Consider the following 115343-nt stretch of genomic DNA (forward strand, 5'->3'; position numbering starts at 1 on the left):
TGCCTTTTGCTGTTACATAGTACTTGCCAGCAGTTGTTACACTGATTGGGTTCACGCCTGCGTTATATCCATTCCATGTAATCGTTCCGTTAGATGTAGCGGTAAGGTTAATGGAAGTGATGGAACAGGTTAAAGTACCCGGTGTTGTTACTGACAATGTTGGCTTGGTGATGTCTTGACTCACTGTCACACTATCGGTAGTTGTGCAGCCGTTTGTACCTTTTGCGGTTACGTAATACTTGCCAGCAGCTGTTACCGTGATTGGGTTCACGCCTGCATTATACCCACTCCAGGTGATCGTACCATTTGAAGTAGCAGCAAGGTTGACTGATGTAGTTGAACAATTCAACACAGCTGGTGCTGTCACCGATAAAGTTGGTTTGCTGATATCCTGCGTTACTATAACCTGCCCACTACCTATACAACCAGTACCTGGATGGGTTACAGATAATATATAAGTTCCCGGAGTATTGACTACAGGATTTTGTAACGTAGAGGTAAATCCATTAGGTCCTGTCCAGCTATAGGTAACTCCTGATGTAGTAGAACTGCCAGATAAAGTTACAGTGGTGATGCTGCAGGAAAGAGAACCATTGACAGCGGCAACGGCAGTTGGAGTGATAACGGATTGCTTAACAGTTACTGTATCACTACCCGTACAACCTGTAGTAGGATTTGTTACTGTTAAAATATAATCTCCCGGAGTGGTTACAACAGGATTCTGTAAGTCACTTGTGAAATTCGCAGGGCCCGTCCATTTGTAAGTTACACCAGCTGTAGAAGAACTTCCTGATAACGTGACAGAGGTTACTTTACAGGTGAGTGAATCAGTAACCGATGCTACAGCTGTCAGGTCTCCCGCACTTGCTGCATTTACTTTCACATTGTCAACATAATAGAACTCATCCGTGCCTGTAGCGCGGGCACGAATAACGAGTTGTAAGGTACTACCTGTCATTGATGAAGAAGTAGAAACGTATGAGTAAGTCGTACTATGCCCATTGATATCTGATTTCTTTTCTGCAAAAAGTACCTCAGCACCTCCATTCAGTTTGTAGTAAAAACGAAGATAATCGGCATAAGTACCCGCATCATTCATCACTGCACCACCCGTTACAGCACTTCTTGCATTTGCACCTATGCTAACATTGGTCTTGCCAGTGATATCTATCACACCAGATGTCCAGACTCCCTCCCCGGTTGTACCTATTCCACTGATCCGGAACTCATTGTTATTAACAGAGAAAACACTACCGGAAGGCGCTGTCACTGACCATGCTGTGGTGCCGTTATCAGTAGCAGTTCCATTTGCCAGGGTGAAATCTTCATTCCAGATGGTGCTTGTAGTCGCACCATTGTTTGTAACTGTAACAGATTGTGTACTTGTACAACCATTCACAGGATTGGTTACCGTCAGTGTATAGACACCCGCTACACTTACTACAGGGTTTTGTAATGTAGATGTAAACCCTGATGGTCCTGCCCACTTGTAAGTGACACCTGCTGTAGCAGAACTACCGGATAATGTCACCGTAGAAGTACCACAAGACAATGGCCCACTCACACCTGCCGCCGCCCCCGGAGGAGTAATAGATTGGATAACCGTCACAGTATCACTACCTGTACAACCCGTGGCAGGATTCGTTACCGTTAAGATATAATCTCCCGGCGCTGTAACAGCAGGATTCTGTACATCACTTGTGAAACCTGCAGGACCCGTCCATTTATAAGTTACATCCGGAGTTGAAGATGATCCTGACAGATTCACCGATGTAACCGCACAGGTAAGCGAATCTTTTACCGTTGCTAATGCTGTCAATGAACCGGCACTTGCTGCATTTACCTTTACGTTATCCACATAATAGAATTCATCTGTACCCGTAGCTCTTGCACGAATTACCAATTGCAGGGTACTACCACTTAACGCCGCCGTTGTAGACACGTAAGAGTAAGTAGTACTATGCCCATTAATGTCAGACTTTTTCTCTGCAAAGAGCACTTCCGCACCTCCGTTTAATTTGTAGTAGAAACGAAGGTAATCAGCATATGTACCCGTATCATTCATCACTGCACCACCAGTTACGGCACTCCTCGCATTTGCACCGATACTGATATTTGTCTTGCCACTGATATCTATCACACCAGACGTCCAGACACCTTCTCCTGATGTCCCAATACCACTTATCCTGAATTCATTGCTATTCACAGAGAATACACTACCTGAAGGTGATATTACTGACCAGGCTGTAGTTCCATTGTCTGCCGCTGTTCCATTTGCCAATGTAAAGTCTTCATTCCAAATAGTACTCGTAGTAGCTACGTTATTGATCACCGTCACTGATTGACTACTTGTACAACCATTGACCGGATTGGTTACGGTGACGGTATAATTCCCTACCACACTTACCACAGGGTTTTGTGACGTAGATGTATATCCTGACGGGCCTACCCATTTATAGGTTACACCTGTTGTAGCTGAACTCGCAGTTAAGGTTACAGTTGCTGCATCACAAGACAATGGTCCACTTACTCCCACCGTTACGCCGGGGGCTGTAGTAAACTGTTTGACTGTTACTGTGTCCTTGCCGGTACACCCTGTCGATGTGTTAGTAACAGTGAGGATATAATCGCCAGCTGCGTTGACAACAGGATTCTGCTGATCACTGGTAAAGCTATTTGGACCAGTCCATTTATATGTTACGCCTGAAACTGAAGACGTACCTGATAAGGTTACTGATGTTACTGCACAGGTAAGTGAGTCTTTGACCGTAGCTACAGCTGTAGGATAGCTCACTAAACTGGCGCCTGTAAGACTAATATTGTCAAAGAAATATCTTTCTGTAGGATCTGAATTTCTTGCTCTGACTATGACCTGTAAGCTCGTACCATTCAAGGCTGCAGAGCTGACTGTCACCTTTGAGGTTCCGGTTGTTGTACTTCCTATACCCGCATAATCTTCGTACACCAATACTTCCGCGCCATTATTCAGTTTATAGGAAACCTTCATGTAGTCATCACTCTCAAAGGCATCGCTGGTACTGGCCGTTTCACTACGAAGATCCGCCGCTATTATCACATTGGTCTTGCCGGATATGTCTATAATACCAGAAGACCAGGTTGTTTCACCTGCTCCTGTATATGACACCTTAAACTCGTTGCTCTGAACGGATGCTGTTCCTGTACCTGTACTCACTATTGTCCAGGGAGTGCTTCCATTGTCGGCAACTGTACCGTTTGCAAATGTGAAGTCTTCCAGCCAGAAGTTGGTAGCCGTAGCAGAAGATGATTCTACTACGACAGACTTTGATGCTGTACAACCATTGGCCGGATTTGTAACCGTCACTGTGTATGTACCAGCTACAGTTACAGTGGGATTCTTTGATGTACTGGTAAATCCCCCCGGCCCCGTCCAGCTATACGTTGCATTGGCAACAGTAGAATTTGCACTAATGGCGACACTTGTAAGACAACCTAACACCGCCCCACTTGCATCCAGGTCAGGTGTTGTCTTGTTTTCAGTGACTGTGGCAGTTGCTGATACCGTACAACCAGTAGGCAGTGTGGCTACAACGGTGTATACTCCTCCTGCTGTAACGGTTGGATTCTGAGTAGTAGACGTAAATCCATTTGGCCCTGTCCATGCATAAGATGACACTGTGCCACTGGGGGTTACAGTAATCTGTGCATTGCTGGTACAGGTAACTGGCCCGCTTACAGTTGTAGCAAGTGTGACAGCAGGATCGATCGCCGTTACTTTTACATTGTCGAAGTAATAGAATTCATCTGTACCGGTAGCCCGTGCTCTTACTACTATCTGTAATGTGCTACTGGTAGGTATTGATACTGAAAATGTAGTATTGGTTGTGCTATGATTATTGATAGCAGATTTCTTTTCATAAAATAAAACTTCAGATCCACCGTTTAATTTATAGTAGAATCTTAAGTAATCGGCGTAGTCACCGGTATCGTTCATGACAGCACCTCCTGTTACTGAACTCCTTACTGCACCGGAAACTGTCACACTGGTTTTGCCAGTCATTGTAATACTACCGGAGGTCCAGACGCCTTCGCCTGTAGTACCGATTCCACTTATGCGGAATTCACTGTTATTGACAGAGAAAGTACTGCTTGATGGTTTGGTAACACTCCATGCTGTAGTACCATTATCTACACTCGTTCCATTAGATAATGTAAAGTTCTCCTCCCAGGTGGTGGTGGCTGCATTGCCAGCTGTAACTGTTACCGTCTGAGATGTTTTGCACCCATTAGCAGGGTTTGTAACAGTGACGGTATAATCACCTGCGGTACTTACAGTTGGATTCTTTGTCGTACTGGTAAAACTATTGGGCCCTGTCCAGCTATAGGTAGCATTGGCCACAGCCGATGCAGCTGACAGTACCACATTGGCAGCGCATGCGAGCGAACCTCCGGTTGCGGAAAGATCAGGTGCGACTTTATTTTCTGAAACGGCAACGGTAGCAGTTCCTGTACCTGAAGCACTAGTTGCTGTTACTGTATAATTTCCTGCTGTGCTTACGGAAGGATTCTGAGAGGTTGAAGTAAAGCCATTAGGCCCCGTCCAGCTATAAGTAGTGCCGCTGGCGGAAGATGTGGCTGAAAGGGTGAGAGAAGGCGATGCGCAGGTGAGCACACCACCATTGCCAGCTGTTGCGGTCACTGTTATGCCGCTCGTGCTACAAGGACCTTTCTCTTTGAAAACCCTGTATTGTTCTATATAATATTTTGACGTCTGGGTGCCTCCGTTGTTGTAATTGTAAATTCTTACAACCAATTGTACACTACTACCATTGAGTAATGCGGATGTGAAATCCAGGGTTCCAAAATTGCCGGTGCGCTGATCTAACAAGACTTCACTGCCACCGTCTATTTTGTAAAAGATCTTTACATATTCGGAGCTATTCATATCTCCTTCGGAGGTGACCTTTACAGCCACCTGCCAGTCTGTATACCCTGCGGTAGAAAAGACTTTTGAATACCACACTCCTTCTCCCCCAAGTTCCTGTGCAGTTAAGCGATTCGATTTCACGGCGAAGTATCCCGTGCTTAGTACTTTGGATGCATCAAGATACCATCCGGTAGCTGAGTTGTCTGCAGTGGTGCCATTTGCGCCGGGGAATGTGCCAGAGATGATGGGGCATTCAGGGCTTGCAAAAGCGGATGTTCGTACAAATAAAAAAATTACTGCAAAGAAAAACATGAAATGCCTTTGCATTTGAACAAGTTGGATTTTCAAGGGTATCTATTTTAAGGGATATAGGAATTTTATTTCGACGGCCACAGAATTCTATAATGACAATATGCAATAATATATAATATATTTTTCAATGAATTAAACAAAAGCGAGGCTGGTCGTTAATTATAGCGGGATAAGAGTGGAATGGAATGAGTATGTTGGGCACAAGTGTAAGATTATCATTCAGGTGAACTAATGAGTACCTTAGATTGAGTAAATGGAGGATATTACTGAGTATTGTGGTATTAAAATTTACAATAAAACGTATTTGGCAACGGTTGGGCAAGAAAATAGAAACCTTCGGATGTGATCCGGAGGTTTTTGTTTTTGAGGAAAATGCGGTAGTCTTAGCGCTAACGATGATGACTGTAACAGGCAATGGATGCCAATGGCCCCGGCATTCTATTCAGGCCGGTTTATCATGTAATCAATAGGTTATGATGCCGGTTTGGTGCAAACAATAATTCCAGATCAGATCTTCCCGTTCCGGACTAAAATACTTAACACTTTTTTTCGCTGGTTTTCTGTTGACATAATAATCACCAGAATTTCCCGGAACAGTGGATGCTGTTGCCAGGAAAACAATGGTGTCTGCACCGGATTCGGGGCTAAGGAAAAACGGACGTACCATTTTGCTTATTATATTCAGCAGAGGGCCGAGGTTGCTGTTTTTCCCAAAACTGGTAGCAACTGCGCCCGGATGAAGGGAATACACTTTCACATTAGTACGCCAGGCCAGATGTTGGGTATTCCAGATCAGAAATAATTTGGCATTGCCATATGCCCGTAACGGGTTATATCCATTTTTAAGTTCCAGGTCGTTGAAGTCAGGTTGTGCATTAAGCTGGTGAGAGTTTGATGCTACGTTGATAATACGGGCATCATCGCTTTTTTCAAGCAGATCTAACAATAGATGAGTAATTAAAAATGGAGCCGTTACATTCACTGCAAAAGTCTTTTCTATGCCATCTGCACTGACTTCTCTGACATTACTCATCAGACTGCCTGCATTATTGATAAGTATATCAATACGGGGAAATTGCTCATGTATGCGTGTACACATTTCACGAATATCCTGCATGCTGAACAGGTCTGCGGTTATTGCGCTTACCTGGGTATTTCCACTTTCAGTTATAATGTCCTGTCTTACCACTTCCGTTTTTGCAGCGTCCCGCCCGTGTATTATAACATGAAAACCCTGCCGTGAAAGGGCAACTGCGGCAGCTTTGCCAATACCACTGGTAGCACCCGTGATCAATACTGTTTTTTGCATTATTACATTTTTTACAAAACTAACAGTATAATGATATACATTTGATACCAGTTACCTAAAGGATACCAAAATGGCAAAGAAAGAACTAAGCATCGAAGAAAAAATAAAATATGTACAGGATACATTGTTTGTCATTAGTGGAAAGTGGAAATTACCCATCCTGATGGCTATTAACAATGGCAATAACCGATTCCGGGATTTACAAAGGGCTGTTCCCAATATCACTACCCGCGTACTATCGAAAGAGCTAAAAGATCTTGAAGAGAACAGACTTGTGATCCGTACAGTATATGATTCACTGCCTGTATCCGTTTTATATACAGTCACTCCATATTGTAAAAGTTTGAAACCATTGGTGGATGAAATGATTAAGTGGGGTGAAAATCATCGCGCAGAATTGAAAAAAGCGAGAAAAGTATAGATGTGGACGCAAGTTATCAGGGTACTTTAAAAATTTCATTTCGATGGGTATTAGCCCATTCGATCAATGATTCAAAGATAGGCGCTAATTTTTTACTATATGCGGTAAATGTATAGATAGTAACAGGAGGAAAGTCATCAATAGTTTTTCGTTCAACAATATGATTGGCTTCGAGCTCTTTTAGCTCTTTACTTAACATCCGGGTATTGATTTTGGGAAGGCTCTTCTGTATCTCGCTAAAGCGGGTATTGCCTGCAGCAATGGAACGAATCACGTCCAGCTTCCATTTTCCGCCAAGTACATAGAGTGCATCCTTCATCAGGCGAAGTTCTGCTGTCGAAAATACTTTGTCTTTATCGCACTTGAAATCCATATAGCAAAGATACTTTACAAAAGTAAAGCAAGCCTCAGTCCTGCATTCTTTTTAAGTTATTTTGTATCATCAAAAATTATAGATCATGGAATTGGAAAAGAACTTACAGTATTTGATGGATCGTTTTGCAATACAGGATGTGATAACAAAATATTCATTTGGACAGGATTTGCATCAGGGAAATGATAATAATATTCTGGATACATGGAAAGATGTATTTACTGACAATGCAGTACTGGATTACCGGGCGGCAGGAAGCGAACCTACATCCTATCAGAAAATGGTGCAAATTATGCGAGGTGATGGTGTAAATCCGGGTAATATGAGCAGTTTTTCAAACTGGCAACACCTGGTTGGTAATCCGGTGGTGACTATTGATGGCGATGTAGCAATTGCAAGAACCGACCTTTGGGCTACACATAAAGGGAAAGTTATAGATGGAAAGCCCAATCCTTCGTTGTATGTAGCTGGTGCCTTTTCCGACGAACTTGTCCGTACCAGAGATGGATGGCGGATTAGTTTTCGTAAACTGGAACTCCACTTCATGGATGGAATCAACACGTTATAGTTCGTGTCATTGTGCTATTACTCAACGGGGTGCACTGCTTATACAGGTCAATCTGTTGATCCGGAACATGAAAACCAACCAGTACCTACCATGAACAAAAGGAGTTTTCGGATGAACAATCGCTCGGGGTTTGATATCTTTACTACATGTGACAGGCATCATTTACACTGGCTGACCCTCAGACCAGGGAGTTGGCCCTGAAGATCACCTATTTTAAAGATGATAGCCTTTTCAAAGGCCCCGAAGCTTTAGTTTCATTAAATTTTAATAATAATCTGTTTCATGCAATTGAAGACAACATCCTTAACGACTGCGTTCATCTTATTATTTACTTTTGTAAATGCTCAAGATCAAAAATCCACAGGCAGGATTGCTGTAACTGCAAAGTGGATGATTGATGTTCGTTCCGGCAAGGAAATTCCAGATGCAGTTATACTAATAGAAAACAATAAAATTACAGGAGTAGGTTCTAACCTCAAAATTCCCGATAGTGTACAAACTATTGCATTAGGTGATGTAACGCTTTTGCCGGGGCTTATTGATGCTCATACTCATTTACTTCACCAATATTATGCAAGATATGGAGATGATAACCCGAATAGGATTTTGGAAATGACTCAGCTCGGGCCAGCTAAAAGAGCATTACTAGGTGCAAGGTTAGCACGTGAAATGCTAGAGGCTGGCTTTACCTCTGTACGTGATTTAGGTAATTCCAGTATCAATGCCGACATTGCATTAAGAGACGCTATTAATAATGGAGATGTGATCGGACCCCGTATGTTTGTTTCCACCAGAGCACTTTCTCCTGTAGGTGGTCAGTTTCTGTCAATGACACCAGCTGCGCAGCAGTTATTGGGCGAAGAATATGTTCAGATAAGTGGTGTAGAAGAAGCCCGGAGGGCCGTACGGCAGGCTATATATGATGGCGCTGATTGCATAAAAGTTATAGCCAATTCTGGCTCCCGCAGGTTATCTTTAGAGGAAATGAAAGTTATTGTAGAGGAAGCGAGACGGGCTAATCTGCCAGTAGCCGTACATGCAACCGATGGAGACGGCCCTTCTATGACAGCAGTCGAGGCAGGGGTGAGTTCTATTGAACACGCGTATACCGTTTCTGAAACAGTGCTTAACCTAATGGCCAAAAAGAATATTTTTTTAGTTCCCACAGATGTATATGGGGTTACAAGATATCAGGAAAGAATCAAAAGAGCCATAAAAGCGGGTGTGCGGATAGCAATAGGTTCGGATATTTATTATGAATTTCAGGGAAAGACCCGAGGTCAGGCCAGCGCAGGAATGTATAAAACTTATGTAGCATCAGGAATGACCAATATTGAAGTATTACGTGCAGCAACACTTAATCCTGCTGATTTAATAGGAAACAATTCAATAGGCGCCATTGAAGTTGGGCGTTTTGCAGATATTATTGCAGTGAAGGGAAATCCGATAATTGATATCGGTGTTTTGGAAGGGGTGGTTTTTGTAATGAAAGATGGTAAGGTTTATAAGTAGCGGTAGTATAAGCATAAATGCACGTCTTCATTTCCTGATCCGGGAGCTAATAATGCCCGAATTTTATCTAAAAATTATCGTCCTGTCCGCTACCGAAACCAGCCTTTACCTTTAAAACCTGATGGCGGTGAGCATGCGCGAGAAGATCCATAATACATTGAATTTCAACTCACTAATCCATTTAATTTTAAATTGTCCATATTAGCGGAATGGTGTAATTTGCAATTGCAATAAGTAATACACACCTTTCCTTGTTCATAAATCCAGAGCGATTAAGAATGGCTCTCTAAGTGCTATTTTTTTTACTTAAAACTCTGATTTATGAGAAAATTCTCTCTTCTTCTTGCCAGCACACTTTTACTGATCGGCATCAGTAAAGGTTCGTATGGGCAGGCATCTGCAACTGCCAGCGTCACGGCTACCATTGTAACTCCTATTGCAATTTCCAAGACGACTGATATGAACTTTGGCCGGGTAGCGGTTACCTCCACTGCAGGTACTGTAGTACTGGCTGCTGCAGGTACCCGCTCCACTACTGGTGGTGTTACCTTACCTTCTACCGGTGGTACTTCTGACGTATCACCAGCGGTCTTTGCAGTATCAGGTACAGCCAATTACACTTATGCCATTACGCTACCTTCTTCAGATGTAACCATCACCGATGGCACTAATACCATGACTGTGAATACCTTTACCAGTAGCCCTACTGTTGCATCAGGTGGTACACTGGACGCCAGTGGCGACCAAAACTTACGGGTAGGCGCTACACTGCATGTGAGTGCAAACCAGGCTGCAGGGGTGTATACAACCTCCACCCCATTCACGGTAACGGTAAACTATAACTGATTAAAAAGGCCCTATTGTTAATTATGGGATTGGTAAGGCAGCGGCATCCACTGTCGCGCAAAGGGATATTATTTGCCATTATTTTATTGATTCCTCTCCTGGTCCAGGCCCAGGGCAACCTGCTGATTACTCCCCGGCGGGTAGTCTTTGAAGGAGGGAAAAAGATCCAGGAACTCAATCTTGCCAATAATGGCGCAGATACCGCAAGATTTGTCATCTCGATGGTAGAGATCAGGATGAATGAAGATGGCTCGTTCGAGAATATTACTGTTCCGGATTCCGGACAACAGTTTGCCAGTGACTTCCTCCGGTTCTTTCCTCACAGCGTTACTCTGCCACCCCGGGAGGCACAGGTAGTGAAACTGCAGCTACAACATACGGCTGATCTGGAACCCGGTGAATATCGCTCTCATATTTATTTCAGAGCTGTACCTAATCAAAAACCATTGGGAGCCGAGAAAACACTGGAAGACTCACAGACCATCTCTATCAAACTTATCCCTGTTTTTGGCATCTCCATTCCTGTGGTTATCCGGGTAGGTGAAAATAATGCTACCGCCAGTATATCGGATCTTTCCCTTTCTATGGACACCATCCCAAGATTAAATGTCACTTTCCATAGAGCGGGAAATATGTCGGTGTATGGAAATGTGAGCGTAGACCATATTTCACCTAATGGCAAAGTAACCCCGATCGGTTTTATCAAAGGTGTAGCAGTGTATACTCCCAACCGGAAAAGGCAATTACGTATAGCGCTGGCAAAAGTAAACGGTATCAACTATCATGCGGGCAAACTAAGGGTGTCTTACCATGAAGACTCCCAGACAAATGCAAAACCTGGCACGCTGGCTACTTCTGAAATTACTTTATACTAGCCTTGCCCATCAAGGCAAGCATATTGATGAGCATGCAGAAATTATTGCAATCTATATTTTTACTAATCATCTCCGTTCCCTTGTTTGTCCCATTAAACCTTATGGGACAAACAAGCTGGATTGGTGGAGTCAGTACTGCCTGGAACAACAGTGCAAACTGGACGGCTGGCGTACCGACAGCCACTGTAGATGCTGTTATCGGAGATGCAAACTTTACCGGTCCTTTTCATCCTAATATCAGCACTTCGTCAGTTTGTCATTCACTCACCATCAGTAGCAATAATAGCCCCGTGCTCTCTATATCCAAAGGTCTTACCATAGCCGGAGATCTAAACCTCAACGCTGGTGGCACTATTTCTCAGAAAGGAGTAACTGTCACTATCAAAGGCAACTGGAATAATTCAGGAACTTATACCACCACGAGTACCAATTCCAAAGTAACCTTTGGTGGTACTACCCAAAGCATTAACGGTAATGCTACTACTTTCAGAAGACTCACTATAAACGCCGGCAGTACTGTAACACTCAATGTCAATACCAGTGTGAGTGGCGCCATGTCTGTGAGTGGTACCTTCCTGCCTGCCGAAAATGCTACTCCTGAGGTTGTTTCCGGTTCAGGTACGCTCTCTGTCGGCGCTACAGGCATATTGAAAGTAAATGCATCCACCTTTGCGGGCAACTATGGCCTCAGTTCCATTAGCCTTAGTGCCGGCAGCACCGTAGATTACAGCGCTACGCTGGTGAACCAGACCATCAGGGAAACACTGACCTATTCTACCCTTACCATCAGCGGCAGTGGCACCAAAACACCTGCTGGTAACCTGAATGCTTTAAACTCCACCACCTCCACAGCGGGAATCATCAATGTGAAAACCGGTACACTGGACCTCTCTACATTTACTGCCAACAGAGGTACATCAGTAGCCGGTGGATCTATCCTGGTGGCCAATGGCGCTACCCTGAAGCTGGGTGGTACCACTACCTTTCCGGCCAACTATAGTACTGTATCTCTAAGCCTGACCAGCACTGTAGAATATTCGGGCACCAACCAGACAGTAGCTGCGGCAACATATGGCAACCTTACCCTGTCTGCATCAAGCGGTACAATTGTAAAGACCATGCCGGCTACGGATTTTATCGTGGCGGGCAACTTTGTCAGTAACATCAATGCAGGTACTTCCCTTACGTTTACCGGCGCTTCTAATATCACCTTCAGTGGAAATGTGACCATCGGTGCTTCTACTACCTTCAATGGCAGCACGTTTAATTATAACCTGGGTGGTAACTGGATTAACAATGGCACCTTCACAGGGAATACCTCTACTGTATTGATGAATGCCCCCGGCTCTTCTATCAGCGGGTCGGGTACTCAGAATTTCAATAACCTGACTATCGGCGCTTCTAATATCACAGCACCTGCTACCACCACCATCAACCTTTCGGGAAACCTGGCTACCACTGGCCCCGGTGAGTTTACCTGTGCCAGCGGAAATACCTTTACGATGTCAGGCACCTCTAAAACCATTACGGGTACGAATATTGTTTTTGACAACCTGACTGTATCCGGCTCTGTCACTGCCAGCAACGACCTCACTATTACAGGCAACCTAAGTGTAAGCGGTACACTTACGGGTTCTGGCAATACCATCACGCTTAGTGGTGCCTCCAAAACAATTTCAGGAGCAGGAACTGTCAACTTTAACAGCCTGGTGGCATCCGGGAGTATTACCACCGCCATCAACTTCTCCATCGGATCGTCCTTGTATGTAAGCGGTACCCTGACTGCCTCAGCCGGCACAGCTACGTTCACCGGCACCAGCTCACTGACAGGTACTGCCAACCTTTTTAACGTCAACCTGAATGGCACCTCATTACAGTTATCCACCAATGCTGTATTGGGTATTGCCAATACATATACGGTTACCAGTGGCACACTCAATGTAACGTCTACTGCTCCCAATACAGTCAATTATAACGGTTCCGGGGCACAAACAGTGACTGCCAGCACCTATGGTAACCTGACATTATCTAACGGAAGTACCAAGACAGCAGGAGGAAATATTTCTGTAAATGGTGACCTTACGATTGCTACCAGCACTACTTTTAGCGGGTCTACGGCTACAGTCACCGTCATGGGTAACTGGTACAACAATGGCACCTTTACAGCATCCTCCAGCACAGTTGCGTTCACAGGTAGTGCAGATGCAACGATTAATGGGGCCACTACTTTCAACATCCTTACGCTCAATAAATCTGCTACCACCAACCAGCTTACCCTGAATGCCAATACCACGGTAGGCACGCTGAATATGACCCAGGGTGGAATGAGCACAGGGAGCAATATGGTCATCATTACAACCACCCGTACCGGTCCTGGTATTATCATCGGTACCATCAGAAGACAACATGCTTTTAGCCTGCTTACCCCCTATACGTTTGAAGGACCTGATAACCAGATCACCTTTACCGGGATCACACTGGCGGTAACGGCCATAACGGTGACGGTTACAAAAGGCGCTGTGACGGACTTCCCTTCTGGTAGTGCTATCAACCGGGAATATACTATCACTGTAACGGGTACTAATATCTCCATTGCCACCCTGCGATTGCACTATGAAGATGCAGAACTGAACGGGAACACAGAATCGGCATTAACACTGTGGCACAATACCGGCTCTGGCTGGAGCTCATCCGGAAGTAGTTCCAACAGCACTACTTCCAATTATGTAGAACAAATTTTATTAGGAGATGTCACCAATCGCTGGACATTATCCAGCACGCTGAATGTAGCCAGGTGGAATGGTTCTGTGAGCAGCAACTGGGCCACAGCGGGTAACTGGACAACGGTTACAGGCTCTCCTTCTACCCCTCCGGGTGTAAATGATATCGCAGAAATTGGTACCGCTGCTTTTACGAACCAACCAGTGATTACCAGTGCCGCTTCTGTAAAAAGTATTCAATTTGGTAGTGTGCAGGCTGCTACACTTACCCTGAATGCTGGCGGCTCTCTCACTACTGCAGGTAATATTTCCGGCACCTGGAGCACCAATGCCACCCATACCATCAATGCTAATAACCAGAATATTACTGTGAATGGAGACCTATCACTGAGCGATGGTACTTCGGGAGATGTGATCAATCTGAATGCAGGCACAGGTACAATTACAGTCGGCGGATCACTAACCGAATCAGGAGGTGCCAATGTAACTTTTTCCGGTGCAGGTAACCTCAATATCGGGAATAATTTTAATTATACTAACGGCACCTTCACCCCATCTACCAGCACTGTTACCTATAATGGTACCAATGCACAAATTGTAGCAGGTGTTCCTTATTACAACCTGACAATAAATACTACGGGAGGTATTGCTACACTGGGAAGTGCTACCAGTGTAGCCGGCAATCTATCTGTCAGCGCGGGTGAACTGGATATCAGTGGCGCTACTAATATAACCGGCGATGTGACCATTGCCTCCGGTGCTATTCTAAACGGTGGCACTGTCACCAATACCGTGGGTGGCAACTGGAACAACAGTGGCACATTCGTCCCTTCAGGCGGTACCATCACTTTCAATGGGAGCGGCGCACAAAGTATATCTGCCAGCTCTTTCAATAACCTTATCATCAATAAAGCAGGTGGTACCGCTACTCTTTCCGGCAATGTGAGCATCAACAGCGACCTTACACTCAGCAGTGGTACCTTATCGCTGTCTACCTTTACCTGCAACCGCAGTTCTTCGGGCGGTACCTGTACCCTCACCAATGGGACTACATTGCTGGCAGGAGGAACCAATAACTTCCCGGCAAATTTTGTTACCTATGCTTCAGGTACCAGCAGCACTGTCAACTATAATGGTACAGTTGCCCAGAGAGTAGCCCCTGTGACCTACGGTAACCTTATCTTCACCAATGGAGGTACCAAAACCCTTAATGGGAATGCCATTGTGAACGGCGACCTTACTATTAACAGTGGCGCTACATTCAGTGGTAGTAGTTACTCTATTACCCTCGGCGGCAACTGGGTAAATAGTGGCACCTATACGCCTGCAAGCAGTACTGTGATATTGAACGGTAGTGGCAAGACCATTACAGGTACTACTACCTTCAATAAGGTGACTGTATATGGTAGTTATACGGTGGCAGGTAGCGATCAGTCGTATAATGGATTGCTCTTTATTACGGCTACCGGCACTTATAATGCCGGATCTGGTTCGGCCACTGTGAATGGAGACCTGACCAACAGCGGCGTGCTGACAAGTACCGGCACCACCACCTTTACCGGCACTGTAGTACAAACCATCCGCCTGCTCAATGCCATTACTTCCAATTCAAGTGGGGTTATTAATTTCAATGGTTCCATATCTCCTGTACTGAACTCTACCAGCACACCAACATTTGCTACACTGAACGTGAATAATACAGCAGGAGTGAATCCCAGCGTAGGCTGGACTGTTGTAATCGCCTTCAACGTTGGTACCGGGGGCATTTTCAATGGCGGCCCTTCTACCCATACTATACTGGGTAGTTTTACCAATAATGGTACCGTAACCAGTACAGGCATACTGAACTTCACGCCCAGCACCGCAAAGACTATAAAACTATTGGGTACTACCTTCAACAGCTCAGGAACAGTGCTCTTTGCCGGTAGTGGCGCAATGTCAGTAACCGGCACACCTACTGCGCTGAACAACGTGACTATAACCAATACCGCCGGCGTTACTCCTGCTAACAACTGGACGGTGGGTGGCAACTTTGTGATCGCCAATAATGCCATCTTCAATGCCGGCAGTAATAGTTATACGGTAGCCGGTGATATGGAAAGTGATGGTACGCTGAACGGAGGCACTTCTACCTTTACCCTGAGTGGAGCCAGCAACAGCCTTACTGGTAGCCCGGGTACTACTTTCTATGACCTGGTGATTACGGGTAATATTGCTGCCAACTCTGATTTCAATGTGGCGCATAACTTTACGAACAATAACCTGTTTGACGCTACTGTAGGCACTGTCATTTTCACTGGCTCACTGGCTTCTGTAATTGGAGGTACATCTTCGCCTTATACGCTGGCACAGTTCACCATCAATAAAACAAGTGCTACTACCTCGCTGGCACAGAATACAGTGGGTGTGGCAGACCTCCATGTACAAAGCGGCACATTCGATAATGCAGGTTTTTCAGTAACACAGGATGCTGGTGGTGGCATACTGACCATTGACGACAATGCGCTGTACAGGGTAGGTGGTACCACCTCCTTACCTACATTTACAAGCTATGCTATCGATACACTCAGTAACGTAGAATATTATGGCGGTACCCAGGCGATCAATGCCGATACCTCCTACGGCAACCTGCAGATAACGGCAGCAGGCAATAAAACTGCCTCAAAGATGCTGCACATCTTAAGTAACTTCACACTCTCCAACGGTACTTTTATACCCGGCAGTTTTGTGGATACACTGGAAGGTAGCTGGAGTATGACAGGTGGCACCTTTACCAATACCGGCAATACTTTCGTCTTCTCTGGCACTGGCGTGCAGAATATTTCTTCTACCGGCGCCTTCAATAATCTGCAGGTAAAAAAAGCCAGCGGAAATATTACCATGGGTACGAATGTAACAGTGAATACTACCCTCAATTTCATTAAAGGAATTATACAAACGGGCACCTTCACTATGATCATTCCTGCCACCGGCAGTGTAACCGGGGCATCTGCCAGCACAGGATGGGTGTATGGAAAATTACAGAAAAATGTAAGCACCGGTACCAGTGTGACCCGGAATTATGAAGTTGGCGATGGCACTAATTATTCTCCGGCCACATTACTCTTTGCCAGCGTAACTACAGCTGGTAATATGACAGGAACGGCAACGGCTACTGAGCATCCCAACATTGCGACCTCTCCATTAAACCCTAACAGGAGCGTGAACCGGTATTGGTCTTTTACCAACAGCGGTACCGTCTTTACCACTACCTCAGTTACTGTAAACTGGGTAGCGGGAGATGTAGATGCGGGGTCTACTACTTCTAATTTTAAAGTGGCCAATTATAATGGCAGCACCTGGACCTCGCCCACCACAGTATCTCCGCTGGCTACCTCTATCCAGGCTACAGGGCTGAGCAGCATTGGAGATATTGCAGTTGGTGAGCTGCTGAACAGCAATACCTGGACAGGGGCTGTAAGTACCAACTGGTTCCTGACCGGCAACTGGTCTGCCAGCTTTGTTCCACTCACTACAACAGATGCGATTATTCCGTCTGCGCTCACCAATTATCCCAATATTACTACCGGTACTGCCACGACCCATAACCTGACTATTCAGACCGGGGCCTCTGTAACAGTGAATGGTGGCGCCATGCAGATCAGCGGCACCATTTCCAATTCAGGTACATTCACGGCCACCAATGGCAGCATTGAGCTGAATGGCAGCGTTGCACAGACAATACCCGCCAGCACCTTTGCCACCAATACCGTTAATAACCTCACCTCCAATAATAGTGCTGGCATAACGGTATCAGGCACGCTCAATATTGCGGGGATATTGAAAGTGACTACAGGTACACTGACCACTGGTGGATTTATTACCCTGTTATCGACCGCTACCCAAACAGCCCTGATCGATGGTAGTGGCAGCGGCAGTGTGAGTGGCAATGTTACCATGCAGCGATACCTTCCTTCTGCATTTGGCTACAGGTATGTAAGCTCTCCATTCCAATCGGCTACAGTGAGCCAGCTGGCAGATGATATTAACCTGAGTGCCTCTTTCCCTACGCTGTATAGTTATGTAGAGAATGTTGCTTATTCCGGCTGGACTGCCTATACCACCACAACGAACGCATTGGTGCCTATGGCCGGATATGCCGCTAATTTTGGCAGCAGTACGGCAGCGGTAACATTCAATATGACGGGCACTGTCAATAATGGTACTATCACATCACCCACATTTACCAATAACAACCAACCGTATACCCTTGGCTTTAACCTGGCGGGCAATCCGTATCCATCTCCTGTTGACTGGAATGCGGCTGGTGGCTGGACGAAGACGAATATCGACAATGCGATCTATTACTTTAATAATGGTACTACAGATCAGTATGCCGGTACCTATAGCTCTTATATCAATGGTATTTCCAGCGATGGTGTGGCCAATAATATCATTCCTGCCATGCAGGGTTTCTTTGTACATGTGTCTAATGGTACTTTCCCGGTGACGGCCACTTTCGCTGTCAATAATACCGCCCGTGTCAATAACCTCACCCCTAATTATCACAGGGATGCACCGGCTACTGTGCCTTTATTAAGGCTGGCAGCAGGGTTTACAGAAGATGGATCAGGGGAAGATATGGCGGTGGTATATTTTGATCATAGTGCCGTGAAGGAATTTGATCAGACGATGGATGCGCTGAAGATAATGAATACGGACCCTTCAGTACCGAATATGTTTATGCGGGGTACTGATACCAATCGCCTGTCGGTATATGCATTGCCGTATTTACAGGATAGTACGTTTGTGATACCACTGGGACTATATACAAAGAAGACGGGGTATCTCACCTTCAGGGCTGCAGATCTGCTGCGCATGCCTGCCGGATGGCATATCTATCTGAAAGATGGGGAAGACACTTATCAGCAATTGACGGCAGATGCACATTACCGGACGTACGTCAATGCAGGAAATGATGACAGGCGGTTTTCCATTGTGTTTAGTTTGAAAGCCCTGGGTACTGCTCCGGACAATACTACTTTCAATGCTTATAGTGCACATGGGAAGATATTCGTAGCACTGGACCTGGAAGCTGGCGAAACGGAACAGCTGACAGTATGCAATGTATCAGGACAGGTATTATTCCGTACAACTGTGACGGGTAGTGGTGTACGGGAGCTGGGTCCGTCGTTTAGCAGTGGTATCTATATGGTAAGTTTATATTCAAAGAAAGGGTTGAGGACGAAAAAGGTTTTTGTGGCGCATCAGTAAATATTCGATAGCATGAATGGCTTTATTACCGGCATATTATTCTTGATGGGTGTATTGGCAGCTTTACCTTCCAGGGCACAGCAGCCGCCTCCCCGCCCCATAGCCATATACGTAAACCCTGCACAGGGCTTACGCTTTGGTGCATTTACAATGGGGGCTTCCGGTGGCACGGTAACGGTATTTTCAGATGGATCAAGATCCAGTACAGGTAGCGTGGTGCTGTTACAAATGGGTGTCTCTTTTGCACCGGCCATATTTGAGGTGGATGCCAACCCCGGAACATTGATTCAGATTGTAAACGGTTCGTCTGCTTTGCTGACAGGCAGTAACGGGGGAACATTGACGATGACGATAGGCGCTTCCAGTACGGGGAGTCCCTTTATTGCTACGGCTACACCACCGGCCAGAACACTGGTGCGGATAGGTGGTACACTGACGGTAGGCAATATCCTGGCCAATCCACCAGGGCAATACAGTGGAACGTTCAATGTGACTTTTATACAGGAATAATGTTGAAGGACTATGGAAATATGATCAACAGTTGTATGTCTGAATACAGGCATATGTGGAGTTGTTTGTTATGCCTGTTGCTTACCTTGTCAGTACTTGCGAAAGGGCCGGGGCCGGGAGGAGGCCCTGGTGGCGGGCCAGGGGGAGGTGCTCATAGCGGAGGTCCGGGACCTAGTGGTGGACCTGGCCCTGGTGGCGGAGGAACTGGGCCTGGGGGAAGTGGGCCTGGCCCCGGTGGAAGTGGACCTGGTCCGGGATCACCCGGGTATGAAGAAGAATTTGATTATGATGAGGTTTCAGTCACCTTCATTGTAAAAGATATAGGCGGGGTGGAAATGCCAGCTGTGATACATAATGATACGGTGTACCTGCCGGTAAGTACGTTGTTCAATTTTCTGAAGATCAGGAATATTCCGTCTGCTGGCCTGGATTCCGTCTCCGGTTTCTTTGTTGACCAGCAGTTCCCTTATGTGATAGATCACAAGCACAGGCAAATCACTTATCAGCATAAGACCTTTCCCCTGCCACAGCAGAGCATTGTGCGCATTGCAGATGAGATTTATTTACGCACGGATATCCTTGGCCTCGTGTTTGGTCTGAATTGTAAATTCATATTCCGCAACCTGGCCGTTAATATGGAAACAAAAGTGGAGCTCCCTGTTGTAAGAGAAATGCGGCAGGAGCTGATGCGCCAGAACATTAGCAAGCTGAAAGGTGAAATGGAGGCAGATACTACAATTGGGCGTACTTATCCCCTCTTCCATTTTGGTATGGCCGACTGGGCTGTGATCGCCACCCAGCGGAAACCCGGTTTTTCCGATACCCGCCTCAACCTGAACTTAGGTGGTATGCTGGCAGGTGGAGAAGCCTTTGTATCTCTTAACTACAACAACTTCACCCAGCAGACTACAAAAACCAGTGTCTCGCATGACAGTAACTACATCAGGCCGCTGGATGAAAGACAACAATTTTACCGCTGGCGTTATGCCAACAATGACAACACTGCACTGCGGCAGATCATTGCCGGGAAACTATATGCCAGCTCCATTGCATCCATCTTTGCACCCGTGGTAGGTGTAACACTGACGAATACCCCTACTTCTTTCAGACGTTCTTATGGCACCTATACATTGAGCAATTTTACCGATCCTAACTGGATCGTGGAGCTATATGTAAATGGCGTGCTGGTAGACTATACCCGGGCTGATGCTGCAGGTTTTTTTAGCTTCCAGGTACCACTGGTGTATGGGAATACACAGGTAACGCTGCGCTATTATGGCCCCTGGGGAGAGGAAAGGTTTAAGGATGAGAATATAGTCGTGCCCTTTAATTTCCTACCTTATAAAGAGTTTGAATACAACGCTACGGCAGGGATGGTGGAAGATTCCCTGCATAGCCATTATGCACATGTACAGGGTAATTATGGACTGACCCGGCAAATCACCATTGGAGCGGGAATGGAATATCTTTCTTCTGTAAGAACCGGCAAAGGGATGCCGTTTGTAAACATGTCTATGCTGGTGGCAAGAGGGCTGCTATTCACCGCTGATTATGTCTACAATGTACGTGCAAGAGGTATTATGACCTACCGGCACAGGACCGGGCTGGAGGCAGAGTTTGATTATATCAGGTATAAAGAAGGGCAGAAAGCGATCAATTTTAATTATAAGGAAGAACATAAACTGATCGTATCAAGACCGGTGAACTTTCCTCATTTTTCATCCTTTACAAGGGTAACGCTGGATCATATTCTGCTGCCGGGCAATATTAATTATACGACTGCAGAATGGCTGGTGACCGGCTCTATAAAAAGGATAGGTACGAATCTTTCTACCTATGGTTTCTTCCTTGAAAATACCCAACCTTATATTTATAGCAACCTGGCCTTTACCGTTCCTCTTGCCAAAGGTCTCATCTTCCTCCCACAGGTACAGTATGGTTATAGTGATCACAGATTCACATATGTAAGAGGGGAGATCGGCAAGTATATCATGAACCGGGGCTATGTCAATTTTACATTTGAACAGAATTATAAAAGTAATATCACTAATGTGGGTATTGGTTTTCGGTATGACCTGGATTTTGCACAAACGTCCCTGTCTGCCTGGAGAGGATCAGGCGTGAGCACGATCGTGGAAGCTGTTCGGGGTGGTATGATGTACGATAAACGTACTCATCACTTCGACCTGAATAATCGCATCAATGTAGGTACTGGTGGTGTGACATTAGTACCTTTCCTGGACCTGAATGCCAATGGAAAGCGGGATAAAAATGAGCCGAAGGTAGCTGATGTGAAGGTGAGTGTCAGGTATGGGAATGTGATCTATAGTAAATCTGATTCTACTATTATGATCACACAGCTGGAACCTTTTGTGAACTATTATGTGACAGTGGATGCGAATAGCCTGGAAAACATAGCCTGGCGGCTCGACAACAGGACTTACAGTATTGCCATTGATCCGAATAATCTGAAGCTGGTAGAAATACCTGTGACGGTGGTGGGCGAAGTAAACGGCCGGGTATTCCTGGACAATGTACCACAGGGCCGTGTGCTGGTGCTGATCAGGAATAGTAAAGGGGGGCTTGTGGCCAGGGCACTCACAGAACCGGACGGAACGTTTAATTATATTGGCCTGCCCCCCGGAAACTATACTGCCAGTATAGACCAGGTACAGTTGAATAAATTGCAGCGCAAATCAGTACCGGGTAGTATTCCATTTACTATCCGGGTGCTAAGGGATGGAGATGTGGTCGAGAAGATTATATTCAGGATGGAGTGAGGATTGATTTTTTTTCAGTAATATCGTAAAGCGTTTTTTTAAGAAAGAAGTGGGGAAATAAAGAAATTTATGTTGCAAAGTGCGAAAGTGATTTTTTCTTTTCTGCTTACGTTCGACAGTCTCCTGGCTGTTGGCCAACCCCCAAAGGATACAGCCCCCAAAGAACAAAAAACGATCTATCTTTTTAGTGGAATCGGAGCAGATTCAAGTATATTCATGAACCTGAAGCTCCCGGGTTATCATAAAGTTTACATTACCTGGATACCTGCTTTGCCCAATGAGTCACTAACACAGTATGCAGGCAGGATAAAAAGCCAGATCACTGTCGAAAATCCCTACTTTATCGGGCTTTCTTTTGGAGGCATTATAGCTGTTGAAGTATCTAAACAAATCAGGGTAGAAAAAATGGTATTAATCTCTTCGGTTCGCACAAAGAGCGAACTGAACAAGTTGCAGTTTTTTTTCATGAAGCTGGGTTTGTATCGAATCATTCCCGGTCCATTGATAAAACGTGCCAATTTTCTCAGTTATCGTTACTTTGGAGCCAAATCACCAAATGATAAGAAGGCATTAACGAAATTGTTGCAGGATACAGATGTTACTTTTTTTCGTTGGGCCCTGAAAGGGATAGCTTATTGGGATAATAAAGAAGTGCCTGAAAGAACTATTCAGATACATGGGACTGCCGATAGGGTAATCATCAGCAGGCTGGTGCATCCTGACTATCGAATTAAGGGCGGAGGTCACCTGATGATTTTAAATAGAGCAGATACGATTAGTAAAATTATCAGAAATTACTTTCGGGACTAAGGCAATAAAAAGGCCTTCAGTTTTAAAAATCTGAAGGCCTTTGCAATTAGTTTTCCTGTTGATAATTCAACAAGCTGTTACTCTCCCGTCTTTGCTTCAATATATTCACATACCTCAGCGCCAGTTTATTATTATAGTTTTCATATGCCTTTTGTGCCCACTCTATCGCCTTATCTAACTGTCCGTTTATTTCACAAATAATAGCCATGTTGTAACATGCGCGCCCGGCTATTTTGCCACTGGAAGAGGTGGTCTCTTTTTTCCATAATTCAGCCGCTCCATTCCAATTGCCGGTTTGCGCTTTGCGCTTAGCGATGCTGAAATTGTTAGTACCTCTTACATAATAATCCCTGGTTACTTTGATCCAGTAAGGCACTAACCTGTACGCATAATCCTGGCCCGTTTTCCTGCTTACATCCTTCACAGCTTCTTTTCTGTTGATGATCGCACCTGCTGCTGCCACCGGATTGATGCCTTTACCCGACAGGGTAATGCTACGGGTGATCGGATATTCATCCAGGATCAGCCGGTTTACAGGGTCGTAAATCCGCCAGCCGGTTTTCACTATAGTAAGCATAGAGGCATGGTGTTCCACACCCGGTATATTGCCCAATGGTGTTTTTACAGAAATAGGTACTGCTACATAGCTGATTTTAGAATCTGTATCAAATAGTTCCAATGAGAAAAGTGCATCTACATGTTTCTCTTTGCAAATCTGATCGACCACATCCCATGCAAGTGGAGATGGGAATTGACCTGGTACATTCGAGCGCAGGTTGAGATTGAGGAAAGCTGTTACGTTTGTAAACCGGTTGTTTTTGATCAGTTCATCGGCCAGGCCAATAATGCCTGCCTGGGATGCCTGGGCATCCAGACTATCGCCTTCTAAACTTATTACCTTATCTACAATGTCCAGTGCTTTATTCTTTTCCGTCACAAGACTTCTGTTGATGATACCAACGTCTTTCATTCCCGGGGGAAGGGTGACAGGTGATGGTTGCTGAACGCTGATGTAGACATGATTGGTGGCACTACAGGAATACAGACCGACTGTAATCAGCATGACAATGTACAGTTTTTTCATAGATAGGCAGTTTAAGTACAATGCAAAGTTTACCTGGTGAATGCTACAGGTAGAATGCTATTTTTGAGCAAGATAGTAATTAAATTAATATTTAATACTATATATCTATCGGAGGTGCCTTTGCAATCGTACTAAAATCCCGCCTGGTTTCTTTGGCGAATGGCTTCTTCAGTTGCCAGTACAAACTTCTCCTTTACATTATACGCAGCATCGGCCTGCACTTCTTCAATAAGCGGGCGTAAATTTTTATTGTAATCCCGAAATGCTGATTCAAAGTTTCCATTATGTTTTTCCAGCGCATCAGCCAGTGCTGCCGCTCCATCCATTGCTAACGAACCGCCCCTTCCTGCTGCCGGCGAAGCACAATAAGCGGCATCTCCTACTAATGCGACCCTGCCTTTTGTCCAGCATGGCATTTTTATCTGGCAAAATTTATCGAAGTAAAAGTTTTCCGAGCCGGCTACTTCCTTTAATAATTCTGTGGTTCTCCATCCCTGCCCTCCAAACTGTTCCAGGATGATTTTTCTCTGTTCCTCTACATTACGGTAATCATATGGTATTTCCTTTTCTGAAAGGAAGCAAAATACAATGTCAGTTTTATGCCTGTAGGCATTCAGCATATAAGCCTTGCCCGGAACATTATAGAACTGCATGGTGTTTTGCTTTATCAGCAATTTATCTATGATTGAGATAGAAAAATATGCCCCGAGAAAATGTGCGTATTTATTTTCAGGACCAAACCAGATTCCTCTTACACCTGAATGTGTGCCATCGCATCCAATCACCAGCTCAAACGGGCGTGAAGAACCATCTTTAAATGTAACTGCTATATTATCCACAGTTTCATTTAGTGCGGTAATACTATTGTTGAAAATAAAGTTCACCTCATCTTTCAACTGATCTAATAAAATCCGCACTAATTCAGTTCTTTCTATTTCGATCTCTTCTCCCTCCCGCTCTACTGCAATGAATCCGTCTGTTTCATCTGCAGCATTTTTGAATTCGATCCTTTCCAGGTTCAATGCACTCAATTTTAACTGCTCATAAATTCCCATACGCTTCACTACATCAATGGTAGGCCCCTGCAGGTCTACAGCAGTTCCTCCCATCCTGGGTGCATGAGCAATTTCCACCACTGTTACTTTGTAACCTGCCTTATTCATCCAAAAAGCTGTTGCAAGTCCGGCTATACTTGCACCTGATATGAGTATTTCTTTTTTCATTGGCACAAAATAACTGCGGGTGATCCGGAAAAATAAGGTCTGGAAAAAGTAATTATTGGACTAATCGAGGTTTTTGTTCCGGAAAGTTAAGGGTGTTTTCCCCACTACTTTGGTAAATAACCGGGAAAAATAGGGATAATCATCATAACCTAATTCTGTAGCTATTTCTTTGACCGCCTTGTCAGAATGGGAGAGCAACCGTTTGGCTTCCAGGATTACACGTTGCTGTATGAGATGGGAAACGGAATAACCTGTTGTGTTTTTAACACATTCATTCAGATAGGGGACAGATATGTTTAGTTGTTGGGCATAGTATGCCGGTCGCTTGGCTGTTGTATAATTACGTTCCAATAATTCTTTGAATCCTTTAGTCACGATTTCAAATCGCGGCAGTTGCTGTGTGGGTGTAGTTTGTGCCAGGTATTGCGATATTACTAATGCTACCAGCGCATTGCAACTATCTTTTAGCAGTGAATGATATAGCCTGTCGTTTTTTCGTTCAAAAAAACGCATACTCAATGATACCGCGTCGGCAATAAGGGAAAAGGTTTCTTTCTTTAATAACAGGGGTTTTGCCGGGGTGATCGCTTCTAATAGCTGCAGGTATTCCGGATGCAGGTTTTCATTGTTAAGTGACCAGCAGCTGAGTGTTACATTTTTAAAAGAGAGAATGCGATGTACCTGATTAGGGTGTATGTAGATCAACTCCGAAGGCCTGATGGTATATTGCTGGAAATCTATTTCAAGCCCAACGCTCCCTTTTTCAAGCAAAAAGAAAGAATGTCCATCCTCCCTATGCGATTTTCCGGCCTCTTCCATTTCTGCCGCACTGAATGCCTTCACAGAGATTTTTTCAACAGCTATACCTGAACCAAATTGGTCCGCCATCGGGTTTACCGGAATGGATTTTCTTTTTTTCACCTTACAAATATAATTTTTTGGCTACAAAGTGCCTCAATAGGGCTACAAGTGGAAAAAACCATCTGCCGATCTTTGATCTACAATTAAAACATCAATACTATGGCAGGTAAAATATGGTTTATTACAGGTACCTCAAGAGGTTTTGGACGGGTTTGGACAGAAGCTGCGCTGCAACGGGGGGATAAAGTGGTAGCTACCGCACGCAAACTTCCAGGCATTGAAGACTTTAAGGAAAAGTATGGCGAAAATGTGTTGACACTGGAACTGGATGTAACGAATGAAAAGCAGGTGAATGAAGTTGTAGCCAGGGCACATGCACACTTTGGCAGACTGGATATTGTACTTAATAATGCAGGTTATTCCCTGGTCAGCACCATTGAAGAGGCCAACGCTGATGAGGTAAGGGCACTGTATGAGACAAATGTGATAGGTCCCGTTGCAGTGATTAAGGCAGCACTGCCATTGTTGAGAAAACAGGGCGGCGGTCATATCATTGGCGTTTCCAGTAACCTGGGGCATGTGGTATTGCCTGTGATCGGCTACTACTGTTCTTCTAAATGGGCATTTGAAGCAATACACGAAAGTCTGGCTGCAGAAGTGAAACCTTTCAACATTAAGGTGACTATCATTGAACCTGGCGCCTATGCAACGGAATTCGGCACACAGGAGTCTTTAAAATTTGCAGCAGGGCTTGACATCTATGCCGATTTCAAACAGCAGTTTTTCGGACAACTCGTTTCGTTTGAAAGGGGTAATCCGGCCGCTACGCCTCCATCGCTTTTTAAAATGGTAGATGCTGATAATCCACCTCTGCGATTCAATATTGGCAGTCGCAACCTGGAAGGGGTACGGGCAGTGTATGCTGAGCGACTGGCCACCTGGGAAGCCTGGGACGAGGTGTCTCGTGCTGCACAGGGAGAATCAAACTAACATAATATGAGAATGATAACCGACCTTTGTACCGGTTATCATTCTTTAATGTGCAGAAACATGAAAAAAGAAGAAAATCTCCCTTATAAAATGGGCTCTCTGTCTGATATGCACCGCATGTTTGGGTTACCGAATCCCAGGCATCCGCTGGTGAGTCTTCTCAATGGGCCGAATTCCCAGATTGAGAATATGCCGATTGGCCCCCATGTGCTGAATTACTATAAAATTTCCTACAAGCCAAAGTTTGGTGGCAGAATACGGTACGGGCAGAGTTACTATGATTTTGACGAAGGTGGTTTGTTATTCGCTTCTCCGGGTCAGATTATCGGACAAAATGCCGAACATCCGGCGGTGTGTTCTGCATATGTGTTACTGATACATCCGGACTTTTTACTGAATTACCCTATCGCCAAAAAGATCAGGCAGTATGGCTATTTTTCTTATTCTACCAACGAAGCACTTCACCTGTCTGAAGAAGAAAAGAATACGATCCTTTCCATCTTTCAGATGATTGATACAGAACTCAACAGCCGGATTGATGATTTTAGCCAGGATGTGATTATTTCTCATATTGAGTTATTGCTGAATTACGCCAACCGGTTTTATAAGCGCCAGTTCGTGACCCGCAAGGTTATGCACAACGATCTGTTGCAAAAGATAGAAGACCTGCTGGATGATTATTTTAAGCATGATTATCCGTCATCCAGGGGATTGCCTTCTGTTCAGTACCTGGCAGACCAGCTGAACCTCTCCCCCAGTTACCTGAGCGATATGCTCCGGTCGCTCACTGGCCAGAATGCACAGCAGTTGATTCAGGCACGGCTATTTGAAAAAGCGAAGGAGCTGTTGTCCACTACCAGCTTATCAGCATCTGAAATAGCTTTTCAGCTTGGATTTGAGCATTCTCAATCTTTCAGCAAGTTTTTTAAGGTAAAGGCGAAAGTGTCTCCTTTGCAGTTCAGGCAGTCATTTAATTAATGGGCGCCTGCGGCCGGTTTAAATAAAACACAACTAATTTAAAAAAGATTTGGTAGTGATAATTATTTACATACCTTTGCACCCTCATTGCGAGGTAGAGCAGAGGTAGCTCGTCGGGCTCATAACCCGAAGGTCAGCGGTTCGAATCCGCTCCTCGCTACAAAGTAAGTCCCGGATCAGGCCGGGATTTTTTATTTTATACAATGCCAAAGCGGCCCAGCCATCATTATACAGGCTAACTAATATTATTCCCCGCTCTTCAGCTGGGTATAATCATAAAACCACTTGTTGAGTGGGTGGGGATAAGGTTCTGCATGCACACGCTGATACCAGGCATTGTATTTCGCTTCCAGGTCTGCCGCCACTTCGGGATATTGGCGGGACACATCTTTCAGTTCTGACCGATCCTTTTCCAGGTCATACAGCTGCCATCTTTCAGAACGTTCTGCCACGAGCTTCCATTTACCTTCCCGAATGGCCCTGTTGCCTTCATGCTCCCAGAAGATGGGGTTCTTTCTACCTACATCCTTTCCCGTGAATGCCGGTTTGATACTCACACCTTCTACCGGCTGAATTTTGTTGCCATTATACTCAGCAGGATAATTAGCATGCGCCAGGTCAATCAGGGTAGGCAGAATATCGACTAAGTGGGCCGGCTGGCGCTCAAATTTGCCGTTTCTCTCTTTGGGTATACCTGCAGGCCAGCTTACAATTGCAGGGCTGGAAATGCCTCCTTCGTGCGTATGGTGCTTATACATCCAGAAAGGGGTGCATGCTACCTGCGCCCAACCCTGCCCGATGTAGACATCTGAATTCACAGCACCCGGCTGCTCTCCGTCGTACCGGCCTTCTATGCCCGGTTCTGCATTACCACCATTATCTGACACAAAAAGAATGACTGTGTTATCAAAGGCATTTCTTTTCTTCAATCCATCTACGAGCACGCCTACTTCCTTATCCAGGTGACTGATCACGGCTGCATATATAGCCATCATATCGTCATACCGTTTTTTCTTTGCGTCTCCGAGGGTATCCCATTTATAAATGATCGGGTTATCAGGAGCGGGTTTTAAAGAGGCATCTATTAACCCCAGCCGGATCTGCTTTTGATACCTCGCTTCTCTGACTTTGTCCCAACCCTGCAGATATTTACCCCTGAATGGTGCAATTTCATTTTCCGGCGCCTGCAAAGGAAAATGTGGTGCATTGTATGCCAGGTAGAGCAGGAATGGCTTTTTCTCTGTCAATGCCTCGTCTATGAATTTAAGACCATAGTCTGTAAAGAGGTCAGTGGTATACCAATTCTTAGGAAGTTCTTTGTTCACATCCAGTTCGCGGCCATTTAAAAAGAGGCGGGATCTTTTGTCTGCATGATAGAAACCACCATTAGGCGCTGCAAGTGATCTGTCAAATCCCCTGTTGGCAGGTGTTACACTAAAGTCAAAACTCACATGCCATTTACCGGCCATTGCGGTAAAATAACCTGCGCTCTTTAGTACCTCAGCAATGGTAACAGACTTGTTGTTTAATTGTCCGCGATAAGCTTCATGCTCAGGGCCAAGATCATTCATCATATGCCCAACACCGGCCTGGTGACTGTAGCGCCCTGTTAACAAGGTGGCTCTTGAAGGACAGCAACGGGCAGTGTTATAAAATTGCGTAAACCGGACACCGTTTTGTGCCAGCTTGTCGAGGTTGGGTGTGGGAATTTCGCTTCCATAGCATCCCAGGTCTGAATACCCCATATCATCAGCCAGGATGACGATGATGTTCGGTTGCTGCTGTGCAATGCTCTTTTGCGGGGACAGCCAACCAAGGGTCAGTGCACTGATCGTCATGAGTGCTGCGTGTTTCATATGATTTGCTTTAGTTGTTTAACAGGTATTTGGCCAGTGCCACATCGTAAGTGGCGGATAGCGATTTTAATTTCTCCTGAAATACTGCCAGGTCCGTTCTATCTACTGACTGCAATACATTCAGGGCCTGCAACCTCGCCATATCGTTAGGACTATCTATGGCTGAAAGGAGCACTTTTAATGCATCTTCTTTCTGACCTAGTTTATAAGCAGCTTCTGCGGCAGCGATCTTCACAGCGATACTTTCGTCCTGTAATAAGGGGAGAATATCTTTCTTTGCACTGGCAGCGCTGGCTCCAAGAATAGTAATGCCGGTAGCAGCCCAATAGCGGATAACGGCATCTTTATCTTTTAGTTTTTTCACCAATGCCGGCAGGTGTTGCACATCACGACTGGAAGCTGCTTCTGCAGTTTCAAGCACTTTCGTAATGTCATAGTTGGAAGAATGTGCATACTCATATGGAATAATACCTGTGAGCTGGGCTTCAGGAATAAATCCTGCATCCTTTGTATTGATCAATTCCCGGTGCAATTCCCCGCGCATTTTGACAAGCACCTGTTGGTATTCTTTTTTACCAGCAAGGTTATGAATGTTGTCAGGATCATTGATTACATCATATAGTTCTTCTACAGGCTTCTCTTTCCAGAACCGGGATTGGAGTTCATTCAGGTTACCTGCTTTGTATTCCCTTTCCCATGATCGCATGGAGGCCGCTTTCCACAGGAATTCCACATGCTGACCATAAATCTTATGCGGATAAAAATTTCTTACATACCTGTATTGTTTATCCCTGATGGAGCGAACTTTGTCATCACGCTCATCCATTCTGCCACGAAAATTGAAGGCATAGTCATGTGGTGGTGGCAAATGCGGGCCGGCAAAAGCCCTACCCTGTATATAGGATGGCACCGTTATACCTGCCAGGTTTAATACAGTAGGTGCAAAATCAACGAAGGTGACCAGTTGATCGGTGCGGGTACCGGGCGATAAATGTTTATACTTTTCAGGGAAACGAATAATCAATGGTACATGTAATCCTGATTCATAGATAAAGCGTTTGCTTCTGCCTAATACTCCGCCATTATCAGCATAATAAAAGACAATCGTGTTATCTGCCTGCCCTGATTCTTCCAGCTCTTGCAGTAGCTGCCCTACCCTGTTATCCATCTGTTCTATCTTATCATAGTACAGTGCCCAGTCGTGTTTCATCTCTGTTGTTTTTGGCAGGTAAGGTGGTACCGGGGCTTTTTCCGGATCATGTTTCAGGTTGGGCTGATCACCAAAGATGCTACTCTCGTGAGTAGTAAAGATATTGAAGACAGCAAAGAATGGCTGACCGGGTTTACGATTTTTATAAGTCGCCTGATCGCTGGATTCATCCCAGGCATCTGCCTGATCGATGGTGTTATAATCTTTCTTTGAATTGTTAGTAGTATAATAACCGGCCGCACGCAGGTACTTTGGAAAGAACTGTACAAAGGACGGAACCGGATAAGTACTTCTCATATTCTCCGTACCCAGGGAGGTAGGTAGCATTCCTGTAATTAACGTATTGCGGGAAGGCGCGCAAACAGGTGCGGTGGAAAATGCATTTTCGTACAATACGCCCTGTGTTGCAAACCGGTCAAGATTCGGTGTTGTGGCATATTGATCACCATAACAACCCAAAAATGTGGTGTTGTCTTCACTTACAATCCAGAGAATATTGGGCCTGTCTGGCTTGGTCTGGGCAGCGGCATGCATAACAGGAATTGTCAGCAGCGCGAAAATTGCTCCTATACTTTTCATTCGGTCTGATTGAGATAATTTGATTGGTGGGAGAGCAAATATAATTATTAGTCTATTAATTTTGTAGATTAAACAAAACATTGTATGTTTGTTCCGTTATAAGGCATGTCTCCACCAACCTCCCTTATATTAGTAGACCGTGAATGCCATCTTGTGGTCGTTGATTTCTTACTTTTCTTGTTCAATTTTCATTTAAAGCGGCGAACGCCTCGGGTTATGGCTATGCCCATTACATTGTTCCAATATCAACCTAATAATATTACAATGAAAAAGAATCAGATTATTCATTCCATCCCTATCAGTTTGCCATGCAATAGGACAATTTGCTGCTGCTGTTAATAATCTTCTCTTTTTATTCCTTTTTCAATGAATGATCTACAGGCCATGTGCTCATGGCCCGAAGGAAGCCTTTGTCTTTAATCAAAAATGTCATGTATAAAAAGTTTGTATTACTGGCTTTGCCATTGCTATACGCTATGCTATCGCCTGCACAGGATAAACCACTGATTAATTCTACCGTGAGCGGAACAGTGGTGGATGCCAGGACCAAAGAGCCATTGCCTGGTGCTTCTATCAAAATTGAAGGAGTAACCAATCAGACTGTCACTGATGATAAAGGCAATTTTCGTTTGGTAACGGGGCAGAAGTTGCCCTACCATGTTATAGTCCGCTTTATAGGGTATGATACCTTAAGGGTAGAATTAACTACTTCGCCAGCGAGAATTGAATTGACACAAACATTGAATCAACTAGATGGTGTGGTAGTAGTGGGATATGGTACACAGAAGAAAAGTGATGTAACCGGGTCTATTGCTTCTGTACCACCTGCTGTCAAGGAACAGCCCGTCAACTCCATTGAGCGTCTGCTGCAGGGATCTGTAGCGGGTGTGGTTGTAACGCAAACCAATGGGCAACCCGGAGGCGGTGTGAGTGTACAGATACGTGGCAATAACTCTATCTCTGCCGGGAGTGATCCACTTTATGTGATCGATGGGTTTCCTATCAACAACAATTACAGTGTAACGAATTCGGGGGTAACGAACGGACCTAACATTAACCCATTGTCTACTTTAAACACCGCCGACATTGAATCGATCGATGTATTGAAAGATGCTTCTGCTACTGCGATCTATGGATCGAGAGGTGCAAATGGTGTGGTATTGATCACTACCCGGAAGGGCTCAAAGAACAAGTCTTCTATCAACTATGATGGTTACTATGGGGTACAAAAAGTAATTAAAACAATTCCTTTGCTGAATGCCCGTGAATGGTGGGCATTGAGAAAAGATGCAGCCACGAATTCAGGTAAATCAGTCACATTGCCTACTGTAACCGGTTATTCACTCGATACCAGCGGTGAAGGTACTGACTGGCAGGCAGCAGCATTTACTACCGCACCTATGCAGAGCCATAGCTTATCCATCTTTTCCGGCTCTGAGAAGACACGACTGGCGATTGCAGGCAATTACCTGAAACAGGAAGGTGTGATCATTAAAACCGGCTTTGAACGTTTTTCTGCCCGCTTGAATGTAGAGCATGATTATAATACCAAACTGAAAATAACATCCAGCATTATTGGTACACATACCAAAGCAAATGTAGCGCCTGCCAATATTGTACAGGGTTTGCTGTATACGCCTCCTTCCCTGCCCATTTACCAGGATGATGGTACTTATGTAAAGAACAGCCCTTTTGAAACGGTGTACGCTAACCCGATCAATACACTGAATAACCAGACGAATGAGACGATTACGAATCGTTTTCTGGGTAATGTAGCTGGCGAGTATACCATTGCAGACGGCCTGAAAGCCAAAGTACTGTTGGGTGCAGACGTGATAGACAATAAGCAGAACAGGTACCTGCCTAAATCTACTTACGAAGGATCCAGCTATAATGGATATGCTGCTGTAGGTTCGCTCTTTACTTCCAACTGGCTGAATGAAAACACCATCACGTACGACAGGCAATTCAATGACAAGCACAGGATCAGTACCGTGGCGGGTTTTACTGCACAGCAATCTCAGTCAAAAGGTGTAACGGCAGTATCCTATGGTTATACTTCTGATAACCTTACCTATAACGATCTGGGTAGTGGCACCAGTGCAGGAACGCCGGGTTCTTCTGCCCTGAAATGGTCGCTGGCCTCTTACCTCGCAAGGGTCAATTATGCTTTTGACGATAGGTTTCTCGTTACGTTTTCATTCAGAGCAGATGGTTCTTCCAAATTCTCTGCAGGAAATAAATGGGGGTACTTTCCATCAGGTGCTATCGGCTGGAATATTTATAAAGAGCGGTTCTTTGAAAATGTAAAAGGGATCAATGTATTGAAGCTACGTCTGAGTGCAGGTTCCACGGGGAACCAGGACATTGATGCCTACCAATCGCTGGCCAGGATCGCTTATTACCCTTATAATTTTTCGGGAACGGCCGTGTCAGGATATGCGCCAAAGACGGTCTCCAACAAGAACCTTACCTGGGAAAAAACCTTCCAGGTCAATGCGGGGCTGGATATTGGATTGCTGAATGGACGTATCTCTATTGTGACCGATTACTATTATAAGAAGACGACGAACCTGTTGCTGACGGGTACTGTACCGGGTACTTCGGGCCTGGCAGACCTGAGCAACAACCAGACTTCTACTACTTATCAGAATATTGGGGCTATCTCCAATAAGGGATTTGAGTTGAATATTAACTCCAATAACCTGACTGGTGAATTCAGGTGGAATACCATTTTAAATTTTTCAAGGAATACGAACAAGATCCTGCAACTGACTGAAGGGGTAGAAGAATACATTCCAAGCAGTGCAGCGCCATCTATTGCCAAGATCGGGCATCCGGTAGGTTCCTTCATTGTATACAAAACAGATGGTATCATACAGGAAGGTGAAACAGCTTTGACACCGCAGGCAGATACCGGTCCGGGTGGTCAGCAATATAAAGATATCAATGGTGATGGTAAGATTACTTCTGCCGGTGACCGTATCGTTATTGACAACCAGCTGAAATTTACCGGGGGATTGACAAACTCTTTCAGCTATAAGGGATTTGATCTCTCTATATTCTTCCAGGCTTCTGTAGGTGGAAAATTATACAATACCAACGAAGCCCAATTGGAACTGGGAACAGGTTATACCAATGCATCGCGGGTGATGCTGAGAAGATGGACACCTACCAATACCAACACGGATGTGAAAGAAGCGTACCAGGATCCGGCAATTACCATCTCTGATCGGTTTATTGAAGACGCCACTTATTACAGGCTCAAAAATGTTTCACTCAGTTATTCTTTTCCAAGGTCTTTCTTAACAGCAGCGAAATTAAAGGGATTAAGACTTTATATCTCTGCACAGAACCTGGTTACCTGGACCAATTATACAGGCTTTGATCCTGAGGTAAGCAGTAATGGCCAAAGCCTGATCAATAAAGGAGTTGACAACAACTCTTATCCTAACAACAAGTCATACCAGGCTGGTCTTACTCTCACTCTTTAATCTGTTTAATCATGAAGTTCTATTATATACTTATTGCAACCAGTTTATTGTTTTCTTCCTGCAAGAAATTCCTGGAAGAAGATCCGGAATCATTTGTTTCGGAAGAACAGTTTTACGAAACGGAATCAGATGCTGAAACTGCTATCAATGCGGTGTATTACCACCTGAATACAGGAAGTGTACAAAGCCCTTATAACACTTTGTTTAATACAGGTATGAATATGGCAGATGACGATGAAGATCCGGGACCTGGCGCTACCAATTCAGATGTACGTTCACTGGCGGTATTATCGCATTCTACCAGCAACCAGCGTATTTATGAGTTATGGCAACAGCATTATGCTGGTATCAGAAAAGCCAATGTAGTATTGGCAAAAGTGCCGGATATTACTTTCACTGATGAAACAAAGAAGGCCAGAATTTTAGGAGAGGCGAAGTTCCTGCGGGCGCTGTTTTATTTTAACCTGGTACGGTTGTTTGGAGATGTACCGCTGGTAACGACTTATCAGTCTGAAGTGCTGGCATCTGCTTATTATACTACCAGAACATCTTCTGACTCAGTATATGCAAAAATTGAAGCAGACCTGACAGAGGCGGCGGCTTCCCTGCCTGCTTCCTACTCTTCTCCCGATGTAGGCAGGGCAACTGCCGGGGCGGCAAAAGCATTGCTGGCCAAAGTATATTTATATGAGGCTTCCCTGCCACTGAACATTACCAGCAAATATCAGCAGGCGGTGACTGAGGCGGAAGAAGTACTTTCTTCGCAGGATGGTGGTACGGGCAGCTATGGTTATGATCTGTTTTCTGATTATTCCCATGTTTTTTTACCTGCTTATGAAAACGGTATAGAGCACGTATTCTCTGCGCAGATGCTGGCCAATTCCAATAACCAGGATAACAATGAAACGCAAAGAGCCATCTATTCTTCTATACCGGGGCTGACTGGCAACTATGCACATATGGTACGTTATTATACCAATGGCAATGACAACTATTACAGCATTTATAAAATATTCAGGGCAGACGATAAAAGAAGGGATGTAACATTTGTACGCAGTTTTACCAGTCCTACTAATGGTAAAAAATACGCGTTGCCGCTTTCGAATACTGCTGTTCCAAATGATTCCACGCCTTTCTATAATAAGTGGTGGGATCCTAATTATGCAAGTGCGGGTGAGTCTTCTACCAATGTGACTATTCTGAGGTATGCAGAAGTATTGCTTATTCATGCGGAGGCAGAAAATGAACTGAATGGCCCTACTGCGAAAGCTTACAAATCTATTAACAGGGTGCGTGCAAGGGCTGGTCTGCCGGATCTGGCTACAGGTCTTACAAAAGATCAGTTCAGGGATTCCGTGTACCTGGAACGCAGGTTAGAGTTGGTGTATGAATACCAGCGATGGTTTGACCTGATTCGTGAGAAGGATGCCAGTGGCGGTGGTATTTTGCTGACCAGTCTGCAGAAAGTGGGTAAGACAAATGTGGCGGCCAAGCACTATTTATATCCTATTCCACAAACAGAAATTGACAATAATCCATTACTCACACAGAACCCTGGGTGGTAATAAAATCCATTCTTTCTAATTATGAAAAAGAGATTTTTGCTATTCTTCATGGCAGGAAGTTTTTCTTCCTATTTATTTGCGCAGGATACTACCTATAAGGGCAAGATAGGTAAGACCCTTGCTGATTCGCAGGAGTGGTGGGCGCCTGTTACCAAAGCGCCGGCAGGAGCTCCGAATGTAGTTTTGATTCTTTTGGATGATGTAGGGTTTGGTGCTTCCAGTAGTTTTGGCGGGTTGATTCGTACGCCGGTGCTGGATCAGTTAGCCAACAATGGATTGCGGTATACGAATTTTCATACTACTGCAATTTGTGCGCCGACACGTTCTGCTTTGCTGACGGGCAGGAATAGTCACTTTGTGCATGAAGGCGGATTTTCGCACATTGCAATGTCTGCGGGCTTTCCGGGATGGGATGGGCGGATTCCTTCTTCTGCAGGTACGATAGCGGAGATACTGAGAGATAACGGGTATAATACATTTGCAGTGGGTAAGTATGGATTGACACCGGATGAAGATGCGACAGACGCAGGTCCGTTTGACCGCTGGCCGGGTGGAAAAGGGTTTGAGCATTTCTTTGGGTTCCTTGGGTCTGCTACGGATCAGTATAAGCCTGACCTGGTGGAAGATTTTGAGCATATCAAACCAGATGGAAGACACCTGAATGAACAGATTACGGACAAGGCGATTGCTTATATTGACAGGCAGCATAGAGTAGCGCCGGATAAACCGTTCTTCCTGTATTATGCACCGGGAGCTACGCATGCACCGCACCAGGTGGATAAATATTGGAGTGATCAGTATAAGGGGCAGTTTGATGAAGGATGGGATGTGTATAGAGAGAGGGTGCTGGCACAGCAGAAAAAGCTGGGCATCATTCCTGACTATGCACAGTTGCCGGATCGGAATGCAAGGGTGAAGGCGTGGAATAGTCTTTCTGCGGATGAGAAGAAATTGTTTGCAAGATTCTTTGAGGTGTATGCGGGATATTTGACTTATACTGATTACCAGATTGGAAGATTAGTGAATTACCTGAGAGAGCAGCGACTGGAAGAGAATACGCTGATTTATGTGATCATTGGGGATAATGGGGCGAGTAAGGAAGGTACGGTGGATGGTGTGATTAAACCGGGTTTGAATAGTACTTTACAATCTTCTGAAGCAGAGTATTTGAAGAAGAACCTGACTTTTATTGATTCTATTGGTACTGCGGGTGCGAATACCAATTATCCGATTGGTTGGGCACAGGCTGCGAATACACCTTTTAAAGACTGGAAGCAGGATGCGCATTCAGAGGGTGGTACGCATAATCCGTTGATTATTTATTATCCGAAAGGGATTCAGCAGAAGGGTGGAATTCGTGAGCAGTATGGGCATGTGATAGATATTTTGCCTACTACGCTGGAATTGGTGGGGTTGAAGAAGCCGGAGTATATCAGGAGTGTGAAGCAGGATTCTATTCAGGGGACTTCGCTGGCATATTCTATTAATGATGCGAAGGCAAAGTCAAGACATTTGATTCAGCATTATTATATTTTTGGTGCGCGGGCGTTGTATTATGATGGGTGGAAGATTAGTGCGGCGCATAGGCCGGATGGGATTGATTATAATTTTTCTGAGGGGAAGAAGTTGGAGAAGACGAGGTTTGAGGATGATGTGTGGGCGTTGTATAATTTGAAGGAGGATTTTAATGAGCGGGTGGATTTAGCGAAGAAGTATCCGGAGAAGCTGGAGGAGTTGAAGAGGTTGTTTGAGATACAGGCGACGGTGAATAGGTTGTATCCGTTTATTGATACGTATGATAGGAATAATAAGTTGATACATCATCCGAATGGGAGTGATCAGCAGGGGCCGATAAAGTAAATAGTTCTGAAAAGCCCGCGGGTTCCGCGGGCTTTTCCTATTTTTGGCCCTATGTCACAGGAATTAGATAAGCGACCAGGGGAACTCAGCATCAAAAAGTCCAGTCTTAGCAAAGAACAAAAGACTTTTAATAAGCTGATACAGCAGATAGCCAGTCTCCGGCAGGAGCTGGCCGAGCTAACGGTGGTGCTGGATAAACAACGCCGGCACTATATTAAACATATCTATCCTTTCGTACAGCAGCTCACTGAGCTGCGGGGGCAACTGGTGGTATTGATGAATGGGTTTATGACTATCTCCAAAGGTTTGTCAGACCATGAAAAAGAAGACCTGCGATTGTTGATTCTTCAGCTATTAAAGGATATCTTCAGGTATCAGCAGGGAGATCCGGAGGGGGAACTGCTCGATATCTTCAATGCCTTGTCTGAGATCACCTACCACGACATGAATGAACAGTACCTGGCTAAACTGAGAGCAGCGGCGGCCAGTGAAGAAACTTTACCTGCGCCGGTTAGTAGTACAAAACGCGAACGCTATAAAGAAGAAAAAGAACGGCTGCTGGATGCCTTGCGCCGGAAGAATATTCAACAACTTTACAGACAACTGGCTAAATTCTTTCACCCTGATCTGGAACAGGACCCCGCAAGGATACAATTGAAAGAAGAGCTAATGAAACAGCTGGTGATAGCAAAAGAAAAGGAAGACCTGCTGACGATGTTGCAACTGGAACTACAGTGGATTGAGCAGGAAGACAGACACCCTGATTCCCTGACGAATGATAAACTACACTTGTATAATACCACCCTGAAAGAACAGGTAAAGGACCTGCAGGACCAGATTAATTCGCTTTTTAATCATCCTGCATATGAGTTCCTGCAAGGTTTTGCAAAAACACCTCAAAGTGCCAGGTTCATTGACTGGAAGAGTGAGAAGAATAACCTGGATCATCTGCTGTATGGATTCAGAGAGATTATCAGCGGATTATCGCAGGATACGAAGAGCGCATTGAAGGTGCTGAAAAATGTTTTAAAACATAATACCTGAGAAGATTGATTATTTATTCCCTGTGGAGGGAATAAACATCCGCAATGAGCACTCCCTACATCCCGTTTATCGGCAGATCGATGTAACTGCTGTTGTACCAGTTTATTTTCAGAGGTTCGCCTGCATCCTTAATCGTTTCCTCACTTACATCCTTCCCTGTTCCATAATTGAGTTGTGAAAAGGGATTCTTATTCACATTGACAACGACCAGCAGACGACTACCCTTGTGAAGTTGTTTACTTACGAATTGCGTATTATTCAGGGGAATATGCACCAGTTTACCCGGTTGCAATAACTGGCGCTTAGTGGGGTCAGCTGCATAACTAGCCCTGATGATGGTGTAAGAGAGATGAAAATAAGTACCATCAGGTTGAATTTCGTAAATAGTAACCCCTACGTCTACATCTTTTTTATTGATGGAAAAGGTGAGTTCACCAGAGAAAGAACCGGTGTATACCAAATCCTTATCGAATGGTGCGCTGGTGAAATCATACCCATTAGAAGTATCAATTTCTTTACGGATAATTGGATCAGGGTAATAATCATTGTTGCTCTCATTGCGATTAGCAAAATCTACCTTTTGTTCGATAAAAGATAAACGGGATGGTTTCACAGGTGTCAGGGCACGACTGATAGTGTTCAGATATAATCTTTGATTATGTTGGCTCAAATCCCCCGCACTTGCCCAACGATTGGCTCCCATTACCTCGTAATTAACTTTATCGTGCAGCATGGCCGGTAAAGGACCATTTTTGAAGATATGATCCATCCAGGCAAATGTGAGGGCTTTGGTGTTGATAATGGCACAGGAATCCACTTTATATCCATTGAGAACGGTATCCCCTCCTATTTGTGCACCAAAATGGCTGTAAGGGCCTATTACAAGGTATACATCCTTTTGTTTCCCCATTTGCCGCAGGTAATAAAGGCTTGAGTTCTGAGAGTCATTGTAATACCCATCTATGGCAAGAACAGGGATGTTGATCTGTTTAAAATCATCGCCATAAGGCGCCATGTTCTGCCAGTAAGCATCAAAATCAGGATGCGCAATCCACCGCTGAAACCAGCGGTTAGGCGTACCGTCTATGCTATCCATTTTATTATAAGCTACCCCCGTTTTCCACCAGCTAAACATCATGTTGCGAAACCGCCTGCGATCATTGCCGGCGATAGTATCGAGATACTTGTTGTTGCCTACATAAAAGGACCATTCATAGTTAGGATTGATGAAGATGTTGTTCTCCATAGGTAATCCCATACCCGGGCGATTGGCAACGTAGGGAACAATGGTTTTCAGTGCAGGGTGAAGCCGCTTGCAGGCCGCCCATTGACTGAAACCATTGTAACTGCCACCGAACATGCCAACACTGCCGTTGCACCAGGATTGTTTGCTGATCCAGTCAATGACTTCGTAGGTGTCGTTGTGTTCATACTCATAAGGCCATATTTCATCCGGGCTCAGTCTTTTACCCCTGGCGTAAGCGATAACGCCTACGTATCCCCTGTCGGCTATTTCCTGCAGACTACGTAGGTCACGCCCTTTATCACGCACATAGATGGTGAACTGGAGAAGTACGGGGAGTGGAGTAGTGTCGGTCGCTTTTCGCATGACCATGAGAGAGAGCTGTGCACCGTCCGCGGTGTGAACGAGGATGCTGTCCTGGAAGATGTAGCCTTGCTGGCTATAGGCCGTAAGACTAAGGAACAAACAGAAGGCGGTTAAGAGGGCTTTGAACATGGATTAAATATAAGCAAAAGATTGCTTCCGCCATGACCGGAAGCAATCTTTCGATTGATTAAAATGTATAGGAGATAGTAGCCTGCCAGTTCCTGGGCGCCCCCGGGAAAAGACGCAGGTAATCATAACCACCTACCCAGTAAATTTTATTCGTCAGGTTATTAAAGTTCAGTTGCAGTTGTACCTTGTTCACTTTGTAATACAGGGCTGCATTCAGCAATGCATAACCCGGTAATGTCTGCGTTGTATTGAGCGATACATTGCGGGTAGTTACAAAGTTGGCACCAACACCCAATCCCAATCCTTTTACTTTACCGGCCGGAATAGTGTATTTCGTCCAGAGGTTCCCCTGGTGCTTTGGTGCATTTGGTTTTTGACGGCCGATCAATGCCTTATCTGTTCCCAATGCATCGCTGATGATGGCATCATTGTAAGAATAGTTCGCGACTATATTCCAGTCTTTGGTAATCTGACCTGTGATATCCACCTCTATACCTTTGGCAGTTTCCTTGCCTACCTGTGTGAGCAGGTCTGGTTGGTTCGCTACGCCCGCGGGGTATAATGTATTCTTCTGGATGATGCGATACACAGAGAGGTTACCCGTTAGTTTACCCTGTAACCATTCTGTCTTCAAACCACCTTCAACCAATTCGCTTTCGATCGGATCGAATGGACCACCTGTGAGCGGATTGCTCTGGGTAGCCGCATCCTGTGGATTGTACCCCTTTGTGTAAACGCCGTAAATATTGATATTGCGGGTTACGCTGTAAGTCAGACCGAGACGGGGGAGGAATGCATGTTGTTTTACATTCTTCACAGAATCTGTTTTATAGTAGGGTCTGTCTGTGTAGGTTTCAAAACGTACACCTACCAATAGTTGTAATGCACCAAATTTAACCTGGTCCTGGATGTACATACCGCCGAGGCTATTAAAGCTGGGTTGTACGGTGGAATTTTGTGCCACGTATACATACTTGTTCATATCCTCCAGCACATTCTGCCTGGTAATGAGGTTGTAAGATGGTACGTTGGGTTTTGGAATATTGATCACTTCGCCGGTGGCTGTGGTATATTTATAGAATACATAGTTTGCTGCATTGGCGGGATTGTATGCCGCTACCCCACCATTCTTCAGTTGGTAGTTGGCAGCCGTCATCTGGGATGCACCGGGAGAAAGCGTAGCTTGTGAATAGTCATAACCTGCGAGCAACTTATGCGCTACTTTTCCGGTATAAGCATCGTATGTGAGATAAACGCTGGCATTGGCACTGGCCGGATTTTTTTTACGTACGAATACCTGTCTTGCTACCAGGCTGCTAATAGGATTGCCGGCAGAATCTACTGCATATGCATTGGCACTTCTGTGTTCCAGCAGGTCTTCGGTATAACCGGTACGCAGGTAGGCCAGGTTGAATGCAAGACGGCTGTTAAACTGGTGGTTCAGGGAAGCCATTACCGTGTAAGTTTCTTCATTCAGGTAGTCGTTCGTAGCATTGAGTGACTGAGAGATCGGTGTTGAATACAGGCCCTGTCCCAGGAAGATGGATTGACCACGATCCAGGCGGCTGTTGGATTTGTTGTACACTGCATCGAAGTTAATGCGTGTCTTTTCATTCGGAAGAAAGGATACAGATGGTGCTATTACGATGTTCTTGTCGAATTGCAGTACGCGGAATGATTCTGCATTTTCATAACCAAGATTGAGGCGGTATAGTATAGTTTTATCCTCGTTGAGCGGACCGGTAAAATCTAACAGTGCCCGGGTGGTATTGAAACTACCCATGGTGAAACTGAGTGACTTACGATCTTCATCCAACGGTTTTTTGGTGACACGGTTGATAACGCCCCCGGGTGAAGCATTTCCAAATAATGCGGAAGCAGGGCCTTTGATCACCTCTACCCTTTCCAGGTAGTTCACCATTGGTTGTTTCCAGAACCCGGTGAATGTACGCATGCCATTCATCAGCTGTGTGGTACTACCACCATTGATACGGAACCCACGGATGGTAAGATCGTCGTAGAAAGTAAACTGGTTCACACCGCTCATATTCTTTACTACATCACCGATTCTCACTGCTGCCTGATCCTGAATTAATTCTTTGGTAACATAAGCGATGGATTGCGGTACATCTTTCAACGGTGTGGCAGTTTTGGTACCGATAAAGGAGTTGGTATTTTTGTATCCCATTTCTTTTCTACCGGTAATTTCTACAGTTTGCAACTGTTCCAGCGAAGGCAATAGTACGACATCTACTGGCCTGGTAGAATCCGTATTGAAGGATACATCCTGCCCCTGGAAACCCGTGTGGGAAAAATGAATGGTATATTTACCCGCTGGCAGGTCTTCTATGTGAAATACCCCGTTTCCATTAGAAAAAGAACTGTATTTGTGGCCTTTTAGTGAAATACTGACTTTCTCCAGTGGTTGGTTGTTGATATCTTTTACTGTACCACTGATACTGTGCTGCGCATGGGCTGCAAGCGTTGATAACAGCAATACAGATATTAAATAAGTAATAGTCCGAAGCATTGTACAGAATATAGTTTAGGGGTGCAAAGGAAACGACTTAACTAACTAATAGGGATTCAAATGCGGAATTTCATTTACGCAAAAGGAAAAATTTATTTCATGGAGGGTAATTTCAGCTTCACCATAGGAATGGTCTGTTTTACCCGGATTATTAATTTTCTATATGGGAATTTTATTTTCTTTACTGTATAATAATTATTTACTCCCATGAGAATGTTCGTAATCGCCCTGTTATTGTTCTGCTGTAGCTGCAGAAAATCAACAACTTCCCCAGTTACCTATACCGATGATGATCTTGCAGGCCCGGTGTCACGCCCCGGCAGCGGGTACGGTGCAGATGGCAGTTATACCGTAGCCAGTGTAACTTTTGATAGTCCAACTTATAGCGGTAAGAAAGTCACGCTGTTTTACCCCAAGGAAGCAACCGGACCTGTGCCTGTTATTTTTTATTCACATCCATATGGCGGAGAGGAAGTATCTTATAATATAGGACTGTACAATTTCATTGCAAAGAAAGGCTATGCGGTGGTGTTTGCACCTTATCCTACTACGGGTGTAACGGTAGACTCAAGGTACAATACTTTGTGGCAGAGTTTTCTGAAAGCGGTGAATGACTATCCGGGTATTATTGATACTAAGAAGGTCGGATTTATGGGCCATTCATTTGGCGGGGGAGCATCGTATGCACTGGCATATAAAGGATTTGTAGAAAATGGATGGGGTGAAAATGGCCGGTTTATTTTTACCATGGCACAGTGGTATTCTTATAATATTACAGCAGCGCAATTGCAAAGTTTTCCCTCCAATACAAAATTGATAGCTGAGGTGTATAATGATGATGTGACCAATGATCACAGGATGACAATAGATATGTTTAAGCATATCAATATTGTAGATGCAGAGAAGGATTATATTTTAGTGAAGCAAAGTGTGGTAGATGGGTATACGTATACGGCTGCACATGATTTACCAAATACAAGAACGGCATATGATGCGTATGATTATTACGTGGTGTATAGATTGCTGGACGCGATGATAGATTATAGTTTTAATGGAAATGCGAATGCAAAGAACACCGCATTGGGCAATGGTTCAGCTGCACAGGCGAGTCTGCCACAGGGAATGACGGCGCTGGAGGTAACGGATAGTCCGGTGGCAAAGTATGCGCAGAGTAAGTATTTATTTCCGTGTGGATCGGGTGATAATCCAAGGATTGCAAATTGTGAATAAAAAGGGTTTAAGGGTGTAAATTGAGTACATTTGTTCACATGAAATGGTACATCATTCCGGCATTGTTAATCTTTTTACACCCTGTTTCTTTTGCCCAATCAAAATTACAACAGTTTGACGATCGCGTGCTTGAAGATCTGGCAGCTCACCGTACGCCGGGGCAGACGAAGATGTGGCACACTATTTCCAATATGAATGACTATGTGGATGTGGGGATCCCAGTGGTGGTATTAACAGTAGGGTTAATTAAAAACGATCCTGACATGAAACAGAATGCCCTGTACATTGCGAGTAGTACAGCCACTACTTTCCTGTTGAACAGCCTGATTAAAGTGATCGTAAAACGACCAAGACCGTTTGTGAGTAATGTAAGACTGAAAGCAGTGTACGAACCCACCTCTTATTCCTTTCCTTCAGGTCATACATCTTCTGCTTTCAGTGCTACTACGGCCCTGTCCAGGGCATATCCCAAATGGTATATCATAGCGCCTTCCATGGTATGGGCTTCGGCGATAGGATATTCCAGGATGTACCTGGGGGTACATTATCCTACAGATGTGGCAACGGGTGCCTTGCTGGGTGTGGGAACTTCGTTTGCCTTAGGATTTATACGCCCGGGCATGCGTTAGAAATCTGCAACTTTTTTAAATTCTTTATCAGCGTAAAACTTCACGCTTAATTCGTATTGCAATATTTCATTGACGGCAGCCATTGCTTCGCGGGAAGGGTCGTCAGAGAGGTTGTCTCTGGAATACCAGACGATGCCGTTTTTTTCCTTCAATTTTTGCAATTGATTGTCCAATTCGGTGATCGTGACCTGAGTGCCATTGGCGAAGATGGTGCCGTTTTTTTCGACGTACACTTTCAGCACATTTGCATCATCGGCCTGCTGTGTAATGGGAGGTGCAGATTCGAGCGAGAATGTACTGTCACTATTGGCAGTATCTATGGCTTGTTGTCTGCAACTCATCATTAGCATAAATGCTGATGCGAAAAGGGTGGTATATTTCATAGTCTCATAATTCACGTTCATATTAGGCCTTTCGATATGCTAAAATTGGAGGGTCAAATATAGTATATAAAATTTGAATGTGAAATTTTGAGATCAATGATTGAAATTATTTTCTTTTTAAAAAAAAGATCGCTTTTACCTTCGGTAAAAGCGATCTTTTATGCGTGAGTCTGTTAGCGATTACTTTTCTTTTATCAGTGTGAATACCTTTTCACCATAGGTTTCAAACGTGCACGCTTTCGTTCTGTTATTTTCCTGGAGACATTTTGTTTTATAGATCGTTAACGTATCCATAAAAAATTTGTACCCATATTTTTCCTTTGTATTCGCTGATGTTTCGAATTCGATATAATCTACATCATTATTGATATCGGAATACCAATCATCGATGATCGGTATGTAATGTATAAAATCATCCAGACCTGTTATTGTATCATTATTTCCGAATACCACCCGTTTTCCATTTTCCAGGTGATAGGTTCCGCTGAATAACAACTCTTCCAATATTCCCCAATCAGCTTTATTCCTATCTCCTTTCACTAATTTATAGAGATAAGTATCGCGGATTTTGATCCTTGTAGGCGAAAAGATCCGGATCGTGTCAGCATTCTTTTTACTGAGGTCAGGTGTCGTAAAAACGTATTGATCTCCGCTTTTCACGGCAACCATATCTCCGGCTTCTTCATGAAAGCCCCCAATGTACCGGGTTACCATCAGTGTGCGTGCGGGAATCTCAATACAACTGATACTATCCGCCCTGGAAAGTCGTGGCGACTGGGTGATATGCAAATCATTCACATATCCTTCATTCACCCATATACCGGCAAAACTCAGGGCTGTATCCAATGCTTCATAAGTACCTACTGAATCCGGATCTGCCATAGGGGGTGCAGATTCGGTAGCGGTTTCAATTTCAGATTCAGGTTTACTGGCAACTGAGTTTTTACAAGCAATAAACCCCAAGGTAATTCCAAGGATAAATAATGTGTATCTCATAGCGACCTACAAGATAATACATTTTTTTAATATAAAAAGATGTTAATATCAGGAGATCTTTAGGGAGATATACGGTTAATTTTGCTGATAACGGGTAGCGAATTCACCAGCAAATGTCTCCAGGTTGCGGGTGCCTGCTTTCTTCCCATAAGGCATCCACAGGATTCCCGCACGTACAGCCACCCCTACTTCTACCAGCAGGTGGGCTATTTCTTCCCTGACACCACTTTGCATGATACCTGCCAGCGCCTGCTCATCGCTGAAGGCTACCCATGAAAGGTCCGGCTGACCGATGGCCTTGCCTATGGCAGCAGCTACCTGGGCGGTGGTACGGTCATCGCTGACGATGTAAATGATTTCATTACCGGTGAATGGTGCCTGGATAGCAACGGCTACAGCATCTGCAACATCTTCAGGATGCACCATTACAAGCCGGGTATCCTTGTCATAATTGGCACCCATAAAACCCATATGGCGGATCATGGAAATATTGCCATAAAGGTTTGTGAAAATGTATGGCAGGCGCATGTGTTTAATATGGACACCGGGAATTTTATTGAGTGCTGTTTCCATTTCATATGATCCCACTGTCAACCCGGTTCCTTCAGGCAAATGTGCCCCCATACTGCTGATATTTACGATATTAGTCACCCCTGCCTCCTGAATTGCCGCTGAAAATATTTTTGCCAGCGATGCACTGTATGCCCTGTAATCTGCTACGTTAAAATTAGGAGGTACCATTGTATATACTACATCAGCACCTTTGAATGTGTTGACCAGAAAATGAACATCATGCAAATCCCCGATAGCAGGGATGCCACCTATTGCCTGGATAGCTGCTTTCTTTTCCCCGTTGCTACTAATGATAGTTACTTCGTGACCTGCATTGATCAGCTGTGTAGCAAGTGGCTTTCCGATATTGCCTAATGAGCCTGTGAGTGTAATTTTCATGTTTTGATTTTTTACTTTCACAAAGCTACCTTTGTAAGGTTGCTCAAAAAAGAACTTACCCTAAAGTAGGTAGCTATGACTGCTGTAAAAGAAAGCTCGACTATACAGGAAAATAAAAAGACGGTATTCCAGGAATGCCCTGTCACCTATGTGATGGAAAAGATTGGTGGATATTGGAAACCTATTATTCTCTTCCAGCTGTTATCTGGTAAGAAACGGTACCATGAATTGAAGAAGAATATTCCGGGTATCAGTGAGAAAGTACTTATTCAGCAATTAAAACAACTGGAAACAGATGATTTGATTGTAAGAGATGCAACTGAGCATATTCCGCCTGTGGTGCATTATAGTTTGACGCCTTCAGGAATGGCACTGCGGCCTGTTTTGTTCGCGATGGCAATCTGGGCGATTGAAGAAACCAATATGCCGGTTTCAAAAAAGCTGGAAGATTTTCCCGGGGGTATGCAACCGGAATTGTCGCGGAGTTAAGCCCGTATATCTTTTAAAAAAACGGATAAAATAGGATTGATCTGAAAAGTTAAGTCTGTAACAGATTTCTGCTATGGTTAGCTGTGTATGAACTAATAACTGCGCTGCTTCTTTTATAATCCTTTCATGAATATGTGTACCGGGCGTTTTGCCAGTGACAGCTTTGACGGTATCATTCAGGTGATTTTGTGTTACATTCAATAAGCCCGCGTAAGTAGATAATTTTTGTTCAAAGTCTTTATCGATTAAAGCTGTAAAAGCAGCCGTGAGCCGAATGGCGGCATTGCTGCCGGCAATCGGTTCTGTGGCTGTGTATAACTGTTGTGTTTTTTTAAGTATGATGGTAAGAAATGCACTTATTAATTCCAGCTCGTTTGACTGATATTCTTTTTCTATCTCCTGGAAGTAATGATGGAAATAATGTTGTTGTTCTTCGTTCAGTGAAATGACCGGACAACCACCTACCTGGAAGAATGGGTAGGTATTCAGGTTGGGCAGCATATGCTCGTCAAATGTCATGATATACCCCTGGTGGTCATCTACGATAGATTCCCAGTTAGTGACCATACCGGGCGGGATAAAACATAACATCCCTTTGCGGATGTAATATTCTTTAGTGCCAAAGGTTTTGATTCCCTCTCCTCCTGTGACCAGCACCACCATGTAGAAATCCAGCCTGTTGGCAGTAACGACCGGCAGACAGCGATATTCCTCGTCCTCCCTGCGGTAAATTTCGAAGCGCCTGGGTGCTGTGCGCGAGTTCGCAGGGTAAAAGTATTTATCCTGGAAATTTCTGCCTGTCAGGACAGGTATTTTGTTCTTAGTGGATTTCATATTTTATATGATCAAAGATACCATTTATTGATGGTTGCCAGCCTAGCTGCTGACGGGCTTTTTCGGACGAAGCCCTGCTGTTGGAAGCCAGGCCGTAATGGGCCATGTCAGGGCCAAAGATATTGATGGCCTCGTTCATGGGGAGGGAGAGGGTTTGATTGACACCTAGTTTTGCGCTCATGGCAGCTGCTATTTCTTTGAAGCTGGCTTCGCCATTTTCAGCATAGTATGCACTGCCTGCAGGTGCGTTTTCCAATGCTTTGAGGTATAATGCTGCGAGGTCGGAGACGTGTACATTTGACCAGATGCTTTCGCCTTTTTCTACGTAGATGCCGTGCCCTTTTGCTTTGGCTAGTTTCCAGAGCAGGGGAAGCTGAATGCTCTCTTTGTGGAGGCCGGTACCTGTACCGTATACCATGGTTGGGATGATGACGATGGTACGGATTCCCCTGGCAGCGGCTTGCAATACGTGGGTGTTGATGGATGTCCAGGCAATTCTTTCTATTCGGGGGGTGATGGGATAATCTTCTCTGTAGATAAAATCGGAGGCTGTGCCGTATTCTTTTTTGCCTAAGATGCTGGAACCGGAGGTGTGGATGAAGGTTTTGCCGGTGCCTTTGAGTGAATCTAACAGGGTTTCAATGCTATATGGATCGATGTGTGAGGCGGTGTGGATTACGGCATCTGCAGTGGCGGCGGCTGATTGTAATAAGGAGGTGTTGTCTATATTGCCGGCGATGGTTTTGATGCCAAGGGCGGTTAGTGGTGGGATGAGTTCCGGGCGGCGAACAAGGCCGGTGATTTGGTGACCTTTGGTTAGGAGTAAGTTGGCGATGGTGCCGCCGATGTAGCCGGTGATGCCGGTGATGAAGACGTTCATGTTTGTGTGGTTTTGTGTTGTAAAGGTCGGTGGGAGGAGGAGGGGGAAATGGAGGGGTATTCGGAATTTATGGTATTTTATACAGAATTGGGGAATTGGCCTGCGGCAGCAAGGAAGAGGGCTCTTTTTTTTGGCTGACGCCTGAGGAGCGAATTTGTGCTAAGATAGTTTGAGCTTGTGGTAGCAAGGAAGAGGGTTCTTTTTTTGGCTGACGCCTGACGAGCGGATTTGTCCTAAGACAGTTTGAGCCTGCGGCAGCAACGAAGAATAAATAATTTCCTTTCTTACTTTAATAATTTACATATTCCTCTGCAAACGTTCCATCCTCATACAAATCTATCAACCCATACCCCCGCGCCGTCTCCCTCCTATTCCCTTCCCACCACGCACCACTCACCGCACCATTACAGATATAAGTCACATTATTATAAACCACCTTATCTCTTAAATGAATATGCCCACTCAGACACAACTTCACATTAGGATACCTGTAAAAAAGACCAATAATCGCAGCTGTATCCGTATGCATATCTCCTCCCAACATCGTCCATTTATTAACGATGTTATCTTCAATCATTAATGTAGCCGTAAGTATAGGAATATGCGACAAGACACACACAGGCATGTTCCGATCCGTATTGTTCAATTCATTTTCCAGCCAGTGAAACTGCTCCTCCCCCAGTTTTCCAATATACCACGTATTGTCAACATCCAAATGCACACTGTCAAGACAAATGAACTTCCAACCTCCTTTTACAAAACTGTAATAAGGCTTCGCCAGTTCCAGCTGATGCAATGCATACTCCTTTTCATTCTTCTCCTTCCACCAGATATCATGATTCCCCAGCACTGAATACATCGGCAAACCGGATGCTGATTTAAACACACTCTTCACCAGCTTCCACTGCGCTTCGTTAGTAGCCAGATCTTCCTTGTTCATATCAAATACCAGGTCTCCCCCATTCAGTATAAAATCAACTTTGGGTGAATGCGACTGTACATGATGTAAACAATCCTGCAGGTGACGGGGAGCATCAAACTTATCTTTCAAATGAATATCTGTGAGGTGGGCAATGCGCAACGTGGGTTGAGCACCGGAAGCCGCCATACTTTTCAATGGCAGTGCGGGCGCCAGTAACAGGCCGCCCATTCTTTTGAATAAGGTTCTTCTTAACATCTGGACAAAGTTAAAGATCCAACCGAATGCCCTGTGTTAAGTTATTGTTTATAAATTCCTATCAGATGCGTGCGCAGGTAATACGTACCCGATAATACTATCTTTGATGAAGGTAACTTTGGCATGTGACAATCAATACAATTCAACACTGCCACTTTATCAAACTTACACCCCGGGGCAGGTTGCTGCTGATGGCATTGCATACATTTCTTTGAAAATGCCACCGTTTTATTTCCTTCATCCCGATGTGGGTCATGACAGGTCGTACAGTTCATGTGCCGGCTTTCCCTGAAACAACGACTGGCTGTAAATAACTGGAACTGCGTACCATGTATATCCAGTTGCTCCGGCCTGGAAGGGCCGCTGATATCGGGGAAGAAATAATCACCATAGGCATCTCCGGGTTTATACTCAAAGAGTGGTTTTTGTGGTGCTTTCAAACCGGAATGACACAATGCACACATATCCAGTTGCTGCTGATTATCCAATGTACGAACTACTGTCATGTGCATGGGTTTCTTTGCATCCGGATGGGCTGTATGATACGCTACATGATCTGCTGCCGGGCCATGACAGCGTTCACAATCTATACCATAAATGAGCCTTCCTTTTTCAAAAGTTTCATTCAAACCACGCCCTACCATGGTTACACTTTTAATACCGACCGCAGCACTGTGACAGCCAAAACAGGTACTGGGAATCTGCCTGTCAAATTTAGGATGGGACGTAGGGAAACCGGGGCTATTCGCCCAATGGCCTGCACTTACATAGTAAGATACCGGCAATTGAAAATAGTTCTCATTTTGCCAGTATAAATAGGTTTGTGCATGACGCCCCGAACCCACTGATAAATGAAACAGGTGCCCGCCCTGTACCTTGCCACTATCTGTAATAATCATGGAAACCTTCTCGCCATTATCATACGTGAAGGAAGAAGGAAAATTACCCAATACATCTGTACTGGTCGTTTTAAAATGGGTAGTTTGTATATAATGATTGTAAATATCCCTGTGGCAACTAACACAGGTATTCGCACCTGCATACGCCGGGCCTCTCAGGTCCTGAGCCGGCTGTGTGATACATTGGGATAATAACACAATCAGGCATATGATACCTGTCGCTACCCACAGCATTCGTTTATTCATAACGTAGAAAAGTATATTACACGATCCATTCTTTCAGCGTGAGCATACTCAGCCAGCCCATAATCACGACTACTACCCAACCTGCCAGTGACAATACCAAAGGATGCTTGTATCCCTCTATCAACCTCGCAGCTGCTACCAACATCACCGCCAGTGCCACAGGTAATATCAATCCATTGAGCGCTCCTGCCATGATCAGCAATTGAACAGGATTGCCTACTGCCGCAAAGATCACCGTGCTGAATACAATGAAAAAGGTTATGAACCACTTTTCATTTGCTGCTATAAAAGGATGGAATGTTTTTAAAAATGAAACAGAGGTATATGCTGCACCTACCACGGAGGTGATCGCTGCACTCCACATCACCATACCAAAGAAACGATAGCCTATTTCACCGGCAGCAATTTTAAATACAGATGCCGGCGGATTACTGCTATCCAGCTGAAAACCATGTGTGACCACACCTAATGCTGCGAGAAATAACAAACTCCGCATCACACCTGTGATTAAAATACCGCTCACCGCACTCCGGTTTACCTGCGGTATAGATTCACGCCCTCCTATTCCCGCATCCAGCAAACGATGTGCACCTGCAAAACTGATATACCCGCCTACCGTACCCCCTACGAGTGTAATTACAGATCTGGTATCAATATTATCCGGCCACACACTCTGTCGCAATGCTTCTACTACAGGAGGATGAGAACTTACCGCTACATACAATGTCAGTAATACCATGAGTATACCTAAATAACGGGTAAACTTATCCATGGCATTCCCCGCTTCTTTCATCCAAAAGATAAAGAGAGAGATGGCACCACTCAATATAGCTCCGTACAATGTGTCCAATCCAAACAGCGCCTTCAGTCCCAATCCACAACCACCAATATTCGCGACGTTGAAAACCAGGCCTCCCAGTACAACCAGCAAAGCCAGAAAATACCCTAACCCGGGCAACAATGCATTTGCCAGATCCTGTGCACGGGAGCGGCTCACTGTGAGAATACGCCAGATATTTAACTGTGCACCAATATCCAATAATATAGATAGCAGTATTGCAAAACTAAAGGCAGCAGCATGCTGCTGTGTAAAGAAGGTTGTCTGGGTCAGAAAACCCGGTCCTATTGCTGATGTAGCCATCAAAAAGGCGGCACCCAGCAGGATGGAAGTACGTTGTTTGTTCAAGTGTGTTGTATGGTTAGGTGGTGTTCTCGTAAGGTCTTATGCACTGCTTTTGCAAAAGCCACTGCATGGGCACCATCTCCATGCAGGCAAATGGTTTCCGCACGTAGAGGTACGATATGTCCATTTACGGTAGTCACCTCCTGCTTTGTTACCATTTGCAATACCTGTTTCAGGGCATCTGCTTCATTGTCAATCAGGGCATTGGGTTGACTGCGTGGTGTAAGGGAGCCATCGTCCTGGTAGGTTCTGTCTGCAAATACTTCACTGGCTGTTTTAAGGCCGGCAGCGGCTGCAGCTTTGATGAGCCAGCTGTTGCTCAGGCCGAATAAACAAAGGGCAGGATTGGTATCCCTGATGGCTTGTGCGATGATGGTTGATAAGTGTTGATCCCGGGCTGCCATATTGTAAAGTGCCCCATGCGGTTTTACGTGTTGCACCGTGGTACCCCATAAACGGCATACTTCCTGTAAGCTATGTAGCTGTACAGTAATAAGGTCGTAAATTTCGCTGTCAGAGAGTTGTTGTTCTGTTCTGCCGAAATTCGCTTTGTCATTGAAACCCGGATGAGCGCCGATCGCTACCTGGTATTTCAGGGCGAGGGCCACCGTCTGTGCCATGGTACCTTTATCTCCGGCATGGTAGCCGCAGGCAATATTAGCACTGCTGATGTAAGGCATTATTGAGGCGTCGGTTGGCATACCTTCGCCCATATCACAGTTCAGGTCGATGTACATATTTATTTTTGGTTGTCCTGCAGCCATTCCTGCCATCGTAAGTTACAGGCATTTTGTAAAAAATGCAAGTGTTGCTCTGCGGCGATCAGTAGCTCTTCAGCTTCGTCATGAGGAATAATCCGGAAGGTAATCCTGCTGTGCGGTAGTAACTGTGCTAATATGGGGAGGTCGGCACTTACCACGTGGGCGATGCGCGGATAACCGCCGGTGGTCTGGTGATCGGCCATGAGTATAATCAGGTGGCCATCTGGTAATAACTGTACGGTACCCCTGGTAATGCCGGCCGAGAGCCGTTCTTCTTCTTTGATCATTTGCAGTACCGGGCCTTTGAGGCGATATCCCATTCTATCACACTGTTCCGACAGGGTAAAGTGGTGGGTAGTGAACACCGACTGCGAGCTCGGTGTAAGCTCAGGATATTCCAGGCTGGTCACCACCCTGATTTCACTACCGTCGGAATACAGGTCCCGCACATCTGCCCGCCACGGTAATGGTGTGGCCTGTTGGGTAGCGTGGAGGTATTTATTACGCAATACCCTGTCTATTTCTTCATCCACAGGATTAACAGGAATGCGGTCGTTCTTTTGCAACTTTCTGCCTTCAAAACCACCGGCACCGGCTTTGAGATGGGTGCTGTGGCTGCCAAGCCAGGGTACAGTGTCTAAACCACCTCTTACAGCGATGTAACAACGCGCGCCAGAGACTGGTCTGGTAAAACGGAGTATCGACAATTGGGAGATCCAGATGGGTTGATTGATATCTAAAGGCTGTTCATTGACCATAGCGCCAAAGTCGCCACCGGAAAGGGCGATCAGGGTATCCTGTTCAAACAGTAATACAGCTGCAGGAAAATGCAACTCTATTACGGCGGCTTCAGGATTGTTGCCTACGAGAATGTTGGCCACATACATAGCGGCCCTGTCCATGGCGCCACCGGGATTGATGCCCAGATGCTGGTAGCCATATCTGCCCCCGTCCTGTATTGTATCCAGTAAACCCTGTTGGATGACCTGTATCATTTATATCATTTTATGAAATTCACGCAGCGATACAGGAATGAATTTTACCTCGTCGCCGGGATGACAATAGCAGGGGGAATCCAATGCAGGGTCAAACATTCTGACGGGTGTTTGGCCAATGATGTTCCAGCCCCCTGGAGATGCTAATGGGTAGATGCCGGTTTGCCCCCCGGCAATGCCGACACTGCCCGCCGGAATGTGCAGGCGGGGCTTTTTTTGCCTTGGTGTAGCAAGGCGGTCGTCTACTTTGCCCATATATGGGAAACCCGGGAGAAAACCCAGCATGTAAACGGTGTATGTCTGAGACGTGTGCAGGTCAATGATGTCTGCTTCGCTGATGCCTTTTTGAGCCGCCATGGTACTGAGATCCAGCCCGAAGGATGGGTCGTAGCAGACAGGGATTTCAAGCAGGCGGGGAGTTATTTTTTGTATTTCGACCGGAGCTGTAAGCGCAGGTGCAATCAATGACTGAATGGTAGTAAAGGCATTGTTGTTTTGTTCGCGGCGAACTAACAGGATGTCGTATACGATGGTGAGCGAAGCGTAAGCAGGAATGATATCGAGAATGTATGGCAGCTGCATGGTGAGCAGGTGATTATACACGTTCATGACCTTGTCGTGAACTGCATGGGAGATTTCCTGTGACCATTCTATGATCAGGGAGTGATCTCCAAGCGGGTTGATAGTATAATCGCTGTTCATAATTCCGGAATAAGGTACGGGATATTGAGGAAAAAGTGTAGAATTATTTTTAGGATTGCCTACGTTGCGAAGGGAGGAATGTCCTGTTTTATTAAGAAAAAAGCTGACGTGTATATTCCAGTCCTATCGCATAAATCTCTTCAAAGTGCTTAAAATCAAACATCCCATACCGCCCTAAGCCTTCCGGTTCAATAAACCACTGGCAGCGGGCTTTATTTTTCAGCACCGGCTCACGAATAGCCAGGTGTAAGGTACGATCGATATTAGCCAGGTACCCATTCTCAGGATGGTATTCTGTGAGCGGGTTCACATGTACACCAATGATATCATCATACTTCCCCAGCAAAGGTTCGGCTGGCAGATTGCCGGTCAGCCCGCCATCTACATAGGGAATACCATCTATCACTACCGGCTGGAATAATAATGGAATGGATGATGCAGCCAGGATAGCGGGTACGAGCTGACCTTTGTCAAAGATCATCTGCGTACCTTTATTAAAGTCGGTAGCAGCTATGTACAAAGGGGTTTCCAGGTCTTCGAAGGTTGTGTGGCGGAGGGTTTGGGTCAGTACCTTCTCCACTGTTTTTAAGGAGAGCAAACCCGTGCGCCAGTTACGCCACTCCATAGAGAGACCGATCTTATTATGCTGGAATATTTCCCGTACCTCATCTGTCGTATACCCATCACAGATAAAAGCGGCTGCAATAGAACCGGCACTCGTAGCGGCAATGGCCGATGGCGTAATCTGCTGTTCTGCAAAAGCCTTCAGTACTCCCAGGTGGGCATATCCCCTGGCCCCTCCTCCTGATAATACAAAGGGACGTGTAGATGCATTCATGTAGCTGTGCTTATTTTGGCGCCGGTAGTTCTCCTCTCCGGGTCCAGAGATAAATTGCCACCAGCACACTCAAGATAGGAATTACTATCCCAAATTCATCATAGTAATACTTAGTTTTATCAGATGTAAGGGTAAGTGGTGTAAAAATAGCCTGTATAAAGAGATTATGACTGGCATGTAATAATACCGCCGTCCACAAACTACCCGACCTGAGCCTGAACCAGGTGAAGATAAAACTACCACTGATTACCAACAGAGAGAAACAGGAGAAACCATACCAGGCAGGCGTGCCACTGTTATAATCGGCAAATAGCAGGATCGGCAAATGCCAGAGCGCCCAGATGCAACCTGTTATCAGACAGGTTTTTGTAAACCCCAGCACTTTATACATTTCAGGCGCCAGGAATCCGCGCCAACCTATCTCCTCTCCCAGTGCACTACTCACACTTCTCACCATGCTCACCGTCGCCGTCAAAAGTATATACAGGGCTATCACAATACCTTTAGGCTGCTTTTCCATCCCAAAGGAAGCAGCGATGCCGTCTACAAATTCAGGGTCATAAAACCGGCCCCAGCCTGCTGTCCATATAATTAAATAACCTGCAAGGCTATATAATAGTGGCACCAGGTAACTCCACAGCTGGTAGCGGGCCTCCCCCCACTTCCAGGCCATAGCACCAATGGGCCTCTGGATGATCCATGAAGTCAGAAATGCAGCCAATGCAGGGCTCCACATCATACCAGTGACGAAAACGCCCCGGCCGCCCATGATTTTCCCGGTATGAATAATGAAAGCGTAAAAAATAGAACTGATAGCAAAGGTGATCAGCAGGAAGATTACAATTGTTTTGCGTGGATTTTGTTGTTGCGTCATGCACTCAATATACCGAAAATATTAGGACTACCAACTACTTAGACCATCCAATTTTCAAGTCTGTACGCACTGTCCCAAAACATGAATTCCAGTTTACATGCTTTTTCATATGCCCCATGCATCGCCTCCTCCAAAGCAGGTGTAGCGACTGCATCACAAAAGCCGATTGCTTTTTGTACCAGTTCGCCAAATGCCTCCCCGGCATAAGTATCTATCCAGTTGCGATAAGGATGATCTGCAGCAGTTTGCTGTGTATAGATGTAATCGCCTACTCTTTTATAAATCCAGAAGCAGGGCAGTACTGCCGCCATGGCAACTTCCACCGAAGCCAGGGCACAGGTGCTCAATAAATAGCTGGTATAATGATGGCAGGAAGGAGAGATAGCCATCCGGCCTGTAATGTCGTACTGTTTGAAATAGGCAGCATGCAAAGCATTTTCCACTACGATAGCACCTTCTGCAAAACGGGTGTATTGCAATACCTGTTCTACCGTATAAGCTCTTGCTGCTATCAGGGACAATGCACGTCCAAACTGTTCAAGGTACAGTGCATCCTGTGCTATGTAAAATTTGAATTTTTCTATAGGTAATGTACCATCTATCAGTTCTTTAATAAATGGCATGTCGATAATTTCGTCATAAATATGGGCGGTCCGCTGCCACGCACTTTCACTCCAACTCATGTATAATTTGTTTTTCAGGTGCAAAGAAATGGTTCAGGGGGCCATGTCCCTTCCCCGTTTGTACATATTGCCCTTCGGCAATGGCGGTATGTATATATTGGCTGGCTTTGTCAATCGCTGTTACCAGTTTTTCGCCCCGTGCCAGGTAAGCTGCTATGGCAGATGATAAGGTGCACCCTGTACCATGTGTATTGGGAGTATCTATGTGCTGGCTGGATATGATATGCACACCATTTGCCTGATCTTTGTATACATCAAACAATTCATGGCCGGCCAGGTGACCACCCTTTACCAGCACTGCTTTACAGCCTGTTTGTAATATCCTGTCTGCTGCCTCATTCATATCAGAAAGCTGCTGCAAAGGCATTGCTGCCAGGATAGCTGCTTCATCCAGGTTAGGTGTAACCAGTGATACCAAAGGGAACAGTTTTTCTTTCAGTATTGAAATGGTCTCCGACTCTATCAGCCTGTCTCCGCTGGTGGCCACCATGACCGGATCCAGCACCACCGGTACATGCGGGTACAAAACCAAAGTCTCCGCAATTGCCAGCGCTAAAGCAGGTGAGTGAATCATTCCTATTTTAATGGCTGCCGGTTGTATATCATCCATCACTGCACGGATCTGACCAGTCACTATTTCGGGAGGAATGCTATGAATACCCGTTACCCCCAGTGTATTTTGTACAGTGATCGCTGTGATCGCGGATGTTCCAAAGCAACCCAGTGCAGCAAAGGTTTTGAGGTCGGCCTGTATGCCTGCTCCGCCCCCGCTGTCGGAACCTGCGATGGTCAAGACCGGTACATATTTATATTTTGTCATAGTGCTTTTTCTATTTGAAGACGAATGGCGGCAGCTGCTTTTTCAGGATCAGGTGCGCCACAAATGGCAGATACAATGGCCAGGCAATCTGCTCCTGCGCTGATCACATCGGCAGCATTGCCTTCGTGAATAGCGCCAATAGCAACCAGTGGTTTATCTGTAAGTGCACGGATATGCCTGATTCCTTCCAGTTTCCATTCTGTGACGGTATCTCTTTTAGTTGGTGTAGCAAAGATGGGACTTAGTGCAAGGTAATCTGAAGCTGCTGCGTCGGCATGCCAGATTTGCTTTTCGTATTCTACGGAATAGCCTAAAATGCCGCAGGCAGGCCATTGTGCCCTGATCGCCAATGGCGCCAGGTCACTGTTACCCACATGTATACCGGTAGCACTACATTGCTGTGCCACCCACAAGTTGTCGTTGATGATCAGGGGTACGCCGTGAGGTAAGAGTGCCTCCCTGAGACGGAGCGCACGATCTAAAAACGCTGCATTATCCAGTTCTTTTTCGCGCAACTGGATCACGTCTACGCCCCCTTTCACAGCAGCTTTGGCCACTGCAACCAGGTCTCTGCCTTTGCAGGCCGCTTCGCTGATCACCAGGTATAGTCTGCGATTAAACATGAGACTCCTCTAATTTTATCAGGGAAGCCACTGTCTCATCTGTGAGTTGATATAACTGGTCCAGTATATTCACCTGCATACTACCTGGACCGGCAGATACCTTTGCCGCTTTTTCACCCGCTATTCCCAGGAGGGCCATAGCCGAAACGGTGGCACAAAAAGGATCCGTTGGATTCACAGCTGCAAATGCACCAATGAGGGCTGTAGCGGTGCAACCCATACCCGTCACCTTTGCCATCAGCGGATGTCCGTTTGACAATAATATAGTAGTGTCTTTACCCACAATGATATCTACGGCACCGGATATACAGACTACACTTCCAAACTGCTGTTGCAGCAAACGGGCAGCTTCTACTGCGGCAGTGCTTTCTTCTGTGCTGTCCACGCCTTTAGTAGTACCGGCATTTTTACGGGCCAGCGCCATAATTTCAGAAGCATTGCCACGGATGATGGTGGGTTTCAGTTGCAGTAATTGTCTTAATACCTCGTCTCTGTATGGCGTAGCGCCTGCCCCTACAGGGTCCAGTATCCATGGTTTGCCCAGGGTATTGGCCTGGCCGATGGCGAGTTCCATGCTCTTCACCCAATATTCATCGAGGGTACCGATGTTGATAACGAGTGCGCCTACAATTTTGACCATGTCTGCCATTTCAGAATGGGCATGGGCCATAATGGGCGATGCACCTACTGCCAGCAATGCATTGGCAGTACTATTCATGACTACATAATTCGTGATACTGTGAACCAGCGGGGATTGTTGCCGAACAGTCAGGATCTGTTCCCTGATAAACTCCTTCATAATGCCATATAAATTTTATAGATAATGGCCAGGAGTACGCATGCGTTAAGCTGCCGCTTTTCCCTACGCCGGTGCTAACCGGATCAGGTTCGAAGAGTAATTCTCAGTTCCGGTGAAGGAACACCCCTAAAGCCTGCTCAAATTTAGCAAACAACGGGAGAAAATGACATAATTATTTTTTATACTTGTAGCCATGCGGTTATTTGTATCAATGGCAGCTATGGTCTGCCTTTTCCACGGGGGTGTCAATGCACAGACATCAGATCTTCTACATTATGTTCAGCCTCTTTCGGGCACAGCAGCCAGTACTACGGCTTCTTCCCAGAAACATGGCAGTGGCACTGAATCTTATGCCAATACCATTCCGGCAGTGGGACTGCCTTTTGGTATGACGCAGTGGACGCCGCAAACAAATACGACTGAAAACAAATGTTTTCCTCCTTATACTTACAGAGATAGCCTGCTGACAGGGTTCAGAGGTACTCACTGGCTGAGTGGATCCTGTACCCAGGATTATGGTAGTTTCACTATTATGCCTATTGCAGGACATTTTACCACTGACTATGCAACACCTTTTTCGCACGATAAAGAAATAAGCACCCCTGCTTATTATAAATTAACACTCCCGGCTGTTAGTACAGAAATAACGGCGACTGCCAGGTGTAGCATGATCCAGTTCACCATGGAAAAGACTGATAGCCTGTACCTGTTGCTAACGCCGAATAGTGACAGGAAAGAAGGAGTGGTGAATATTGATACTGCCAGACATGAAATAACCGGTTACAATCCTGTGCACCGTATTTACCAGGGATGGGGCCAGCCAGCTGGTTTTAGCGGGTATTTTGTAATGCAGGTAGAGCAGGTCGCCCCTTTGGCAAAACCTGGTTATGCGGCTTATTACCTGCAAAAAGGCGAACAGGTAAGGGTACGTATTGGTACTTCTTTTACCAGTATTGAAGCTGCCCGTAAAAACCTGGAAGCTGAAATACCCGGGTGGGATTTTGCTGCCCTGAAAGCGCAGCATGAAGCGGTGTGGAATAAAGCACTGAATCAAATAAAAGTAGCAACCAGTGTGGAAAAAGACAAACGTATTTTCTATACTGCTTTTTACCACGCCATGCAGCATCCCCGTTTGTTCAATGATGTGGATGGCAGTTATCCACGTTTTGCAGGCGACTATCAGACGGAGCATATCAGCAAAGGAGATTACTATGACGATTATTCTATGTGGGATATTTACAGGGCGCAATTGCCGCTGTTTGAAATATTGCAACCGACCTTGGTGAATGACTTTGTAAACTCACTGGTATTAAAAGGACAGCAAGGTGGATGGTTGCCTATTTTCCCTTGCTGGAACAGTTATACAGCTGCTATGATTGGCGATCATTCTACTGCTTTTATTGCTTCTGCTTTTAATAAAGGCATTAAAAATTATGATGTGAATGCTGCGTATGCGCTGATGAGAAAGAATGCTTTTGAAATGGCAAAAGGTGAGGATTACTTAAACGGGAAAGGCAGAAGAGCACTGGATACTTACATAAAGTATGGATACATTCCCATGGAAGATAGCGTACCCATTGCTTTTCATAAAAAAGAACAGGTAAGCCGTACGCTGGAATATGCGTATGATGATTATGCATTGTCTACAGTGGCAAAAGCATTAGGTAAGACAGCGGATTATAAAATATTGGCTAAGCGGGCACAGAATTATAATAACGTTATTGATCCAAAGGTGGGTATGGCAAGAGGCCGGTATGCCAATGGCACCTGGTATACTCCTTTCAGCGCAGATCATAAAGAACCTTATATTACTGAAGGTACTCCCAGGCAGTACACATTCTATGTACCACAGGATGTAACTGGACTAGCTAAAAAAATAAACCTGGAAGCGGCGTTGGATAGCCTGTTTGAAAAAGACGAATACTGGCATGGCAATGAACCGGGACACCAGGTTCCTTTTATGTACAACTTTACTGCAGCACCTTATAAAACACATGCTGTAGTACAAAAAATACTGCGGGAAGAATATGCTGACGGGCCGGGAGGTTTGAGTGGAAATGATGATGCCGGACAGATGTCTGCCTGGTACCTGTTTGCTGCTATGGGTTTTTACCCTGTAGACCCGGTAAGTAATCAATATGAATTATCCATTCCTATTTTTGATAGCGTCACTATTTTATTGCCTGATAATAAACAGTTCCAGTTGAAGGTAATTCGGACAGGAAACAGGAGGGGTATGGTTTTTAATGGAAAAAAACTGGAAGGACATGCAATTACATATGAACAAATAATGCAGGGTGGTGAACTGGATTTCTTTTTTTGAAATGAAAACCAGGCACATCGGTGATTACGTATACTTATATGGGCTATGCCTTTAGAGTCTGGCATAGTTTATGATTTTTCATACCAGCATATTTTTTTTGAATCACCTAAACCATATCATCATGAATGCACGTTTCAAATTCCTGCTGACAGCAGGAGCAATGTTTATCAGCTACGCAGGTTTTTCACAAGTTAATCTGGGTGTTTCATCCGCAACCAGCAGTTCTGTAGCTGCAAAAACAAACGCAGCAGTGGTTACTAAAACTACCAATAAGGTGGCGAATGCAACCCAGGCTACAGTGAACAAAACTACGACAGCTGCCAGCAATACAGCTGCTAATACTACTGAGGCCGTACAACGCGCAAAAGGTAATACCGGCGTGAGTGTTACTTCGAACACAAGTGCATCCGCAACAGGTACCAATGCATCTACCTCTTCTGCTACGACAGCAAATGCAACTGTAGATACCAAAGCAGCTACCGGTGAAGCGAAGAGCGCAGCAAAACAAACAGCAACTGCAACCAAGACAGCGGCAACTGCCCACGCGGCTGATGTAAAAGCGGCGGCGACTACTACTGGTAGTGATGTAAAAGCAGCAGCAACTACCACTTCAACTGGTGTTAAAGCAGCGGCGACTACTACTGCTACTGGTGTAAAAACAGCGGCAACTACCACTGCTACAAAGGTGAAGTCTACTACTCCCGCTGCTAAAACATCTGCCAGCGCCAACGTATCTGGTCACGTGAATGCCAATAATTAATTTCTTTCTCTACAAGTAACCATCATTTATTCATCATGATTGCCCGCATACAATTCCTTTTGCTGGTTGGTATTGCCATGCCCTTATTCCTCCGTGCGCAGGACTCTACCCAGACGACTAAAACTGACACACGCAGGAATGTATTTACCGCTAACCTGGATTTCCAGTCAAGGATCTCCTATTACGGTCGTACTGACAGTCTAAAAAGTAGTCTGCTCAATCCCAGCATTGGCTATCAGCTGAAAATGGGATTGTATGCACAGGCAAGCATGATCTTTATTAACAACCCGGTCCATACACTGGATTATACCGCTACCGTTCTTGAAGGCGGCTACCGCTTTGGTCAAAACAAAAAAGTATCCGGCAATATCTTTTACAATCAATACCTGTATGAAAAAGATACAAGATTGATTCAATCCGTTGTAAAATCACAAACTGGTTTTAATGTTGCTTTCGAAACAAAGGTGATTACCTTCAACATCAATGGTAACCTTAAGTTCAGTGATAAAACAGACGTAGGTGCTGCTGCCGGATTAGATCACCTCTTCCTGATCCGCTATCCGAAAAAGCATGCTGCTATCGGTATCAACCCTACTGCATACGCTTACTTCGGCACTCAGAATTTCAGTAAGACTTATTACGAGCAAAAGAAGCTCTTCAACATCATTCCAACGCAGCCGGAAGTTGTTACTAAAAACAGTGAACAGTTCAACATACTCTCTTACGAATTTTCATTGCCTGTGGTATTTGTCTACAAGCATTTCAACTGTTCCTTATCGGGTACTTATGTGCTGCCACAGCACCTGATCAGTGGTGTTGAGACTGGTAGTAATATGTTCTACTTCTCTGCCGGACTGGGCCTGCGCATATAAGCAACGCTTTACCCGACATTGTCGCAGAAATTGGTGAAGAAAATACGGAAATTATTGAATGCTGTGCTCCGCGCAGCATTTTGCATTATATTTATCTGGTAAACCCAAATCTACCATATCTATCCACCTCTCTCCCGGATAGATTTCATTCCCGTGATAGCATATGTATGAGTTTCACCAAAATCTGTAACACATGAAAACAACGACAGCACTATTACTATGCGCAGCACTATTCTTATCAGCCTGTAGTAAGAAAGAAAAACCTGTAGAAACCGCGTCAGCCAAAGAACGCAGTTGTGCAACAATGGAAGTATTGAGCGCTAAACTGAAAGAAGATCCCACCCTTGCCGGAAGAATGGCTGCGATCGAAGCAAACACTGCCCGGGTGCTTCAGGACAAATCGCTGAATCGCCTGTTGTCAGACGGTTCTATCCTGATTCCTGTTGTGGTAAACGTATTGTACAAAACCTCTGCCCAAAACGTATCTGACGCCCAGATCCAGTCTCAGATCGACGTTTTGAATGCAGACTACAACGGCACTAACAGCGAGTATTCTACCGTTCCTACACTGTTTTCTGGTGTGAAAGCAGCCGTGGGTGTACACTTTGTTTTGAAGAGTGTGACACGTAAAAGCACGACCAAAACATCCTGGTCTACCAACGATGCGATGAAAAAGAGCTCCCAGGGAGGTATTGACCCTACCACTCCTGATTCTGTTTTAAACATCTGGGTGGTAGGTGCTATGACCGGTGGTGTGATCGGTTATGCACAATTCCCCGGTGGTAGCAGTGCTACCGATGGCGTTGTAATTGCTTATGACTGCTTTGGTAATACCGGTACGGCTACTTCTCCATTCGACCTGGGCAGAACTGCCACCCACGAAGTAGGTCACTACCTGAACCTGCGTCATATATGGGGCGATGCCACCTGCGGTACTGACTATGTAGATGATACCCCGGCTCACAATGCCGCTAATTATGGCTGCCCTACTTATCCACACTACAGCACCTGTTCAGGCACTCCTGTGGAGCAAACTATGAACTTTATGGACTATACTGACGACGCCTGTATGTATATGTTCACTGCCGGACAAAAATCCAGGATGCTCGCTACCTTCGTAAGTGGTGGCGGCCGCTATGGTTTTGCCCATTAAGTAAAACGCCGGGAGAGAGTTTTTACAAACCCAGTTGCTTCAGAAAGTTTTCTTTGTAATTGCTGCCTATGGGAATCTCTGTGGTATTGATAAATGCCCTGTTGCCCTCTATATGTGTAATGCTGGCCTTGTTGATGATAAATGAACGATGTACCCTGATGAATAAATGAGTGGGCAATAATTCTTCAAAACCAGAGAAAGTAATGGTAGGGAGAATGGTACGTTGCTTAGTCACTACCTTAGTGTAGTTGCCACTGGCCTCTGCATAGTAAATATCTTCGTACAGTATTTTATAGATCTTTCCATCTGCCTTGATGAAGATAAAGTTTTCCTTTTTGCTGACGGTGAATTCAGGTTCCGTCAGTTTTTCCAATGCTTTATCTACGGCTACAATGAACCTTTCCAATGAAAAAGGCTTTAACAGGTAATCGGTAGCCGCCAAGTCAAAGGCTTCCACCGCATATTCCTTGTATGCAGTGGTGAAAATTACCTGTGGCTGGTATTTGAGGGTTTTTAAAAATGCCAGTCCATTCAGTACCGGCATGTTGATATCGAGAAAGATTATTTCAATGTCTTCCTGCTGGGCGACGGCCTTTGCTTCCAGGGCATTGCCGCAGGAGGCTACTATGTGCAGCATGGGAAAGTGACTACAATATGTTTGTATTATCTGCCTTGCTATAGGCTCATCATCGACTATCAGACAATTGATCTTCCTCATGTTTCTTTATTTTTAGCTGCAACTGTACCGTGAAATATTTATCACCATCATCTATGTTCAGATCATACTGGTTTGGGTACAGTAAAGATAAGCGCTTCTTTACATTCTCCAATCCAAGACCGCCACTACGCTCATGCGGTGCTTCGCCCCTGGAGTTCTTTACTGAAAAGAGAATGCTATCACTCCAGCGCCGGATCATTATTTCAATATAGATCTTGTCGCTGATGGTATTTTTAGAATGCTTAAAAGCATTTTCTATAAATACGATCAGGAGCATAGGGGCAATCATATCAGCTGTATCATCAAAAGGCTCTACCACGGTGTTCAGGTGCAGGCGCTCCCCTATCCTGATTTTCTCAAATTCCATGTAGTTGTTGATGTACCTCAGTTCCTCCTTTAAAGGTACAAACATTTCCCTGGCATCGTATACGGAGTATCGCAGCAGATCGGATAATTGTAACAGCAGCGCTGGCACTTTGTCCGGCGATGTTATAGACAGGCCGTACATATTATTGAGAGTATTGAACAGGAAATGCGGGCTTAACTGGGATTGCAGGTTTTGCAGTTCGCTCTGGCTATTGGCCGCCAGTATCTGGGCCTCCCGCAGGTGTGTGAAAATCCGGGTACGGAAGAGTTTAATGAGCATGCCCAGGGTAAGACTCATGATGAGAAAAGAGAGTGGGAACAGGAAATCGTGGAAGAAATCCTGGCGCTGAATGGCTTTGGATACAAAGAGACTGGCAAAAAAGCAGGATGTTAAAAAAAGCATTGACAGGACTACCAGTACAATGGCAGGCACCTGCCGCTTTTCATTGATGAATAAGAGCGATATAAACCGGCCTGTATATACTGCTCCTAGAAAGCCTACTGTGAGTGCAAAGGCAATTTCTTCGTCGTCCATGACGGTGATCGTATGTACAAATTGTCTTATCAGGATAAACAACACCACACCGGAAACCATTCCGCCTATGAGATGTATTTTCAGATTTCCCACCGTTTTCATATCGATTGTGTTTCTATGGTACAAATATGGGTAACTACGCCCACTTTGCCAGCTAATAATGACGAACCTGTGAAATTGACTGACGAACCTTGAAAATAAGGTTTTCGTCACGGATATGACGAGTTACATCACTAAAATTTCTCTTCCCCCCGCTACCAGCCAATCTTTGCTAAAAATTACACGCAATGAGACCCATAATCGCCATCTTTATCAGCCTTCTATCCCTGGCCCGGGTACATGGGCAGGATACCACCAAACCCAAACAGGTACAGCTTAAAGGTGTGGAAGTAACCGGCAAAAAGCCCCTGCTGGAACAGAGTATTGACAGAACAATTGTGAATGTAGATGCGATGATCAGTGCCGCCAGCAGCAACACCCTGGAAGTATTGAATAAAACACCGGGGGTGACCGTAGATCATAATGGTACGATCAACCTGAATGGGAAAGGCGTATTGGTATTAATAAATGGCAGAACCACCTATATGTCTGGCCAGGACCTGGCGAACTACCTGAAAGGATTACCCGGTAGCACCCTGGATAAAATAGAGCTCATGGATGCACCACCCGCTAAGTATGATGCAGGCGGTGGCGCGGTGATCAATTTAAGGTTAAAGAAAAATACGATCCTTGGCCTGACCGGCAATATTTCGCTCAGTGGTAACCAGGGTATTTATGCCAGAACCAATGATGCTTTGAACATCAATTACAATTATAAAAAGATGAACTGGTTTGCCAGTTTCAATTATAGCAGGGATGCAGCGTACGATGAAGACAAAACAAACAGGGATTACTTTACGGATAGCCTGCATGTATACTTACTTACACATGTCAAAGGCAGGTCCAATACCAAAGGTATCAGGCTGGGTATGGACTATAATGCAAGTGCTAAGACCGTGATCGGGTTTGAGGTGAATGCACAGCAAAGACCGAGTATTTATACCAGGGACTATATCAGCGAGGCTAGTAATGATAGTACCAGCACAGGTTTTACTTATAGTGATGCCAACTGGAAAAACTTTAGCGGTAACCTGAACTTCCTGCACAGGTTCGATAATAAAGGGCATGAACTTTCTGCAGATGCCAGTTATATTTCCTATAATAATCATGACGAACAAAACCTGAATAATGACAGTGATTTCTTTAATTACCGGTTGGTGTCTGATATGCGGATCTTTGCAGCCAAGGCAGACTATGTACATCCTATTGGTATTGAAGCAGGGGCTAAATCCAGTTTTGTAAAGAATGATTATGATTCCAGGTATTATACTGATAAGTGGATGCAGGTGGATAGTAATTCCAATCATTTTATTTATAACGAGAATATCAATGCGGCCTATATCAGTGCGAAAAGGAATTGGAAACGCTGGGGAGCGCAGGCAGGTTTGCGTGTAGAGAATACCAATATCACTGGCAGACAACCGGGGAATACTGCGTACGCAGCCTCCCTGTTTAAACGGAGCTATACACAGGCTTTTCCTACTGTATTTCTGAGTTATAAATTAGACAGTGCAGGTAATCATACACTGAGCTGGAACCTGGGCAGAAGAGTGAACAGACCTAATTATCAACAATTAAATCCTTTTATTGCTTTTGAAAATAGTTATACTTATTCAACGGGTAATCCTAACCTGCGTCCGCAAACGAATTACAGAACAGAGTTAAAGTACCAGTATAAGCAATGGCTGGGGGTAGGATTGCAATACAACTGGTTCAGGGATATCATCTTTACGCTGAGTGACGTGCAGGATAATATTTACATTTCCAAACCTGAGAATGTGGCAAAGGGATATATTGCCATGGTGATTGTTAACTTAAATTTACACCCGGCAAAATGGTGGGACCTGAATGCAAATATGCTGGCAGGGAAAATGCAGCTGCACGGGCAGGTATTTTCCACAGCCATGAATGCCGGCACCTATTCCGCCAGGGTACGGTTGTATAACCAATTTGATTTATCGCATGGGTGGAGTGCAGAGGCCAGCGGGGATTATTCAGGCAGGAATATCAACGGGCAGGATATCATCAATCCAAGGTTTATTATGTATGCTGGTGTGCAGAAGAAATTGTGGAAGAACAAGGCGTCCCTGAAACTGAATGCAGAAGATATTTTCCGTACTGCGGGGCAGAACAATCATTCTGCCGGAGTGAAGGATAGTTATTATACACACCGGGGCATTTATGATTCGCAAAAAATAGGGCTGGCGTTTACGTATCGGTTTGGTAGAGATACGTTTGCACGTAAACGGAACCATAGCGATAATACTGCTGATCAGGAACAGGAAAGAGCGAGGTAATTCTGTTGTATCTTTAGGGCATGAAGCAGATTACTATTACATTGTTTGCCCTGTTTATTTTTTGGAGTGGGCATAGCCAGACAAGAGTTTTGATTAAACCGGAAGTGGATAAGTTATTTCCGGAGAGTGTACAGCAGCAGCTGGGGTTGAAGTACCCAATCAGGTTGGTGTATAATTATGCAGATAAGACAGGCGATTATTATATGCCGTTGTGCGAAAGTGTGGATAGTGCGACGGTTGAAGATACGCTACACTGGAAGATTAAGGCGGTGAATCTGAAATTGGAGAGTGGGGTTTTTAGTAAGGTGTGGGAGTTGAATGATCATATTCTGACGGTGGAGATGGAGGAGAGTATCTGGTTTTTTACGAAGTATACGACTATTAAGGATCTTGATGGAGATGGAGTGGCTGACCCGGTGATGATTTATGGAAGTTCAGGAGAGAATGGGGTGGATGATGGCAGGATGAAGATTTTGATTTATTATAAGGGGAAGAAGGTGGCAATCAGGCATCAGAATTCAGTGTATGATGGATTAAGGAAGACGGAAGTAGATAAAGAGTTTTATGAGTTGCCGGATAAGGTGCAGACTTTTGTGAAGGGAGTGATGAATAGGTTGGAAGTGGATAATCATGTGATTTATGCTTCAGGATGGTTGCAGAAGATGAATAAAAAGATGACAAAAATAGAATAGCCCAAAAATAGCCTTTTGCCTTCGGCAAAAGGCTATTTTTTTGGACATGGGCCTGCGGCCGGAAATTAAGGATGTTGTGCGTAGGCTACGATAGAAGCTTTGCCCAACATTGTCATATTCAGATTGAAACCAACATAAGCTGCAGTTGCACTTTTATCCAGCGTTAATGGGCTTTTTAAAGCATATACGGTGATCAGGTACATGTGTGGCAACCCCGGAACAGGTGCCGGACCACCATAACCTGGCTGACCGAAATCTGTTACTCCCTGGATAGCACCGGCTGGTAACAATTGTTTGGCAGGATTGCCGGCGCCAGCCTTTAATTCCTTTACATCTGCGGGAATGTTGTATACTACCCAATGCCAGAAACCACTGCCGGTAGGGGCATCAAAGTCGTACATGGTAATAGCAAAAGCTTTGGTACCAGCAGGGGCATTTTCCCATGACAGTGCAGGAGACTGGTTTTCGCCGGTATAACCCAATCCATTGAAATATTGTTTGTTAGAGAACTGACCACCCAGGTCGCTGCTTTTCAGGGTAAAGGTCTGTGCCTGTGCGTTGATGGCGAAAATAGCTATCAGTACCAGCAATGTGCTTAATTTCTTCATAGTTCCTCGTATTTGTTTGTGATACAAAGTTAGGAGGAGCCATGGGGGTAGTTTTACAGCTAACAGGTCAGAAGCTATTGCAAAACGGTCAATTTCTGTTGCTGGTATTCGCTGGGGGTAAGACCATATACCTGTTTGAAAGACTGGGTAAAACTGGAATGGTTTTCATATCCTACTTTATGGTATACATCACTGGGTTTTTCGCGGTTGTTTAATAGTAGGGTAGCCGCTATTTCCATTCTCTTTTGTAAATACCATTTACTGGGGGCCACGCCGTAGATTTTTGCAAAGCGGCGCTTGAAGGTAGAAGTGCTCATGTTGCAGAGAAAGGCCAGCTCATCTACGGTAATATTATTTTCTATATGTGCTTCCACTGCCCGGCGAAAGTCGTGCTCCTCCCTGTTGGTAGTGCGCAGACTGAGCACCTGCTGCGGGTATTTATCAGCCATGTACAACATCAGTTCTTCAAACTTGAGTATCCGCATATCTCTCGAAATGGGCCTGCCGGAAGCCAGCATCAGTTCGAGGGAGTGCAGGAAGTTTTGTAAGAACGGGTCCAGCTTGAAGGTGATGAAAGGCTCCTCCCGGGTAAGGGTATTGACCTTACCCTGAAGGATATGTGGATATTTTAAAAAGAAATCATTGAGGATCGTATTGTCAAAGAAAAACAGGATACTCCTGTAAATGCCATTTTCAGGGGCATTTTTCTCGCTCATCAGACAATTGCCACCTGCGAGCAGGATGAACTGAGACGGGTCAATCTGGGCGCTCTTTTCTGCGTAGAACGTTGTTTTTACGCCTGCCAGCAGGAAACTGAACAAATTCGTGTGCATAGTGATTTTGTTCTTCACCACGTTTGATGAAGACTGGTAACTCATGATGTGCACATTGTCGTTTTCCGGTACCAGGTCCATTGGCAGATTGAACGTATTCATGCGGCAAAGATACGATGCTATTTCCTGTATTGATAAAAGATTCCTTTATCAAATGGTGTCCAGAGGCAGGCGCGTTGTCCACAGGCTTTGAGGCCGTTGTTTGCCCAGGTATTGCAGGTATGGAAGAGGCTGTAGCTGCCTTTGGCTTCGTAGAAGGCATCGTTGCGGCCGTAGTTCGCATTGGTCACGATATGCATCACCTGGCCATTGTCATCCCGCCTGAAACTTTGGCGGATGTAGGCAATCAGTCTTGCATACCTGGCGCTGTCAATGCTGGTACGGATACAGTCGTTTCCTTCGCGCAGATTTTTATAATAGGTCGCATGAATGGCAGCGGTGCTTAAGCCGGTAGCGGCTTTGAAGGCGGTGCTGAACTTCAGGTCGGCCCAGGTAGGAGTCTCGAGGTAAAAGCCTTTGTCTCCCCAGCCGAAAGCGATCCATTGCGCAGTAGTATCGTTGCCAATGGTGTTGGCGAACAGGATGCTTTTGCTCCAGTCTATCTGTGCAGTTCTGACAGGGATGACCAGGTCCGTGTGTACACCATTGGTGAGAATGTACATCGGGATGTTGTTATTTGCTGATGGTTCTGCTGCAACTGCAATGCGGGATAGTCCCCAGGCTGAGAGCAGGTAGAGGCCAACGAGTACAATAGGTGTAAGGATGGTGTATAATGTTATTTTCAGTACTTTCCTGATCATAATTTGGAGTTATCTTCCAGTGTTTTTCTTTCTTTTTTAGTAAGGCTACGGAGGCCATTTTTATGGATTTTTTCCAGCAGGCCGTCTATTTCCTGTTCTCTTATTACACGGGCGGAGTTGTATTTATCGTCTATAGTAAGATCGCCTTTGTGGTGACGCCTGAAATACAGGTTGTCGACCAGCAGGAGGTGCGGGTGCCTGATCACCATGTAGATAAATAATATGCCGGGGATTAAGATCAACAGGATGGTGGTATAATTGTATACCAGTGCCAGCGGCTGGAACAGGAGTGCAGTCATCATGCCAACCATGGCACCGCCAAGGTGAGCATCGTGACCAATATTGTCACGTTGAGACCGGATGCCGTAGATGGAATACAATACGTAACCGATGCCAAAAAGCCAACCGGGTACACGGAAAGGCAGGAATAATAATCCTACATGTATGCCCGGTTCGATGGCGATAGAGGCGAAGATGATACCACTCACAGCACCGGAAGCACCGATAGCAGTGTAATCACCGTGGTGCCGGTGGAGGAAGAGAGATAATAAACTCCCGCCCACCAGGCTGGCGAAATAAATGGTCAGGTATGCCCCATAGCTGAGAAAGTAATCTAAACTGGTGCTGAAGAAAAATAAGGCCAGCATGTTCAGAAACAGGTGCGTTCTATTGGCGTGGAGAAAGCCGGCGCCGATAAAACGGTCGTATTGTTTGTAAATAAGGATACCGTCTACGTCGAAGGCGTAGCGGTTAAAGAAGGTAGCATCCCTGAATCCTCTGAACGAGACGATGATATTAACAATGATAATTAACAAACAGGTAAGTCCGATTGTCCCCATTTTTTCCGGTATTGAGATAATCTTAAAATTACAAAAAATTATTTTTTTGTATCATTATGTTAAAATAACCGCCATGATCACGACCAAACCTCAACCAGGAGAATACGTTGACTATCAAATGAATTATATCAAACAGGTGGGCGACGCCCCTGTACAGCAGTTAATACTCGACCTGAAAGACAAGGGATATGCCTTTTATACCAGTATCCCGGAAGAAAAAGGCAATCATACTTATGCCCCGGGTAAGTGGACCATTAAAGAAGTATTAGGCCATATCATTGATACAGAAAGGATCTTTGGCTATCGCCTGCTCTGCTTTATCAGGGGAGAAAAACAAGGATTACCCGGCTTTGACCAGGATGATTATGTGGCACTGTCAGACGCAAATAACAGGACGATCCAGGACCTTGCGGAAGAGATGAAAGCGGTGAGAACTGCGAATGCTTATGTGGTAAGAAATATCACTGAAGAGCAGGGAGCTATTAAAGGCACCTCTGCCGGTAACCCTATTTCAGTAAGGACCATCCTCTATATAATGGCCGGGCACGAATTGCACCATATGCAAATTCTGAAAGAAAAATATTTATAAAAAAAGGGCTCCATGAGCCCTTTTCTATAATTTAAAGAAGATACTTCGCTTGTATAACCAGTAACACAATCCCCATTCTAATCCCCACGTTACAAAAGCTGATAATACCTTTATTGGAACAAAGATAGCCACTACCCCATTCAGCCACTGCCCGCCTACCGTTTCAAAGAAGAGATAAATGAAGATCGCATTCATACCCACTACTACTGCTACCCAGGTATATTTGCTGTGTTCCCTGATATCTATCCACCAATACAGAAAGGCCAATATTAATAATACCCAGCCCACCGATGCTAATACAAACCCTGCCGTTGCAATCCTTTTTATGATCGGAGACAGTTCAAACCAATCTGCCGCAAAGCCAATGATTAAACCTGTTAAACCCGCAACGATCAGGGTCATTGTCTTCTGCCCACCTGTACGGGAAGTTGTCAACAACTTGCCCGCCGCCATGCCCCACAGGGTATGCGCTGCTGTCGGAATGATATTGATCGCTACCCAGCCATCTGTATTGATCTTACCCATTAACACTGTATCCATGTACGCACCAAAGTTGTGGTATTCTACAAATGGCTGATCAAAACCCGGCATCAATATGGTTCTGTAAAGCACATCATTGAGCATGATTAATAAAAAACCTACGATGATCTGTACGGTAAATGAATGGCGGATAAACAAATAAGCAATGATACTGGTGAACGCCAGTTGTGTGAGTACATTCCATAACTCCCACACGGGTTTACCTGCATAGATACAGTGTAAACCTACACCACATATAAACAGTTTCAGACTCCGTATTAATATGTGCCGGAAGTTCTGCGACCAGCTCACCCCCTTCCGCAACTTGCTTTCATACGAAATATACATGGCCGTTCCTGCCATAAACATAAATGCCGGTTGTACCAGGTCCCAGAAATGCAACCCATGCCAGGGATGATGAAAAAACTGCGCTATGAAGGCATTCGGCCACACCTCATGCAAACTATCATACACCCTGCTACTCTCACCTGCCAACAGGATCATGATGATACCCCGCATTACATCCAGTGATAATAAACGTCCGGAAGATTTTAGCATATTATTGGATTGTGATCTTATGATTCAGGTTGTTGTAACCGGTAGTGGACTCCCATACATTGTCGTTCGCCAACCGGATACTATATGCCGGCATATTGCGCAGCGAGGTATATCCATCCGGTAAGTTCAGCAATACTTCATAGGTTCCTGCTGCTATGCCTGCAGGTAGTGTAAAGGATTGCCTTAAAGTAATATCACCCGTCAGCCATTTACGTACTTCTGTTGTGAATGTAAGGGTATCTATTTTCTTACTTTCCGTATTGCGCAACAATAATTGTACAGGTCGTGGATTGTAAGGTGCTGCATAGCCTGTATTTTGCAAATGGATGGTGACGGACAACGGATCGGAAGCAGCCAATCCCGATGGAAGAGTTGCATCTTTCAATACAAGCCTATAACCCAATTTACGCTTTATATTATCCAAACATCCACCCGTTTGCCAATCGTTATTTACATCTGCATTGTAATCTGCATTTAAGAAACTATAATGCATATCACTAAACTCCTGCTCTGCATGTCCGGATGGTTCACAATCATTCTGCGGACTATATGCATCACTACAGGTTTCTCCGCCTACTACTACATACTTACTATCCATCGAGGTGTAATTCCGCATAGCTGTTGTAGCTTCTACAGGAGCGGAAGATGAATTACCATAGTCTGCAAAGGTGCCGTAATCATTTGCACTGGACAGGAAGCAGTCATTGTGAAAACCGATCCTTGCCTTGTCTGTACCTGTAGCTGCTTCCTCCGCTGTCATTGCATTGGAAGATGGCAAAGCACTCACCCCATATACAAATTTCTGCTTTAACTGCGGGAGACGGATCTGCACCATTCTGTCCGCCGGCAATGCATCCAGCATAGCTTTCAATACTTCTGATCTATCTGTCCAGTTATTATCCAGTAATTGCTTTTGTCCATTAGAGGAAGCATCTCCAAAATAGTCGGTATAAAAGTTCTCGCCCCATACACCTATAAACCCTAACTGTACAGTGGCAATCACATCGGCATTTGCCTGCAGGATGGGCTTTAACTGGCTGATATGATTCAGGACTACACTCTTTGGCGCATCGCCATAGGGTGTACAGATCCAGCTCTCCGGGCAACTACCTGCCGTTACATTAATCGTATAGGTAAACCTTGGTATCAGTTTCACCCCTGCGGCACGCGCCGTTGCAAAATCTTTGGTAAGATTAGTCAGGAAGGTAGCCGGCAAAGACTTTCCGGTATACCCACTCATGATAAAATACCGGAACACCAATGTACTCATCACGCTGAAGCTACCGCCCGAAGGTGTCGCACCACTCTTGTAAGTAGCCAGTGTAGTAGCATCCAGGGCAGTGAAGTTATCCACAGTTGTTTCTGAATATCTATAAAAACCTCTTTCAGGATTGGGAAAATCTTCCGTACTCGCAGTATAGGTGATTGTCGTACTGTCTTTGGCTACATTACTATCCCCGCCGCTGGTCTTATCACAAGCTACAGCCAACAATATAATCGGTAATAAGAAGCGCATGCAATTCTCTTTAATGTTAAATAAAAAGGGCAGGTCATGCAATTTACTGCCTCCCTGCCCCCGCGTACCAGCTACGGTAAAAATTTATTCAAATGTGATTAAGATGGATGATTGCTTGCCACCCGGTAAATCACCCAGGGTAGCCGACCAGTCGCTCTTAGTCGCTTCGATACCAATTCTGAAAGCGGTGGCTGCGGCCAGGTTTTTGAGTTTGGAACGGGACAGGCGCATTTCAAATTTATAGGTACTGCCATCCTGGGCTGTGGCCCCTGTTGTATAAAATTCGGAGGCCCCTGAGGCTGACCAGGAAAATGATTGTTGGTTCGCACCTGCAAAGTTGAATGCATCTAACCAACTGCCGAATACTGAACCTTCTAACAATACATCATAACCACCATCCGGGAATGTACCGGTCAGCAAACCAGTGCCGGAGTTATTATCTGTATCCATATAGAAGTCATAAATATTACCTGAATTTGCCACTGCATTTACTTCCAAATAAATGTATATATAGTTCGCATCATAGTCAAACTTCGCTTTCTTAAAGTAGGTTTCTGATGCAGGTGGTGTTACCACATAAGTAGAAATGGTGTCCCAGTCAGACAAAGTATTGTCATCCAGTTTTACCGGTGATGTTTTTGCAATGTTAATCACGGTTGAACCCTCTGACACCTTGCCTTCCTTTGTATATGCATACAAAGTAGGTACGTACTTTCCTTTGCCGGGATAAATGTGCACCGGGCTTTCTTCTGTAGAAGAATCACCATCCCCAAAATCCCATTTATAGGAGGTGGCACCCGTTGTTTCGTTTTTGAAGGTGACAGTATTACCATCTATCGCTACTTCATAAAACAAATCAGCTGATGGTGTGTCATTATCTTTTTTACAGGCTCCTGCTACTACCAGCAGTATCAGGGCTATCATGATATATTTATTGAAACGCATGATCTACGGCTTTAAGTGTTAAGGATTCTGTGTGCACAATGTATTCGTCTGGATCTCATCAATCGGAATATAGTAGATCGTCTTGCTGTTATCCCAGTTGATGATCATGTTATCATAATTAGTCGGCAGTACAGACAGGTTGATATCAGACTCTTTCAACCCCGCCAGGTGATATCCCCAATAGGTACGGTTCAATGATTTTTTATTGCGGTATACATCCAGTGCACGGTGACCTTCAAAAGCCAGTTCTATACGTCTTTCTTTCAATACGACATCCAACACTGTTTTACCTGCAGGTAATGCTCCGTCATACAGCGATCCTTGCAATCCACGGTTCTTACGGATCATATCTACATCAGCAAGTGCGGCAGCAGTATTACCGGCCTTCGCTTCGGCCTCTGCCCTGTTCAGGTACATTTCTGCCAGGCGGAACATAATCGGAGAGCTCAGGGTAGGACTCCCGCCCTGGAAAGAAAATTTAGAGATCATGTACATTTCAATTCCATTCTTTTTCTGCACATTGCCATCTGCATCTTTGAATGGTACGATGTAGTTCCAGCGTACATCTTCGGTATGGTCTGCCATGGTATCACGCAGTGATGTAGTGGCAAATTCCTCGCCCCAGCCTGAATTACCATCGGTGTAGATCATGGAAGCGATAGAACCTGCTTTACCATAATCATCGTTGGTAGTCAGGGCTACGCACAAGATAGTTTCTGTACTGCTGGTGGCGTTTGCAAACATGGATGTAAAACCGGTGGCAGTTTCCAGTGTGAAACGACCTGAGTTGATTACCTGGTTAGCGTAGTAAGTGGTGCTGTCTGTATTATCTTCATACAGGTAAACCCTGGACAACAATGCATAAGCGGCTTCTTTGGAAGCATATTGTACACCCCGGGATGTATTCATGAGACTAGCCCCCTTTTCTGCATCTGCAATGATCTGTGCATAAGTCTCTGCCACCGTAGCCCTTGCTTTCATAGAAGGATCGCTGGTAGAGGTACGCAGAATCACACCCGCTGCTGTTGGGTCCTGTGAATAAGGCTTTGCATAGAATCGTGCCAGGTTGAAAGTACAGAACGCACGCAGGAAGTAACACTCCCCAATCAGCTGCTTTACTTCGTTACTGGGATTCTCAATCGCTGATGCTGCTTCGATTACTGTATTAGCATCACTAATGATCTTGTAAGAGATATACCAGAAATAACGACTGTTCGTCTGCGTAGGCGTATGTGCCAGCGAAAAACTGTAATACAGCGGGTCAGTAGTGGTTTGTCCACACACGATATCATCGCTGGCAAAATCGCTCATCTGGAAATACTGGCGCAGGTACATGTTATTGGCATCTGCTACGCCATTGAAAGTCACATGGTCTTTGAACAATGCATAAGCGCCGTTCAGTGCATTTTGTAAACCGGTAACTGTAGCCGTCAGGTTGCCTGTAGTGAGGGAGTCACTTGGATTCACATCTTTCAGACAACTGCTGAGCAGGATGGGTATGATAAGTATGATATAGAAAAATCTTGTTCTCATGGCCTGATAGTTTTTAACTAAAACCTGATATTGATGTTTAACAGATACTGGCGGTTGTTCGGATATTTAAAGTCCGATACACCCGGCATTACATAGTCACTGGATGTGATAGTCGTGTTTGGATCCTGACCCAGGAACTTCGTAAATGTGTACACATTATCTGCGGTCAGCGACACTGTCACATCGTTCAAACGCCAGTTTTTCACCAATGATTTTGGCAGGCTATAAGCCAGCGCGATATTGCGGATGGAGAAGAAACTACCGTTTTTCAGGTAACGGGTAGAGGTCTCTGTAGCATTTGCATTGTTCTGCGGACTTGGCTCTGTAGCCACATCGCCTGGTTTGGTCCAGATTTTATAGCTGGATGGCAGTTTGATCTGGTTGTAGTAAGGTTCCGTACCATCGTTTTCCACAAAGCGCAGTGCATTGCTGAATACTTTGTTGCCACTGATGAAGTAGGTGTTTACGCTCAGGGAGAAGTTCTTATATTTCCAGTTAGAGCTAAAACCACCCTGGAACTTTGGCAGGGCAGAACCTACTTCCTGGTAAGTAGCACTTGCATAGTCAGAAGTCGCTTCGCGGCTGATCACTTTACCACTGGCATCTTTGTTCACTACCTCCCACTGTGGTGCACCTGTTTCTTTATTTACGCCTAACCATTTAGGCATATAGAATTCATACAGGTTACCATCGTTGCGATAGATCTGTGATATGCTCCAGGTAGATTGTGTACGGGTAATGTCGCTTGGCAGTTCGCGCAGTTTGTTCGTATTGAAGTTGATATTGAAATCAGTGCTCCACTCAAAATCTTTGTGACGGATGTTCACCGTGTTCAGACCTAATTCTATACCATTGTTCACTACCTGACCTACATTCTCCCAGCGCTGTTCAAAACCTACTGACAGTGGTTGGGATACCTGCAGCAACAGGTTTTTAGTGACGTTGTTATATGCATCGGCAGTCAGGTTGATCCGGTTGTTCAGCATGCCCAGGTCGATACCCACGTTGATCTGTTGCTTACTTTCCCAGCTCAGGTTCGGACTTGGCAGCTGAGATGGCGTGGCTGCCGTGCTACCATTGTACTGGCTGCTCAGGGCATACAAACCTAAGTAACGGGAAGAACCAATATCCTGTGTACCGGTTACCCCATAGCTCGCTCTTATTTTCAGGGTATTCACCGCCCTTACATCCTGCATGAAGTCTTCACTACTCATCACCCATGCTGCAGATACTGCGGGGAATGAACCATAACGCTTGTTGGAAGGGAAAGCTGTAGAACCATCTATACGATAAGATCCAGTCAGGAAGTACTTCTCTTTATAACCATAACTTACCTGCGAGATCAGGGACTGGATAATAGACTGATCGTTAGATCCACTTACGATCTGTGTATTGGATACTACATTCAATACGGATAACCCGATGGGTAACCCTTTGCCTGATGCACCCAACAATTCTGTTTTGCTATTCTCAATGGCCACACCTGCCAAGCCTGTGAGGGAGTGGTCGCCAAATTTAAATTTGAATTTCAACAGGTCGTTAGAGATCAGACCATATGATAAGGTGCTGGCTTCATTCAGGTAACCAGTACCGTTATACAAACCGGCTACTACCGGAGAGTAGTAATCTTTGGCCTTGGAATAGGCTACTGCACCACGATTGCTGCTGGTGAAGGTCAACCATGGGGTGATGTTTACATTCAGGCCCAGGTCATAGTTCACATCAAATGACTTGTAAGGATGGGAAGAGTTCTGAATGGTATGTACCGGGTTGGTTTTATCTCTTGACCACCATTTGAAGGTAGAAGTACCATCTACATACACGGGTGAGCCATCTGCATTGTATGGGTTATCCCATGGCATGTTCAGATAAGCATAATACACATCTTCGTAGTTATAGCTCTTACCGTTTACACCACTGATGTTGATATTGTTGGTTACGCTTACATCCTTTGTGAAATGGTAGGTAGAGTTTGCACGCACGTTCACACGCTGGTAGCCTGTGTTCATGAATGTACCTTTTTCATTGTAGTAAGTGAGCGCTGTATAGTAGTCATTTTTCTCTGTGCTACCGCTGGCTGCGATGTATACGTTCTGCATCGGCGCTGTGCTGAACAGGGTATTTAACCAGCTGTAGTTCTGATTGCGCAGGGATTGTGGACGTTCACTATAAAACTTGAGAATGTCAATTTTATAAGAGTTGTCTGTAGTACCCGGAATATAATCGCGATAGTATTCTTTCTGGTGTTCGTACAGTTCACTGCCTGTCATCATCTTCATCTTACCAAAGTCTGGTGTGCGGTAACCGGTGGTTACTTTTGCTTCAAACTGTGTTTTTCCCAGCTTTGCTTTTTTGGTAGTTACGATGATTACACCGGCATTTGCCTGGGAACCATACATGGCAGTCGCACCTGCATCTTTCAGTACGGTTACGTTTTCCACATCGTTGGGATCGTAGTTACCACCGATGATACCGTCTACCACCACCAGCGGCGTTTGAGATGCATTTACAGAGGATACACCGCGCAGCCTGATTTCAGAAGAAGAACCCGGGGCACCGGAGCTGTTCACCACCTGCAGGCCGGATACTTTGCCCTGGAGCATATTGCCCAGGTCATTGGTGGTCACAGTTTTCAGTTTTTCCTCGTTTACTACTGTAACGGCACTGGTCAGTTCTCCCTTCTTTTTATCACTATACCCTACTACCACTACTTCGTTGAACTTGCGGGTATCTTCTTCCATGAGCACGCTGATGGTGCCCTGTACGCCTGCCACAGGATATTCTTTTGTAACGAAGCCAATATTGCTGATCAGCAGTACATCGGTCTTTTTCAGGTCACGGATGGTGAAGTGACCTTCTGCATCAGACTGTGCACCCCTGCGGGAACCTTTTACCATCACAGTGGCACCGGGCAATGCTGCCCCTCCTGCGGTGGTGACCCTGCCAGATACGGTAATAGTGGTATCAGCCACCGGCGTAGGTGCAGGAGCGATACGTGCTTTGTGAATTACGAAGCTGTTGCCTTCCAGCGAGTAGGTTACCTGTTGATTTTTCAGGCACAGGTCGAGTACATCCTGTACGTTGGCATCTTTTACCTGGAAAGATACCGGGATTGTATTGGACAATACCTTTTCAGAATAAACAATAGAGACCCCTGTCTGAGTGATGATCTCAGCAAACACTTTTTGGAGCGGCGCTTCTTTTACCGTTAAAGTTACCTTCTGGGCATATCCTGCTGCGGTGACTTGCAGGCAGGTGACCAGAAGAAGTAGGGCGGTCAAATTCATAACCAGGCAAATTTTGGTTGATAGCCCGCGCACACAGCGGGCCATTACATTACAATCGAAATGCATACTTTTGTAGTGTTTGGTAGTACTTAAATGGTCTTACAGTGATTATGCAAGGAATGCCGAATAACCAGGCCGGGGATGTTGCGAGCATCTCCGGTTTTTACGTAGGTATCCCTCTTAGCGGCTGCTTTTTAGTATTCTTCTGCTGCTTTTAAATTTTGGTTCTATACTAAATTTTGGTTCAGTAAGCTATAAATTTTGGTTTAATTGATTACGGTAATACGATGACCCTTCTTCCTTCTAACTTCAGGTGATTATACCCGCTTGCTTCGAGCAGGCGTAACACGGATGATAATTGCAGGTTTCTGCTGATACCGCCTCCATACAGCTCAGGGCTGGGGGTGGCGGCGTATACGATCTCCACATCATACCAACGGGCTACTTCTCTAAGAATGGCTGGCAAAGCCGTGTTATTAAATACAAACACACCGTTTTTCCACGCGGTTACTTTTTTGATATCTGCAGGTCTGACAGTGATGGCACGGTTAATATTGTCCATCACCGCCTGTTGACCGGGTTGCAGGGTTTGTAGTGTGTTTCCTTCTTTTACTCTGACACTACCGGAAATGAGGGTAGTGTTTACAGTGGCTTCGTCGGCATAGGCCATGACATCAAATCCGGTACCCAGTACCTGTACTTCCATACTGTCCCTGTGTGTGGAAGGTACTTTGACGAGGAAAGGATGAGTGGCATTGGGTGCTACTTCGAAATAACCCTGGCCTTCCAGTTCCACGACGCGGGTGGCGCCGGTGAAAGCAGTTGGATAGCGGAGGGTGGTAGCTGAGTTGAGCCATACTTTAGTTCCGTCGGGTAATACGATCTGGAATTGTCCTCCCCTTGGGGTAGATAGTTTATTATAATGTACAGTACTTGTGTTCCCCTGTCCTGTGTATAGTAATTGTCCGTTTTGCTGGGTGATGGATTGGTTACCCTGGCGGATGGTTTGATTGCCGGCGCTGTCTAAGGTAACGACGGTGCCATCGGCGAGGGTAAGGGTGGCTTTGTTAGAGCCGGGTGTTATTTCCTTTGTGATGGTGGCTACCTGTAAAGGTTGTGGTTTACGGGTGTGGCCAAGGTACCAGAAGGCGGAGCCTGCCAGTAGTAAGATGGCAGCAGCGGCTGCCAGGCGGCGGAGGGTGATGATCCGGCTGCGGGGCTGGATGAGCTGGCTGTATATGTTTTCGTAGTCGATGTCGGGGGCGGTGGTGGCCGATTCAGCGTAGTTGGCGAGGAGATGGTTTAAGATCTCTTCGTTTTGTTCATCTTTGATGTATACAAATAGCTCGTCCAGCTCCTCGCGGGTGCAGGATCTATTCACATAACGATCCAACAAATATTCTATTCTTGACTGCTGCGGCATATAATATAAAGACGTTTGAAGTTTTGGGAAGGACCGGGAAAAGGTAATAATTTTTTAAAAAAGGCAAAAAAACCTGCTTCCGCCTTCGGCAGAAGCAGGTTTTTTTGGGTGGGGGGGGATGGCCTGCGGCCGGCTTTGAAAGGAGATGCCTTTGCAATGGTTCGCTTTCTGTAGACCGGCTTTGAGGGGGGGTGGCCTGCGGCCAATCTAAAAACGTTTATTTAATCCACAGATTCACTGTGTTCACACTGGTTTCCAATACTACTTTATAAAAAGGGCCATTCAAATCCTTTACATCCACCAATGCATGCTCCTGTTTCAAAGGCACCTCCTTTAATAATTTATACTCATCCTTTCCTCCCTCCTTAAAATTATTCGTCGTCGTTACCCATATCTTTACATTCCCCGTTTCTTCCAGCGCTTTCCATTTCAAATCTATATTTCCCTGAATGAAAGTACCAGCTGCCTGGGCAATCGCTACTTTTCCGATGAGAGCAGTACCATCTACCTCACGGGCTACAGAATCAGGAATGTTTACCTGTAAATAACGGGCTATAGTAGGCATGATATCCACAATTCCCGGTTCGTAATATTTTGCATAAGCATTGAGCGGACGATAACTGGTCACCATCCAGGTACTGCGCTGGCGAACAGACTGACCACCATGATCACGACCTGTTTTTTCATCCCGACCATGATCGGTGGTAATGACAATCATCCAGTCTTCAGGGTAGTGTTGCTCCCGGTACCGGATCGCTTCCCACAATTTACCCATCTGGGCATCCATCAGGGATACAGCTTTGTAGAATTCAGGGCTATCGCCATGCATATGGCCCATATCGTCCGTATATTCAAGGTATACCCAGGTAAGGGATGGCGCACTCTTTTTGATACCTGCCACCGCTTCGCTGATAACCTTTTCATCAATGGCATGCATGAAATCACGCTGCTTATCATGATGAAAGTTGAGGGTATCAAGTTCATAACCATCTGCATGTAAGTCTACATATTCAGAAAGGGCGAGTTTAGTACGATTGTCTTCCCAGCTGGAATAAACGGCAGTTTGCTTTTTAGGATAAGCCTCCTTGAATAAGCGGAAGATATTGTGATAGTGGTAATTGGGGGCTTTAATATCATTGTCCGGTACATTGTGCTTATTCACCCAGGTACCCGTGAGCAGGCTATTGTACCCCACCGCAGAGATGGTCGGCGTTTCCGAATAGGTGCTTTTGCCACCACCTACATGCATACGGGTATAGGTACCGGCAGCAATGATCTTATCTATATTGGGGGTGGCTACTTTTTCTATCACATCGGCAGGAATACCGTCTGCAATAACGAATACCACCTTCTTTTCGCGTTTGGATTGCGCAGTAACTGTGCTTGCCAGCAACAGACAAATTAGTAAATGTTTCATGCCCTAAAAATGGAAATTATTCAACGAATTGTATGTTAGCTTTTCATTAAGCATAAAAATGGAAATGGTGCTATGACCTATAAATTAGCTTTTCATTAAGCATGTGAACAGGAGCACACCCAGTGGACCTCCATAACGTGCCAGAAATACGCGGATATGTTTCAACGTCTCTACCTGTAAATTCTTGACCCGGCTTTTCGACAACCCCAGCTGTGTGGCAATCACCTCATGACTCAATCCCTCTACCCTGCTGAGCCGGAAAATAGTCTGTTTTTGCTCAGATAACTGGGCGAGGGCATTGGCAATGAGCTGCTGGCTTTCCCTGGCATCGAGCTGTAGATCCAGGGCGTCTGCCACTTCCGAGATATTGGCCCATACCTGGTCTACCAGCTGTTGCTGGCGGGCCACCCTGCGCAGGTGATCGACCGTTTTATTGCGGGCGATGATAAAGATGTAATTACCAATATGCTCTATAGCAGGGAGCTGTTCCCGGCTGGTCCAGAGCTTCAGAAAGGTATCCTGGAGAATGTCTTCGGCATCTACTGCGGAGTGGGTTAACTGGTATATAAACGCGGCTACCGGCCGGCTATGCCGGTCATATAACTGCCGGAAGGCACTTTCGTTTCCCTTCCTCAGTTGTTGTAGTAATTCCGTATCCGTGGTAGCCTGCATGCGTAAATAAACCCGACTATCGCTCCTTTAGCTGCTTTGAATTGATGTTATCCTGCTAAAAATAAAAAAAGTGAGCCATTGTTTCAGTAATTTTATTCCCGAATTTATTTCCTATGCCCAAAACCCATTACCACTCTTCCGGCAAAATTGCCCTGACTCCCCTGATTATTGCCACTATTCTCGCCTTTTCCGCCTGCATATGGTGCAGTATGCGTTATGGCAACCATACGGCATCTGAGACGAGCCTGGCAGCACAAATATTTGCCCTGACTATCTGGACGGGAGTCCTGTTCTTTATATTTTTCCTGTTCAGGCGCTATAACCATTGCAGAAATGTCAGGGTGAATGTCGGATTGGGGATTTTATTTAGCCTGTCTTCCTGGATCACCAACTGGGTATTTTACCAGGATATGGAAATGAAGGGGTTCCATTTGGTAGAGTTAGTGATGGTTGCCCTCCCCCTGTCCGTATTGCTGGTTGTAAATTATTACTGTGAAAATTGCAGGCAATACTATTCTAAAACGACGATTTATATTTTAGAAGCAGGTAAGTTTTATAAAAAGTTCAGGCCGGGGAAAAATTATCATTTCCTGCTGGAAATGTTACTGGACCTGGATCATCTGCCGGAAAAAGGGCCGGAGCAACCAAAAGAAATTATCAAAATTGATTTTCACTATTGCGACGCCTGCGAAAACAGGCCGGTTGTGGATATTGATTCCTATACCTGGACACAGGCTCCCAAACATAATCGATATATAGAAGAAAGTAGAATGAGGCGTTATTCACACGGCGATTCACGTGTATCGAGGGAAAAAAGTATCGAGCGGGGTGTGTACCTGGATGCTGAAACAGGTAGTAAACTAAGGCAATACCTCGTAGGCTAAAGTAGGCTGAAACAGGTAACGTACTGGCACGAAACAGGAAAAAAGCTGTTGCTCCTGCTCACAGGCAAGAGCAACAGCTAACTATACTAATACGCTGTTTCATCCGCACCCTTATCCACCCTGCTATTCTGTATCCTGCTTTGTTTATCTATATCATACTCCTGGTAACCTAACACAAATGAAGGATCACCCGCATTGATAGCCGGCGATGTACTGCTCAGGTGCAGGTTCGTAGTGCTTACATAATTCGGATTGCCATAAGTAGAATGTGCATCCAATCCGGTAGCAGCTGCAAATGCCGCCAGTGAACCATACGTGGTACTGGTAGGATACCAGTCGAATGTAGAAGATGCAGCACTGCCTGACAAGCCGTAATACAAATTGTAGTCACTCACCAGGTTAGTAGATGAATACCCCCACAATGCAATCATCATTATATCACTTGCAGAATAAACGATGTTGTTTTTGATAGTGAGATAATCTGTATTCTGCAAACTGATTTCTCCACCCCAGCCACCATCTGTATAGTTCTTATACAGGGAGTTGTTCATGATGGTGGAATACGTCACCTTACTGTTCGTCTGGTTAGAACCCACGAGGATGCCCGCATTCCTGTTGTTGTAAATGAAGTTGTCACGAATGTTGATACCGGTAGCAGTGTAATTATTGTTTTCACAACCTGCTGAAATACCTGCATAATTACTATAGCAGATATTGCCTTCGATGTTGATGTACTTACCACCATCTACATAGATACCGCCATTGAGGGCAACCGGCGAAATACAGTTGTACACAATGTTGTATTTCACATTGCCATTACGGGCCATATTCACACTATCATTGGTATTCGCCCATGAATAGTGCCCCGTCATGTCGATACCAATGTTACGAATATGGTGTACTACATTGCTTTCGATAAGGAAGTTCTCCACATTCCCCGCCATGGTCAGCCCTTCGCTATACCCCGTATTGCAACTGTAAATCTGGTTGCTGCCAATGTATACCTTGTTGTAAGAAGCGAGTGCATCGCCCCATACCATCAGCGGATTGGCATTGTCAGTAGAAGAAGGTACGGCAGTAGAATCCGTCGTCCAGCCGATATTGTAGATTTTACAACCGGTCACCTGGATGTCTGTACCACTACCCTGAAAGAGAATACCGACAGCGCTGGAAGTAATGTTGTTCGCGACGGTAATGTTGTTAATCCGGACGTGGCTCCTTGAAACCGCGGCAATCATGGCTTTCTGGTCGCCGTTGGATGCACCTACCCCATCCAGGATGACCGTACCACCATTGTAGTTGGTAAGGGTAATGGGATGAGTAGAATCTGCCCCGGAATAAGGCCACCACAACTTTTCCTTGTAGGTACCTGCGGCTACCCAAATGGTGGCGCCTGCGCCATCGGTGGTTTTCCACAGTGCGGCCTGGATGGTTTTTAATGGCAATGTGTCTGAAGTACCAGCATTGGCATCACTACCTGTGGTACCATTGACATAATAGTTTGTGACTGAGGACGTGGTCACAGCGGTAGTAGTGGTGTTTTTGAGCTTTTCTTCGGCCTCCTTTTTACAGGCAGAAAGGATCAGCAAGCCACTACAGGCAATTAAGAGGGTTTTTCTCATGGTGTTTTAGAGTTTGGTTAACGGGTGTTTTCAAATAAAAAGCTGCTTTTCACTATAAAGACGAAGGGGCGAATAGATAGGACCGCTTATTTCAAAAAAAAATAGCCGCCCTTTTTCAAAGGCGGCTATTACCAGGGTATATACTACCAATTATTTAAACCGGGGTATTACCAGGTAGCGGACAATGGTGTGCGCAGTGAGTGATAATACCACTACTGCACCCAGGATCAGTACCTGCTTGCCAATAGTATCGAATACATCCAGCACAGGAGATACCTGCTTGCCGGCATACAGTGCAGCCATTGCAAACACCAGTATACCCGCAATCCAGAGGGTGAGGTGTGAATAAAAATAGCGTGTTTTCTGGTAACCATTTTTACCAAATGATGTAAATAACAGAAAAACATGTGCTACGAAAAAGAGTAGGGCCAGTACGGCGAGTGTGGTGAACAAGGTCATAACAATCAGTTTGGTTGTGCGTTGCGGTTAATGAGATAAATTTTAAAAACTACAGTGGAACTTGTGTCAATAAAGATAGAATTTTTCTTTTTTCAAACAAGTATTTTGGCGGGAATGTTGCCGGCAGGCAGAACCTGCCAGCACAATTTGATTAATGATTTGCCGGTGGTGGGGGCGGACCATCATGCCCATCGTGACCACCCGGAGGAGGACCCTGCGGACCTTTGTCCATACCACCCGGAGGGGCAGCAACTGGTTCTTTCTGACCATTGTGGCAGGTGTAACAGGTAACAGTCATGATCTGCTTACCATTCTCATCCTTACCGGATTTAAAATACTTTTTGTTGATGCGCATTGTCAACTTCATCATGTCCCTGGCCGTTTCCTTTTCTTCCAATATATCACTGGCAAAATCCAGTTTCTTAGGATCATCCTTGGAATGGGCATGACAAAAATCGCATTTTACACCCAACGACTTATTGAAAACATGCATTGTTTGCATCAGTTCTTCATGACTGATGTTTTTAGGCAAAACTTTCAGATTCTTTGCCTTCTCTTCAGGAGGCAACGAAAGTGAACATAGTGACACTGCCAGTATCAGCGACAATGGCACGACAAGGGACTTTTTGAATTGCATGACCATGGATTTTGTAATAGTAATAAGCTTCCAGAATGGAATTTAGGAAACTACCCAGATATTACAAATTTATAATGACGGATGGATGACATTTCCAGCTAAAAATATAGCCTGCCCCGATGAGCGGAGCAGGCTATGAACAGTTGAAGGTTTAAGAAAAAAGCGCTGGAAAATTACTGTTTTTCACACTTGTAGCCGAATCTCCGGGGCATATTTAACGTTTCGATCACACGGTGTTACCACACATTCCGGGGGCAACTATCATCGTATTTATTGCCAAAAGTAAAGCCCAGCACCAGCTCGTGGGTGCCACGGTTGTAAGACGCCAGCGCTGTTGTTGCATTGTCATAAGAGTAACCCAGGTTCACGGTATTTGAGATATTGAAACCCACCATACCCGCAAAACTGTCCTTATGCCGGTAGCTCGCCCCTATCCAAATCAGGTCCCGGTATTGCAATTTGGTGTTTACTTCTACCTGTATTGGAAGGGGATTGATATATTTGACCATCAGGGAGGGCGTCAGGTTCAGGTCCTCCGTCAGCAAAAAACGATAGCCACCAGTCAGGAAGATGTGAGGCACTGTTTTACCCGTTTCTGTTGTGATGGTATGATCTGCATAACTCAGGGTATTGGGTACGATCTGCTGTGCAGACAAGCCAATGAAATAGTCGGCGGAGTAGAGGTAGATCCCAGCCGTCATATCAAACTTTGTCTTATTCAGTATACCACTGGAATACACCACCGGATCCACCGTGGTATTATTAAAGTTCAGCGCGGAACTGTTCAGGCTAAAACGACTGATGCCTGCACCAAAACCTGCTGACAGACTGGTTCTCGGTGTTAATCCTATATGATAGGCATAGGTGCCGAATATGCTCAGGTTAGTCAGCGGCCCTGTCACATCATTGATCACCTGCATACCTACCCCATGATGTGGCTCTGCCGCTGTATAATTTTCCCAATAACGCTGCCCACGGGGATTCTCGCCCGGTACTGCAAAAGAGGTAGCAGTAGTACGGTAATCTTTTTTATTGATTGGCCCCTGTATCGTTACATAGGTAGTGACAGGACCTCCACTCAGCCCTGTCCACTGATGACGATGACTTACCTTGACATCGATATAGTTCTCGATCCCTGACAATGCCGGATTGATAATATACTGGTTGAGTATATACTGTGTATAGTGTGGCTTTTGCTGTGCATATCCATTCATAGCCAGCAGCATGCTGATACCTAAAATGATAACTTTGTTCATATCGCTGGTTTTCTTATCGGAGGATCACTACCCAACCACCGGGATTTTTACCAAACCCAATTTTCAGATCTATTGTATAATAATAAGTGCCTACCGGCAATGGCTTACCATTGTAGGTACCATCCCATTCTGTACTGTAGCCATGGCTGTGGAATACAACCTGCCCATACCGGTTGAATACATTCACATCTGCTTCGGGATATGTATCCAGCTTCGCTATCTTCCACGTATCATTGATGCCATCTCCATTTGGAGAAAAAGCATTCGGGATGATGATGGTTTTGTACACCCGTATAAATACATCGTCTGTCGCTTCGCCACATCCTAAATTGGAAGTGACGGTCAGGGTATAAGTAGTGTCTGCTGTAGGTGTCACGACCGGGTTGAGGATCGTTGCATCTGTAATATTATAAACAGGGGTCCATGCATAACTTACATCTGTGCCGCCGGCTGTACCAGACAACTGTGCGGACTCTCCTTCAAAGATGCGCTGATCTTCGCCAGCATTGGCTGTAGGCAGTTTCCATACATTGATGGTGACAGTATCATTAGCACTGCAGGTACCATTGCTCACGGTCAGTATATAAGTAGTGGTATCTGTAGGCGATGCATTGGTAGTGGCACTCGTAGCATCGGTCAGTGTAGATGCAGGAGACCAGAGATAAGTACTGCCCCCACCACCTTCCAGCGTCACAGTAGCACCTTCGCACATATTCTGATCTTCCCCTGCATCTGCCGAAGGCGCTGCATTCACATCGATGCTTGTGGTATCTGAATTGGTACAACCTACGGAGGTGGTTAACGTGACAATATAGTCACCATTGTTTGCCGATGTAACTCCATAGATCACCGGGTTTTGCAAACTGCTGGTGAATCCATTAGGCCCCGTCCAGCTATAGGTGGCTCCCGAATAGGTAGATGCACTCAATTCCAGCGTATCGCCCTCACACCCCGGGTTGTTGCTGCTGGCTTCGGGATCCGGATTATCATCTACCTGTATCGTAATGGTATTCGAACTCACACGACATGCTGTTGAACCGATATTTGTCGATGACGCTGCAGACATTCTGTATAAATAGGTTCCAGCCCCCGTTGGCTGACGTACATAAGTTGTACTCGTTGCGCCACTGATATCTGTCCAGGTGGTACCGCCATCTGTACTTACCTGCCATTGATAAGCCGGATCGGAATAACCGCTGGATACCGTGCCTGTGAAAGTGAATACCGTGGCATCGTCTTTACAAACCTCTTTAGATGAAGCACCATCCGAAGTATACGCTGTAACAGTAGGACCACAGGCACGGAAGGTAATATCATCCAGCGCCAGGTCATTGGCCGGTGCACCACCCGGGCTACTGTTGCTGATCTTGATTTCTACATCTGTAACACCTGTAGGTGTGGTGAAGTAAAAACCAAACTGCTTCCAGGTAGCTCCTCCACTCGTGAGAGGAATGGAGCCGGTGGTGTAAGAGCCGTAAGTAGTGGATTCGTCGGTTGATAGAATGGAGAATGTAACGTTGGGCGGATTATTGTCCTGTGAACGCAGCAGGTTTACAATCCATGCCGCAAATTCATAGGTAGTGCCGCCACATAATCCCGTCACTGTTTTCTTGTAAAAATAATCCTGTACAGAAGTGGCAGCGTTTACCACCATCATATATCCGCCACCGGTGTGGTCGGTAGTACTCCACCAAACAGAACCAGAGGCAGCTGTTGAATTTTCTATTGTATAATAACCATCGCTGGGAAATGCCTTTGCTACATATGTATATGTAGTGGTGCCCGACGCCAGTGCCCCGGCAAAGGTCGAAGTACCAGTTCCGAAGTCAATACTGACTACGGGATCGCCGAGGCTGCCAGTACACAACTGGGCCTTCATTTCGTGTGAGCATAGTAGTAGCAGCAACATCGACAGCAAACACTTCAAACAGGTGTTACTTACACCCTGAAGTTTTAAGATAGCAATGATCATTATAACAGGTATAGTCCTTGGAAATTGCTTTGAGATTAACAGAATGCTAGGTCGAGTGGCAAGACAAAAATATCTTTATACAATTAATGGGGCAAAATAATATGCAGAAAGGCAGATTTTATAGACGAAGGATTATTTAAAAGCCATTGCCCTCACCGAAAATTTCAGTGAGGGCAATGGAAAGCAGGCACCGTAGTAAGGTTCGCCCGGTAGAGTGGTTATTAGAATGACGGATCGTCCGGAGTATTTGTATTGTCGTTCCGCTCCACGAATGGATAGGGGAAGTAAGAACGCTTGCGCTCTGTAGTGGGTCTGCCAAACCGACGCTCATCTTCCAGCGCCAGACCACCCATGAATAGTTCTATACGACGATGTTTATAAATCAGGTCCAGCAGTTCGCTCTCGGTCGTTGCTACTTCGGCCGGTAATGCCGCACCTACGCCAAATGCATCTTGTGCTGCCGTTTTAGTCACTACCTTATTCAACTCTATCAAACCATTGGCAATATCATGCTGACGTGCATAGCACTCTGCTTTGATGAGGGTCATTTCACCAGGCAGGTACACAGGAATCGCCTGTGTAGTAGCATTGTAGAACCCTTTGATGCGGAAGCGCGGGCTGCTGCTGATCGTTACATAAAATGGATAACGCTTGTCGTCAGCATCCGGGCGTAACCCCACCGGCAAACTCATGGTAGAGTCAGTCACCTGGTAGATATTGTTGGTAGACGTAACCAGTGTGAAGATCGGATTCGTGGTCAGTGCATTGTAATTGTAAGTAGATGTAGTACTCAATGTTACCTGGCTGGCTGCTGCCAGGGCAGTGGTATAATCGCCTGCAAACAGTGCGTAGCGTGCTTTCAGCGCATACAGTGTGTTTTGCAGATCGATACCGGCAGGAATGTTTTTGGTAAATGTGCTGCTCACCGCATTGGCACTGATGGCTGCCAGGGCATTGTCAATAATGGCAATGGCCTTGGTATAACCAGCAGTATTGGTGATGAAAGATACGTTGGTACCTGTTGTATCCGGCACCTGCTGCCAGAACTCCGCCATATCGCCAATGGCCAGCGCCTTCCAGATGGAGGTGTAGGCAATGAGCCCACTGGCATAGCTTTTATCGGATACCACACTGTTCACATTATTCAGCACATTGTTTGCATCGTAGATGATTTTGTTACTCACCGTCCAGAGACCTGTTACAATGACATTTGTGTTTTGCACATTGGTACCGCCCAGGTACAGCTGATTTTCGTCTGTATTACCGGCATTCACCACATAGGTTTCACCAGTGAGCAGGCTGGCAGCAGCTACCTTAGTGTACACATTCCCTGTTCTTGCAGCAGTGTACCAGTTTTGCAAACCTACTGCTACATCCGTCAGTGCATTGGCAGTGTTGAATGCATTGCCGGCAGAAGGCCCGGAAGGATCTGTATATTCCTTTTTGCAGGATGCAGCAGTGAACAGTAGGATCCCTGCCATGATAGACCTGCTATAGTTATTGATATACCTTTTCATGAATCTCCTTTTTGATGGTTTAGAATTTGGCACGAATCGCTACGTTGTAAGTTCTTGGAGCAGGTACTGAACCGAAGTCAATACCACGGAGTATTGTACTCTGTCCTGCTGCATTCACTTCCGGATCGTATCCCTTGTAATGATCCCATGAGTAAAGGTTTCTACCGCCTATGCTCACTGTCAGATCTCTGATTCCCTTTACCTTGCCAATATTATAACTCAATGATAATTCTCTCAGTTTTACGAATGAACCATCATCAATTCTCCATTCCTGAATGGCATATACCCCTGCGATGTAACCACGTGGTAACTGCCCCCTGTCTTCCTGCTCTGCTACTTTACCATTGTCCACACCTTGCCGGGTTCTGAAGTCAGCATTGAATACACTGCCACCCTGTACGGCATCCAGCTGTGTATGCAGGTTCCATCTTTTATAACGGAAATCGTTCGTCAATGTTCCATTCCAGTCTGGATTTGGATCACCGATCTTCTTTTGCAGAGAAGAACCTGTTGGCAATCCATTTGCATCACGACCTGCTGTATAGCTCATGGCTCCATTCTGTGTACCCAGCTCTGTGAGCGGAATACCTGCTGCATTGGTGATCTGCTTGCCACTTGCATCTCTTGCGAAGAAGGTGCCATAGAAGAAACCTATAGGCTGACCATTTGCAATAGCTACCGGTGCACCACTGTTTGTGCTGTACAGGATGAGGCTCTGCCCGATGTTCAGGGCTTTGTTTTTATTGTGGTTCCAGATAGCTGTGAGGTTCCACTCGAAGTCTTTTGTCTTCACAGGTGCTACGTTCAGCAATACTTCCACACCTTTGTTCTCAAGAGAACCAATGTTGTCCAGGCTGCTGGAGTAACCCTGTGTTGGTGCGATTGCACGGCTGATGAGCAGGTCATTTACACGTTTGCGATATACGTTCACTGACACATTCACCCGATTGTCCAGAAAGCCGAGGTCTGTACCAAATTCCAGCTCTTTCTGCCTTTCCGGTTTTACATTCGGATTAGTGTATGTGGTCGGTGATGTGAAGGAAGCTGCACCTACAAATGCAACTGCACTGTAGGTATTGTAACGGCCATAGGCAGGAATACCGGTCAGGTTACCAGACTCACCGTAGGCTGCACGCAGCTTGAACAGGTTCCACCATTTAGATACACCCAGGTTATTCCAGTAATCAGTACCGGAGATCACATAGCTACCACTCAGTTTGGTATACAACTGGTTTCTTTCTGACTCACCAAACACAGATGAACCATCTAACCTCAATGCACCTGTTACAAAGAACTGATCCCGGTATTTAAAGTTCTGCTGAATGTATTCACCGGAAATGGAAGTTTCTGTACGCTGATCATAACCGGTGATAGGAGTAGCCGCACCACTTACAGTGGTTACATAAGGAGGCAGACCACGACCCTGCTGCAGGGAGTAGTGCATCCGGGAATATTGCTGCGAGAAACCCACCTGTGTTACAGAAGCCAGGCGACTGCTGATCTGTGCATTGTAAGTTGCATTCACATCGTGATTGATCAGGAATGAATTGTTGTTACCAGCACTGGCATAACCATTCTGTGTAGGATCGAGTGAAGCACCACCACCGAAGAAACCGGAACTTACATTATATGCATAAGGCGGAATGAGAGTTGTACCATCCTGGCTGTAATTGTCAATACCCATATGATAGTCGACAGTCAGGTTCTTCACGGGTTTGAGTTTAATGCCCGCCCCCGCGATGATCCTGCTCGTTTGCTGCTGTTGTTTGATGTCTTCTATTACAGAAACCGGGTTTACACGTCCACGCTCGCCTACTGCCTTTATATTCCCCTGCGCATCTCTTGCCCAGATGTCGTAGTAGTTACCAATGATGGTGACAGAGTTGGTAGGTGAGAAGAAAGAGTTACCATCGGGTTTCTCGTTTGATTTGCTATAGATGTAGTTCATGCTGGCATTGAAGCTGATCCAGTTATTCAGTTCCTGGTCGAGGTTTAAGCGGAAGCTGTAACGGTTGAAATCAGTATTTCTTACAATACCCTGGTTGTAGAGATAACCGGCAGAAGCGTAGTATTTGGTTTTATTCTGGCCGCCGGTAACGGAGATATTATTGTCAGAACCTACACCAGTACGGAAGATATAGTCCTGGTAATCGTAACGTTTTACATCGGTGGTAGTGGTGATAGTAGGCGTCAGGATCGTTTGTGTAGAGGTAGCCGGATCGCCACCGAACTTGGTAGGCGCCTGGTTTACATCCAGTTTTTTGCGCAGTTCGTTTACATTGAAACTGGTGGTGAAGTTAACGACAGGCGCACCACCGGAACCACGCTTGGTAAAGATCTGCACCACACCGGCATTGGCACGGCTACCATAGATGGCAGATGCCGCTGCACCATTCAGTACTTCCATGCTTTCTATATCGGCAGGGTTGATATCCACCATACGGTTCTGACCTACACTACCTACAGATGTACCGCCATTATAGCTGGCATCGGCATTGGTAACACGGGTGGTAGAGTTGTCGATGATCACCCCATCTATGATATACAGTGGTTCTGTAGAACCGGAGATGGTACTGATACCACGCAGTTTTACAGAAATACCGCCTGCAGGATCACCGGAGTTCTGGGTTACCTGTGCACCCAGGGTTTTACCCTGCAATGCAGCCAGTACGTTGGCAGTAGCACCTTTTGACAGTTCTGCTGCTTTGACGGTGCTCACATAGCTACCCAACTGTTTGCGGGTAGTACCTGCCGATGTACCGGTAACAACCACTTCGTCCAGCTTGGAAACTGAAGTACTGAGTTGTACATCTAATGTATAAGTTTTACCTGTACCAATTACCAGGTCACTTTGTTTAGGAGCAAAACCAATTCCGGAAAAGCTCACGGTATAAGTACCTGGTTTCAGATCGGCATTGATCACAAAGTTTCCATTCACATCAGTCATGGCACCGGATGTGGTGTTTTTGATGGCTACCGTGATCCCTGGCAGTGGGGCGCTGGTTTCGTCTGTTACCTTACCTGTCAGCTTTACCTGTGCAAAGGCTGCTGCTGCGGTGAAACACTGCATGACAAAGAAGAGTAACAGATACCTGCACCTGACGTGCCGGAATAATTGATACATTCTCATAGCTAATTTTTAAATGTGAAGACGATAGATCCTGGCATACTATCCCCATGTCCCGTAGGGATAAATGTTTTTTTTGTTTAAAATTTGATTACAGGTTGTTGGTTGATGGCAATAGTTTCCCCTCGCCAATTTTCAGGCGATACACTTTTCACTGTTTACGACAACGATCCTGCAAAATGAATTACTGATTTCCTTAGCGCGTAGCTTCCATACTGAACGACGATTTTGATTCCGGGGCAGCTATGCTACCCGTAGTTTATTCACAACTTGTACTATAGTATCTGTATACCTTTCTTTTTGTAAGGCTGTAGTTTTTTGGAATTCGGTGGCAGTTCTGTGATGAGAATATCTATTTCTTCCACATCGCAGATCTTCAGTTGTTCTGCAGCATCCAGTTTTTCCGAAATGGATAATACGACAACCTTTTTGGAGGTACTGATCATAGCGCGTTTTACCTGTACCACTTCCCAGTCATTGTCTGTAAGACCGTCACTGGCATCCATTGCATTGTTTCCAAGGAAACAGAGGTCTGCTTTGATCATTTTGATTTTCGATATCGCCTCTCCTCCTACTGTGATCTTGGAACCTTTTGCCAGCTTATCTCCTATCACGATAACTTCGATGTTGGGATGGTTGGCATATTCAAAAGCTGCCGGTAAGCTTACCGTGATAAAGGTGGCCTGCAGGTCTTTGGGCAGCATACGTGCCAGTTCTGCAATGGTGGTACCACCTGTCGTCAATACAAACATACCATCCTGTATGAGCTGTACGGCCTTTAACGCAATGGTCTTTTTATCTTCTACAGCATATACATCCTGAGAAGTGATACCGAGATGAAAAGAATTTGATAATGCGCCACCATGTACTTTGATGATCTTACCTTCCTGCGCCAGTTCTGCCAGGTCCCTGCGGATTGTATCTTCAGATACCTGGATCTGTTCACTCAGATGTGAAGACAGCACCTTGTTATGTAAATTCACCTGGTGAAGTATATAGGCGTGACGTTCTTCTTTTAGCATCCCCCTATGATTAGTTTGGTTGAAAAAAATAATTTGGTGCGATCTGGAATTGAAATTCAGCAAAAAAACGCACAAATCCAAATATAAATCCGCATTTTTTTGCTGGTTCCCGCCATTATTTTTGAAAAACCTGCCGGTTTATGCAGGAAACGAGTACTTTCCCATAGTGATGGCGGGCATTCCGGGCTTTCCGAAATTGATTCCTTCTCCCATTACCGCTTCATTTGCCAAGATAGCAAATAAAACCGCTTCTTTCGCATCGCCGGCTATTCCGAGTTCACTGGTGGTTTTTATTTTTAAATGTGGCATGCGGGCTTTGATCAACTCAACTAATAATGGATTGTGTGCACCGCCGCCACTCATGTATACTGCGTACGATTTGTTGGCATCCAGTACACTCAGCAATGCATCTGTAATCGTATCTGCACTGAAGCGGGTGAGTGTAGCCATCATATCAAATGGGTTGATATCGGCTCCGGCCAGCGCCTTCCATACATATTCCTTATTGAACAATTCAGGGCCTGTGGTACGGGGAAATCCTTCTTTGAAAAAGGAGTTTTCTTTCAGGGCATTCAATAACTTTTCATTCACTGTTCCCTGTTTTGCAAATTGTGCATCTGCATCATATTCCACCTGGAAGTAATGACGGGCAAAGGCATCCAGCAAGGTATTGCCAGGTCCTGTATCTGTAACGAATACCGCCTTTGCATCCAGCGATCCGGGCAGGAATGTGAAGTTTGCAATACCCCCCATATTCAGCATGATCCTGTCTTCGCCCTGTTGGGAGAATAAGCAGTAATCGCCGTACAAGGCAAGTGGTGCCCCCTCTCCTCCTGCTGCAATATGCTTTTGGCGAAAATCACTCAGGGTAATGATGCCTGTTTTTACAGCAATGTGATCACCATCCCCGATCTGCAAAGTAGCATTTGGGAATGCAGCCTGCTGGTGCAAAATCCTGGGACTATGATATACTGTCTGTCCGTGCGATGCAATCAAATCGACTGCTGACGGATCTATATTCCATTTTTGTAAACATTGTAAGATCCAGGCTGCATGATGGTTTGCAATCCATGGATGGAGCAGGCAAAGCTGCTGAAAGGAGATGGTTTCCTTTGCGAATATTTTGCGGATTTCATCTTTCACTGCGGGTGGATACGGTACTGTTTCAAATTGTTCCAGCACTACTTTTGTATCCATACCACTGCCACTGATAGCGCACAAAGCCACATCCAGTCCATCGAGCGATGTACCCGACATCAGGCCAATAACCCGTCTTACCGGCTTTTGTGCGATGGTAAAGAGTCGTTGTAAATTACTGTTCATGCATCTTGCTTTCAATGGCGGCTCTTACACTGCCATATTTTGCTATCAGTTGTTTTGCTTTTTCCTGGTCTACTGCCAGTTCACTCATCACCATCCTGATGCCCCTGTCTATCAGTTTATGATTGCTCAGTTGCATGTCCACCATTTTATTTCCTTTTACCCTGCCCAGTTGTATCATGACGGTGGTAGAGATCATATTCAATACCAGCTTTTGCGCAGTACCGGCTTTCATACGTGTACTACCTGTCAGGAATTCGGCACCTACAGGTACTTCCACCGGGAATTCCACAGCTGCAGCCAGCGGACTGTTAACATTGCAGGTGATACAACCCGTTACAATGCCTCTTGCCCGCATTTGCTGTACACCGGCTATTACATAAGGAGTAGTACCTGATGCCGCAATACCGATCACTACATCATTTTCATTGATGTGATAAGCATCCAGGTCTTTTGCTGCCTGTTCCTGATCATCTTCTGCAAATTCTACTGCTTTGCGGATGGCCGTATCACCACCTGCTATCAACCCGATTACCAGATCAAAACCTACTCCAAATGTGGGCGGACATTCTGATGCATCCAGTATACCAAGACGACCACTGGTACCTGCGCCGATATAAAAAAGGCGCCCTCCTTTTTTCATCCGTTCTACAGTAGCCGTTACCAGCTGCTCTATTTGTGGCAGCGACTTTGCGACTGCCTGCGGCACAGTAGCGTCTTCACTGTTTATCCCTTCCAGGATGGCTTTTACGCTCATCTTTTCCAGGTTGTTAAAACGGGAAGACATTTCAGTAATAAGCATATTATAAAAGTGTTTTTTCTGCGGGTTTTGAATTGATCCATAAGCCGGCGAACATAAGGAGACCGTTTATCAGTAATAGCTCCAAACCTATTTTAAATTCGCCCAGTAATGCTGATTGGTAAGTATCCAGTAACAAACAAACCAATGGTGCCACGACGGCAATAACAGGCACAGCCTTGTCATCGACCCGGCGCTTCGTGAGTATACCAAAGGAGAATAATCCCAGCAGCGGACCGTATGTATAACTAGCTACCGTAAGGATCACACCGATCATACTGGCACTGCTGATCCACTTGAAGAGGAGTACGAACAGCAGGAAGATAAATGTGAATACCAGGTGCACACGCTGCCGGGTTGATTTTCGTTGTTTCTCAGACAGATCAGCATTCCGGTTGATACCCAGGATATCTATACAGTAAGAAGATGTCAATGCCGTAATCGCACCATCTGCACTTGGGAATAAGGCAGAGATCAATGCCACGATAAAGATGATAGACATATATGCAGGCATATGGTTCAATGCCAGTACAGGAAACAGTTTATCGCCCTTTACATCTACATGCACCTGCTCTGCATACAGGTATAATAAACCTCCTAAGAAGAGGAATAATAACAATACCACCATCAGGATGAGAGACAGTGTTACCACATTCTTCTGTGCATCTTTCAGTGTTTTTACAGAGATGTTTTTCTGCATCATTTCCTGGTCCATACCTGTCATGGTGATGGTGATGAATGCACCCCCCAGGATCTGTTTCAGGAAGAACAGTTTACTATTTGGATCACCAAAGAAAATCCGGGTCATGCCCTGCTGCGACATCCTGTTGATACTTTCACCCATGCTGATATCCATACTGTGCAGGATGTAGATGGTACAAAGCACCAACCCCAGCAACATGCAGGTGGTTTGCAAAGTATCTGTATAGACGATGGTCTTTACCCCGCCTTCGAAAGTGTAGAGTAAGATCATGAGCAGGATCACCAGCGTGGTCACCCAGAATGGCACACCGAACTGGTTCATGATAGCCTCCTGCAGGATATTCACCACCAGGTACAACCTTGCAGTAGCCCCCAGTGTTCTGGATAATATAAAGAAGGAAGCACCTGTTTTGTAAGAAGCCACGCCAAAACGGGTGGCCAGGTAATTGTAAATAGAAGTGAGCTTTAACCTGTAATACAAAGGCAACAGTACAAAAGCAATGACCAGGTAACCTATGAGGTAACCAATGGTGACCTGGAAATAGGAGAAGGAATTCTTAGCGACATCCCCAGGTACACTGACAAAAGTGACACCACTGAGGGAGGTACCAATCATACCAAAGGCAACCAACATCCAGTTACTGTTGCGGTTACCAATAAAAAAAGATTCGTTACTGGAATTACGGCCGGTGTACCAGGCTACTACCAATAAGACAATAAAATAGACGACAACAATTGAAAATAAAAGCACTGGTGACATAACCGATATTCAATTTTGGCAGATAAAACCGCATAAAAACGCATTCCCGCAAATAAACTTACAGAGAAAAACGCAAAAAAACTAAAATAATATGCAAAAAGACGAATAAATTTACATTCATCCTGATTCCACAGACAAAGATAAGTGTATGAAAAAACTATCCATACTATTGCTACTGCTGCTTTTACATCATTCGGCCACTGCCGGCTGGATCCGTATTAATCAACTCGGGTACCGGCCTGCAGGGATGAAAGTAGCCGTTTGGTGCAGTAAAGGCCAAGATACATTAAAATTTTTTGAGGTAGTGGAGGTGCATTCTCAAAAAGTGGTGTACAGGCATGCTGCCGGAAAAGCCGCAGGGGCGTACGGTCCGTTTGCTCAGACATGCAGGCTGGATTTCTCCCCCCTGCAGCGGGCAGGGCTATATTATATACAGACAGGCGATACCCGGTCACCACAATTTGTGATTAGTGATTCGGTGTATGGGGGTGCGGCCGAGTTTTGCCTGCGATATATGCGGCAGCAAAGGAGCGGGTTCAACCCGTTTTTGAAAGATAGCTGTCATACCCATGACGGGTTTACGGTGTATGCACCCAGGGATACGTTTGTACAGGTATCTGGTGGCTGGCATGATGCCACAGATTATTTGCAATATGCTACTACTTCGGCCAACGCCACTTACCACTTATTAGCCGCTTGCAGAGACTTTCCCAACGTATTTGGAGACACTGTGCAGGCGAATGGTTTAAGTGGCAGTAATGGCTTCTCTGATGCCATGGATGAGGCGAAGTGGGGACTGGACTGGTTATTGAAAATGTACCCTGCAGATGACTGGATGTTCAACCAGATCGGCGACGACAGGGATCACCAGGGAATGCGCTTACCCAAACAGGATACGAACTTTTACCAGCATGGACTGGAACGCCCTGTGTACTTCTGTTCCGGACAACCACAGGGATTGCTGAAGTATAAGAACAGGGCTACAGGCATAGCTTCTACTGCTGGTAAGTTTGCCAGTTGCTTTGCATTGGGATCGCAATTGTTTTCCTCTGCTTTGATGCGGGATAAAGCGCTGGCTGCTTACCAGTTAGGTTTGAAATATCCCGGTGTGTGCCAGACGGCGCCCGGTCGATCCCCTTATTTTTATGAGGAAGATAATTATGTGGATGATATGGAACTGGCGGCAGCCATGTTGTCAAAACCTGCGGAAGCGATGGCTTTTGCAAGACAGGAGCCGGTTACACCCTGGTTAGGTAAAGATACTGCCCGGCATTATCAATGGTATCCTTTTATCAATCCCGGTCACTACGAACTGGCAAAACAATTGAAGGGTGCACAAAGAGATAGCCTCATTCAATTTTATAAAGAGGGTATTGAACGTGTTTGGCGCAAAGCAAATCACAATGCTTTTTATCGCGCAATTCCCTTTATCTGGTGCAGTAATAATTTAACGACGGCTTTTACAATTCAATGTTACTGGTACAGGCAACTCAGTGGTGATAATACTTATCTGCCACTGGAACAGGCATGTTTTGACTGGTTATTTGGATGTAACCCCTGGGGTACTTCTATGGTGTATGGCCTGCCGGCAAATGGGGATACTCCCGCTGATCCGCATTCTTCTTTTTCACATCTGAAACAGTATCCTATTGACGGCGGACTGGTAGATGGGCCTGTATATACCAGTATTTACAAGGGTCTGATCGGTATTCAATTACAGAATGAAGATGAGTATGCACCTTTTCAGAGTGATCTGGCTGTGTACCATGATGACTTTGGTGATTATAGTACGAATGAACCTACGATGGATGGAACCGCAGTGCTGATTTATTTATTGGCAGCGCAGGAAAGTGCACTGAAAGGCATTGTGAGAACGGATAGCACTAAAAAAGAAATATCATTGGTATTTACTGCCGATGAATTTGCAGATGGCCTGCCTACGATTACACACGTATTGCAGCAGCAAAATGTAAAGGCATCGTTCTTTTTTACAGGCAGGTTTTATGAGCGGCATGATGTGCGTGCATTGATTAAACAGGGACATTATTTAGGACCACATTCTGATCAACACCTGTTGTATTGTGATTGGAAAAAGAGGGATAGTACATTGGTGACACAGGTTCAATTTCGGGATGATATGTTGCAGTGTTTGTCTAAGATGTCACGGGCAGGAGTAGATACTTCTATTGTACGATATTTTATTCCTCCTTATGAATGGTGGAACAATACAATTGCAGATTGGGCTGCTGATATGGGATTACAAATAGTAAACTTTACGCCGGGTACAGGCAGCAATGCTGATTATACCTATCCGGAAATGGGCGCTGCATATAAAAGCAGTGCGGCTATTCTCCAATCCATTTCTCAGTTCAGGGGTGGATTGAATGGTGTGATCCTGCTGATTCATGCAGGCACTGATCCCCGGCGTAAAGATAAATTGTATGATCATCTGGGTGAGCTGATCACCTTATTGAAAAAAGAAGGCTATACCTTCCGGAAAATTAACGAACCTGGCCGTCTCCCCTGATGAACCATTTTTCTGTCACCAGCTTTTCCAGTGCGAAAGGTCCACGGGCATGGAGTTTTTGTGTAGAGATCCCAATCTCTGCACCGAGGCCGAATACACCACCGTCTGTGAAACGGGTGCTGGCATTCACATACACCGCTGCTGCATCTACTTCATTCAGGAACCGTTCACTGATGGCCGCATCGCCGGATACGATGGCTTCGGAGTGTTTGGAAGAATATTCCTGGATGTGTTGCAGGGCCTCATCTACACCATTTACCACTTTGATGGAGCACTTAAAGTCGAGGAACTCACGTCCAAAATCTTCGGGTGCTGCATGTTGTAAATGAGGATAGGATAAACTTTTTAAAATATTGTAAGATTGTTCATCTGCAAAGATCTCTACATTATACTCCGCCAGTGATGGTGCTAATAGTTGCAATAACCCTGCTACCACCTGCTGATCTACCAATACCGTATCCAGTGAATTACATACGGATGGACGGGTCACCTTTGCATTGGTCACGATCCTGCTGGCCTTTTCCAGATCGGCTGTTGCTTCTACATAGGTATGGCATACACCTGCACCGGTTTCGATTACTGGCACTTTAGAATTTGCACGTACATACTCAATCAGCTGCTGGGAGCCTCTTGGAATGATGATATCGATATATTTTACTGCGGTGAGCATCTCGCCTATGAGGGAGCGATCTACCGGCAGTAATTGTACAGCGTGTACACTGACGTTAAATTCCTTCAGTACGTCCTGGATGATCTTGACCAAAATGGTATTGGTATGAAAAGCATCGGAACCACCTCTTAATACACACACATTCCCGGAACGGATACAGAGCGCCGCTACATCGATCGTAACATTAGGCCTGGATTCATAGATTACGCCAACCACGCCCAATGGTACGGTACGTTTTTGCACATTGAGGCCATTAGCCAGCGTGCGCTCCAACACCAGTTCATTGGCCGGATCGGGTAAGGCAGCTATTTCATGGAGGCTATCGGCAAGTTGCTGTATACGCGCTTCATTGAGCAATAAGCGATCTTTCTTGGGGTCTTCGTCAGACATCTTATCCAGGTCCTTCTTATTTTCAGCTACAATAGTAGCCATGTGCGCAGTGATTTGCACGGCCAAACGGCGCAGCAGTTGCTGCTTCTGCTCATCGGCCAGTGACTTTATAGCACTGGTAGCCTGTCTTGCATCTACCAGCATCTGATGTATATGCTGCATTGTAATTTCTTTTTCAATTGCCTACAGCAGTACGATATCGTCTGCATGAGCAATCTCAAGGTCATGTAGTTTATTATCTTCCGACAATAATTCAGAAGATATTTTGGCGCGTGCCACGGCAATTACATTGTGCTCTTCGTCTACTACTTCAAACACCTCTCCTCCTTCAAACTTTTCCAGCACAGATAGCACACCTACTGCCAGCAGGCTACGTCTTTTTTGCAAGGCAGTCAGTGCGCCGGCATCCACCAGTACCCTGCCCGTAACCAGGCTACCGCTGGCCAGCCATTTTCTTCTGGCGGGCATGCTGCATTCCTGTGGTAAGCAAAGTGTACCTGTTTTACCAGCTATTGCATTGAGGATGCCATCGGTAGTATGGATACCAAAGATGACTACTTTGATTCCCATCCTGGTGGCCAGGCGGGCAAAAGTCAGTTTGGATACCATGCCACCAAGGCCTACTGATGATTTCTTTGTATCTGCCAGTGATAATATTGACTCGTTTATTTCCGGGATTTCCGGGACTACCTTTCCATCTTTATCCAGCAATCCGCCTACGGAAGTACTGAATAACAGCAAAGAAGCGCCAAAGCCTACGGCGATCAGGGTAGCCAGTTCATCGTTGTCAGAAAATTTCAATTCCAGGTCGCTCACTACGTCATTTTCATTTGCCACCGGGATTACATTGCTGGCCCACAGCTCTTCGTACGTTTTTTTCAGTTGCAGGAACTGTTGCCTGTTACTGAAGTGACGGCGTTCGCAGAGACTTTGGGCAATGGCGATGTTGTACGGAGAGAAATAACGGGCATATTTGCTGAGCAGCAAGGGGTTGCCAATGGCAGCCGCCGCTTTGCGCTCGCTAATAGTGCCAGTGTATTCGTGCAGAAATTTTTTACCTGCAGCTACTGCTCCTGAAGAAACTAACACGATATTGTACTGCTCCTGTAATTCTGCCACCTGACGGGCTATTGAAGCTATGATCGTCTCATCCAGCTCCCCGCTATCGCGCGTGATAGAAGCTGATCCAAATTTAATTACGAGTATCGGTTTAGTCACTGTCCCAAAAAATTTGTTGCCAAAATTATTGAAAATGCTGAGTATATTTTAAAAAAGTATTTTTATTGCCACGTCTAAGAAGGGTTTCGGCCTGCAGCCACCCAAAAAATGAAACATATGAAAAACTGTAGAATTCCTAAGTTAGCCCTGCTGGCGATTATCAGCCTGATCGGTGGCAGTGCCCATGCTCAACAGGATACCTTGCACTGGTATACGCCTGCTCAAATTGAAGGTCAGGCTTTTCCGGTTGCCGCCAAATATGACAGATTACCCGCCAAAGCGGAGAAAACAGTGCCACCTAAAGTCTGGACCTTATCCCGGATGAGTGCCGGGCTCTCTGTGCGTTTTCGTACTTCGGCACCCGATATTATAGTGAGGTATGTTGTAACCGGTAAACAGGAAATGCCACACATGCCAGCTACCGGAGCCAGTGGTGTGGATCTGTATAGTATAGATCCAAATGGGGAATGGAAATGGAGCGCGGGGAAATATAATTTCGGAGATACGATTACCTATCGTTTTTCAGGTATGAGCAAGGATGTGGGTGAATACCGGCTGTACTGGCCGCTTTACAACGGCGTCAAGTGGCTGGAAATAGGGACTACGGGTAGTGACAGTATTCATTTTTTACCCCTGAGACAGGAAAAACCCATTGTTGTTTATGGCACTTCTATCGCACAGGGTGCCTGTGCCTCCCGCCCGGGACTGGCGTGGGCCAATCAACTGGACAGGATGATGGACAGGCCGGTGATCAATCTCGGTTTTGCCGGAAATGGGAAACTGGATCCGCCTGTAACGGAGTTATTAACAGATATTGATGCGAAGGTATATGTGTTGGATTGCCTGCCAAATATTTCCGGTCTTCCCTATAGCGAGATTTTTGCAAAGGTAATTGCCGCCGTTGAACAAATCAGGAAAGCAAGGCCCACTACACCCATTTTATTAGCAGAACATGGGAAAACCAGCGGGAATGATGCCCTGGAAAATGCTTACGCCCGCCTGCTGCAGCAAGGAGTAAAACAGTTATACCTGCTCCCTGCCGAACAACTGGGCCTGGGTATAGAAAGTACGGTAGATGGTACTCATCCCAACGATATTGGTATGCAACAATATGCCAATGCTTATGCGGGGATATTGCGCCAGATTTTTCATGAGCCCATTGGCAATATCAACACCACTATCCCCTGCCGCCAATACCGGGAACTGATTCGGTATGACTGGGATCTTCGCCACAATACCCTGCTGACTATGAACAAAAAAGACCCACCCAAAATTGTAATACTGGGCAATTCCATTACCCACTTCTGGGGCGGAACACCTGCCGGCCCTATAGCAAGAGGTACAGATTCCTGGCCTGCAGGCGCCCGAAATATGGGTTTTGGATGGGACAGGGTCGAAAATGTACTATGGAGAGTGTACCACGATGAACTGGATGGCTTTGAAGCAAAGAAAATACTCATCATGATAGGCACCAATAACCTGCAAATGAACACAGATGCCGAAATCATAGCAGGATTACAACAACTGGTGATGGCCATCAGGGAAAGGCAACCGAAGGCGGAAATCCTGCTGGCAGGCATACTGCCACGCACCAATATGGCTGATAGAGTGGCGAAGATTAATAAAGGCATCCGGCAAATGGCGGGTATGCAACAGGTACAATTTATAGATCCGGGAGTGGTACTGCTGGATAACCAGGGCGTACCTGACAGCCAACTGTTCACAGATGGATTGCATCCAAACAGCACCGGGTACAGCAAACTGGCTGAGTACCTGAAGCGCTATCTGCAATAGATTTAAAATTCATTTAAACTCTTTGACCCAACTGTGACACGTGTTTTGAACTGTGCCTGTACTTTACAACGCTTAAAAATCAATATATACAATGGGTGCACGTTTTGCTTTTCACCTTACAATGTTGACCGCTGTTACGCTCTTTGCTAAGGAATCTTCACAGGCACAGGAAAAAGACCTGACCCGTTATGTGAAACCAATTATTGGTACTGCCAAAATGGGACATGTGTATCCCGGGGCTACTGTGCCTTTTGGCATGGTACAACTAAGCCCTGATACGGATACCATTCCTTACGAAATGAATGGAAAATATAACCCGGATGTGTATAAGTATTGCGCGGGTTATCAGTATTCGGACAAGACTATCTGTGGATTTAGTCATACCCACTTTAGCGGCACCGGCCACTCTGACCTGGGTGACTTTCTCATTATGCCGACTACCGGCCAGCTGCACCTGAACCCGGGTACAGCAGATCACCCGGAGACTGGCTACCGCAGTACTTTCTCGCATGACAATGAAACCGCCGCTGCCGATTATTACAAGGTAAAGCTGGATAAATACAATATCACAGCCGAACTGACAGCTACCAACAGGGTGGGTTTTCACCAATATACTTTTGCCGAAGCCACTGATCAGGCACATATTATTCTGGACCTGATGGCGGGTATTTATAACTATACTAACAAGAACGTGTGGACTTTTGTAAGGGTGGAAAACGATACACTCATTACAGGCTACCGCCAGACGAATGGCTGGGCAAGAACACGTATTGAATACTTTGCCATGTCGTTTTCCAAACCCTTCTACCAGTATGGTCATCAGAACCAGGCGAATGATGTGTACAGGGGTTTCTGGCGAAAATTTGACACGAACCATAACTTCCCTGAAATGGCGGGAAGACAGATCCGCGCTTACTTTGACTTTAAGGTAGCTGCCGGTGAAAAGGTAAAAATCAAGTTTGCATTATCGCCTGTGAGCACTGAAGGTGCACTGAAGAACCTGCGAGAAGAAGCACCGGGATGGGATTTTGAAAAAGTAAAACAGGATGGCCAGGCATTGTGGAACAAAGAACTGCATAAGATCGATGCGCAGCTGCTGAATGACGATGAGATGGTGAACTTCTATACAGCCATGTACCATGCATTCATCAGTCCTACCACTTATATGGATGTAGATGGCAACTATCGTGGGTTAGACCAGAACATTCACCAGGCAAAGGATTTTACGAACTATACGACCTTCTCCCTCTGGGATACGTATCGGGCATTGCATCCCCTGTTCAATATCATTCAGCCAAAACGCAATGCGGATATGGCACAGAGCATGCTGGCACATTTTGATCAGAGTGCACAGCATATGCTACCGGTATGGTCACATTATGCCAATGAGAACTGGTGTATGACGGGTTATCACAGTGTATCGGTGATCGTAGATGCGATTACGAAAGGCAATGCACCTTTTGATGCGAATAAGGCACTGGATGCCTGTGTGACCACAGCACGCCATCGTACCTATGATGGTTTGGGTTATTATATGGATAACGGGTATGTACCTGAAGATAAGAGTGGGGCTTCTGTATCCAAGACGCTGGAATATGCGTATGACGACTGGTGCATAGCACAGCTGGCCAGGAAGCTGCACAGGGATGATATTTATGCTGAGTTCATCAGGCGTTCTGAGAATTATAAGAATGTGTATGATCCATCTACAGGATATATGCGCCCTCGTTTGAGCGATGGCAATTTCAGGAAGGAGTTTGATCCATTGAAAACCGATAACCAGGGTTTCATTGAAGGCAATGCGTGGAACTATAGCCTGTATGTACCGCAGTATCCTGCAGCTATGATTGCATTGCGTGGGGATAAGAAAGCATTCTCCCGGCACCTGGATTCATTGTTTACCATGCACCTGCCGGATGAGTTCTTTGCCGAGACGGAGGATATTACCAGGGATGGTATAATTGGTAACTATGTGCATGGAAATGAGCCTTCTCACCATGCGGCGTACCTGTATAACTGGACGGGTGAACCCTGGAAGACGCAGGAGCGGGTGCGGATGATATTGAAGAAGATGTATAAGCCGGCGGCTGATGGTTTGGGTGGTAATGATGACTGTGGTCAGATGAGTGCGTGGTACATTTTTACTTCCCTGGGGTTCTACCCGGTTTGTCCGGGTTCTACTGAGTATATTTTGGGTAGTCCGGCGGTGAAGCGTGCAGTGTTGCAGCTGGAAAACGGGAAAACCTTTACAGTAGAGGCGCCTGATCAGAGTGAAACGAATGTGTATGTGCAGAAGGTGGTACTGAATGGGAAGCCGGTAGTGAGTAATTCCATTACACATGCCGATATTATGAATGGGGGTAAGCTGGTGTTTTATATGGGGGCGAAGCCTAAGAAGTAGGTTATAGCAATAGTATAGCTATAGTATAGCCTTAATGCTACCATAGTACCAAAAGGGCACTAAAAGGGCACCTCAATATCCCAGGGGATATTGAGGTGCCCTTTTAGTGTCGAATAAGCGTCGAAGAAGCAGTGAAGCTTCACTATAGCTTTGCTGAAGTTTTGCAGGGTGTACTCATGATAAAAGGATTTCGTAAATTTATGATAACGAACCCTGCACATATGAAATCCGCCTCTCAACCAAATCAATTCAGGCTGCATAACCTGGGTGTCGGCGACATCCAGCTGGGCCGAAAGCCGGGACATATTCCAGGCATGTTACCTTTTAACCTTTATACTGGCAAACATCATTTTTCAGTCACTCCACATGCCAGTCTTTACCATGTATTCAACAGACCTATTAAATGTACAATTGAGCACAAAGACAGTGGTATTGCCCTGAGTCACCTCTTTGCAGGTGTGAATGAAAACGGCTTTATCAACAGGTTGTTTATTTATCCGGATCATCCTGGTTTTCAGCTGGCTGCGCGGCTGAGTCATTTATACGGCGAGCCTGCTACCCCCAATAACTGGGTGACAGACAGTGACACTGAAATCACGCTGCAAACATCCAATGGGGTGTTGGAAACGGTGATTGCGTTTCGCTTTCTGTATGATATGGCAGCGCTAAAGGAGTATGGTGTACAGGGTGTAAAAAGGGTATGAACAGTTGCAGATAAATTGCGGGAAAAGAAAAGGCCTGCTAAAAAGCAGGCCAGTTATGGTACTTTGGGGGGGACAATACAATTTAGGGTTTTCAAAGGGTACAATATTTTAAATCAGCATTCAGGCTAATTGCCTGCTCAATATTATTAAAAATAAAGTTGACGTAGCATGTTTGATGGACGAATATGTTACTTGCATTTGTTATGTTTGGATTAACTGTTATAACATCCGAATAAACACGCAATGGGCAAAATGCCTGTCAGTCATGCTGGTAGAGGGTTTTTGGTGGATAAATTACTGATAAACAGTCTCAGTTTTACGATTTCGTGGGGATAAAAAACCGGCATTGAATCAACGCGAAACGTACCTATGCGCATTCATAAACTGCGTGAATCACGGTCTTTCAAACACCGTGAAATCACGGTATTCAAGATCTCCATTCTAAAGTGTAATCGTAATAGCCCTGATCAGATCGAAGGAGTATCCCAAAATCCACCTGTGTGCAGAAAAAAATAACCCTCACCGATAATTACCGGTATACATGCACCGTTATTAACGCAGAAATTACTGCGCCTTTACAGGAAAATTGAGCATAAAAGGGCGGTTTTTGCATTATATAAAATTATATATGAACTGATTATACAGTAATTACGAATTTATACACATTGTAATGTTATGATTATTAATAACTTACAGTGATAACTGTATTTGTTTTAAATTAGTTTTATGATGTCAATGAGATTTCAAAACCTAAAATAATATCTTATGTCAGCCGCTACAATAATGAAAGCCGGTCAGTTTGTTAACGATAAGCATGTTTCCATGCTCCGGAATAATTACAGGGAAAACAGATGGAAAGCTAACTCTGAACGTCTGGGCAAATTGGATTCTCTGAGTGTTTGGTATAGCCTGGATGAACTCAAACATTATATCGAAACAGCTGAAGCTGCTGGTGCTGATGGTATTAGAGTATATTTTGGGGTTTATCCTTCTTCCTTCCCTGAAAATATTCTGCTGGAAGACAGGCAGACTATCGTTTTCGTGGCTACTCAGCAAAAAATAAACGAATCCGGTAAAACTGAAAACAAAGATCTGTATGTTTCCACACCTAATGGTGCTGAGATCGTAGCGTTCAACTTTGGTTACCCATGCCCTCCGGCCTGTATTGGTCAAGCTGGTAACGAATTGAGAGGCGTTAAGATCGATGCAGCTGTTGCCAGCAAGATCTAATTTTATACCCCATCTATATATAGATATCATTTTATGCTGCCGGATTACTCATCCGGCAGTTTTTTTTCCGGTTAAAAATTTTTACTGCGCTTTTGCTAACTTACCACGACCAATAACAGTTAAAAGCTATCGTATCTATTTCATATGTCCTGTGCACTACTGAACGTATTAACGTTATCACATTTTTCGCTTTATCAACAACCGGTAATTGTCATGACGATCCTGTTGTGCTTCATTGTTGCTTTATTGGCTAAACTACAAAAGAGACCTCCCAGCTACCTAAACTCGTTTCTCATTTATATATCTGTCACTATATCGGTGGAAGTGATCACCTGGTGGTACAGCCTTCATAATATGAATAACCTGAAATATTATAATGGATACGCCATCCTGAACTTTCCCTACCTGTTGTACCTGCTCCGCTCCTTCCTGTCCACACCAAAGGTGATCCGGGCGCTGAGTTATACGATTGTGCTCTTTCCCATTTTCGGGATCATCAATATGCTCTTTTTACAGGGTACCGGTACCTTTAATACGTATACATATATGCTGGGCTGCCTGCTGGTGGTGATTACCTGCATCGTTTATTTTTATGAACGTATTAAATTTCCGGGCCCTCACAGCCTGCTCCAGGATCCTACTTTCTGGACGGCTACCGGGCTGCTTTTCTTTTATACATGCAGTCTTCCCCTGAACGGGATTCTGAATTTTATTTCAAATATGCCATGGTTGGTGTTTACTACACTACATGTAACAAATATTATGATAAATATTATTCTATATTTATTCTTTAGTATTTCGTTTATATGCAATCTGATTTTCAGGAAATCTTCCCTGTAGTATTTACTTCTATCTTCCTGCTGGTATTACTGGTGGGATTCATAATCATTATGCTGATTCTGAATCAGAAAGGCCGCCTTGCGCAGGCCCAGGAGTTACGATTGCTCAAGGAGCGCTATGAACAGGAATTACTCCGGTCACAACTGGAAATCCAGGAAAACGTGTTTGGACACCTATCCCAGGAAATTCATGACAACATCGGTCAGTCCCTGACATTCGTGGCCCTCTCCCTCCTGACTGTGCCAGTGGAGAATAACAGTGAAGCACATGAATATATTGAGGAAAGCCGAAAGGCCCTGCAGAAAGCCATTACAGAGCTGCGCGACCTGTCTCGCAGCCTGCATACTGACAGAATTACGGAAGTTGGTTTAGGACAAAGTATCAATTTCGAACTGGAAAGGCTTAGACGAACCAATTTGTACGAAACTTCCTTTAATTTTGCAGACATCCGGAACCTGCTTGATCACCAGACAGAAATCATTGTCTTTCGCATTGTACAGGAAATGCTGAACAACATTGTAAAACATGCCAAAGCAACAAAAGTGGAAGTCAGGCTTTCACATAACGTAGACTTTATTGACCTGGAAATAACTGATAACGGAATTGGTTTTGACCAGGAAGCCCTGTTTGCAGACTCAAACCAGCACAAGGGCCTCGGACTTAGAAACATCCGTAAAAGAGCCAGTCTTATTGGTGGAACCTTTCAGATCAACAGCGCTAAGAACAGCGGAACTGCTATCCGAATCACTATACCCGTAAACAAACAATCATTCCATGAGCATAACCAGGAAAGCGAAATATAGTGTTGCCATTGCTGATGACCATGTACTTGTCAGAAAAGCCCTTGGGCGATTAATTAACACTTTTTCAGATTATTTCATTCTCTTTGAAGCCAACAACGGAGAAGAAGTTATCAAAATCATCAATAACCGGGAAATG

The 115343-nt window shown here is 45.2% G+C and carries 88 protein-coding genes, 1 tRNA gene and 1 riboswitch (1 of these 90 running past the window's edge); of the genes, 35 read left to right on the forward strand and 54 right to left on the reverse strand.

Annotated elements, in window-relative coordinates; translation table 11 throughout:
- A partial coding sequence (locus ABDW16_RS04350) for a hypothetical protein (RefSeq protein WP_343667959.1) occupies positions 1-5233 on the reverse strand: 5233 nt, incomplete at its 3' end.
- Between the two features lie 448 nt (positions 5234-5681).
- Entirely contained in the window at positions 5682-6527 is an 846-nt protein-coding gene (locus tag ABDW16_RS04355) for an SDR family NAD(P)-dependent oxidoreductase (RefSeq protein ID WP_343667960.1), read from the reverse strand.
- 70 nt (positions 6528-6597) lie between these two features.
- On the opposite strand from ABDW16_RS04355, the gene ABDW16_RS04360 reads away from it, so the two are divergent.
- Entirely contained in the window at positions 6598-6948 is a 351-nt protein-coding gene (locus ABDW16_RS04360) for a helix-turn-helix domain-containing protein (protein WP_343667961.1), read from the forward strand.
- Positions 6949-6964: 16 nt separating this feature from the next.
- Here the strand turns inward: ABDW16_RS04360 and ABDW16_RS04365 are convergent, their stop codons facing one another.
- A complete protein-coding gene (locus tag ABDW16_RS04365; protein ID WP_343667963.1) occupies positions 6965-7321 on the reverse strand; it encodes a helix-turn-helix domain-containing protein in 357 nt (118 codons plus the stop codon).
- 85 nt (positions 7322-7406) lie between these two features.
- On the opposite strand from ABDW16_RS04365, the gene ABDW16_RS04370 reads away from it, so the two are divergent.
- The 8 genes from ABDW16_RS04370 to ABDW16_RS04405 all read left to right on the forward strand — a co-directional run bounded on the left by ABDW16_RS04370 (position 7407) and on the right by ABDW16_RS04405 (position 23195).
- Positions 7407-7889 (forward strand): nuclear transport factor 2 family protein, encoded by a 483-nt coding sequence (locus ABDW16_RS04370; protein WP_343667964.1) that lies wholly within the window; start codon positions 7407-7409, stop codon positions 7887-7889.
- Positions 7890-8171: 282 nt separating this feature from the next.
- Positions 8172-9401, forward strand: a complete 1230-nt coding sequence (locus ABDW16_RS04375; protein WP_343667965.1) for an amidohydrolase family protein — start codon at positions 8172-8174, stop codon at positions 9399-9401.
- Between the two features lie 321 nt (positions 9402-9722).
- Entirely contained in the window at positions 9723-10247 is a 525-nt protein-coding gene (locus ABDW16_RS04380) for a DUF4402 domain-containing protein (protein ID WP_343667966.1), read from the forward strand.
- Between the two features lie 23 nt (positions 10248-10270).
- The gene (locus tag ABDW16_RS04385; protein ID WP_343667967.1) at positions 10271-11122 is read left to right on the forward strand and encodes a hypothetical protein; all 852 of its coding nucleotides are present in this window, start codon (positions 10271-10273) and stop codon (positions 11120-11122) included.
- 101 nt (positions 11123-11223) lie between these two features.
- Complete coding sequence (locus tag ABDW16_RS04390; RefSeq protein ID WP_343667968.1) at positions 11224-19095, forward strand: hypothetical protein; 7872 nt, start codon at positions 11224-11226, stop codon at positions 19093-19095.
- A gap of 12 nt (positions 19096-19107) precedes the next feature.
- Positions 19108-19605, forward strand: coding sequence for a DUF4402 domain-containing protein (locus ABDW16_RS04395; RefSeq protein ID WP_343667969.1), 498 nt, complete (start codon positions 19108-19110; stop codon positions 19603-19605).
- Positions 19605-22385, forward strand: a complete 2781-nt coding sequence (locus ABDW16_RS04400) for a carboxypeptidase-like regulatory domain-containing protein (RefSeq protein ID WP_343667970.1) — start codon at positions 19605-19607, stop codon at positions 22383-22385. The genes ABDW16_RS04395 and ABDW16_RS04400 overlap by 1 nt, the downstream gene beginning before the upstream one ends.
- A 216-nt stretch (positions 22386-22601) precedes the next feature.
- The gene (locus ABDW16_RS04405; RefSeq protein WP_343667971.1) at positions 22602-23195 is read left to right on the forward strand and encodes an alpha/beta hydrolase; all 594 of its coding nucleotides are present in this window, start codon (positions 22602-22604) and stop codon (positions 23193-23195) included.
- Positions 23196-23241: 46 nt separating this feature from the next.
- Here ABDW16_RS04405 and ABDW16_RS04410 read toward each other — a convergent pair whose 3' ends face one another.
- The 3 genes from ABDW16_RS04410 to ABDW16_RS04420 form a co-directional block, all read right to left on the reverse strand.
- Positions 23242-24279 (reverse strand): DUF6340 family protein, encoded by a 1038-nt coding sequence (locus tag ABDW16_RS04410; RefSeq protein WP_343667972.1) that lies wholly within the window; start codon positions 24277-24279, stop codon positions 23242-23244.
- A gap of 131 nt (positions 24280-24410) precedes the next feature.
- Positions 24411-25502 carry an FAD-dependent monooxygenase gene (locus ABDW16_RS04415; RefSeq protein WP_343667974.1) on the reverse strand — a complete coding sequence of 364 codons (1092 nt, stop codon included), beginning with the start codon at positions 25500-25502 and terminating at the stop codon, positions 24411-24413.
- A gap of 60 nt (positions 25503-25562) precedes the next feature.
- Positions 25563-26423 (reverse strand): helix-turn-helix domain-containing protein, encoded by an 861-nt coding sequence (locus tag ABDW16_RS04420; RefSeq protein ID WP_343667975.1) that lies wholly within the window; start codon positions 26421-26423, stop codon positions 25563-25565.
- Positions 26424-26522: 99 nt separating this feature from the next.
- Between ABDW16_RS04420 and ABDW16_RS04425 the strand changes: the two genes are divergently transcribed.
- The 3 genes from ABDW16_RS04425 (at position 26523) to ABDW16_RS04435 (ending at position 28491) form a co-directional block, all read left to right on the forward strand.
- The gene (locus tag ABDW16_RS04425; protein ID WP_343667976.1) at positions 26523-27353 is read left to right on the forward strand and encodes an SDR family NAD(P)-dependent oxidoreductase; all 831 of its coding nucleotides are present in this window, start codon (positions 26523-26525) and stop codon (positions 27351-27353) included.
- A 60-nt stretch (positions 27354-27413) separates the two neighbouring features.
- Entirely contained in the window at positions 27414-28331 is a 918-nt protein-coding gene (locus tag ABDW16_RS04430; protein ID WP_343667978.1) for a helix-turn-helix transcriptional regulator, read from the forward strand.
- An 88-nt stretch (positions 28332-28419) separates the two neighbouring features.
- Positions 28420-28491 (forward strand) — tRNA-Met (locus tag ABDW16_RS04435).
- 85 nt (positions 28492-28576) lie between these two features.
- On the opposite strand, the gene ABDW16_RS04440 is transcribed toward ABDW16_RS04435, so the two are convergent.
- Both ABDW16_RS04440 and ABDW16_RS04445 read right to left on the reverse strand, forming a co-directional pair.
- On the reverse strand, positions 28577-30187 hold the full coding sequence (locus ABDW16_RS04440) for an arylsulfatase (RefSeq protein ID WP_343667980.1): 1611 nt from the start codon (positions 30185-30187) through the stop codon (positions 28577-28579).
- Positions 30188-30197: 10 nt separating this feature from the next.
- Positions 30198-31976, reverse strand: a complete 1779-nt coding sequence (locus ABDW16_RS04445; protein ID WP_343667981.1) for a sulfatase-like hydrolase/transferase — start codon at positions 31974-31976, stop codon at positions 30198-30200.
- Between the two features lie 431 nt (positions 31977-32407).
- Here ABDW16_RS04445 and ABDW16_RS04450 point away from each other — a divergent pair, with 431 nt between their 5' ends.
- Genes ABDW16_RS04450 through ABDW16_RS04465 form a run of 4 tightly spaced genes read left to right on the forward strand, consistent with a single transcriptional unit; the run spans position 32408 to position 39939 of the window.
- Entirely contained in the window at positions 32408-35470 is a 3063-nt protein-coding gene (locus tag ABDW16_RS04450) for a TonB-dependent receptor (protein WP_343667982.1), read from the forward strand.
- Between the two features lie 11 nt (positions 35471-35481).
- Positions 35482-37035, forward strand: a complete 1554-nt coding sequence (locus ABDW16_RS04455; RefSeq protein ID WP_343667984.1) for a RagB/SusD family nutrient uptake outer membrane protein — start codon at positions 35482-35484, stop codon at positions 37033-37035.
- A 21-nt stretch (positions 37036-37056) separates the two neighbouring features.
- Positions 37057-38895, forward strand: coding sequence for an arylsulfatase (locus ABDW16_RS04460; protein WP_343667985.1), 1839 nt, complete (start codon positions 37057-37059; stop codon positions 38893-38895).
- Positions 38896-38946: 51 nt separating this feature from the next.
- Positions 38947-39939, forward strand: coding sequence for a hypothetical protein (locus ABDW16_RS04465; RefSeq protein WP_343667986.1), 993 nt, complete (start codon positions 38947-38949; stop codon positions 39937-39939).
- Positions 39940-39994: 55 nt separating this feature from the next.
- Here ABDW16_RS04465 and ABDW16_RS04470 read toward each other — a convergent pair whose 3' ends face one another.
- A complete protein-coding gene (locus ABDW16_RS04470) occupies positions 39995-41677 on the reverse strand; it encodes a CocE/NonD family hydrolase (protein WP_343667987.1) in 1683 nt (560 codons plus the stop codon).
- 58 nt (positions 41678-41735) lie between these two features.
- Positions 41736-44207 (reverse strand): TonB-dependent receptor, encoded by a 2472-nt coding sequence (locus ABDW16_RS04475; protein ID WP_343667988.1) that lies wholly within the window; start codon positions 44205-44207, stop codon positions 41736-41738.
- 207 nt (positions 44208-44414) lie between these two features.
- On the opposite strand from ABDW16_RS04475, the gene ABDW16_RS04480 reads away from it, so the two are divergent.
- Together ABDW16_RS04480 and ABDW16_RS04485 are read left to right on the forward strand one after the other, a co-directional pair.
- A complete protein-coding gene (locus tag ABDW16_RS04480) occupies positions 44415-45437 on the forward strand; it encodes an alpha/beta hydrolase (protein ID WP_343667989.1) in 1023 nt (340 codons plus the stop codon).
- A gap of 38 nt (positions 45438-45475) precedes the next feature.
- Entirely contained in the window at positions 45476-46066 is a 591-nt protein-coding gene (locus tag ABDW16_RS04485) for a phosphatase PAP2 family protein (protein ID WP_343667990.1), read from the forward strand.
- Here the strand turns inward: ABDW16_RS04485 and ABDW16_RS04490 are convergent.
- The 3 genes from ABDW16_RS04490 to ABDW16_RS04500 all read right to left on the reverse strand — a co-directional run bounded on the left by ABDW16_RS04490 (position 46063) and on the right by ABDW16_RS04500 (position 48396).
- Positions 46063-46470: a hypothetical protein gene (locus ABDW16_RS04490; protein ID WP_343667991.1), complete on the reverse strand. Its 408-nt coding sequence runs from the start codon at positions 46468-46470 to the stop codon at positions 46063-46065. The genes ABDW16_RS04485 and ABDW16_RS04490 overlap by 4 nt on opposite strands.
- 159 nt (positions 46471-46629) lie before the next feature.
- A complete protein-coding gene (locus ABDW16_RS04495) occupies positions 46630-47331 on the reverse strand; it encodes a hypothetical protein (protein ID WP_343667992.1) in 702 nt (233 codons plus the stop codon).
- Between the two features lie 189 nt (positions 47332-47520).
- The gene (locus ABDW16_RS04500; protein ID WP_343667993.1) at positions 47521-48396 is read right to left on the reverse strand and encodes an NAD(P)H-binding protein; all 876 of its coding nucleotides are present in this window, start codon (positions 48394-48396) and stop codon (positions 47521-47523) included.
- 75 nt (positions 48397-48471) lie between these two features.
- Between ABDW16_RS04500 and ABDW16_RS04505 the strand changes: the two genes are divergently transcribed.
- On the forward strand, positions 48472-48885 hold the full coding sequence (locus ABDW16_RS04505; RefSeq protein ID WP_343667994.1) for a helix-turn-helix domain-containing protein: 414 nt from the start codon (positions 48472-48474) through the stop codon (positions 48883-48885).
- Here ABDW16_RS04505 and ABDW16_RS04510 read toward each other — a convergent pair.
- The 14 genes from ABDW16_RS04510 to thiM all read right to left on the reverse strand — a co-directional run bounded on the left by ABDW16_RS04510 (position 48829) and on the right by thiM (position 61199).
- Complete coding sequence (locus ABDW16_RS04510; RefSeq protein WP_343667995.1) at positions 48829-49719, reverse strand: helix-turn-helix transcriptional regulator; 891 nt, start codon at positions 49717-49719, stop codon at positions 48829-48831. The two genes, ABDW16_RS04505 and ABDW16_RS04510, sit on opposite strands and share 57 nt — an antisense overlap.
- Entirely contained in the window at positions 49706-50599 is an 894-nt protein-coding gene (locus tag ABDW16_RS04515) for an NAD-dependent epimerase/dehydratase family protein (RefSeq protein ID WP_343667997.1), read from the reverse strand. Before ABDW16_RS04515 ends, ABDW16_RS04510 begins: the two co-directional genes overlap by 14 nt.
- A gap of 289 nt (positions 50600-50888) precedes the next feature.
- Positions 50889-51776, reverse strand: coding sequence for a metallophosphoesterase (locus ABDW16_RS04520; protein ID WP_343667998.1), 888 nt, complete (start codon positions 51774-51776; stop codon positions 50889-50891).
- Between the two features lie 41 nt (positions 51777-51817).
- A complete protein-coding gene (locus ABDW16_RS04525) occupies positions 51818-52921 on the reverse strand; it encodes a multiheme c-type cytochrome (protein ID WP_343667999.1) in 1104 nt (367 codons plus the stop codon).
- A gap of 16 nt (positions 52922-52937) precedes the next feature.
- Complete coding sequence (locus ABDW16_RS04530; protein ID WP_343668000.1) at positions 52938-54107, reverse strand: NRAMP family divalent metal transporter; 1170 nt, start codon at positions 54105-54107, stop codon at positions 52938-52940.
- Entirely contained in the window at positions 54104-54868 is a 765-nt protein-coding gene (pxpA, locus tag ABDW16_RS04535) for a 5-oxoprolinase subunit PxpA (protein WP_343668002.1), read from the reverse strand. The genes ABDW16_RS04530 and pxpA overlap by 4 nt, the downstream gene beginning before the upstream one ends.
- Complete coding sequence (locus ABDW16_RS04540) at positions 54844-55860, reverse strand: biotin-dependent carboxyltransferase family protein (RefSeq protein WP_343668004.1); 1017 nt, start codon at positions 55858-55860, stop codon at positions 54844-54846. Before ABDW16_RS04540 ends, pxpA begins: the two co-directional genes overlap by 25 nt.
- Entirely contained in the window at positions 55861-56562 is a 702-nt protein-coding gene (pxpB, locus tag ABDW16_RS04545; RefSeq protein WP_343668006.1) for a 5-oxoprolinase subunit PxpB, read from the reverse strand.
- 91 nt (positions 56563-56653) lie between these two features.
- Entirely contained in the window at positions 56654-57400 is a 747-nt protein-coding gene (locus ABDW16_RS04550) for a patatin-like phospholipase family protein (RefSeq protein WP_343668008.1), read from the reverse strand.
- Between the two features lie 10 nt (positions 57401-57410).
- On the reverse strand, positions 57411-58274 hold the full coding sequence (locus tag ABDW16_RS04555) for a type II CAAX endopeptidase family protein (RefSeq protein WP_343668009.1): 864 nt from the start codon (positions 58272-58274) through the stop codon (positions 57411-57413).
- A gap of 38 nt (positions 58275-58312) precedes the next feature.
- On the reverse strand, positions 58313-58957 hold the full coding sequence (locus ABDW16_RS04560; protein ID WP_343668010.1) for a TenA family protein: 645 nt from the start codon (positions 58955-58957) through the stop codon (positions 58313-58315).
- A complete protein-coding gene (gene thiD, locus ABDW16_RS04565) occupies positions 58944-59777 on the reverse strand; it encodes a bifunctional hydroxymethylpyrimidine kinase/phosphomethylpyrimidine kinase (protein ID WP_343668011.1) in 834 nt (277 codons plus the stop codon). Before thiD ends, ABDW16_RS04560 begins: the two co-directional genes overlap by 14 nt.
- Entirely contained in the window at positions 59774-60400 is a 627-nt protein-coding gene (thiE, locus tag ABDW16_RS04570) for a thiamine phosphate synthase (protein WP_343668012.1), read from the reverse strand. The genes thiD and thiE overlap by 4 nt, the downstream gene beginning before the upstream one ends.
- Complete coding sequence (gene thiM / locus ABDW16_RS04575; RefSeq protein WP_343668014.1) at positions 60393-61199, reverse strand: hydroxyethylthiazole kinase; 807 nt, start codon at positions 61197-61199, stop codon at positions 60393-60395. Before thiM ends, thiE begins: the two co-directional genes overlap by 8 nt.
- A 43-nt stretch (positions 61200-61242) precedes the next feature.
- Positions 61243-61337: riboswitch (TPP riboswitch) on the reverse strand.
- Between the two features lie 55 nt (positions 61338-61392).
- On the opposite strand from thiM, the gene ABDW16_RS04580 reads away from it, so the two are divergent.
- From ABDW16_RS04580 to ABDW16_RS04595, 4 genes are all read left to right on the forward strand, one after another.
- Positions 61393-63522, forward strand: coding sequence for a GH92 family glycosyl hydrolase (locus ABDW16_RS04580; RefSeq protein ID WP_343668016.1), 2130 nt, complete (start codon positions 61393-61395; stop codon positions 63520-63522).
- 121 nt (positions 63523-63643) lie between these two features.
- Complete coding sequence (locus ABDW16_RS04585) at positions 63644-64282, forward strand: hypothetical protein (protein ID WP_343668018.1); 639 nt, start codon at positions 63644-63646, stop codon at positions 64280-64282.
- A 35-nt stretch (positions 64283-64317) separates the two neighbouring features.
- The gene (locus ABDW16_RS04590; protein ID WP_343668020.1) at positions 64318-65154 is read left to right on the forward strand and encodes a hypothetical protein; all 837 of its coding nucleotides are present in this window, start codon (positions 64318-64320) and stop codon (positions 65152-65154) included.
- 193 nt (positions 65155-65347) lie between these two features.
- Positions 65348-66307, forward strand: a complete 960-nt coding sequence (locus ABDW16_RS04595; protein WP_343668021.1) for a zinc metalloprotease — start codon at positions 65348-65350, stop codon at positions 66305-66307.
- Positions 66308-66329: 22 nt separating this feature from the next.
- Here the strand turns inward: ABDW16_RS04595 and ABDW16_RS04600 are convergent, their stop codons facing one another.
- Both ABDW16_RS04600 and ABDW16_RS04605 read right to left on the reverse strand, forming a co-directional pair.
- Positions 66330-67025 carry a LytTR family DNA-binding domain-containing protein gene (locus ABDW16_RS04600; protein ID WP_343668023.1) on the reverse strand — a complete coding sequence of 232 codons (696 nt, stop codon included), beginning with the start codon at positions 67023-67025 and terminating at the stop codon, positions 66330-66332.
- A complete protein-coding gene (locus tag ABDW16_RS04605) occupies positions 66994-68028 on the reverse strand; it encodes a histidine kinase (RefSeq protein ID WP_343668025.1) in 1035 nt (344 codons plus the stop codon). The genes ABDW16_RS04600 and ABDW16_RS04605 overlap by 32 nt, the downstream gene beginning before the upstream one ends.
- 185 nt (positions 68029-68213) lie before the next feature.
- Between ABDW16_RS04605 and ABDW16_RS04610 the strand changes: the two genes are divergently transcribed.
- On the forward strand, positions 68214-70322 hold the full coding sequence (locus tag ABDW16_RS04610) for an outer membrane beta-barrel protein (RefSeq protein ID WP_343668027.1): 2109 nt from the start codon (positions 68214-68216) through the stop codon (positions 70320-70322).
- A gap of 20 nt (positions 70323-70342) precedes the next feature.
- The gene (locus tag ABDW16_RS04615; protein ID WP_343668029.1) at positions 70343-71014 is read left to right on the forward strand and encodes a hypothetical protein; all 672 of its coding nucleotides are present in this window, start codon (positions 70343-70345) and stop codon (positions 71012-71014) included.
- Between the two features lie 65 nt (positions 71015-71079).
- On the opposite strand, the gene ABDW16_RS04620 is transcribed toward ABDW16_RS04615, so the two are convergent.
- The 4 genes from ABDW16_RS04620 to ABDW16_RS04635 form a co-directional block, all read right to left on the reverse strand.
- On the reverse strand, positions 71080-71622 hold the full coding sequence (locus ABDW16_RS04620) for a YbhB/YbcL family Raf kinase inhibitor-like protein (RefSeq protein WP_343668031.1): 543 nt from the start codon (positions 71620-71622) through the stop codon (positions 71080-71082).
- A gap of 74 nt (positions 71623-71696) precedes the next feature.
- A complete protein-coding gene (locus tag ABDW16_RS04625; RefSeq protein WP_343668032.1) occupies positions 71697-72557 on the reverse strand; it encodes an AraC family transcriptional regulator in 861 nt (286 codons plus the stop codon).
- 17 nt (positions 72558-72574) lie between these two features.
- Positions 72575-73255 (reverse strand): TIGR02117 family protein, encoded by a 681-nt coding sequence (locus ABDW16_RS04630; RefSeq protein WP_343668033.1) that lies wholly within the window; start codon positions 73253-73255, stop codon positions 72575-72577.
- Entirely contained in the window at positions 73252-74094 is an 843-nt protein-coding gene (locus ABDW16_RS04635) for a rhomboid family intramembrane serine protease (RefSeq protein ID WP_343668035.1), read from the reverse strand. The genes ABDW16_RS04630 and ABDW16_RS04635 overlap by 4 nt, the downstream gene beginning before the upstream one ends.
- Positions 74095-74167: 73 nt before the next feature.
- Between ABDW16_RS04635 and ABDW16_RS04640 the strand changes: the two genes are divergently transcribed.
- Entirely contained in the window at positions 74168-74683 is a 516-nt protein-coding gene (locus tag ABDW16_RS04640; protein WP_343668037.1) for a DinB family protein, read from the forward strand.
- A 24-nt stretch (positions 74684-74707) separates the two neighbouring features.
- Here ABDW16_RS04640 and ABDW16_RS04645 read toward each other — a convergent pair whose 3' ends face one another.
- The 8 genes from ABDW16_RS04645 to ABDW16_RS04680 form a co-directional block, all read right to left on the reverse strand.
- On the reverse strand, positions 74708-75760 hold the full coding sequence (locus tag ABDW16_RS04645; RefSeq protein WP_343668038.1) for a DUF5009 domain-containing protein: 1053 nt from the start codon (positions 75758-75760) through the stop codon (positions 74708-74710).
- Position 75761: 1 nt separating this feature from the next.
- On the reverse strand, positions 75762-77276 hold the full coding sequence (locus ABDW16_RS04650; protein WP_343668040.1) for a DUF4832 domain-containing protein: 1515 nt from the start codon (positions 77274-77276) through the stop codon (positions 75762-75764).
- An 84-nt stretch (positions 77277-77360) separates the two neighbouring features.
- Positions 77361-78221 carry a PKD domain-containing protein gene (locus ABDW16_RS04655; RefSeq protein WP_343668041.1) on the reverse strand — a complete coding sequence of 287 codons (861 nt, stop codon included), beginning with the start codon at positions 78219-78221 and terminating at the stop codon, positions 77361-77363.
- Positions 78222-78239: 18 nt separating this feature from the next.
- Positions 78240-79754, reverse strand: coding sequence for a RagB/SusD family nutrient uptake outer membrane protein (locus ABDW16_RS04660; RefSeq protein WP_343668042.1), 1515 nt, complete (start codon positions 79752-79754; stop codon positions 78240-78242).
- A 17-nt stretch (positions 79755-79771) separates the two neighbouring features.
- Positions 79772-83041 carry a TonB-dependent receptor gene (locus ABDW16_RS04665; protein WP_343668044.1) on the reverse strand — a complete coding sequence of 1090 codons (3270 nt, stop codon included), beginning with the start codon at positions 83039-83041 and terminating at the stop codon, positions 79772-79774.
- A 274-nt stretch (positions 83042-83315) separates the two neighbouring features.
- A complete protein-coding gene (locus ABDW16_RS04670) occupies positions 83316-84464 on the reverse strand; it encodes a FecR domain-containing protein (protein ID WP_343668046.1) in 1149 nt (382 codons plus the stop codon).
- Positions 84465-84681: 217 nt separating this feature from the next.
- Entirely contained in the window at positions 84682-85881 is a 1200-nt protein-coding gene (locus ABDW16_RS04675; protein WP_343668047.1) for an alkaline phosphatase family protein, read from the reverse strand.
- A gap of 84 nt (positions 85882-85965) precedes the next feature.
- Complete coding sequence (locus ABDW16_RS04680) at positions 85966-86553, reverse strand: sigma-70 family RNA polymerase sigma factor (protein WP_343668049.1); 588 nt, start codon at positions 86551-86553, stop codon at positions 85966-85968.
- Positions 86554-86666: 113 nt separating this feature from the next.
- Between ABDW16_RS04680 and ABDW16_RS04685 the strand changes: the two genes are divergently transcribed.
- A complete protein-coding gene (locus ABDW16_RS04685) occupies positions 86667-87437 on the forward strand; it encodes a hypothetical protein (protein WP_343668051.1) in 771 nt (256 codons plus the stop codon).
- 86 nt (positions 87438-87523) lie between these two features.
- Here ABDW16_RS04685 and ABDW16_RS04690 read toward each other — a convergent pair whose 3' ends face one another.
- From ABDW16_RS04690 to ABDW16_RS04740, 11 genes are all read right to left on the reverse strand, one after another.
- A complete protein-coding gene (locus tag ABDW16_RS04690; protein ID WP_343668052.1) occupies positions 87524-89059 on the reverse strand; it encodes a right-handed parallel beta-helix repeat-containing protein in 1536 nt (511 codons plus the stop codon).
- Between the two features lie 150 nt (positions 89060-89209).
- Positions 89210-89518 (reverse strand): hypothetical protein, encoded by a 309-nt coding sequence (locus ABDW16_RS04695; protein ID WP_343668053.1) that lies wholly within the window; start codon positions 89516-89518, stop codon positions 89210-89212.
- Positions 89519-89669: 151 nt separating this feature from the next.
- Positions 89670-90155, reverse strand: coding sequence for a c-type cytochrome (locus ABDW16_RS04700; protein WP_343668054.1), 486 nt, complete (start codon positions 90153-90155; stop codon positions 89670-89672).
- A 236-nt stretch (positions 90156-90391) separates the two neighbouring features.
- Entirely contained in the window at positions 90392-91411 is a 1020-nt protein-coding gene (locus tag ABDW16_RS04705) for a type IX secretion system membrane protein PorP/SprF (RefSeq protein WP_343668056.1), read from the reverse strand.
- Between the two features lie 13 nt (positions 91412-91424).
- Positions 91425-93383 (reverse strand): gliding motility-associated C-terminal domain-containing protein, encoded by a 1959-nt coding sequence (locus tag ABDW16_RS04710; protein WP_343668057.1) that lies wholly within the window; start codon positions 93381-93383, stop codon positions 91425-91427.
- A 221-nt stretch (positions 93384-93604) separates the two neighbouring features.
- Positions 93605-94900 carry a RagB/SusD family protein gene (locus ABDW16_RS04715; protein ID WP_343668058.1) on the reverse strand — a complete coding sequence of 432 codons (1296 nt, stop codon included), beginning with the start codon at positions 94898-94900 and terminating at the stop codon, positions 93605-93607.
- A gap of 19 nt (positions 94901-94919) precedes the next feature.
- On the reverse strand, positions 94920-97970 hold the full coding sequence (locus ABDW16_RS04720) for a SusC/RagA family TonB-linked outer membrane protein (RefSeq protein WP_343668060.1): 3051 nt from the start codon (positions 97968-97970) through the stop codon (positions 94920-94922).
- Positions 97971-98302: 332 nt separating this feature from the next.
- On the reverse strand, positions 98303-99049 hold the full coding sequence (locus ABDW16_RS04725) for a DeoR/GlpR family DNA-binding transcription regulator (RefSeq protein ID WP_343668061.1): 747 nt from the start codon (positions 99047-99049) through the stop codon (positions 98303-98305).
- A 138-nt stretch (positions 99050-99187) separates the two neighbouring features.
- Positions 99188-100372, reverse strand: coding sequence for an anhydro-N-acetylmuramic acid kinase (locus tag ABDW16_RS04730; RefSeq protein WP_343668062.1), 1185 nt, complete (start codon positions 100370-100372; stop codon positions 99188-99190).
- Positions 100362-101171, reverse strand: coding sequence for an N-acetylmuramic acid 6-phosphate etherase (murQ, locus tag ABDW16_RS04735; RefSeq protein WP_343668063.1), 810 nt, complete (start codon positions 101169-101171; stop codon positions 100362-100364). The genes ABDW16_RS04730 and murQ overlap by 11 nt, the downstream gene beginning before the upstream one ends.
- 1 nt (position 101172) lies before the next feature.
- Positions 101173-102630, reverse strand: coding sequence for a sodium:solute symporter (locus ABDW16_RS04740; RefSeq protein WP_343668064.1), 1458 nt, complete (start codon positions 102628-102630; stop codon positions 101173-101175).
- A gap of 148 nt (positions 102631-102778) precedes the next feature.
- Between ABDW16_RS04740 and ABDW16_RS04745 the strand changes: the two genes are divergently transcribed.
- The gene (locus tag ABDW16_RS04745) at positions 102779-105157 is read left to right on the forward strand and encodes a glycoside hydrolase family 9 protein (protein ID WP_343668066.1); all 2379 of its coding nucleotides are present in this window, start codon (positions 102779-102781) and stop codon (positions 105155-105157) included.
- Here ABDW16_RS04745 and ABDW16_RS04750 read toward each other — a convergent pair.
- The gene (locus ABDW16_RS04750) at positions 105132-106379 is read right to left on the reverse strand and encodes a glutamate-5-semialdehyde dehydrogenase (RefSeq protein ID WP_343668068.1); all 1248 of its coding nucleotides are present in this window, start codon (positions 106377-106379) and stop codon (positions 105132-105134) included. The genes ABDW16_RS04745 and ABDW16_RS04750 overlap by 26 nt on opposite strands.
- A 21-nt stretch (positions 106380-106400) precedes the next feature.
- Positions 106401-107435 (reverse strand): glutamate 5-kinase, encoded by a 1035-nt coding sequence (proB, locus tag ABDW16_RS04755; RefSeq protein WP_343668070.1) that lies wholly within the window; start codon positions 107433-107435, stop codon positions 106401-106403.
- A gap of 117 nt (positions 107436-107552) precedes the next feature.
- On the opposite strand from proB, the gene ABDW16_RS04760 reads away from it, so the two are divergent.
- The 7 genes from ABDW16_RS04760 to ABDW16_RS04790 form a co-directional block, all read left to right on the forward strand.
- Complete coding sequence (locus ABDW16_RS04760) at positions 107553-109229, forward strand: SGNH/GDSL hydrolase family protein (protein ID WP_343668072.1); 1677 nt, start codon at positions 107553-107555, stop codon at positions 109227-109229.
- Positions 109230-109320: 91 nt separating this feature from the next.
- Positions 109321-111630, forward strand: coding sequence for a GH92 family glycosyl hydrolase (locus ABDW16_RS04765; protein ID WP_343668074.1), 2310 nt, complete (start codon positions 109321-109323; stop codon positions 111628-111630).
- 221 nt (positions 111631-111851) lie between these two features.
- Complete coding sequence (locus tag ABDW16_RS04770) at positions 111852-112334, forward strand: hypothetical protein (RefSeq protein ID WP_343668076.1); 483 nt, start codon at positions 111852-111854, stop codon at positions 112332-112334.
- A 765-nt stretch (positions 112335-113099) separates the two neighbouring features.
- Positions 113100-113564: a hypothetical protein gene (locus ABDW16_RS04775; protein WP_343668077.1), complete on the forward strand. Its 465-nt coding sequence runs from the start codon at positions 113100-113102 to the stop codon at positions 113562-113564.
- Positions 113565-113708: 144 nt separating this feature from the next.
- Positions 113709-114404: a hypothetical protein gene (locus ABDW16_RS04780; protein WP_343668078.1), complete on the forward strand. Its 696-nt coding sequence runs from the start codon at positions 113709-113711 to the stop codon at positions 114402-114404.
- Complete coding sequence (locus tag ABDW16_RS04785) at positions 114371-115207, forward strand: sensor histidine kinase (protein ID WP_343668079.1); 837 nt, start codon at positions 114371-114373, stop codon at positions 115205-115207. Before ABDW16_RS04780 ends, ABDW16_RS04785 begins: the two co-directional genes overlap by 34 nt.
- On the forward strand, positions 115179-115343 hold the start of the coding sequence (locus ABDW16_RS04790; protein WP_343668080.1) for a response regulator transcription factor. 513 nt of this gene lie beyond the right edge of the window; only the first 165 of its 678 coding nucleotides appear in the window; its start codon is at positions 115179-115181; the stop codon falls past the right edge of the window. Before ABDW16_RS04785 ends, ABDW16_RS04790 begins: the two co-directional genes overlap by 29 nt.

The sequence above is a fragment of the Chitinophaga sp. genome, from assembly GCF_039596135.1.
Classification (GTDB): Bacteria; Bacteroidota; Bacteroidia; order Chitinophagales; family Chitinophagaceae; genus Chitinophaga.

Coding starts and splice junctions, on each gene's coding strand:
- ABDW16_RS04660 (WP_343668042.1), bottom strand. CDS start 79,754: ATGAGAACAAGATTTTTCTATATCATACTTATCATACCCATCCTGCTC.
- pxpA (WP_343668002.1), bottom strand. CDS start 54,868: ATGGCTGCAGGACAACCAAAAATAAATATGTACATCGACCTGAACTGT.
- ABDW16_RS04745 (WP_343668066.1), top strand. CDS start 102,779: ATGAAAAAACTATCCATACTATTGCTACTGCTGCTTTTACATCATTCG.
- ABDW16_RS04645 (WP_343668038.1), bottom strand. CDS start 75,760: ATGCTAAAATCTTCCGGACGTTTATTATCACTGGATGTAATGCGGGGT.
- ABDW16_RS04625 (WP_343668032.1), bottom strand. CDS start 72,557: ATGAATACGTTCAATCTGCCAATGGACCTGGTACCGGAAAACGACAAT.
- ABDW16_RS04750 (WP_343668068.1), bottom strand. CDS start 106,379: ATGCAGCATATACATCAGATGCTGGTAGATGCAAGACAGGCTACCAGT.
- ABDW16_RS04780 (WP_343668078.1), top strand. CDS start 113,709: ATGTCCTGTGCACTACTGAACGTATTAACGTTATCACATTTTTCGCTT.
- ABDW16_RS04605 (WP_343668025.1), bottom strand. CDS start 68,028: ATGAAAACGGTGGGAAATCTGAAAATACATCTCATAGGCGGAATGGTT.
- ABDW16_RS04700 (WP_343668054.1), bottom strand. CDS start 90,155: ATGCAATTCAAAAAGTCCCTTGTCGTGCCATTGTCGCTGATACTGGCA.
- ABDW16_RS04560 (WP_343668010.1), bottom strand. CDS start 58,957: ATGAGTTGGAGTGAAAGTGCGTGGCAGCGGACCGCCCATATTTATGAC.
- ABDW16_RS04650 (WP_343668040.1), bottom strand. CDS start 77,276: ATGCGCTTCTTATTACCGATTATATTGTTGGCTGTAGCTTGTGATAAG.
- ABDW16_RS04505 (WP_343667994.1), top strand. CDS start 48,472: ATGACTGCTGTAAAAGAAAGCTCGACTATACAGGAAAATAAAAAGACG.
- ABDW16_RS04445 (WP_343667981.1), bottom strand. CDS start 31,976: ATGAAAAGTATAGGAGCAATTTTCGCGCTGCTGACAATTCCTGTTATG.
- ABDW16_RS04690 (WP_343668052.1), bottom strand. CDS start 89,059: ATGAGAAAAACCCTCTTAATTGCCTGTAGTGGCTTGCTGATCCTTTCT.
- ABDW16_RS04705 (WP_343668056.1), bottom strand. CDS start 91,411: ATGAACAAAGTTATCATTTTAGGTATCAGCATGCTGCTGGCTATGAAT.
- thiD (WP_343668011.1), bottom strand. CDS start 59,777: ATGACAAAATATAAATATGTACCGGTCTTGACCATCGCAGGTTCCGAC.
- ABDW16_RS04440 (WP_343667980.1), bottom strand. CDS start 30,187: ATGAAACACGCAGCACTCATGACGATCAGTGCACTGACCCTTGGTTGG.
- ABDW16_RS04525 (WP_343667999.1), bottom strand. CDS start 52,921: ATGAATAAACGAATGCTGTGGGTAGCGACAGGTATCATATGCCTGATT.
- ABDW16_RS04670 (WP_343668046.1), bottom strand. CDS start 84,464: ATGCCGCAGCAGTCAAGAATAGAATATTTGTTGGATCGTTATGTGAAT.
- ABDW16_RS04475 (WP_343667988.1), bottom strand. CDS start 44,207: ATGCTTCGGACTATTACTTATTTAATATCTGTATTGCTGTTATCAACG.
- ABDW16_RS04615 (WP_343668029.1), top strand. CDS start 70,343: ATGAAGCAGATTACTATTACATTGTTTGCCCTGTTTATTTTTTGGAGT.
- ABDW16_RS04365 (WP_343667963.1), bottom strand. CDS start 7,321: ATGGATTTCAAGTGCGATAAAGACAAAGTATTTTCGACAGCAGAACTT.
- thiE (WP_343668012.1), bottom strand. CDS start 60,400: ATGTTTAATCGCAGACTATACCTGGTGATCAGCGAAGCGGCCTGCAAA.
- ABDW16_RS04490 (WP_343667991.1), bottom strand. CDS start 46,470: ATGAACGTGAATTATGAGACTATGAAATATACCACCCTTTTCGCATCA.
- ABDW16_RS04425 (WP_343667976.1), top strand. CDS start 26,523: ATGGCAGGTAAAATATGGTTTATTACAGGTACCTCAAGAGGTTTTGGA.
- ABDW16_RS04550 (WP_343668008.1), bottom strand. CDS start 57,400: ATGAATGCATCTACACGTCCCTTTGTATTATCAGGAGGAGGGGCCAGG.
- ABDW16_RS04620 (WP_343668031.1), bottom strand. CDS start 71,622: ATGAAGAAATTAAGCACATTGCTGGTACTGATAGCTATTTTCGCCATC.
- ABDW16_RS04455 (WP_343667984.1), top strand. CDS start 35,482: ATGAAGTTCTATTATATACTTATTGCAACCAGTTTATTGTTTTCTTCC.
- ABDW16_RS04610 (WP_343668027.1), top strand. CDS start 68,214: ATGAGACCCATAATCGCCATCTTTATCAGCCTTCTATCCCTGGCCCGG.
- ABDW16_RS04465 (WP_343667986.1), top strand. CDS start 38,947: ATGTCACAGGAATTAGATAAGCGACCAGGGGAACTCAGCATCAAAAAG.
- ABDW16_RS04770 (WP_343668076.1), top strand. CDS start 111,852: ATGAAATCCGCCTCTCAACCAAATCAATTCAGGCTGCATAACCTGGGT.
- ABDW16_RS04720 (WP_343668060.1), bottom strand. CDS start 97,970: ATGCAGTGTTTCACCGCAGCAGCAGCCTTTGCACAGGTAAAGCTGACA.
- ABDW16_RS04710 (WP_343668057.1), bottom strand. CDS start 93,383: ATGATCATTGCTATCTTAAAACTTCAGGGTGTAAGTAACACCTGTTTG.
- murQ (WP_343668063.1), bottom strand. CDS start 101,171: ATGCTTATTACTGAAATGTCTTCCCGTTTTAACAACCTGGAAAAGATG.
- ABDW16_RS04555 (WP_343668009.1), bottom strand. CDS start 58,274: ATGACGCAACAACAAAATCCACGCAAAACAATTGTAATCTTCCTGCTG.
- ABDW16_RS04655 (WP_343668041.1), bottom strand. CDS start 78,221: ATGCGTTTCAATAAATATATCATGATAGCCCTGATACTGCTGGTAGTA.
- ABDW16_RS04400 (WP_343667970.1), top strand. CDS start 19,605: ATGTTGAAGGACTATGGAAATATGATCAACAGTTGTATGTCTGAATAC.
- ABDW16_RS04375 (WP_343667965.1), top strand. CDS start 8,172: ATGCAATTGAAGACAACATCCTTAACGACTGCGTTCATCTTATTATTT.
- ABDW16_RS04405 (WP_343667971.1), top strand. CDS start 22,602: ATGAACCTGAAGCTCCCGGGTTATCATAAAGTTTACATTACCTGGATA.
- ABDW16_RS04515 (WP_343667997.1), bottom strand. CDS start 50,599: ATGAACGTCTTCATCACCGGCATCACCGGCTACATCGGCGGCACCATC.
- ABDW16_RS04785 (WP_343668079.1), top strand. CDS start 114,371: ATGCAATCTGATTTTCAGGAAATCTTCCCTGTAGTATTTACTTCTATC.
- ABDW16_RS04495 (WP_343667992.1), bottom strand. CDS start 47,331: ATGGCAGATCCGGATTCAGTAGGTACTTATGAAGCATTGGATACAGCC.
- thiM (WP_343668014.1), bottom strand. CDS start 61,199: ATGAAGGAGTTTATCAGGGAACAGATCCTGACTGTTCGGCAACAATCC.
- ABDW16_RS04480 (WP_343667989.1), top strand. CDS start 44,415: ATGAGAATGTTCGTAATCGCCCTGTTATTGTTCTGCTGTAGCTGCAGA.
- ABDW16_RS04540 (WP_343668004.1), bottom strand. CDS start 55,860: ATGATACAGGTCATCCAACAGGGTTTACTGGATACAATACAGGACGGG.
- ABDW16_RS04410 (WP_343667972.1), bottom strand. CDS start 24,279: ATGAAAAAACTGTACATTGTCATGCTGATTACAGTCGGTCTGTATTCC.
- ABDW16_RS04390 (WP_343667968.1), top strand. CDS start 11,224: ATGGGACAAACAAGCTGGATTGGTGGAGTCAGTACTGCCTGGAACAAC.
- ABDW16_RS04470 (WP_343667987.1), bottom strand. CDS start 41,677: ATGTTCAAAGCCCTCTTAACCGCCTTCTGTTTGTTCCTTAGTCTTACG.
- ABDW16_RS04680 (WP_343668049.1), bottom strand. CDS start 86,553: ATGCAGGCTACCACGGATACGGAATTACTACAACAACTGAGGAAGGGA.
- ABDW16_RS04730 (WP_343668062.1), bottom strand. CDS start 100,372: ATGAACAGTAATTTACAACGACTCTTTACCATCGCACAAAAGCCGGTA.
- ABDW16_RS04385 (WP_343667967.1), top strand. CDS start 10,271: ATGGGATTGGTAAGGCAGCGGCATCCACTGTCGCGCAAAGGGATATTA.
- ABDW16_RS04510 (WP_343667995.1), bottom strand. CDS start 49,719: ATGAAATCCACTAAGAACAAAATACCTGTCCTGACAGGCAGAAATTTC.
- ABDW16_RS04595 (WP_343668021.1), top strand. CDS start 65,348: ATGAAAACAACGACAGCACTATTACTATGCGCAGCACTATTCTTATCA.
- ABDW16_RS04380 (WP_343667966.1), top strand. CDS start 9,723: ATGAGAAAATTCTCTCTTCTTCTTGCCAGCACACTTTTACTGATCGGC.
- ABDW16_RS04695 (WP_343668053.1), bottom strand. CDS start 89,518: ATGACCTTGTTCACCACACTCGCCGTACTGGCCCTACTCTTTTTCGTA.
- ABDW16_RS04450 (WP_343667982.1), top strand. CDS start 32,408: ATGTATAAAAAGTTTGTATTACTGGCTTTGCCATTGCTATACGCTATG.
- ABDW16_RS04665 (WP_343668044.1), bottom strand. CDS start 83,041: ATGAATTTGACCGCCCTACTTCTTCTGGTCACCTGCCTGCAAGTCACC.
- ABDW16_RS04725 (WP_343668061.1), bottom strand. CDS start 99,049: ATGCTAAAAGAAGAACGTCACGCCTATATACTTCACCAGGTGAATTTA.
- pxpB (WP_343668006.1), bottom strand. CDS start 56,562: ATGAACAGCGATTATACTATCAACCCGCTTGGAGATCACTCCCTGATC.
- ABDW16_RS04590 (WP_343668020.1), top strand. CDS start 64,318: ATGATTGCCCGCATACAATTCCTTTTGCTGGTTGGTATTGCCATGCCC.
- ABDW16_RS04715 (WP_343668058.1), bottom strand. CDS start 94,900: ATGAAAAGGTATATCAATAACTATAGCAGGTCTATCATGGCAGGGATC.
- ABDW16_RS04370 (WP_343667964.1), top strand. CDS start 7,407: ATGGAATTGGAAAAGAACTTACAGTATTTGATGGATCGTTTTGCAATA.
- ABDW16_RS04740 (WP_343668064.1), bottom strand. CDS start 102,630: ATGTCACCAGTGCTTTTATTTTCAATTGTTGTCGTCTATTTTATTGTC.
- ABDW16_RS04520 (WP_343667998.1), bottom strand. CDS start 51,776: ATGTTAAGAAGAACCTTATTCAAAAGAATGGGCGGCCTGTTACTGGCG.
- ABDW16_RS04635 (WP_343668035.1), bottom strand. CDS start 74,094: ATGGGGACAATCGGACTTACCTGTTTGTTAATTATCATTGTTAATATC.
- ABDW16_RS04675 (WP_343668047.1), bottom strand. CDS start 85,881: ATGAAACATTTACTAATTTGTCTGTTGCTGGCAAGCACAGTTACTGCG.
- ABDW16_RS04585 (WP_343668018.1), top strand. CDS start 63,644: ATGAATGCACGTTTCAAATTCCTGCTGACAGCAGGAGCAATGTTTATC.
- ABDW16_RS04765 (WP_343668074.1), top strand. CDS start 109,321: ATGGGTGCACGTTTTGCTTTTCACCTTACAATGTTGACCGCTGTTACG.
- ABDW16_RS04775 (WP_343668077.1), top strand. CDS start 113,100: ATGTCAGCCGCTACAATAATGAAAGCCGGTCAGTTTGTTAACGATAAG.
- ABDW16_RS04760 (WP_343668072.1), top strand. CDS start 107,553: ATGAAAAACTGTAGAATTCCTAAGTTAGCCCTGCTGGCGATTATCAGC.
- ABDW16_RS04460 (WP_343667985.1), top strand. CDS start 37,057: ATGAAAAAGAGATTTTTGCTATTCTTCATGGCAGGAAGTTTTTCTTCC.
- ABDW16_RS04640 (WP_343668037.1), top strand. CDS start 74,168: ATGATCACGACCAAACCTCAACCAGGAGAATACGTTGACTATCAAATG.
- ABDW16_RS04600 (WP_343668023.1), bottom strand. CDS start 67,025: ATGAGGAAGATCAATTGTCTGATAGTCGATGATGAGCCTATAGCAAGG.
- ABDW16_RS04360 (WP_343667961.1), top strand. CDS start 6,598: ATGGCAAAGAAAGAACTAAGCATCGAAGAAAAAATAAAATATGTACAG.
- ABDW16_RS04430 (WP_343667978.1), top strand. CDS start 27,414: ATGAAAAAAGAAGAAAATCTCCCTTATAAAATGGGCTCTCTGTCTGAT.
- ABDW16_RS04355 (WP_343667960.1), bottom strand. CDS start 6,527: ATGCAAAAAACAGTATTGATCACGGGTGCTACCAGTGGTATTGGCAAA.
- ABDW16_RS04630 (WP_343668033.1), bottom strand. CDS start 73,255: ATGATCAGGAAAGTACTGAAAATAACATTATACACCATCCTTACACCT.
- ABDW16_RS04485 (WP_343667990.1), top strand. CDS start 45,476: ATGAAATGGTACATCATTCCGGCATTGTTAATCTTTTTACACCCTGTT.
- ABDW16_RS04580 (WP_343668016.1), top strand. CDS start 61,393: ATGCGGTTATTTGTATCAATGGCAGCTATGGTCTGCCTTTTCCACGGG.
- ABDW16_RS04500 (WP_343667993.1), bottom strand. CDS start 48,396: ATGAAAATTACACTCACAGGCTCATTAGGCAATATCGGAAAGCCACTT.
- ABDW16_RS04415 (WP_343667974.1), bottom strand. CDS start 25,502: ATGAAAAAAGAAATACTCATATCAGGTGCAAGTATAGCCGGACTTGCA.
- ABDW16_RS04685 (WP_343668051.1), top strand. CDS start 86,667: ATGCCCAAAACCCATTACCACTCTTCCGGCAAAATTGCCCTGACTCCC.
- ABDW16_RS04395 (WP_343667969.1), top strand. CDS start 19,108: ATGAATGGCTTTATTACCGGCATATTATTCTTGATGGGTGTATTGGCA.